The sequence below is a fragment of the Planococcus sp. FY231025 genome (assembly GCF_052078085.1).
Taxonomy (GTDB): Bacteria; Bacillota; Bacilli; order Bacillales_A; family Planococcaceae; genus Planococcus.
In genome coordinates, this window is sequence record NZ_JBQJJG010000004.1 from 115,344 (window position 1) to 228,487 (window position 113,144).

Sequence of the window (113,144 nt, forward strand, 5' to 3'; positions counted from 1 at the left end):
GGGTAGCGCTAGAATCCGGCATGATTGACGGCTATGTATCGGAACGCCCGGAAGCGGTCAGTGCTTCTGCAGCAAATGAAAACTTCGCGATGGTGGAATTCGAAGACGGATTTGAAACGTCGGAAGACGATACAGCGGTGGCCGTCGGACTTGAAAAAGGAAGCGGCCTCGCCGAAGCGATCAATGAAACCTTGGCGGGCATTTCCGAAGAAGAGCGCCAGGAAATCATGGATACAGCAATCCAGAACCAACCAGCTGCGCAATAATGATGGGGTGGTGCCGGCTGCATGCACATGCGGCCGGCTTTACTTTTGCTTAGGAGGAAAACAATGAGTCTTGAATGGGTCATTACCATACTTACAGATAATTGGCCGATGTTCCTGCGCGGAGCAGGAATGACGCTGTTGATTTCGATCATCGGGACATTGATCGGCGCTGCCATCGGGCTGATCATCGGCATCATCCACACAATCCCGATGCCGGAGCGGGGCATTAAGAAACCGCTATTGAAAACGGTCAACGGGCTGCTTTCCGCCTATATCGAATTTTTCCGGGGCACCCCGATGATGGTGCAGGCCATGGTCATCTTCTACGGCTCGGCAATGGCATTCGGCATCGATATGGATGTCTTCACTGCGGCCATATTTATCGTTTCCATCAACACGGGAGCGTATATGGCCGAAATCGTCCGGGGCGGCATCATTTCCGTCGACAAGGGCCAATTCGAAGCGGCGCAAGCCATCGGGATGAACCATTTCCAGACGATGATGAACGTCGTCCTGCCGCAGGTGATCCGCAATATCCTGCCGGCCACCGGCAACCAGTTCGTCATCAACATCAAGGATACAGCGGTGCTCAGCGTCATCGGCGTGACGGAACTGTTTTTCCAGACCCGTTCGGTTTCCGGGAACAACTTCCGCTATTTCGAATCGTTCTTCATCGCCTGCGTCCTTTATTTCATCATGACGTTTGCCATTACGCTCCTCTTGCGCAAACTTGAAAGAAGGCTGGCAGGGCCGGCAAACTACAGCATGATCGGCGGATTGCCGATGCAAGTGGTGAACCCGGAAGACACGGAACACAAAATCAAAGAGTGACCGCGCCAAAAAGCTGAAATGGAAGAGGAGAGTTTATGGAAAAAGTGATCGAGATCCAGCATTTAAGCAAATCGTTCGGAACGCATGAAGTGTTGAAAGACATCGACTTTTCAGTGCATAAAGGCGAAGTGGTGTGCGTTATCGGCTCTTCGGGATCCGGGAAATCGACGCTGCTCCGCTGCATCAACCTGCTCGAGAAGCCGAGCGGCGGAAAAATCATCTATAACGGCGAGAACATCCTCGATGACCGCCATGATATCCACGCCTACCGCACGAAACTCGGGATGGTGTTCCAGCAATTCAATCTGTTCAACAACCACAACGTCCTGGCCAATTGCTCCGTCGGCCAGGTGAAAGTGCTGAAGCGCCGCAAAGAAGAAGCGGAAAAAGTGGCGATGAAATACTTGAATGTCGTCGGCATGGACCAGTACGTCAACGCCAAAGCCCAACAGCTCTCCGGCGGGCAGAAGCAGAGGGTAGCGATTGCGCGTGCGCTGTCGATGGAGCCGGACGTCATGCTGTTTGACGAACCGACTTCGGCCCTCGATCCGGAAATGGTCGGGGAAGTGCTGAAGGTCATGAAAGACCTCGCGAAAAGCGGCTTGACGATGCTCATCGTAACCCACGAGATGGAATTCGCAAAAGAAGTGGCCGACCGGGTCGTCTTCATGGACAAAGGCGTCATCGTCGAAGAAGGGCCGCCGGAGCAGATTTTCAATGCGCCGCAGAAAGAGCGCACACGAGAATTCCTGAAACGCACATTAAGATGAAGCATGCACAAAAAGAACCCTCTGACGGACCGGGCTAGGCCTGGCGCGTCAGAGGGTTTGCTATGCCTGCAGAGGGTTGTCTGCGGAACGATTTTGTCTTGAACAGGCTGAAGAGGTAGCAGCCAAGAATTACGAGGGCGCTTCCGAGCACCTGCACGCCCGACATGCGCTCGCCCAGGAGCAGGAACGCCAGGACCGCGGTGAAGACCGGATTGAAGTTTAGGAACAACCCGGAAGTCGTCGCCCCCAGCTTCTGGACGCCGATGTTCCAGAGGACAAAACAGACGACGGTCGAGACGACGCCGGTATAAAGAATGGAATAGACGAAAGAGGCATTGATGTTGGTCACGGTGAAGTCAGCAAGATTGAACGGCAGCAGCGCGGCGACACCGAATATGCCTGAATACAGTGTAGCCATCATCGGAGAGACATGTGCCATCGCCCATTTGCTGCAGACCGAGTAGACCCCCCAGATGCCGACAGCAGCCAGCATGAACAAATCGCCCTTGTTGAACTGAAGCGAAAATAAGAGCTCGGCATTCCCTTTTGTCAGCACCAGGACGACGCCGAACAGCGAAAGGCCCATCGCGGCTGTCTGCAGCGAACGGATCCTTTCCTTCAGCAAAAGAGCGGAAAAAACAGCAATGGAAATCATGTTCAATGTAGAAATCAGCCCGATGTTCGTCGCGGACGTATGGTCGAGTGCGATAAATTGCAGGATGTTGAACAGCACCACGCCGGTTACGCCCATCAACGCGAGCGGCAGTAGCGCCTTGCGCGGCGGCAGGAGCTTTTTCTCGCTGGCCCAGACAAGCGGGATGAGGCAGAGCACGGCAATCATCCACCGCAGGCTGGTCAGCGTCATCGGCGAGGCGTGGCCGACCAGCCATTTGCCGACCACAAAATTGCCGGCCCACATGAAGCTTGTCAGCAATAATAACAGTGAATAGAAATAGCGCATGGCGAACCTTCTTTCCCGGAATTTATTCAAAAGAACTTTGAATTGTATATTAATAATTTTAGCATCCTACGCTATAATAAGAATGAATCTTTTGAAGAACGATTAAAATTCAAAAAGAATTAAAGTTATTCCCTTTATTTCATTATTATCTTCAGAATCTTAAGCTGAACCCGGACTGGTTTAGAAAAATCGAAAGGGAGTGGAGCGGTGGAATCGGTCGTCAATAAAGTGCTGGACCAGACGGATGTCCAGATCCTCGATATTTTGCAGCGGCAGGCGGATTTGAGCAATACGGAAATTGCGAAGCGGGTCAATCTGTCTTCTCCGGCCGTCCATTCACGGATCAAACGTTTGGAAACGGAAGGCTATATCAAAGGGCACGTTGCTATCCTGAACCAGGAAAAGCTCGGCTTTGATCTTCTGTGTTTTATTTTCATCAGTACGAACCTCCATCAGGCAGAGGAACTGGCAACATTGGAGCGCGCCTTGGAAGGGATGGCAGAAGTGCTGGAATGCCAATGCATCACGGGAGAATACGACTACCTGCTGAAAGTCGCCAACCGCAACCGCAGCGGCCTGCAGGGGTTCATCCGGAAATTGAACGAGCTCGGCATCGCCAAAATCCAGACCAATCTGGCGCTGCGGGAAATCAAAAGCTCGACGGTGCTGCCGATCGGCGAACCGAAAACCACATGAATGGAGGGGCAGCATGAAAGAGATGCAGAGATTCACCGAACAGTTTCAAGAAGAGATGGGCTGGAGCATCAGTGAGGGGAGCTACCCGGAAACCCGCGCGTCGCTCCTGGGAAATTATATGCTTTTGACGACGGAAGTGGCCGAAGTGGCGGAGGAGCTGCGAAAAGCCTTTAATCTGACGCGGCGCTATGTGGACGAGGGGATGGACGAAGATGCAGCGTTCCGGCTGGCGTCGCAGAACGTGAAGGAGGACATCGGCAAAGAACTGGCCGATTGCCTCGCCTATATGATGAAGTTCGCGAACTTTTTCGGCATCGACATGGAAGAAAGCTTCTACGCGAAGATGGAAGAAGTGAAAAACCGGCAAAACAAGGATGCGGTGGCAACAGGCAGCCGTAGCCATAAGAAGCAGGCGTAAGCGATCATCAAAATGAATGGAGGAAATGAAAATGGAGAAATTGCCAAATTGTCCGGAATGCAATTCGGAATATACATACGAAGACGGCAGCATGCTGGTGTGCCCGGAATGCGCACATGAATGGATGTCCGGCGCAGAAGCCGAGCCGGAAGAATCCCAGAAGGTCGTGCGCGATGCCAATGGCAACGTCCTTTCAGACGGCGATTCCGTCACGGTCATCAAGGACTTGAAAGTGAAAGGGAGCTCGTCGGTCCTGAAGATCGGCACAAAAGTCAAAAGCATCCGCCTGGTCGAAGGCGACCATGACATCGACTGCAAAATCGACGGGTTCGGCCCGATGAAGCTGAAGTCGGAATTTGTTAAAAAGGGCTGACATTGTTTCACGTGAAACGGGAAAAAGGGGAGGAGGTGGAGCGATAGGCTCCGCCTTTTTTCTTTTGCGGCGTAGCTTTTGACCCGCCGCCGGGCGCATGCTAGGCTGAAAAGAAACAGAACCGGATAAGGAAGTACATAGCGATGGATATTACATTAAACACCTGGAAAATCAAAAATCTATGCGGCGAAGCCGCTTATAAAAAAGGGCGTAGCTATTTCCTTAACGGAAAAGTCGAATTGGCCCCTCAACAAGCAGGGGAGCCGGAAAAGGGGCGGGTGTGGACAGGCGCCGGGTTTGACGTGACGGTAAAAGCTGCCAGCGGCCGGGTGGAAGCATCCTGCAGCTGTCCGCCGGTCGCTTTTGTCGGTACTTACTGCCAGCACATCGCAGCTGTTCTGCTCGCCATCGAAGAGCGGCAAAAAACAGAAGGCGAAGCGGCAGACCGCATGCTTGGGCTGTTCAGCCAGACGCCTGTCCAGCCGAGCGGAAGGCAGCTCCACTTCGACAGGCGCGAGACGATGCCGGTCGAAATCATTTGCGTGCCAATCAGCAGGGAAGAAGCCGGCTTCAGCATCGGCATCCGCCTGGCGGCTGGAGGACGGAGGGCTGAAGTGATCGCGGAGCCCCGCCAGTTTTTGAAAAACTTCGCCGGCCGTCTCCCCTATGAATATGCACCCGGCAAAATTTACAGTCCGGAGCGCCATAATTTCAGCCGGGAGACAGATGCCGTGCTGCGCTTTTTGATGAAGAGCCAGGCCGCTGCCTATAACGGGAGCGGGGCTGTGCTGCCCGTTTCGGCAGCTGAATGGGAGCTCCTTGTGCCGCTCCTCGAAGCGGCACCTGACGTCTATGTAGAACAAGGAACACGCCGTTACCCCGGCCTTTCCTACGGGGAACGGCTGCCGCTCGCCTTCGAGCTGGTTCCTGCAGAAGCGGGCAGTTTCCGCTTGGAAGCTTCCGGTCTCGACGGGATTGTCGTTTTCACTGCCTACGACTGCGCCCTTTCAGAAGGGAAGCTGTACCGGTTGGCAGTGGAAGACTGCCTGCGGCTCGCGGAACTGAAAGGGATGCTTGGGGAAGGGCAAGATTTCCGGATTCCGGAAAGGCAGGTCCCGCATTTCCTGGAAACGGCTGTGCCGGGCCTGATGCGCCTCGGCGAAGTGGATGTGGCTGAAGAAGCGGTTAAGACGATTGAAGAAACCCCGCTGAAAGCGAAATTGTTCCTCGACCGGGTGCGCAACCGGCTGCTCGCCGGCGTCGAGTTCCATTACGGAAAGCTTGTCATCAACCCATGCGAAGAGGAAGAGCAGGAGTACCGCCATATTCCGGGCATCCGGCGCGAACGCGCCAAGGAGCAGCGCATCATGAAAGGGATGGAGGACAGCCTCTTCACCAGGACGCCGGGTGGATTTTACCTGCAGGACGAAGAAGCGGAATACGAATTCCTCTACCGGAAGGTTCCGGAATTGGAGGAATTGGTGCAGGTCTATGCGACAAGTGCAGTGAAGATGCGCGTGCAGCGCGGATACAGCGGCCCGAAGATCCGGGTGGAAGTCAAGGAGCGCACCGACTGGCTGTCGTTCCGCTTCGACCTCGAAGGGATCCCGGAAACAGAGATCAAAGGGTTGTTGCAGGCAATTGAAGAAAAGCGCAAGTACTACCGGGTGCCGAATGGCACGCTGATGTCGCTTGAAACGCCGGAATATTGGGCGCTGCAGGACTTTATGGAGGAACTCGGCCTGGATGCGGACGATTTGGAAGAAGAGGAGATCCGGGTGCCGCTGATCCACGGCATGCGGCTCGCCGGAGAATTGGAAGAAGGCGGGCTGGCAGAGCCGGACGGGGCGTTTGCGGAATTGATGAAAAACCTTTCAGACCCGTCAGACGTGGAAGCGGCGGTTCCGGATGAACTGAAGCTGGTGCTCCGGGACTACCAGAAAACCGGGGTGGCCTGGCTGAAAGGGCTCGCCCGCTATGGTTTCGGCGGCATCCTGGCCGATGACATGGGCCTCGGGAAGACCCTGCAAAGCATTGCCTTCATCGTTTCGGTGCTTCCGGAAATGCGCCGGCGCAAAGAGCCGGCCCTGGTCATCTGCCCGTCGTCGCTTGTCTACAATTGGCTGAATGAATTGAAGAAATTTGCGCCGGGTCTAAAAGCCAAGGTCATTGATGGCAGCCGTTCCGACAGGCTGGCAGCATTAAAGGACCTTTCGGCTGCCGATGTGGTCATCACCTCGTATCCATCGCTCCGGATGGACAGCCACCTCTATCAGGGCAAAAGATTCCATACGATTTTCTTTGACGAGGCTCAGGCTTTCAAAAATCCGGTGACCCGGACGGCCAAAGCCGCAAAAGCGCTGGAAGCGGATTACCGGTTCGCATTAACGGGAACACCAGTAGAAAACTCCCTGGATGAACTATGGTCCATCTTCCGGGTCGTCTTCCCGGAACTGCTGCCGAACCGCCGCGAATTCAGCGAGATGAGGCGCGAGCACATCGCCAAGCGCATCCGGCCGTTCCTGCTGCGCCGGACCAAAGGGGAAGTGCTCGGCGAGCTGCCGGCAAAGATCGAGACCGACCAATATTCCAATCTGTACCCGGCACAGAAAAAACTGTATGCCGCGTATCTGGCAGAACTGAAGCACGACGCGCTGAAGCACCTGACAAAAGGCAGCTTCCAGAAAAACCGCATCAAAATCCTGGCAGGGCTGACGCGCCTGCGCCAGATCTGCTGCCATCCGGCCCTGTTCGTGCAAGGCTACGAAGGCGGCTCCGCCAAATTCGATCAGCTGATGGAAATTCTGGAGGAATGCCGGCTCAGCGGGCGGCGGGTGCTGATCTTTTCGCAATTCACCCAAATGCTCGGCTTGGTCGGGCAGAACCTCAGCCGCCAAGGGGTCCCGTATTTCTACCTGGACGGACAGACGCCGCCCGTTGACCGCGTGGAAATGTGCAGCCGGTTCAACGGCGGCAAAGGCAGCCTGTTCCTGATTTCATTGAAAGCAGGGGGCACCGGGCTGAATCTGACAGGGGCCGATACGGTCATCCTTTATGACCTGTGGTGGAATCCGGCAGTCGAGCAGCAGGCCGCTGACCGGGCGCACCGCATGGGCCAGGAAAACGAAGTCCACGTCATTCGGATGATGGCGAAAGGGAGTATCGAGGAAAAAATCAGCGAACTCCAGGAGCGGAAGAAGAACCTGGTCGATGAAGTGATCCATTCCGGGGAGGAGTCGCTCACTTCCTTGACAGAACACGATATCCGGGAAATACTGATGTTATAGTGAGAGGTGATTGGATGGACGCCAAAAAAATTACCGAAAAGATCAAAACCCATAAACCGCAGGTGCTCGGCAGCCGGAATTTCTCGAAATACTCGATTTTGCTGCCGCTTGTCCAAAAAGACGGGGAAGTCCATGTCCTCTTCGAGACGCGCTCTGAAGAGCTCCGCCGCCAGCCGGGGGAAGTCTGCTTTCCAGGCGGGCGGATCGATCCCGGGGACACTTCCGCAAAGTTCGCCGCACTCCGGGAAACCAATGAAGAACTCGGCATCAGCGAAGATGAAATCTCGGAAGTGTTCCCGCTCGACTACATCGTCTCGCCGTTCGGGATGATCGTCTATGCGTTTGCCGGGTTCATTGATCCTTCCGCGACGTTCGAACCGAATCCTGCAGAAGTGGGCAGCCTCTTCAGCGTGCCGTTGAGTTTTTTCCTCGAAAACGAACCGCGGATCTACCAGATCCAATTCGATGTCCAGCCGGAAGACGATTTTCCGTATGAGCTGATCGAAGGGGGCCGCGATTACAGCTGGCGCGCCCGGGAGATGGAAGAATATTTCTACCTGTATGAAGACAAAGTGATATGGGGGCTGACGGCCCGCATCCTTGCCCATTTTATCGATGTGATCCGATAGAAAGCATTGCTCCGAATGCCGCGTGGCATCGAAGCAGTGCTTTTTTTTCTCTTTTTATATTGACGGAATAAATAATTTATTTGAAAATGGAGAAAGCTCCATCTTCGCAAGCCGCCGCTTTTTAAACCCCCGCATCACGTTTTTCCCAGACGGAAAACCGGACCCTTCTCTAATGAATGATCAAAAATAGAAGGGGAGGATTAATGATGGCTTCTGTTTATTCTGCTGTTGAATGTCCGCATTGCGGAAGATCTGCTAGTGAAGATTATTATTATAAAATTAGTGTGGGGTACATTGTCTGCAGGCGCTGCGGATATAATGCTGTTCGATCCCGCATGCCGGAAGACGCTATAAAATATGGACACGAAATCCAGGAGAACTTGGGCTATGGCGTCTGTTGCCAGGTATCTGCAGATGGCCGGCGCAAGATGACACTGCTCAATTGCTATCCCGATAACCTGGAGGAGTTCAAACTCGAAATCGAAAGCGGCGACCCTGAATTAAAAGAAAGCTATCTTGTCACTTTTTTAGACGGGGTCTTTGAAATCCTACTTGGAAACCCGCCGGAAAATTTTCATTTGCCGTTCGAGGAGTACAAAGAAAAGATGCATGAAAAGTATGGTGGCTTCGAAGAGTTTGATGGCTTAGTCCCCATCGAAAATTAACAAATGAATAGTTAGTCAACGCCAATGTCAGGCCTTTTCTCTTAATTTTCTTTATTTTATAAAAAACGCTTTAACTTGGCAGAGAGGGGGTGTATAATTATCCGCATTACCCAATCCCATCCACGATTTCGAAAGGAGTGCCTGACATTGGTAAGTACATATGAACTTGAAATTGTTAACAGCACGAATAAGAAAGAGAAGCCGTCACAGGATCAGGTGCCCTTTGGGACCATTTTTACTGACCACATGTTCACGATGGAATATGAGGAAGGAACAGGCTGGCACGAACCGAAAATCACGCCGTACGCTCCGATTACGCTGGACCCGGCGGCCATGATTTTCCACTACGGACAGACGGTTTTCGAAGGCATGAAAGCCTACCGGACCGAGGACGGCAGAATCTTGCTGTTCCGTCCGGAGAAGAACTTCGAGCGCCTCAACTTGTCGAGCGAGCGCCTCAGCATTCCGCCGGTCGATGAAGCGAAAATGCTCGACTACCTGACAAAACTGATTGAGCTGGAGAAAGACTGGGTTCCTTCCACGCAAGGGACATCGCTGTATATCCGGCCGTTCATTATCTCTACTGAAGCGAATCTGGCAGTAGGGCCTTCAAAAACCTATAAACTCATGATCATCCTGTCTCCAGTTGGCTCTTATTTCCCGGGCGGCTTGAAACCGGTCGTGATCCATGTCGAAGACCAGTTCACCCGAGCCGTAAAAGGCGGCACGGGAATGGCGAAGACTGCCGGGAACTATTCATCCGGCTACCAGGCGCAGGCCCAAGCAAAACAAGCAGGGAATGCAGATGTCTTATGGCTCGATGGCGTCGAGAAGAAGTACATCGAAGAAGTCGGCAGCATGAACATTTTCTTCAAGATCAACGGCGAAGTGGTGACGCCTGCACTCAACGGCAGCATCCTGAAAGGCATCACGCGCACCTCAATCATCGAATTATTGAATTCGTGGGGCGTGCCGGTGACAGAACGGAAAGTTTCAATCAATGAAATCTATCAGGCCTTCGCAGACGGCCAGCTCGAGGAAGTATTCGGCACGGGCACGGCTGCCGTTATCTCTCCGGTCGGCGAATTGAACTGGCAGGGCCGGAAAATGGTCGTCAACAACCACGAAATCGGCGAGTTGTCGCAGAAATTATACAATACGATCACCGGCATCCAGACAGGCAAAGTGGAAGATACGCTTGGCTGGACGGTTGAAGTGAAATAAATAAAGTCGAAAAAGCATCCACCCTGAATTGGGCTGGATGCTTTTTTGTTAGGCCATTTTTTATGAAGGTAGTCTGACAAACGGCAGGTCGGATAAAAAACCAGCACCGCCGGAGCGGTGCTGGTTGGCTGTTATTTTTTGATGCTGAAGGTCTGTGATTCGTTGCGGGTTGTCATGCCGTCAAGCGTGATAGAGATCACGGCTTTATACTGGCCGACTTCCAAATCTTTTGTGCCGAGGTTGAAGATGTATTGATTGTCAGTCAGGTCATAGCGGAACAGATTGCCGGTTGTCGCATTCGAAGTGGAAGTCACTTGGATTTCTTCTCCAGCTTCGTTGTTCGACAATTTAACTAGGTGGATGGTCGCTGTTGCGTCTTTGACGAACAAGCTGCCGTCTGCAATCTGGAACTTCACTGGAACCGTTCTGTTTTTCTGGAATGCGCTCTTGCCGTCTGCTTTGACCGGCTCAAGGACGCCGCTGAAGCCGTATACGTAATAGGACATGGTATACGTGCTCACATTGCCCGCTTTATCGGTTACAGAGACTGTCACCGATTGTTTTCCGGTTTTTGACGTGTCCAATAGCGTTGTTGCCATTTGGAGGCTATTGTCGAAATTATCGGCAGCAACAGGAGTTACTGATACTGTCTGGCCCTGGAGGAAGCGCTGGCCATCGAACAGCCCTTGCAGCCCGCTGATGACTGGAGCGGTATTGTCGACCACATAAGTGATCGAAGCTTCGGATTGGTTGCCCGCAGCATCCACTGCCGAAACGGTCAGCGTATGCTCGCCTTCAGCCGTTGCCAGTTCATCCGCGTTTACTTCTCCCAAATGAGCATCTGTTGCTGTGTAGTAAGTTCCGCCAGCCAAAGCTTCCGCCAGCGATTGAGTTGTGTAATGGCCGCCGTTTTCCAAAAGGAAGGCGATTTCCGGATTGGTGTTGTCGACCGTATACGTGACCGAATCAGTTGACGTGTTGCCGGCTCGATCGGTTGCCGTCACGTTCAATGTGTAGCTGCCGTCCACGTTCGTTACCAAAGCATCTGCGTTCACGTTAACGCCGCCATTCTCGTCTGCAGCGTTATAATACTGGCCGATCGCTTCGAGTGAAGCTGCGTTATAGACGCCGCCGTTTTTCAATTCAAATGAAATGCTTGGTGCTGTGTTGTCGACAGTATACGAAACGGTTTTGGAAGAAGTATTTCCTGCTTTGTCGGTTGCCGTAATAGTGTATTCATGTGTTCCTTCTTCAGTTTCGAAATCGCTCGCACTGTCAGAAGCGGGGTTGGCGTCAACGATTGTATAAGGCTTTTCAGTCAGTGACTTCAGATAAGCCGCGTTATAGAACCCGCCGTCTGCCAGTTTTTCGCCGTTCAGTTCGATGACCGGCGCCGTGTTGTCGACGTGGTATTCGACGGAAACGGTTGTTTCGTTGCCCGCTCTATCGATTGCCGTCACGGTTGCAGTATGCGTGCCGTCCGTTAAAGCGAGATTTGAAGCATCAGTACTTGCTAAGTTTGTATCTGTTGCTTTCCAGTATTGCCCGAGTTCTTCAAGTGCCGCAAGGTTATAGTATTTGCCTGCTTCAAGAGCCACTGAAACTTCAGGCTTCGTGTTGTCGATCGTGTAGCTGGCGGTTGCTTCGTTTGTGTTTTTCGCCAAATCGGCTGCGCTGACAGTCAGGCTGTTTTGGCCTTCTGCTAAGCTGACTTCATTAGCGGAAACCGATTCTTCGTCCAGGTTTTCGTCTATTACTGAGTAATACGGATCAAAAGTTTTGAAGGTAGCGGAAGTATAGAAGCCCCCGTCTTCAAATTTGAACCCGATGCTTGGTACGGTGTTGTCCACTGTATAGCTGATCGTTTTTTCGGTTTTATTGCCGGCTTTGTCTGTCGCAGTAATTACGGCAGCGTGCTGGCCTTCAGTGAAATTCAGTTCGCTTGCAGAGACGCTCTCTTCATTAAGGTTTGCATCCGAAACGCTGTAATAAGTTTGGAGTGCCCGCAGAGCGTCCGCGTTATAGTAGCCGCCGTCCACTAAAGTGGAAGTGATGGCCGGCTCTGTGTTGTCCAGAGTATACGTGACAGCAGCTTGGCCAGTGTTTCCTGCAGCGTCCGTAGCTGTAACGGTTGCGGTATGGGTTGCTTCATCCGTCGTATTCCAGCCGATTACATTGGATTTATAAGAATTGGTTTCATCCACAGTGAACGCCGGTTGTTCCGGCAAGTTAGCGGAATTGTAGTATCCGCCATCAGCCGGTGCAGAAATCGCGACTTTCGGAGCTGTATCGTCAACCGTATAGGAAACAGATAAAGTCGTGCTGTTGCCGGCTGCATCCATAGCCGTCACCGTCAACGTGTGCAGGCCTTCGGCAGCGGCAGATTCATCAGCGGAAACGATGCTGACCACGCCGTTCTTGTCTGTGGCGTTAAACAGAACTGCTGGAAGTTTGGCCGATTGGTAGAAACCGCCGTTTTTCAGATTGAACGAAATTTCAGGAGCAGAATCATCCACGGTGTAAGTGACCGTTTCAACGGAAGTGTTGCCAGCTTTATCCGTCGCGGTTACCGAGAAGGTGTGTGTGCCTTCTTCGGACTTCAATGCGCTCGCTTGGACTTTATCTGCATCAAGATTTGTGTCTTCTACAGTGTAGAAATCGGAAAGGCCTTCAAGGTAAGCGGAAGTATAGAACCCGCCGTTGGCCAATTTTTCAGCATCGATTGCGATTGCCGGTCCAGCGGTATCGACTACATAGTTCACCGTCTTCACCGTTTCGTTGCCGGCTAGATCCGTCGCAGTTACGGTCGCCTGATGCTTGCCGTCTTCTGTGCCGAAACCGTCAGCCCCTGTGCTGAAAAGATTAGTGTCCGATACGGAATAAAATTCTCCAACAGAGCTCAGTGCGCGCTGGTTATAGAATTTGCCTTCTTCCAGGTGGATGGACACATTTGGTTTTGTGTCATCGATTGTATAAGAAGCTTTTGCACTGCCCACGTTGCCGGCAAGGTCTGCCGCTTCAACCGTCAGCGATTGGGTGCCTTCTGTAAGGACCGGCGCAGCAGCTTTGGTTTTCGTGCTGTCCAAATTATCATCAAAAATTGTATAAAGCGGTTTGATAGCTTCAAAAGCGGAAGATGTGTAATAGCCGCCGTCTGTGAAGTTGAATGAAATCGAAGGGACTTCATTGTCTACAAAATAAGTGATCGTTTTTTCCGCTTGGTTGCCCGCTTTATCTTCTGCGGTGATAGAAACAGTGTGCTCGCCAGCAGAAGTTTCCAGCGGATCTGCCTGAGAACCTTTCAAGTTATCTTCAGTGACTCCATAATAATTTTCTTTCAACGTTTCCAGGGTCTCGGTATTATAGACGCCGCCATCCGCCACTTGGGAAGTGATGAGCGGATCTGTATCATCTACTGTGTACGTGGCTGAAGCGCTGCCTTTGTTCTCATAAGCATCTATAGAAGAAACCGTCAGCGTGTGGGTGCCTTCTTCTTTGCTCCAGCCGGTGGAGCTAGTTGTTGTGGTGCTATCGTCAACTACAGTGAACGCCGGTTCTGATGGTAGCTGGCTTGATTGGTAGAAGCCGCCATCGATTGGGTTGGTAATTGAGACGGTAGGAGCAGTGGTGTCGCTTGAAAGAACAGAAATAGACACGGCATCTACTGTTCTGTTATAGAGGTTATGTCCATCGCCAGTTTTGTCTGTTTCATTTATAATGGAAACGTTGATTGGCATTGCATAAATGTTAGATGGTGCCTTACCCATATCGACAGTAATTTCAACATTTGATGTTGATAAATTTTTCCCTTCAAAGCTAATTACTGTAGGTTTACTAGAAGTAAATTTGCCACCATCCCAATAATAATGGGTATCAATGGACAATTTTCCTTTCAAGTTTTGATTGCCATCATAAGATAATGCAATATTGAAATTTTTGGAAACTCCTTGTTTGATTTCAACATTTCCATTACTTATTGCTGTAAATTCTGGTTTAGAAACCAATTCTACAGCCAACACCGAACTCGTCGATACAACGCCCGACAACAATAAAGCTGATACCACAGCAAACCCCTTTGATGCTTTTTTCTTCATTCTCTTTCTCCTCCTTCAGGCTGGTGTTCTTTTTTTTCGAAACTATAAAAGCTAGCTGATTGGCTCCGACCACCCAGCAAGTCCGGTTGCACTTGGACAAAATGAATCCAGCAAAGGACTTATGACTAAAACTGAACAAAAATAACCAAAAAATAAATTATGACTGATAAATTATGCCTAGTAAACGGATTATAGCACCTCTTTATTACAAAATATATACAATTTTTTGAAAACTTGAAGAAAAAATTAAAGAACTTTAAAATGTGTTCATTCGCCAATAAATTCAGCTGGAAAATCTTAAAGAGACAAGCTTCCGATCTTTTATTCTGATGGACCGAAAAAATCGTCGATAAAGGCTTTAAAGGGAAAAGAGGGCCGATGAAGAATTTAATATAGAGACAACATCTGAGGAGGGTATGACGGAATGGAGCATGTGACTGAAGGGTTTATTCCTGTTGAAGGAGGCAATGTATGGTTCCGCATTACAGGAGCTGGACCGGGGATTCCGCTGCTGGTGCTGCACGGAGGTCCGGGCGGCATGAGTTCTGAGATCGATCCGCTGCGGAATTTGGGCAGCGAGCGGCCGGTCATCCAGTACGATCAGCTCGGATGCGGCAAATCGGGCCGGCCGACGGATACGGATTTATGGACGGTGGAGCGTTATGTGGAAGAGCTGGAACACCTGATCGAAGCGCTGGAGCTTAAAGAGTTCCATCTGCTGGGGCATTCGTGGGGGTCGATGCTTGCCGCTTCGTACCTCCTGGATAAACAGCCAAAAGGCGTCCGGAGCGTCATCTTCTCGAGTCCGGCGCTCAGTGCGCCGATGTGGGAAGAGGACCAGCGGAATTACTTAAAAGCGTTTCCGGAAGACATCCAGGAAATTGTTGCGCGCAACGAATGGGCGCAGACGACGGATACGGAAGAGTATCAAGAGGCGATGATGGCCTATTACAAGCGCCATATGTGCCGGATCGATCCGTGGCCGGAAGAAATGAAAAAGGAATTGGATGAGATGAACCTACAGATCTACCATTACATGTGGGGAGCTTCCGAGTTCACGGTGACGGGCACACTGAAGGATTTCGACGTCACGGCACGGCTCGTTGAAATCGACTTGCCGGCATTCTTCACCTGCGGGCGCTTTGATGAAGCGACGCCGGAGACCACCGAATATTATGCCAGCCTCGTGGCGGATTCGGAATTCCGTGTATTTGAAAACTGCTCCCACATGCCAGGGATTGAAGCGCCGGAAACCTATACGGCAGCGATCCGCGAGTTTATCAACGGACAGGAATTCAAGCCGGGTGCCTGAATGGAATAGACTAAAGCGAAAGCCTTCATTTTATATGGAGGCTTTTTTATTTGGGGAAGGGGTGTTCGAAGCTTGAACCATTACGGCCGGACGCGGGTGCGCTCATAACCTTCAAAGAAATAAACCCAACCTGAATCGAAGAGTCCGCGGAAGAAAAAACGCTTTAGCCGAGCAAAATGAGAGGGAAATAATGCCTTTTGTGATAATCTAATAAACAGCTGTTTTGAACGTATACATAATAGCGAAAATAAATAGAGGTGTTCTCGGAAAGAAAGGCTGTTGCATTATGGAAAATCTTACAGGGGCGAAACGCGCACGTTTCGTCATCCTTTTAGGGGCGCTCACGTCGCTCATCCCGTTCACGATTGATATGTATTTGCCGGCGTTCCCGGTACTGGCAGGCATATTCGATACGACGGCTTCTTCGGTCCAGTTGAGCTTGACGGCCTGTCTCCTGGGGCTTGCGCTCGGCCAGCTGTTTGCCGGCGCGCTCAGTGATATGCACGGCAGACGGAAGCCGCTGATCATTTCATTGGTGATCTACGTCATCGCTTCGGCGGCCTGCATTTTTGCGCCGAATATCTATATCTTCATCGCACTGCGCTTTGCGCAAGGGTTTGCTGCTTCTGCAGGACTCGTTATTTCCCGGGCAATAGTGCGGGACGTCAGCAGCGGGGCAGAGCTGACGCGGCTGTTTGCATTGCTGATGGTGGTGAACAACCTGGTGCCGCTGCTTGCGCCATCTGTCGGAAGCGGCGTGCTGCTGTTCGCCGACTGGAAAGGCATCTTCATGGCGCTTTCGCTGCTCGGAATCACATTGCTGCTGATCACCGCATTCCGCCTGCCGGAGAGCCTGCCTGCTGAAAAGCGCATCCCGAGCCAATTGGGTTCGACGTTCGGCAGTTTTGCCTCGATCTTACGGGACAAGCAGTTCACGGGCTATGCGCTGGCACAGGGCTTTCTGATTGGCGGCGTTTTCGCCTATGTCGCAGGGACACCGTTCATCTACCAGAACATTTACGGCGTTTCGCCTCAAGTGTTCAGTTTGCTGTTCGGCATGAACGGCATCGGCCTGATCATCGGAAGCTACGCGGTCGGGCGGTTTGCGCATAAGGTGTCTGAAAAACGCTTTTTGGAAGGTGCGCTTTATGCGGCGGTGTTGGCGGGCGCGGTGCTGCTCGCTGTGGTCGTTTTGCACGGACCGCTATGGGCCGTCGTCATTCCGATCTTCTTTTTCGTCTCGGCAATCGGCGTGGTCGGGACAGCTTCGTTCACACTGGCGATGGAACGCCAAAGCCATGTGGCCGGCAGCGCGTCCGCCTTGTTGGGCCTTTTGCCTTTCATTTTGGGAGCCTTGACGGCGCCGCTTGTCGGCATCGCCGGCGAAGAAACGGCCGTTCCGATGGGCTTGACCATCTTTACGATGTGCCTGATTGCGCTGCTTGCGTATTTATTCCTGGTGAAGAACGTTGCAAAACCAGCTGTTTAATAGAATAAAACATTTCCAGACTGTCTGCTCAGTGCAGACGGTTTTTATATTGCAATAATTTACAAAATCCAAACATTGCTGTGATTTTCCGTTAACAACCGCCCCGTATACTGGCGTAGGAAATAAAAAATTGGAGGCGGAAAAATGATCAGCAAACCATTCACGAAAAAAGTTCTTCCATTCGTCATTGCATCAGCCGTGGCACTTACAGGAATCGCATCGTCTGTACCGAGTGCAGAAGCGCAGGCACCTGGGAAAAGCCAAGGGAAAGCGCACCAGCAAGGAAAAGTGAAAAACGTCATTTTCCTGATCGGGGACGGCATGGGGACTTCTTATACATCGGCTTATCGCTATATGCAGGATGATGCCGGAACGAAAGGTGCTGAAGTCACTGCTTTAGACTCGTACCTTGTGGGCCAGCAGATGACGTATCCGGAAGACCCGCATCAAAACGTCACGGATTCAGCTTCTGCAGCCACTGCCATGTCCGCGGGCATCAAAACGTACAATAACGCAATCGCCGTCGACAACGACGAAAGCGAAGTGAAGACGGTGCTTGAAGCAGCCAAGGAAAAAGGCAAAGCGACCGGCCTTGTCGCCACTTCCGAAATCACCCATGCGACACCGGCTTCATTCGGGGCGCATGACATCGCGCGCAAAAACATGAATGCCATTGCGGATGACTATTACGATGAATTGATTACCGGCCAGCATAAAGTGGACGTTTTGCTTGGCGGAGGCACAAACTTGTTTGAGCGCAAAGACCGTAACCTAACGGAAGAGTTCAAGGAAGATGGCTACAGCTATGTAACAGACCGCAAATCCCTTCTTGAAAACGACGATGAGCAAGTGCTGGGTCTGTTCGCGCCGGCCGGCTTGCCGAAAATGATCGACCGCGAAGACACGGTTCCGTCTCTTGAAGACATGACCTCTTCGGCGATTGATCGCCTGAACAAAGACAAAGACGGGTTTTTCCTGATGATTGAAGGGAGCCAAGTTGACTGGGCGGGGCATGACAACGACATCGTCGGCGCCATGAGCGAAATGGAAGATTTCGAGAAGGCATTTGCGGCGGCGATCGAATTCGCCAAGAAAGACAAAAACACCCTAGTTGTTGCAACGGCTGACCATTCAACCGGCGGCTTCTCGATCGGAGCAGACGGTATCTACAACTGGTTCGGCGAGCCGATCAAAGCAGCGAAACGTACGCCTGACTTCATGGCCCAGCAGATTGTCGACGGCGCAGGCGTTGAAGAAACACTTTCCGAGTTCATTGACCTTGAATTGAGGAGCGCAGAAATCAGCGGAGTGAAAACAGCGGCAGAAACAAAGGATCTCACAAAGATCGACAACGCCATCGAAGAGATTTTCAATGAGCGCACACACACCGGCTGGACGACAGGCGGACATACCGGCGAGGACGTGCCGGTCTATGCATTCGGACCTTCGAGCGGAGAATTTGCAGGCCAAATGGAGAATACCGACCATGCGAAAATCATTTTCGATCTATTGAAAGCCAAAGTGGAAATCAACGATAAATAAGGGAGCGGAGTTATGAAAAAGCAGAGCATGTACATCTTCCTGGCTTCGGCATTGCTGCTTGCAGGATGTTCCGGCAAGGAAACAACTTCATCTGCCGTTTCCGCCGGCAGCCTGAGCGAACCTCCGGCTTATTACGAAGGATACGCCGAGAGCCCTCAGGTGACAGGGGATCAGGCGCTATTGGCGGAAGGCGACACGGTGCGTGACGACAAAGGTGAACTGGCACTCGAAGGAATCAATCTGGAAGGGGAGACGCTGACCATCGGCGAGATCGAATTGACGGTGCGGGAAGCGAAAAACCTTCGGTACAAACCTTCTTACGGATTGATCGACTTTTTCCACTCCTACACACATGACACGGAATTTAATTTGGTGAAGCTGTTCGTGGAAATCAAGAACATAGGCGATGAACCGCTCCGGTTTGCGCCGGTCGCTCTCCTGGAGACGAGCGCAGGGGAGACCAAACTGTGGGAAGATGATGTTTACTTGGAAGAACTGAACGGAGAGATTGCGCCGGGTGAAACGAAAAAAGGAAATCTAGGCTTTATCGTTGAAAAAACCGGCATTGAATCGGTCCTCATTACCACGAGCGATTTGTTCAACGAAGACGGAGAAGTCATTGTACCCGCTCAGCAGATCAATATGGATTTTTAGGCAGCACTTCAGCGCCGGCTCTCTTCAGGAGAGCCGGCGTTTTTCATTTGAAAGAACATGCAAAATACTATTCAAATTAAAGGCCAACTGCTGATATAAATTATCTTGAATTAAAAATAAATATATTAAAATATTTTAATTTAAAATAATCTTTCTTTTCTTGTAGGTACATTTTCCTTTTCACAGTTGAATTTTGAGCCAGTGACAGGGTAGATTTAATTAAATGTGTAAGAAAATATAGTTTTTTCAAAATATTATATTTATAATTCTTTTATTAGTGTTATTATTCTAATAACATAGAACAGTACATAGGAGGCGTAACGGATGATCACTTTTTTTGGAGCACTTTTATTTTTGATTGTGGGGTATGTATTTTATTCGAAATTTATTGAAAAAGTATTCGGGGTGGACGACAATACACCGACGCCTGCTTATACGAAAAGGGACAATCTTGATTTTATGCCGATGAGCTGGTGGAAAGGCAACTTGATCCAGCTATTGAACATTGCCGGGCTTGGTCCGATCTACGGCGCGGTAGCCGGTGCTTTGTACGGGCCGGTCGCGTTTGTCTGGATCGTTGTCGGTTCTATCTTTGCTGGAGCTGTGCATGACTATTTCTCCGGCATGATGTCGATGCGCCACGGCGGAGCTCAATTCCCGACGCTTGTCGGCCGCTATCTTGGCAAGCACATGAAACTGTTCATCAACGGCTTGTCGCTTGTGCTGATGCTGCTGGTGGCAGCGGCATTCACAGCAGGTCCGGCACAGCTGATTTCCCAAATCTCACCGATCAGCTTTACGGTGGCGCTGGGGCTGATTTTCTTCTACTTCATCCTGGCGACCATCCTGCCGATCAACCGCATCATCGGCCGCATCTATCCGCTGCTTGGCGGCATCTTATTGTTTATGGCAATCGCCGTAGCGGTCGCGCTTGTATTCTCCGGCAAGCCGATGCCAAACTTAACGTTCTCGAACTTGCATCCCGGTGAACTTCCGATTTGGCCGCTGTTGATGGTCACCATCTCCTGTGGAGCGATTTCAGGTTTTCACTGCACGCAAAGCCCGATTGTCGCCTGTACGATGAAAAAAGAAACCGACGGCCGCAAGATCTTTTACGGGGCGATGATCATCGAAGGGGTAATCGCTTTGATCTGGGCAGCTGCGGGCATGACATTCTTCAGCGGCACCGAAGGCTTGGCAGCAGCGCTTGCTGCGGGCGGACCTTCAGGCGTCGTCAACGAAATCTCCATCTCGCTTCTTGGCACATTGGGCGGAATCCTGGCTATTTTCGGCGTCATCATCCTGCCAATCACCACGGGCGACACAGCACTGCGCTCATCCCGAATGATTGTGACGGATATCCTGTCCAAGTTCATGGATATGAAAGGCAAATGGAAAATCCTTTTGGTGACAATTCCATTGGGCATCCCGACCTTCTACATGGCAACCATTGACTATACATTCCTTTGGAGATATGTCGGCTGGACCAATCAAGTCGTGGCGACCGTCATGCTGTGGACGGCAACCGTCTATTTGCTCAGAAACTTCAAATTCCATTGGATCGCCGGAATTCCGGCAAGCTTCATGACCGGCGTGGTTTCCACCTATATCTTCTATGCGCCGGAAGGGCTGAACATGGACTACCAGCTGTCGATGATCATCGGTTCGTGCATCACGTTGGTTGTCCTGCTGTGGTACGCTGCGCAAATCATCAAATACAGAAGTTTGAAAGCAAGCGATTCCGAATACGCAGCATAATGAAGGGGCTTGGATCTTATCCAAGCCTCTTTTTTTATGCCTTTATTCCATATTTCGCGTTGACGGAATATACTAACAAAAGATTTTTTAATTATCAGATTTCTATTGTTGGAGAAAATCAAAAGGTGTATGATGAAGGCAAAGATAGTGTACGACACATAGTATAAAAAGGGGATGGCGAAATGGACGATCCGCTCTTCAGCAGCTTATCGACGGAACTGCGCAGAGGCACGCTCACGCTTGCTGTTTTGAGCCAGCTGCGGCACCCGCAATACGGCTACTCGCTCGTGCAATTGCTGGAAAGCCATGGCATTGCCATCGAGCAGAGTACACTTTATCCGCTGCTGCGCCGCCTGGAAAAACAAGGGTTGGTCACAAGCAGCTGGGAAACACCGGAAAGCAGGGCACGGAAATATTATGTACTGAGTGAACACGGAAAATGGACATTCGGACAGCTGAAAAAGGAATGGGAGAAAACGTACGAAGGGCTCCGCACTTTAATGGAAGGAGAGGTTGGCAATGAACCTGATTGACCTCTATATCGGCGAAGTGACCCGCAGGCTTCCCGAAAAGAACAGGGCGGACATTGCTTTGGAGCTGCATTCTGCAATCGAAGACATGCTGCCCGAAAATCCTTCGGAAGAGGAGGTCAAAGCGGCTCTGGCAGAAATGGGGGACCCGGCTGTCCTGGCCAGCGGCTATAACGACCGTCCCATGCACCTGATCGGCCCGCGCTATTTTGAAATGTACCTCAGCCTTTTGAAGCTGATTGTGCCCATCGCTGTGATGGTGACGCTCATCGTGCTGGTCATTACGACCATCTTCTCAAATGCGAGAGATGCAACAGTCGGGGATGCAGCAGCTTCGTTGGTCGGAGATGCCATATCAGCCGCCATCGCCACCGCGGTCCAGGTCTTTGCATGGTTGACGCTGGTATTTGCCGTGATTGAACGCTTCGACCGGTCGGCATCGCAAAAGCCGCTGACAGCCGCCAGCAAAGAATGGACGCCGGACGACTTGAAGGAGGTCGCCCATGTCCCGAAAGAAAAAATGATTTCCAAGTACGAAATCATAGGCGCATTGATCTGGACCGCGATCTGGTCAGCGGGCTACTTCTATGCGGACCGGCTGGTCGGCATCTACATGGACAGAGGGGATGGCCTTGAGCTCACCGCACCGGCGTTCAACCAGGAAGTACTGTTGTCGTATTGGCCGCTGGTCGTCCTGGCGATCATCCTGCAAATCGTGTTGGCCGCCTACAAATGGCGGGAAGGCCAGTGGACCCAAAGGGTGGCAATACTCAACGCCGTAGTCCAAGCCGTCTATGTCGGTACGATTATCCTAATTTTCACGAATCCGAACCTGATCAACCAGGGCTTTTTGGATGAAATGGTTGCAGTTTTCGGCGGCATTTCCGGCTTGAACTGGATTATCGGAAGCATCCTGCTGATTGCCGTCATCGCCGCCGTTTCCGATTCCTACCAAGGCTTCAGAAGAGCACGCATCCCTTCGGAAAATAGGGTGGAGAGAGCGGTTTGAGAAGCCGCTGTTTTACCGGTTCCCAATAAAAACACAATAAAAGGCATGGTCCGGTGGAATTCCGGATCATGCCTTTTAACTCGCTTTTCTTAAGAAGCTTCGATTTCGCTCATCAATGCGTGGGTATTGCCCTGGGTATCGGTGAAAAACGCCATCCACGTCTCAATCTGCCCCATCTTGGCCACTCGATGCGGTTCATCGATAAACCGCACCCCTTTATGCTTCAATTCCGCAAATGCCTCGTGAATCGCCGCCACCTGAAAATACAGGATGGAGCTCGAATGGGCAAACTCCTCTTTTTCTGGCAAGCTCAATAGCAACCGGATCCCTCCGCAATCGAAAAATGCCAGTGTGCCGGTGTTGAAAAGGAGCGGCAGTTCCAATACGTTTTCATAAAATTCCACTGCCTGTTCCAGGTCTTTCACCGGAACCGCTACTTGTCCGATTTTTTGAATCATCCTTGCTTCCATCTTCATTCCTCTCCGAATATGAAACTGCTGGCTGCACTTCGTTTGCTCGATTTACAAACAATTCTTTCTAAATAAAAATATAGCATGTTTTTCCAGAAAGTGGAACTGTGCAGGGGAACCGAGGCTACACCACTAAATCGAAAGAGAAGAATGAATATTTATTCTATAAAAAGATTAAATAGGAGCTTTTTAATAGTTTTTATTGATTAAAAATTCTAAATGATGCATAATAATTCTATTATAAATTTTCACAAGTGCCTCGGGCAATAAAAAAATAGGTGGTGGCCAGTAGTGAAGAAGAAAAGGATTGTCGTAAAAATTGGCAGCAGTTCATTGACCAATACAAACGGCGGGCTTTGCATCGAAAAACTCCAGGAACACGTGGAAGCCCTGGCGCATTTGAAAGGAGAGGGCCATGAAGTGGTCCTCGTCTCTTCCGGAGCGGTCGCGGCCGGGTTCAGCGACCTAGGCTACTCGGCCCGTCCGGTAAGCATTGTTGGAAAACAGGCGGCAGCGGCGATCGGGCAGGGGCAATTGCTGCATGCCTATGCCCAGGAATTCAAGAAGCATGGCATTGTGTCCGCGCAATTGTTGCTGACGCGACAAAACCTCCTCGAGAAAGACCTCTACCAGAATGCCGGGGCGGCGCTCGGGGAGCTGCTGAAACGTGGCGCCCTGCCGATCATCAATGAAAATGATTCCGTGTCGGTCGAAGGGCTGACGTTTGGGGACAACGACATGCTGTCGGCGCTTGTCTGCGGGCTCGCGCATGCACAGATGCTCATCATCCTCACCGATATCAACGGCATATACGATAAAAATCCGCGCGCCCATTCGGACGCTTCACGCATCGATTTCCTGCCAGGGATTTCCGATAAGATGGTCGAGGAAACTTCGAGCGAAGGTTCGATTGTCGGCACGGGCGGCATGAAGTCGAAAGTGGAAGCTGCCCAGACTGCGCTCGCGCTCGGGACCCCTGTTTTTATCGGGACGGGCGCAGGGAAAGACAAGCTTACAAAAATTGTGGCAGGAAAAGGGGACGGAACTTACATCGGCGACGACCCTCAGGCGACAGTGAAGAATTCCAAGCAATGGCTTGCCCTGCATTCGGTTCCGCACGGGAAGATCGGAGTGGACGACGGGGCGGCACTCGCCATCTCGCAGCATGGCAAGAGCCTACTTCCGGTCGGCATCACGGAAATCAGCGGCCGGTTCACGGCAGCGGACGTCGTGGAAGTAGTTAACCCGGCCGGCGAAGTGATCGGGCGCGGCCAGGTGAACTTCTCGTCCGATGAACTCCATGAAATCAAAGGCTTGTGCAGCAACGAAGCCCGGGTCATCACCAAAACCGGGAAGCGACAAGTGGTCATCCACCGCAATCAATGGTTCAGCCATACAGGAAAGGGGAGATGAACGATGAGTGAACTTCTTGAAACGGTCCAAACAAGCGACTTGGTTGCAAAAGCGCAAGGAGCCAAAGCGGCAGCCGGGGTGATGGCACAGGTGTCGACCGCCCAGAAAGACGGTGCGCTGAAAAAGATTTCAGAACAGCTTTTAAAAGAACAGGATTTTATTTTGGAGGAAAACAGGAAAGACATCGAAGCGGGCAAGCAGGCGGGCATGAACGAGTCGCTGGTGGACCGCCTGAAACTCGACGAGGCGCGCATCGCCGATATGGCGTCCGCACTTTTCCAACTGACCGAATTGCAGGATCCAATCGGCGAAAAACTCGAGGAGTGGGAGCGGCCGAACGGCTTGAAGATGGAGAAGATCCGTGTGCCGCTCGGGGTCATCGGCATGATCTATGAAGCGCGGCCGAACGTTACCGTCGATGCGTCCAGCCTATGCTTGAAAACTGGCAATGCGGTGGTGCTTCGCGGCAGCTCGACCGCCATCCATTCGAATAAAGCCCTTGTGCAAGTGATCCACAACGCCTTGGAGGGAAGCGGGCTGCCGAAAGAAGCTGTGCAATTGGTTGAAGACACGAGCCGGGAGACGGCAGCGCAAATGTTCAAGCTGAACGATTATCTGGACGTGCTGATCCCGAGGGGCGGCGCAAAGCTGATCCAGACGGTTGTCGCAAACGCTACAGTGCCTGTCCTTGAAACCGGCGCCGGCAATTGCCATGTCTTTATCGACGAATCGGCGAACCCGTCCATGGCCATCCGAATCGCTTTGAATGCCAAAGTGCAGCGGCCGTCGGTGTGCAATTCCTGCGAAACGGTCCTTGTCCACGCAGCGTGGGCCGAAAAGCATTTGGGCGAGCTCGTCCTCGCGCTCCAGGAAAACGGTGTGCAGATTCACGGCGATAACACCGTACAACAGTGGAGCGGCGTCGTTCCGGCGACTGAAGAGGATTGGGGAACCGAATACCTGGCTCTTGAAGCCGCGGTCAAAGTCGTAGGTTCTGTAGAGGAAGCGATCGATCATATCAATGCATACGGCACCCAGCATTCCGAAGCGATCATTTCGGAAGATGCCGACAGCATCGGGAAATTCTTCAACCGAGTCGATGCGGCTGCGGTGTACCATAACGCTTCGACCCGCTTCACAGACGGCTTTGAATTCGGGTTCGGCGCCGAAATCGGCATCAGCACCCAAAAGCTCCACGCCCGCGGACCGATGGGGCTGCCGGCACTCACTTCGACCAAATACCTGGTCCATGGAAATGGGCAGACCAAATAGAAGAAAGGCCGGAAGCGAGGGCTTCCGGCCTTTTGTCGATTTAAGCGTTGGCTTTTTGGTGTTTCCACATCATATAACGGTAACGGATCGTGCAGCCGATGCAATAACCCATCAGCGCCACGCCGGAAGCGATCAGGACCATAATGCTGAATGCATAGCCTGCTGCGGTGATGCCGAGCGCAAAGAACAGCAACGACAAGCCGAGGCAGATGGTGGCAATCCACTGATTGAAGAGCTGCTGGTCGCGGTCTTCCTGGATATATTGGTTTGCCGGCTTTTTCAAAAATCGTTTATTGAACTGGATCACGGGATTCTTTTTGGTGATTAATGTATAAGCGCCGACTAAGAACGGCAAAAGCAAAATCGCTTTATGGAAAACAAGGGCAAGGATGACAGAAAGGACAATAAAGGCTTGATTGGATTGCACAAGCGGTTTTGGAATAGACATACAGCAACCTCCTCTGATTATTCATTATTATACCAAGTTGTTTAGTTGGTTTAAAGGAAGTTGCTTGAACTTTAATGTTTCTTAGTTTTCAGGATACGGTGAAGTAGAGATCAGTAATAGACGATATTCCGCAAAACAGCTGTGCTTGCCGCGGGCTCGCGCTGAGCTAACTCGGGCTAAACGCCCGAGTGGATCTCAGCACTTCGCTGTTCCCGCAGGCGTCTCCGCCGTTTTGCTCCATATCTTGGACAGTATTGCTAAAGAGGTGAGCTCATCCGTTTTCAATGAACTATCACAGCGCCGGCGCGTCTACGGGCTAGGCGAAGCTATGAGACGAGTGGTTTTCTCGGCTCATTGTGGGAGCCAAGGTGGTGCCGGGCACTTTCGGCAGCGCCTTTGCGACGAGCTTGCGCAGGAGCAATCGTCTTTGCTCTGCCCAAAGCGCCGAAGCGACATATAAATATGATCTTCATTAATTCACCGTATCCCGATACGCAGCATACAAAAAAAGCAGGTGCCTTTATTGAAAAAGAGGCACCTGCTTTTTGGATGATTACTTGTCCGTGTCTTTTTTGCCTTTCGGCTTGAGCGCGGATGAAGCGCTGAGGGAAATTGCCAGCGCTACGCCGATGATGAAAAACGCGAGATCTTTCTGGACGATGCCGAGAACCAGGAACGGCAGTCCGATGGCGATGCCGGTCCCGAAGTTCAAGCCGGCCGCTTTTTCTTTCATTTTCCTCACATCCCCTCAAAATCCTTGTTCTTAAGGTACGGATAGGCACCGGAAAAGTTCCAGAAAGGAGGCAAACAAAAAGAACCGGCACAAGGGCCGGTCCAGTTCGTTGATTTAAGATTGCACGCCTTCTTCTTCCTGGTAGACCGGCACCCATCCTTCAGTCGTAACAAAGATGCGCACGGCAACCACTTTGCGGTCGTCTGCCAATGTGAAGTAATGCGTGATATTTTCAGGAACGGAGATCAAGTCCCCTGGAGACAGGTGGACTTCGAAAAAGCGCTCGTCTTTTCCTTGGATGATGAAGACGCCGTGCCCGCTTACGATATAGCGAACTTCGTCGTCCGTGTGGATGTGCTTGCGCTGGAAGTTCTTCAGCAGCTCATCGAGTTTTGGATTGGAATCCGACAGGGAAATGATATCTGCTGCCTGGTAGCCGCGGCGTTCGGAAATGTCGTCGATTTCGGCTTTGAATGCTGCCAGGATTTCTTCCTTCTCTTCGTCGCTCAAGTCAAATTTCTCCCGGAGGTGCTCCGGCAATTTGTTGATGTCCCAGTGCTCATAGACGACTTCCTGCTGCTCAAGAAATGCTGCTACTTCGTTTTGCGCTTCGATTGTTTCGTTCGTGCCTTGGATTTTGATGATTGCCATAATGGATCTTCCTCTCTTATTGTGAATGGATTTGGTATAACGCCATTTGGTACTGGAATAAAAACTCGCTGGCTTCAAGCAGTTTCTTCGCTTCAAAGCCGTCCTTGCCCCAGACGGTGATGCCGTGGTTGCGAATCAGCACCGCGCCGCTGTCGGCTTGGATATGCTTTTGGAACTCTTCCGCAAGGTCAGGGATGTGCGCATGGTTCGGGATAATCGGGATTGTCAGGACCGCATCTTCATCCCACAGGCCGAATGCCTTGATGAGCTCGAGGCCTTGGAAATCGATTTTGCCCTGGTCGCCGTAGATTTCTGAAATGACGTTATTGGCGACGGTATGGATGTGCAGGCTGCAGCCGGCGTTCGTCTTGGAATAGACCTCGCAGTGCAGCAGCGTTTCAGCCGACGGCTTCAAAGGTGTGTCGTCCACCGCTTTGCCGGAGGCATCCACCAGCAGGAAATCTTCCGAAGTGCGTTTGCGTTTGTCTTTGCCGCTTGCGGTCACCAGGAATTCGAGCGGTGCGTCCTGGACCTTGATTGCCAGGTTGCCGCTCGTCCCCATGAACCAGTCGCGCAACGCAAGTTCGTCTTTGATGTCTGCAAGTTCCTGCCATCTTGCCTGAAGGGCAGTCATGATTTCACCCCCAGCCGTGCATCGATGATCGACATGACGTCGTGGAAGTTCTCGAACGGTTCATACGGAAGCCCCAGCTCTTCGCATTTCTCGATAAGGAAGTCGCGTGCAATGACGAGATCCGCCCTTTTCGCCGCTTCGAGGTCGGTGATGGAATCACCGATGACGATGCTGTCTGCGCCGCTTTCCAACAGGTTCCGGATGATCGATGGCTTGCAGCATCCGCAGCCCTGGCTCGTGCATTCACTGTCGCATCCATGCGGGAAAGAAATCCGTATCGTGTCGCCGGAAAAATCCGCTTCGTTGCAATAAACGCCGGCAAACGGGCCGAACGGTTCGAGCAGCGGATGGACGAAAAAGTCGATGCCGCCGCTGACGATGTAGAGCGGAATGTCCTGTTCCTTGGCATAGCCCACAAATTCAGCGAAGCCTTCGCGGATTTCCGCCTGTTCGAGCACATAGTCGACGACTTCGTCTTTCTTGTCCGAAGGCAGAAGCGAAAACATTTTCGCCACGCCTTCGCGGATTGATATATTCTGCGCCAGGATGTCGTCCTTGATCGGGCTCCATCCCGGCGGATTGAAATGTTTCATGATGGCGATGATGTTGTCGTTGTTGGTGATCGTGCCATCAAAATCGCAAAAGATGACCGGTTTGTCCATTGCCGTTACCCCCATATGTCCAGTGCTGTTTTTAATTCTTGATGCTGTTCAGAAGCTTCAGCCAGCGTTTTTCCGCCGAGTACGGCGTCGACCGCTTGGCGGAATGCCTTGCCGCCGCCAGCTGCGCCGTACGGATGGCCATGCACGCCGCCTCCGGCATTGATGATGCTGTCGATGCCGAAATCATTGATCAATAGCGGCACGAGGCCGGGATGGATGCCGGCTGATGGAACCGGGAAGCTGCGTTTCAGCGGGCTTTCCTCCACCAAGGCATTGCCGAGTGCAAGCGCCTGCGCTTTTTCAAGTGCAACACTTCCGTAAGGGGAAGGGAACAGCGAGAAGTCGGCGCCGGCGATGCGCGTCAGCTTCCCGAGTGCAAGCGCCGTCGACAGCCCGTAGAACGGGGAAGAGGTAAAAGCGCCGCTGAATGCCGGATGCGCCATGAGCGGCAAGCCGATTTCCGTATCCTCCGCCAGTTCCTGGAGCACATCAAGCCCGTACGCATGGACATTGAACAAAAGGGCGTCCGCGCCGAGTTCGCGCGCTTTTTTCGCTTTGTCACGCAAGCCGGAAGTGCGGCCCGATAAGTTTACCGCGTAAAGCGTGCGGTGGCCGGTTTCTTCAAAGACGGCTTCGAGTACGCTCTTGCCGGTGGTGATCCGCTGGTCGAACGGCGTCAGCGGATTGTCGAAGAGGATCTCGTCGTCTTTCACCAAATCTACGCCACCAAGCGCCTGTTCGCGGAGCTGTGCGGCCATGAAATCCAGGTCGCGGCCGATGACACCTTTGAATATGCTCATGACGAGCGGCCGGTCCGTGACGCCCAGCTTGCTGCGGATGCCTTCGATGCCGAAGCGCGGGCCCGGGAAATGGGCGAGCAGCTCTTCGCTGAATTCGAGGTCCAGAAGCTTCACTTCGCCGTCGAGCGACAATTTGCCGAATACTGTCGTCAGGATCGCCGGCAGGTCCGCTGAGAAGTTGGCGCTCGGATAAGCAATCTTCACTTCGGCTTTTATGGCGTCGGGTTTTAGCGGATGCGGGGCATCCCCGAATTCCTGCACTGATACGACTTGCCCTTTATGGTGCTTTAATTGTTCCTGCTCCAGCAAAGGCAGGTCCGTCCACGATCCGATCGTCAGGCCGAGGGCGATGCCTTCCGCCTTTTTTTCAAATGAACCGGGTTTGCCATAAAGCTGGTACGTTGCTGTCAAAATGCTCACTATATGCACACTCCATTTAAAATCAAGTTTAGGTTTTTAATTTGCACTGCTTTTTTAACACTTTTTAGATATGAAGCAAAACAGCGGAGACGCCTGCGGGACCAGCGAAGTGTCGAGATCCACTCGGGCGTAAAGCTCGAGTTAGCTCGGCGCGAGCCCGCGGCAAAGGCAGGGCGCAATGTGCCCTGTCTTTGCGACGAAGCGCATAGCGCGAAGGAGCAAGCGGTCTTACGAAGCTGTTTTGCGGAATATCGGCAGATATAATAATTAATTCAACAAAATATAAAAAGGTGAAATCGGCATAAAAAAACCTCTTCAAACAAGAAGAGGTTAAGGGCGTTAACGACTTCTTATTTCTCAGCCGCGAAATCGCGCTGCAAGAATTAGCACCGTGTCCACTGGACCGGTTGCCGGGTATCATAGGGCTTGTCCCTCCACCTGCTCTGAATAAGAAAGTATTCAATTGGTTTTTGAAAGAGTAAATTAATTTTGATTATTCCATGCCGAAAACCATCTGTCAATCGTTACCCGCGAAAATTTTTTTTGCAAAAAAAATTATTGACACTCAATTCTGAACCATGATAGGATTCATTTCAAACAGCATACAGTATTAACAACAAACACTCTTATCAAGAGCAGGCAGAGGGATATTGGCCCTATGACGCCCAGCAACCGACCGTAATTCCTTCGTGAGAAGGGGCGCTTTTGCGCCGGGATGAACATCCCGCAAGGCACGGTGCTAATTCCATCAGAAACCGCGGTTTCTGAAAGATAAGAGGTGCGGAATCTCTTATTCTACGCCTCTTTCTTTGGAAAGGGGCTTTTTTATTGCCCAAAAACAGCTTCTCAAACCCAACCACAACAGCTGAAAGGTAGATGACCTATGACAATAGCAACAAACCAATATGCAGCATTAACCGAAGAAACCGCAATCGCCCTGGCGAAAAGCGTTTATCCGTTCCCGGAAGGGGCAGAACTTTCGTGCCGTGAAATCGGCGACGGCAATTTGAATTACGTTTTCCGGATCACCGATTCGGCCAGCGGCAAAGGCGTCATCATCAAGCAGGCGCTGCCGTATGCGAAAGTCGTCGGCGAAAGCTGGCCGCTGACATTGAAGCGTGCAGAAACCGAAGCCGCAGCGCTCCTGAAGCACGGCGAATTTGCACCGGGCCTTGTGCCGGAAGTGTATGCCACCGATACGGATTTGGCGGTGACGGTCATGGAGGACCTGTCGCATCTGAAGATTGCACGCGAAGGCCTCATTGCAGGGGAAAGCTATCCGAAGCTTTCTTCGGATATCGGAGAATACCTGGCGCGCACGCTATTCCACACATCGGATTTTGCGCTCCATCCGTTTGAGAAAAAGCGGCTTGCCGCAGAATTTTCAAATCCGGAGCTCTGCAAAATCACGGAAGACCTGATTTTCACCGATCCGTTCTTCGACCACGAGACGAACGATTTTGAGCCTCAGCTGCGCCCGGCAGTGGAGGCGATCTGGAACAACGCGCCGCTTCAGCTGGAGGCCGCCAAATTGAAGTACAGCTTTTTGACGGAAGCGGAAGCATTGCTGCATGGCGACCTCCATACCGGCAGCATTTTCGCCAGTGCGAAAGAGACGAAAGTCATTGATCCGGAATTCGCGTTTTACGGGCCGATCGGTTTTGACGTGGGGCTGTTCCTTGCAAATCTGATCGCTCAAGGGATCACGCGAACCGGCGAAGGACGCAAAGTGATCACAGACCATATCGCAAAGACATGGGAAACGTTTGAAGGGACCTTCAGCGCTTTATGGGAAGCAGAAGGCGTGGAGGCGTTCAAAAATACGCCCGGCTACCGCGAAGCGATCCTTGAAAAAGTATTTAGCGATGCGCTCGGCTTTGCCGGCTGCGAATTGATTCGCCGCACCATCGGCTTGGCGCACGTCAAGGACCTCGACGGCATTGAAGAGGAAGCACGGCGCATCGAATTGAAAAAACAGGCGCTGGAGCTCGGTGAAACCTTGATCCTCCACCGGCGCACCATCAAAGACATAGGGACAGTTGTCCGTTTGGCAGAGGGGGAAGCACGATGAGCATCCCGTTGTCGATTTCCTGGTCCGAAGGCCAACTGGTCATACTTGATCAGCAGAAACTGCCACATGAAATTGAATATGTCACACTTGAGACGCTCGAAGATGTCTTTGACGCCATCTTCACATTGAAAGTGCGCGGCGCTCCGGCAATCGGCATCGCCGCTGCCTACGGGCTGGCGCTTTCCGCCGTCCGCCACGAAACGGAAGACTTGGAGACGTTTTTCCGCCTCGTCCAAAAAGATGCCGAATACCTGGGAAGCTCACGCCCGACGGCAGTCAATCTCGTCTGGGCGCTCCAGCGGCTAGCATCGGTGGTCCGGAACGCTGGGTCAGTGGATGCGGCAAAACAATTGCTGGCAGAAGAAGCGGTCCGGATCCACGAGGAAGACGAAGCTTCCTGCCGCCAGATCGGCGCATACGGACTCGCGCTGCTCGAGGGCAAAAAACGCGTCATGACCATCTGCAACGCCGGTTCCATCGCGACGGCCAAATACGGCACGGCGTTGGCGCCGTTCCATCTCGGAGCGGAAATCGGCCGGGAATTTGAAGTCTACGCCTGCGAGACGCGGCCGGTATTCCAAGGATCCCGGCTGACCGTCTGGGAGCTGCAGCAATCAGGCGTCGACGTCACGTTGATCACCGACAGCATGGCAGCCCACACGATCGAGGCGAAAGAGGTCGAGGCGATCATTGTCGGTGCGGACCGCATCGCAGCAAACGGCGACACAGCCAATAAGATCGGCACCCTGAACTTGGCGATCCTTGCCAATGCCTACAACATCCCGTTTTATGTAGCCGCTCCGTCTTCGACATTCGACGTGTCGATCGGTTCCGGTGCAGAAATTCCGATTGAAGAACGGAAACCGGAAGAAATCACCCATTTTGCGGGAGAACCGGTGGCGCCGCTTGGCACAAAAGTGTTCAACCCCGCCTTTGATGTCGCGCCGGCCCGGCTCATCACAGCCATCATCACGGAAAAAGGCATCATCAAACCGGATTACGAGAAAAATATCCCTGCCGCCCTCGGCGCTTACCCAGGAAAAGGAGCCCATTCATGAAAAGACAATCGTTTTTATTGCTAGCATTTCTTTTGATCATCAGCGCGTTTTTGGCGGCCTGCCAGCCAAAAGGCGAAGTCAGCGAAGAAGCAACGACCGACGCGACAAAAGCGGAAGCTTCGGACAACCCGCTTGCCGGAAAGAAAGTCGCGCTCGTTATGCAGCAGAACCTCGGGACGTTTTCGGCCCAATACATTGAAGGTGTCAAAGAGCAGGCCCAAAAATTCGGCGGCAGCGTGACGGTCTTCACGTCTGACGGCGACCTGGCAAAAATGGCATCGAACCTGGATGCTGCGGTCAACCAGGGGTTTGACGGCATCATGATCGACCATGGCACGAAAGAAGCGCTGAACCAAGGCGTCGAAAAAGCGGTGGAAAAAGGCATTCCGGTCGTTGCATTTGACGCCGGCGTGGAGGTGCCAGGTGTGGTGTCGCTTGAACAAGGCGACCAGCAGATGGCTGAAATGACCTTGCAGAAATTGGCGGACGACAACGGCGGGGAAGCGAACATCGTGAAAATCTGGGTAGCTGGCTTTGCGCCGATGGAACGCCGCCAAGTGGCGTTCCAGGAATTCCTCGAAAGCAATCCGGGCATCAAAGAAATCACAGCGTTCGGTGCTGCCACGCAGAACACCGCGCTTGATACCCAGGCGCAGATGGAAGCGGTATTGAAGCAATACCCGAACGAAGGCGAAATCACAGCGGTCTGGGCCGCATGGGATGAATTCGCCAAAGGCGCAGTACGCGCCATCGAACAGGCAGGGCGTACAGACATCAAGGTCTACAGCATCGACATGAGCGATGAAGACCTGCAGATGATCCAGAAAGAAAACAGCCCGTGGGCAGCTTCTGCAGCGGTCGATCCGATGGATATCGGACGCATCCAGGTGCGCTACCTGTACCAATTGATCAACGGCGAAACACCGGAAGAAAAAGTGGTGCTTGAACCGGTCTTTGTGGACGCGGCGAAACTTCCGGAAGAAGCGATCACCACGGCAGAACTCAGCGAATACATCGACGGCTGGGGAGCGAGCGACCAAGGCTATACGGAAGATCTGAAAAAGCTGGAAAACGAATAAATGAAAGAGGAAGAGCTGTCCTGAACGACGGGGCGGCTTTTTTCTCAGAAAGGGGGCGAAGCATGGAACAGCGATTGCTTGACATGGCCGGAATCCATAAAGCGTTCGGAAACGTGGCAGCGCTCCAAGGAGCGGAATTCAGCTTGGCGCGCGGCGAAGTGCATGCGCTGCTTGGCGTCAACGGAGCCGGAAAAAGCACATTGATGAAAATCCTCTCCGGCGTCGATGCGCCGGACAGCGGCAGCATCCGCCTCGAAGGGGAAGAAATCGGTCTCCACTCGCCGAAAGCGGCAAAAGAACACGGCATCTATACGGTTTATCAGGAAGTCGATACCGCAATCGTCCCGGGGCTATCGGTCGCAGAGAACATCCTGCTCGACCAGTTTGCCGGAAGGGGAAGCTTTTTCATTTCCAAAAAGAAGCTTCATGCAAAAGCGCGCATTGCCCTTCAAGAACTTCAGGCAGAAGGCATTGATGTCCGCCGGAAAGCGGCTGGCCTGACGCTTGCAGAAAAGCAGCTGGTGCTGATTGCCCGTGCGCTCGTGCACAAGGCGAAAGCCATCATTTTCGACGAACCGACCGCGCCGCTGTCTCTGCGCGAATCGGACAAGCTGTTCGCTGTCATCCGGGACTTAAAAGCGCAGGGCGTCGGCTGCGTCTTCATCTCGCACCGGCTGCCGGAAGTGTTTGAAATCAGCGACCGTATCACGGTCATGGCCGAAGGGAAATGGGTCGCCACGTTCGATACCGCATCGGCCATTCAGGAGGAAATCGTCGAAGCGATGCTCGGCGCCAAGCTCAGCAGTGAACTGGTCCACCGGGAGCATGCGATCGGCGGCCCGCTGCTGGAGGCGGAAAATGTATCGGACGGCGACAAGCTGAAGGACGTCTCTTTGGCGGTCGCATCCGGTGAGATTGTCGGCGTGGTCGGCCTGGTCGGGGCCGGGAAGACGGAGCTTGCAAAAGCGCTGTTCGGCAGCGCCAAAACCGTTTCCGGAACGGTCCGGCTAGACGGCAAGGAGCTGAACTTGAAGCACCCGGCTGACGCCATCCGCGCAGGAATGGCCTTGGTGCCCGAAGAGCGGCGCAAAGAAGGGCTCTTCGTCCACGAATCGCTCGAAACGAATGCCTCTTTTCCGAATTTGCGGAAATTCTCGCCGCGCGGGTTCATGGACAAAGGAGCGGAAAGCGGATTCGCGAAAGACATTATCGGGCGGCTGGGAATCAAGGCCGGCAGCACGAAGACGCCGCTCGTCCATCTGAGCGGGGGCAACCAGCAGAAAGTGGCAATCGGCAAATGGATGTCGCTCGATTCCCGGCTCTACCTCTTCGATGAACCGACCAAAGGCGTCGACATCGGTGCCAAGGTCGATATTTTCAAATTGATCCGCAGCCTCGCTGCAAGCGGCAAAGGCTGCCTGTATTTCTCCAGCGAAATCCATGAAGCGATCGGCATCTCCGATCGGATCTTGGTCATGTACAACGGTCAGGTCGTGAAGGAATTTTCACGGCAAGAAGCGACCCAGGAAAGGATTTTATTATATGCAAGCGGTGGAAAAGAAGGGCAAAATGAAAACGGAGAGTCCGCTGAAGGAAAACGCCATCCAGTTTCTGTTTAAATACGGGGCAATCGCGCTCCTTGCAATCATCGTGTTTTATTTCAGCACCGTCAGCGACGCGTTCTTCACATACGGCAACTTTACGGATATCTTGCGGTCGATCTCCATTGTGACGCTGCTCGCGCTCGGCGTGACATTCACTTTAGTGGTGGACGGCTTTGATCTGTCGGTCGGCTCGACGATGTCGCTGTCGACAGTGGTGACGGCGTCGCTCATGGTCTGGTACGACATGCCGCTTTGGCTGGTCTTGCTGCTGCCGCTTCTGGTCGGGGTCCTGGTCGGTGTGGTCAACAGCTTCCTGATCGTGGTGGTCGGCATTCCGGACCTGCTCGCGACGCTCAGCATGATGTACATTGTCGCCGGGCTTCACCGGACCTATACGGAAGGCTACTCGATCTACAATAATATGCCGCTGACGTCCGGCGGAACCGCTCCTGGCCAGTTATCGGAAGCGTTCCTATGGATCGGCCAGGGGCAGATGCTCGGCCTGCCGGTGCCGGTCTGGATCATGCTTCTCTTCGTGCTTGCGGCGTATGTCCTGCTTAACCACACGCGCTGGGGCCGGGTCCTGTACATGACCGGCGGCAATGCGGAAGCCGCCACGCTTTCAGGCGTCAATGTGAAAAAAGTGAAGTTCACGGCATATGTCGTGTCCGGTGTGTTTGCGTCGATGGCAGGCATCCTGTTCACGGCGCGCGTCGGCTCCGGCCAGATCGACGCCGGGGCGCCGCTCCTCATGGAAGCGGTGGCTGCAGTATTCGTTGGCTACTCTGTGCTCGGCGCCGGCAAACCGAATGCACTTGGCACGTTCTTCGGGGCAGCCGTCATCGGCATCCTGTTGAACGGCTTGACGATCCTGAATCTCCCGTATTATGCATTCGACATCATCAAAGGCGCTGTGCTTGTGGCCGCGCTAGCGGTGACGTATGTTTACGCGAAGAACAAGTTTGCCAAGACTTGAACCTGAAAGGCTCCCTATACGGGAGTCTTTTTTGTGCGGACAGCGAATGCTGCGAGTTTGGTTTTCAAGAGGGAAAAATATTTCGGGAGGCTAAAATATTGAAAAAAAGGTATAAGAAATTACAGGAATAAAGTACACTATTATTACCAATATCAAGGGGGAAATAATTTGGAATGTAATAATTGTACAGTTGCGAGCTTGAAGTTCGAAATTCGCCTGGAAGGCGAATTGAACAGCTCGGTTTTGGAACAAGTTGCGGAATTTTTGGAAAGACGAAATATAGCAGTGACTCGAAAAGAAAACAAACTGCAGATGGACGAACAGGGGGCCAGGGAATTCCTCGATTTCTGCAATGACTTGCTGGATCCGGCGGAAGCAGTGTTTCGCATCAACCAGGAGGACTGGAAGCCGCTTTCTGAAATGGAGCATGTCTTCAATATGGAATGGATCGATGACGTCATCCGATACGAGCGGTTGAGCTGCCATTACCAGCCGATCATCGATGCCGACGGAAAAGTGTTCGCCTATGAAATGCTGGCGCGCTTCCGGAACGAAGACGGCACCGTGATCTATCCAGGGGAAATCTTTCCGGCTGCCAAAAGCCGGGGGCGCTTGTATGCTCTTGACCGGGTATGCCGCATGACAGCCGTCAAGCACGCAGCTGTACTGAAAGGCGAGAAGGCGTTCATCAATTTCATTCCGACATCGATCTACTCGCCGGAATTCTGCCTGCGTTCGACGACAGAACTTGCCAATAAACTTGGGGTTGACCCGCAGCAGCTGGTCTTTGAAGTCGTCGAAACCGAGCAAGTGAACGATCTCGATCATTTGAAGAAAATTCTCGCCTATTACAAAGAAAAAGGATTTGAATATGCGCTGGATGATGTCGGCGAAGGCTACAGCACGATTGAAATGCTGGCTGACCTGAAACCGAACTATATGAAACTGGACATGCAATATGTGCAAGGGGCCGCAAATGACCCTGCTAAACAGGAAGTGGCGCTTCAATTTCTCAAAAAAGCGCTCGAAATCGGATCGGTGCCCCTTGCAGAAGGAATTGAAGAGCGAGCCGACTTTGATTGGCTCAAGGAGCAGGGCTACCAGCTTTTCCAGGGGTATTATTTCGGAAAGCCGTCTCCGGCTCCAATGAAAGTCGAAGGGGCGCTCACACTCTAGATGTATTGCCAACAAGAAAAGGGAAGCGCCGGTCCAAAAGGTGCTTCCCTTTTTTGCTTGCCTGGAAAAGCACATTTCACCTCAAACCATTTATAATGGAGAGAGTAAGATGCCAGTTCATCCTGCTCCTTCATTTCTGAAAAAATACATTAAAAACCAGGAGGAATCGCCATGCTTTCGATCGACCCGAACGAACAGACAGAACGTGAAAATTACAAATTGCTGGTCGGCAGCGTCATTCCGCGCCCGATTGCCTTTGTTACCAGCATGTCGGCTGACGGAATCGTGAATGCCGCGCCGTTCAGCTACTTCAATATTGTGGCATCCGATCCGCCGCTCCTGTCGGTTTCAGTCCAGAGCAGAGCGGGCGCGCTGAAGGACACTGCACGGAACGCCATCGAAACCGGAGAGTTCGTCATCCATGTCGTGGATGAATCGAATGTCGAGGAAGTCAATAAAACCGCGGCCTCCTTGCCGCCGGGAGAAAGCGAAATCGATTTGACATCCTTGACGCTCATCGACTCCGAAGCTGTAAAAGTGCCATCGGTCAAAGAAGCGAAAGTCCGGTTTGAATGCCGGTTGGAGCAGGCAGTGGAACTTGGCGGCACCCGTCTCTTGATCGGCCGGGCCGTCCGTTTCGTGATTGACGAATCGATCTTCGATAACGGCCGCATCAATCCGGAAGCTTTAAAGCCGGTTAGCCGCCTAGCTGGCATCAACTACGCCAAGCTCGGCGACATCTTCCCGCTGAAGCGCCCGGAATAACGAAAACCCCTGTTGAGAAGGGTTCTTCTCTTCAGGGGTTTATTTTTTATTTTTTCAGCAGCAAAAAGATGAAATAAGGTGCGCCGATGAGCGCTGCCATGATGCCGGCCGGGATGCCCGCCGGCTCAAGCAAGTTGCGTCCGAACGTGTCGGCAATCAGCAGCAGCCAGCCGCCGATCAGAATGGCAAGCGGCAGGAACATCTGGTGCCTTGGCCCGACAAGCGATTTTGCAATATGCGGCGCCATGAGTCCGATAAAGGCGATGCCGCCTGTGACGGAGACAGCCGCCGCCGCAAGGGCGACAGCAGTCATCAATAGGACCAGGCGTTCCCGTTCGATTGAGACGCCAAGGCCGACCGCCACGGGTTCACTCAGGTTCAGCATGTTCAAGCGGTTCGCTTTATACAGCGTGAACGGGATGAGCACAAGCAGCCAAGGCAGGATGGCCAGGATGAACGGCCAATCCGTTCCCCAGATATTGCCGGCAAGCCAATTGGCGATAAAGTCCACTTTCTCCCGTTCGGCGGAAGAAATCAGCACGATCATGATGCCGGACAACGCCATCGAGAACCCGATGCCGATCAGGACGAGCCGCACCGGCTGCAGGCCAGTCCGTTTATTATAGGAAAATGCATAGATCAAGAGCGCGGTCACCATGGCCCCTGCGAACGCGACAGCAGGGAGCACATAGACGAATGAGCCCGCATCGACCGGAAAGTACAGGAAGAACACGGCAATTGCGACGCCGGCGCCCGAATTGATGCCGATGATGCCCGGGTCCGCCAAGTCGTTGCGCGTGATGCTCTGCAGGATGGCGCCGGCGAGTGCAAGCGCCATTCCCGCAAGCAGCGTGATCAAGATGCGCGGCAAGCGGATGGAATAGAGGACAAATTCCTCCTTGAACGTGCCTTGTCCGGCAAATGCCGCAAACAGGCGGTCATAGGAAAGGGACGAGTACCCTGTTCCCAAACTGATGGTGATGGTGGCCAGGATCAGCCCGAGGAGCGAATAAAAGAAAATGCGCTGTTTTTTCAGCAATGCGGTTTGAATCATGTGAATGCGCCTCCTCCTTTACGGACGATGAGCAGGAAGAACGGCAAGCCGAGCATCGCGACGATCGCTGCGACAGGCGTCTCGAACGGCGCATTGAGCGTGCGGCCGAGAAGATCGGCAAACAGCATGAAAATCGCTCCGACCACTGCAGACATCGGAATCACGTGGCGGTAATCGATGCCGACAATCATGCGGACGATATGCGGCACCAGGAGCCCGACAAACGCCATGTTTCCTGCGAGAGCCACGGCAGCACCGGCAAGCAAGGTGACGACGAGGAACAGCAACGCTTTCGTCTGTCCGGTCTTCTGTCCAAGGCCGATCGCAGCTTCTTCGCTCAAGCTGAGAATCGACAATTGGCGGGACAGCAGCAGCGCGATAATCAGCGACACCAGGATGAACGGGAAGATGACCTGCAGCTGGCCCCAGGTCGTGCCGATCAAGCCGCCGGCAGTCCACATGGAGACGTCTTTCGAAATTTTGAAATACAAAGCGATCCCTTCAGCGAGCGCCGTCAGGAACGCCGAAATGGCTGCGCCGGCCAGCACGATGCGGAACGGGGAAAAGCCGCCTTTTTTGGAAGCCCCGATGCCGAACACCAATGCCGCGCCTGCAGCGGCTCCGATAAAGCAGGCAATCATGATATTGAAGTAATTGGCTCCAGGAATGAACGCAAGCGTAATGGCCAGCGCCGCGTTCGCACCGGCAGTGAGTCCGAGCAAGCCCGGATCCGCAAGCGGATTGCGCGTCATGCCCTGCATGATGGCGCCGGACACCGCCAAAGCGGCGCCGACCAATACTGCAGCGAGCTCGCGCGGCAGGCGGATTTCCCGGATGATGGAAATGGCATCATTCGAAGCGGACGAAAACAGCGCAAGCCACGTATCCGTCACACTGATGTCGGCAGCTCCGAAGGCGATGGAGATGACGAACATCGCGAGAAACGCGGCGAGCCCAGCGATGAACTTAAGGAAGAATGAAGTTTTGATTGGCATAAGGCATCATCTTTTCTCTATGGATTAAGGCTTTTAGGTCGTTACATCTTTCTAAATTAAAGATATTATTCTATACCGCTTCGGCCGCTTTGGGCTGGGCTTCCGCCATGAGCCGAGAAAAACACTCGTCTCATAGCTCCGCCTAGCCCTGAACGCGCCGGCGCTAGTTTAGCACATTGGGAAGGGGTAACTCTATCTTTTTTGCTGTGTTATCTGAGGTATGTAGCAAAACAGCGCAGAAAACCGTACTACTCCTGCAGCACTACGCGCTTCGTCGCAAAGTATCGGCCAAATGCTGTTTGGCCGATACTTGCCTGCGGGAAAGCGAGACAGCCGAGACCCCGCAAGGCGCGTAAGCGCCTGAGGAGGCTTGGCGCTCGCCCGCGGCAAGCGTAGCTGTTTTGCGGAATATCGGCAAGCAGGAAAAGTGTATACCTACTATAACAATACATAACATACTAAAGAGGAATCCCTGTATCCAGGAATTCCTCTTCTTTTTTATTTCAAGAAATGTTCTTTGAAAAACTCAAGCTGGTAGTCCAATGAAATTGGATCGTTAAAGTAAAATTCTTTGGCGTTGGCTTCAAAGACCTGGCCGTTTTTGACAGCCGGTGTGTTCTTGTAGACATCGGTTTCCTGGAACGAGTTGTCCTGTTCGCTGTCTTTGCTGAAGATCACGTAATCGCCCATGAATTCAGGCAGCACTTCCTGCGACAAAGCATAGAAGCCGTCTTTCAATGCCATTTCTTCCACTTTCGCCGGCATCTTCAGTTTCATTTCCTGGTAAAGGATTTCTGTTCCGCGTCCCCAGTTGTCGCCGAAGACATACAATTGCTTGTCAAAGTTCTCGATGACAGAAACCGTTGCATCTTCGCCGATTTCAGCGCGGATCTCTTCGCCGGCTTCACCAGCACGGGTTTTGAAATCGTCGATCCATGTCTGTGCTTCTTCTTCTTTGTTCAACAGCTTTCCGATTTCGAGGTGCTGCGTCAAGTAATCGACTTTTCCGTAAGTGTACGTAACGGTCGGTGCGATTTCATTCAACTTGTCGATATTTTTAATCGTCGACAAGCCGATGATCAAGTCCGGATCTAGTTCGATGATCTTTTCCAGGTTGTCTTCCGTCACTTCTTCCACGCCTTCCAATTGTTCCTGGAAGCGAGGGTTCGATTTCGACCATGAGTCGACGCCGACTAGCGGCACGTCAAGCGCCATAACATTTCCTGCATAAGTGGAGAGGACAAGTACGCGCTGCGGATCAGCCGGCACTTCGACCGGGCCATTTTCGGATTCGTATGTGATGGTTTCAGGCGAATCAGCTGCGCCGCCTTCTTCTTTGCTCGGGGATGCGGAATCGCTGCCGCATGCAGCAAGCAGCATGGCTGCCAATAATATAAGGATGAATGATAATTTTTTCATGGTTAAGCTCCTTTGATTAAATTGTAGGTGATGCAGATGGGTTTTTGCGTCCGGGGGTCGATGCCGATGTCCGCGTCGATGCGGAACACGGTTTTTAAGACTTCCGGTGTAATCACTTCGTGGCTTGTGCCGGATTTGATGATTTCGCCGCTTTTCATGGCGATCAGGTGATCGGCGAAGCGGGAAGCCTGATTGAGGTCATGGAGCACCATGACAATCGTGCGCTCCTGTTCTTCATTCAGCTTCTGCAGCAGCTCGAGGATCTCGAGCTGATGGGCCATGTCCAGGTAGGTCGTCGGCTCATCGAGGAAAATCATTTCGGTTTCCTGGGCCAGCGCCATCGCAATCCAGACGCGCTGGCGCTGCCCGCCGGACAAGGCGTCGACGGGATGGTACTTGAAAAACTGGGTTCCCGTGACATCCATCGCCCAATTGATGATTTCATAATCGCGGGCGGACAGGCGGCCGAACCCTTTCTGATAAGGGAAGCGACCATAGGAAACCAGCTCGCCGACCGTCAATCCGGGCGAGCTTTCAGGCGTCTGCGGCAGGATGGCCATCTTGCGCGCGAGCAGCTTGGTGTTTTCCTTGGCGATTTCGCCGCCGTCGAGGATGATCGAACCGGCCTGATGCGGAATGACGCGGGTCAAAGCCTTCAGCAAGGTCGACTTGCCGCAGCCGTTGGAGCCGATGATCGTGGTGATTTTTTTATCGGGGATTTCGAGTGACAGGTTTTTGACGATTTTCCGTTCCCCGTAGCTGATGTCGAGATTTTCGGCGGACAGTCGAACCATGGATGAGCCTCCTTTGCTGAAAATAAATATGTATGTAGAAGTTGATAATGATTCTCAATTCCGTTACAATGACTACTATAAAGCGAATGAGAATCCTTGTCAATAAGAAAAGCGGAAGCGGCCGTTTAGGTTCGACCGGCATAAGACGGCCTGGCGAAGCGGTGTGTTTTCAACCGCATAGCCAGGCTGGCTTATGACCCGAGAACCTGGCCGCTGGAGTCTGGACAAAGAAAAGCGGAAGCGGCCGTTCAGTCCCGACAAGCGCTGGAGGACTTGGCGTGAATGGCGTCCTTTGCCATTCGGGACAAGACCGAAGCGACTCGAGGGGCTGGCCGCTGGAGTCTGGACAAAGAAAAGCGGAAGCGGCCGTTCAGCCCCGACAAGCGCTGGAGGACTTGGCGTGAATGGCGTCCTTTGCCATTCGGGACAAGACCGAAGCGACTCGAGGGGCTGGCCGCTGGAGTCTGGACACGAAACAAAGAGTCTAAAAGTTATACTTTCTTATACTTTTAAAAATAGAAGCAGGAGTGGAGCAAAATGGCGAACTCGGAAATATTCGACGTGACAATTATCGGCGGCGGTCCGGCAGGCCTTTATTCGGCCTTTTACAGCGGCCTCCGGGAAATGAAGACGAAACTGATCGAATTTCAGCCGCAGCTTGGCGGCAAGCTGCATGTCTATCCGGAGAAGATGATTTGGGATGTCGGAGGGCAGCCGCCGATCCAGGGAGCCAAACTGATCGAGCAGCTGGTCACGCAAGGCCTGACGTTCAATCCGGAAGTCGTGCTCAATGAGAAAGTGGAATCGATTGACCGCAACAGCGCCGGCATTTTCGAATTGATGGGTTCGTCGGGTGAAGTCCATTTGTCCAAGACCATCATCGTCGCAGTCGGCGGAGGCATCCTGAATCCGCAGAAGCTTGCGATCGAAGGGGCCGAACGGTTCGAATTGTCGAACTTGAACTACACCGTCAAATCGCTTGGGCGCTTTAAAGGAAAGAACGTCCTGATTTCCGGTGGCGGAAATTCCGCGATCGACTGGGCGAACGAACTTGAGCCGATTGCCGCGAAAGTCTCGGTCACGTACCGCAAAGGCGAACTGGCCGGGCATGAAGCGCAGGTTTCCCAGCTGATGAACAGCTCGGTCCAATGCTTCCTGAACACCACCATCACCAAATTGATCGCATCGGACGAGCGGGATGCCATCGAATACGTCGAGTTAACCCACCAGGAGACTGGAGGCACGTTCTTCGAAGCGGTCGACGAAGTCATCATCAACCACGGCTACGAACAGGATGCCACCTTGCTCCAACAAAGCGGCCTCGATATCGAGATGGTGGACGGCTTCTATATTTCCGGCAGCTCCGCCAGTGAATCATCCGTACCGGGCCTTTTTGCAGCAGGCGATATCCTGAAGCATCCAGGCAAGCTGAACTTGATTGCCGGAACGTTCCATGACGCGGCGAACGCCGTCAACAAAGCCAAACAATTCATCCAGCCAAGCGCCAACGAAATTGCCATGGTCTCCTCCCATAACGAAGTTTTCAAGAAGCGCAACAAGGAACTGGTCAAGCAATTGGTCAATTGAGCTCGGAATCCCTTGTTTGAATTAGGGCATTCAAAGGTATAGAAGGAATGTCTAGTTAATTCAAAGGAGGAATTCTGAATGGATTTCAAAGATCATGGAAAAGAACCTTATGTGGTGAATATCGAAGAAGCGACAGTGAAAAACGAAAATTTCCGTACGACGATCTGGACCGGCGAAAACTTGCAGGTGACAGTCATGAGCGTCGAGCCGGGCGATGACATCGGACTCGAAAAGCATGAAGGCGACCAGTTCCTGCGCATCGAAGGCGGCAGCGGATTTGTCCAGATGGGCGACAGCGAAGACAATTTGACGTTCGAACAGAATGCCAAAGATGACGACGCCATCATGATTCCGGCCGGCAAATACCATAACGTAACCAATAAAGGCGATGAGCCATTGAAAGTCTACTCCATCTACGCACCGCCGGAGCACGAACCGGGCACTGTCCACAAGACAAAAGCCGAAGCGGATGCTGCGGAAGCGGAAGAAGAATAAAAGGTATTGTGAAAAGCGTATTCTCTGGGTAAAGGATGCCTTTAAGTCAATAAGAAACGCAAGAGAGGCAGAATGGAGGGGGGAACCCTTCTCATTCTGCCTCTTTTTTATGCTCTCTATCTCTTCAAAAGGCTAAGAGCAGGAGGGTTTAATAGACCTTGCAAAAAGAAGTCCATTAGAAACGATTAATCGAACTGCATGCCCTTCTCCTTTTAAAACCGCAATGTTAAATCTTTTTTTCCATTTTAATATTTGTTTCTGCATATCCGAGGTTTTTGTATAAACCTCGTGCGACTTGATTGTGTGCAAATACGTGCAGACCTATACTTTTCAAATTTAAATTTCTTGCTACTTTTTCTATTTCTTTCATGGCCTGTTTGCCGTAGCCGCGACCGCGGCTGTCTTTCTGAATTTCGAGGTCGTAAATAAACCCTTTATCGTTTGGGCCTTGTGCCAGCCATATGATTCCTACTTCTTCGTCTCCATCCCGAATAATGAATAGCTCATTATCAGCAGTTTTTTCTCCTTCTGGCAATAGCTCTTCGTATGCTTTAATCGACTTGCTTATGGCCTCCTGTTCATTCCAATTTCCTGCTTTAACGTGTTCACCAGCGTAATTTTTAATTGCGTATCTTAGATACTCTTCAAATTCATTGGAATTCATTTTGTCCAATCTGACCATGATAATTCGCCCTCCTATGAGTTAGCTGATTTTTTGAGTAAAGTTGCTATTCATTTAACCATGTCTTTGAATCCATATTATCATAGTATTCCGCAAGGATTTATTTCCTTGCAAGTAGTATTAAATCGGACTGCGTCAAAAATCTATCTATTATTTCATCGAAAAAGGGCATCCTCCATGTGAGGATGCCCTTTTTTAGTTGGCTAAGCCGAAGCCAGCCGGTTGTCCCGGCGTTCTTTCCGGCCGTGCAGGAAATAGTACAGGATGGAAGCGGCAGCCACGACGCCTCCGAGAATGGCATACAGCATGCTGTAGCCGGTAAACGAAATGATAAAGCCGAGAAGGTAAGGCCCGAAGCCGAGTCCGGCATCCATAAAGATGAAGAACGTCGACGTTGCCAGGCCCATCCGGTGCGGCGGCGTCATTTTGATGGCCACCGCCTGCGTTGTGGACTGCATATTTCCGAAGCCAAGGCCGATCAGGAATCCGGCCAGCAGAAACATGGTTGTGCTTTCCGCGGTGCTCAGCAGCAAGAGGCCGGCAGCGAAAATGAAGAACGCGGGATACATGACGTAATTCGCGCCTTTGACATCCATGAGGCGTCCCGTGAACGGCCTGGAGATAAGGATCGCGATCGAATAAACGATGAAGAAGAAACTCGCGGCCTGCACCAAGTCGCGTTCGACGGCATAGAAGCTGATGAACGACAGCACACTTGCATAGCAGAACGCCGCAATAAAGATCACCAACGTGATCGGCACCGCTTTCGGTTCCACATACTGCGCGAGTTTGAAGCCTTTCATTTCGTCTCCGGCAGGCGGCGCTTCGATGGTCGGCACGGTGACGAACAAGGAAATGGACAAGCTTGCCACTCCGCAGGCCAGGCACAATGCAAAGATCATTTCATAGCTCGAGTTCTGGTTCATGTACAGGCCAATGAACGGGCCGATAGCGGTCGCCAAGGTGTTGCTGAGGCTGTAGTAGCCGATCCCTTCGCCTTTTCGCGACATCGGGATGATTTGCGCGACGATTGTGCCGGCTGCGGTTGCCGCAAACCCGAGCATCATGCCGTGCAGAAAGCGGTTGAACATCAGGAACGTCAGCCCGAAATCCAAAAAGTAAAAGAACGTTGTCAGCGTAAACAAGATGAGGCCGACCACCATCGTCCGCTTGCGCCCGATGCGGTCAAGAAAGCGTCCGATGAGGAGGCGGCCGGCCAATACGCCGATGATGAAAATTCCGGTCACCAGGCCGGCCTCGCTCGTCGAGGCATCGTAAGCGTCGACGGCATAGACAGCAATGGTCACCATCAATAGGTAAAAAATCAGAACCAGAAAGAAGTTGACGGAAGAGGTAAGGATGAAGTCTTTGGTCCACAATGGGGGTTTGGTTTTATTCAAATTGGCTGCTCCTTGGGTTTTTATTTCGTTAATCTAATGAATGCTCAATAATATGGTAAACGAAATGGAGGCAGCCGTCCATTTATCGGGTGTTTGCTGGAGGCGCGGGATGGAGGCGAAACGTCGATAGGAAAAGCAGAAACATCGATAGAAAAGGCAGAAACGTGGATAGGGAGCTTAGAAACACGGGTTAAAGGGGAGGGGAACGCCGATAGCGGAGAGTGTCGATTAAAACTTGAGAAGTGTTGAATAAAATCTAATTAGTGTCGATTAATTCTCAGAAAGTGTCGATTAAATTCTAGGTTGCTGTTGTTGTGGGAAGAATTTAAGGAAAAATGTACCATTTAAAGACCGCATAGCTTATAATTTTAAGAATCTAAAAAAAAGGAGGTGGCCAGTTATGCAGAAAACGGATATGGACTTCCGATGGGCAGGAAGCAAGGAGCATTTCGTCGATCAGCCCTTCGTCACGAAGATAGGGGAAATCGAAATCGGCCGCTTCGGCGGCAATTCCTCCGCCGGCCAGTCCAAAAATGAAGACGCCTGCCTGGTGTGGAGCAGCGAAACGGCGGACTGGGAATTCGCTATGCTGCTGGACGCCCATCAAACGACGGAAAGCGCGGAAGCCGTGCTGGAGCAGGTGAATGCGCATAAGGAAAAAATTAAAGCGCTGCTAAGCCAGCCGCTGCAAAAGGAGTTTTTCCGGAACCTTGAAGGTGCGGTACTGAACATATTCCAGGAAGAATCTTTCCTCGCCCGCTGCCGGAATCTGCAAGGGGAAACTGCTTGCCTCCTCGCAGTACGGAAAGGGAAATACATCTGGTGGTTCTCGGTCGGCGACTGCCTCTTGTACTTATTTCATCCGGAGCTGGCAGCGCTCGGTCAGCATCAGCTGAACCAGCGCCAGTTCTATGAATGGATCGGCCAGGTGAACACGTTTGAAGGAGCCGTCCCTTGCTACTCTGCCGGTACGAGAGAGTTGCGCCAAGGCCTTAACCGCCTCTTCCTGGCCACGGACGGACTGGTGGAATGCCCGGGTAATCCTTACATCGACCCGCTGAGCATTTCCCGATCTATGGAAGGGGAAGGCGGCATCGGAGAAATGCTGCAAACCATCCAGCAATGCGGAGTCCGCGACAGCACGACGGTTATTTCCTGGGAAATAACGGTCCGGGAACCGGCAGTGATGCCGAGCGACCAATAAAGGAGAGAAATATAATGGAAAGAGAAGAAATTTACAGGAACGTGCCGGCACTCGAAACGGAGCGGCTGCTTCTGCGGAAACTGGTGATGGAAGATGCGGAAGACTTGTTCAGGTATGCGTCCGAACCGTCCGTCTCCCGCTTCATGCCTTGGGATGTACATAAAACGATTGAAGAGACGAAAGGGTTTCTGGCGTTCATACTCGACTCATACGACCAGTATCAAAAACTGACATGGGCGATTGAACTGAAACAAACCGGGAAGATGATCGGAACTATTGACTATGTGAGTTGGCAGCCCAAGCGGTCCAAAGCGGAAATAGCCTATACGCTTTCGCATGAATACTGGGGACAGGGATTGATGAAGGAAGCTGCCGACGGACTGCTGGCATTTGGCTTCAAAGAGATGGAGCTGAACAAAATAGAAGCTCCGATCATGCTGGAAAATGCCCAATCCCGCCGGCTTGCCGAGAAGCTCGGCATGAAACTCGAGGGCGTGGCGCGCGACCATATGGTCATCAAGGGCGAGTTTGTCGACCTGGCGATGTATTCCATATTGAAAAGGGAGTTTTCAGCGAAGCGCCATTAAAAGGGTTGCCGCACTGTGCTAGAATCGGGGATAGGTCTTTATGTAAGCGGGTGTTTAAATGGAAGTATTTTTGTTCATTGTCATCATTCTGATAGCTTCAGTTCTGCAGACCAGCACCGGTTTCGGCTTTTCGATACTGGCGACGCCGTTCCTGCTGCTGCTCTTCAGTGTCGGGGACGCCATCCAGATCAATCTGATCCTATCGCTTGTCATTTCAGGAGCGCTGATATTAAAAATCCGTTCCGACATCGACAGAGCGGTCCTGAAAAGGCTGATTGCCGGAAGCATCGCCGGCATGCCGGCCGGGATTGCGGTTTTTCTGTGGGCGAACTTGGAAGGGCTGAAACTGGCGGTCAGCATCGTCATTCTACTGCTTACTGCATTGCTGATTTTATCTTTCCGCATCCGTCAGACAGACCGGCGGGATTTCGTGTTTGGCGGCCTGTCCGGAAGTTTAACCACCAGCATCGGTATGCCGGGGCCGCCGCTATTGCTGTATTTTTCAGGGACGGATACCAGGAAGGAAAAGCTGCGCGGCACGACACTCGCTTTTTACTTGGTCATCTACTCGGTTAGCTTGGCCCTGCAGATCTTCTTTGCCGGCACCAATAAAACCGTATGGATTTCCAGCGGCTTGGCGCTTCCGCTCGTATTGGCGGGACTGTATGTGGGCCAGCGCTTGTTCACAAAGATCGACCAACGGACATTCCGCTTTGTTACGTATGCGATTTTGCTGTTTACCGGATTCTATTTGCTTATCGAACAAATAAAATAGAAGGGGCTGTCCAAAAAGCCCAAAACGAAAAGTCAGAGGAGAAAAAGTAATGCTTTCCTCCTCTGACTTTTTCTTAATCCTATAATGGCTGCTGGGAATGGAGGCGGCGACTCCAGCGGGACAGCGAAGTGCCGAAATCCACTCGGACGCGAGTCCGAGTTAGTTCGGCGCAAGCCCGCGGAAAGCGTCCGCCGCAATGGACAGCAGCCCTTTTTAGACAGTCCCTTTTGTCAGAAATCGAAATTATCCGGATCGGGCCCGACGCGGCGGTTTTCATTCAATGCGGATATGCGCTCCATGTCATCTTCGGTAAGCTCGAAATCGAAGATTTGGGAATTCTGGATGATGCGGAATTCCTTGGTCGATTTCGGGATGGTCACGACGCCGTTTTGCAAATCCCAGCGAAGGATGACTTGCGCCACGGTCTTTTCAAGTTTGGAGGCAATCTCCACAAGCAGCGGCTCCTCGAGCAGTTCGCCTTGCATGAGCGGCGACCAGGCTTCAAGTTGGATGCCTTGGGATTTACAGAATTCATGGAGGTCTTTTTGCGTCAGGAACGGGTGGTATTCGACCTGGTCGACCATCGGCTTGATCTCTGCGTCTTTCAGCAGTTCCTCCAAATGATGGATGTGGAAATTGCTGACGCCGATCGCTTTGACACGGCCTTCCTTGTACAAGGTTTCCAGCGCGCGCCAGGCATCTTTGAATTTGCCTTCGACCGGCCAGTGGATCAAGTACAGGTCGAGATAATCGAGGCCAAGTTTCTTGAGGCTCTTTTCAAAAGCAGCCAGCGCGGATTCATAGCCGAGGTCGGAATTCCAAACCTTCGAGGTGATGAACAGGTCTTCACGCGCCAGGCCGGTTTCGTTGAGCCCTTCACGGACCCCTTGGCCGACACCGGTTTCATTGCCGTAAAGCGAGGCCGTATCGAAACTCCGATAGCCATGGACAATCGCGTTTTTTACCGCATTTGCCGCTTCGGGACCGTCTTCTGCCCCGGACAGCCCGAGACCGAACCACGGCATTTTGACGCCATTGTGCAAAGTGATTGTATCCTGTAGATGTTCCATAAAAAGCGGCCCCCAATTCAAATAGTATTTTGAACAATCTAACATTATGATAAAAGTATGGATGAGGCTGAAGAAATCTGCAAATAATACGCTGTCCAAAGAGAGCATTTGCGGACAGGAACGCAAGCCTTCATGGGAATAAAATAAAGTCAGGGAGTGAGCGGTATGGGATGGGTGGAATCATTGCAGCGGGCGATCGACTACATGGAAGAGCATCTGGAGGAACCGATCGGGCTCGATCAGATTGCGGCGAAAGCCAATTCGTCGGTGTTCCACTTCCAGCGGACGTTCGCCATTTTGACGGATATGTCGGTTGGCGAATATCTTCGGGGCCGGCGTTTGACGCTTGCCGCCCATGAATTGGTCAGCACCGACATGAAAATCATCGACATCGCCCTGAAGTACGGCTATGACACTCCGGAGGCTTTCGCCAAAGCTTTCCGCCGCCAACACGGCATGGCGCCGACCGACGCGCGGAAGCATTTGGGCAGCCTGAAATCTTACAACCGCCTGGTGATCCAGGTGAGTCTGAAAGGGGCAGAACCGATGAAGTACAAAATTGTGGAACGGGCCGGCTTTAAAGTGGCAGGGGTAAAGCGGGAATTTTCGACCCAGGACGATGGCAATTTGAAAGGGATTCCGGCCATGTGGCAAAAAGCGCTCGCAGACGGGACGGATGAACGGCTGTTCCGTCTGAATGACGGACAAATCGAAGGCGTTCTCGGCGTCTGCATCGGCAAGGAAGGCGGCTTAATGGATTACTGGATTGCGGCAGAAACCGGCCAGGAAGCGCCGGAAGGCTTTGAGGCGATGGAAATCCCCGCTTCGAAATGGGGCGTATTTGAAGTGCACGGGCCGATGCCCGATGCGATGCAGGACGCCTGGAAGAAAATCTTCTCGGAATGGTTCCCGTCAAACCCGTATGAATATGCCGGGACGCCGGAGCTTGAAGTGTATCCGCAGGAAGACGCCTACCAGCCGGATTCCTATTCGGAAATCTGGATTCCGCTGAAAGCGAAGCAAAAAAGCCATTTACAATAAATCCCTGAAGTGCTATTGTAAATAAAATCAAATGCGATGACGAGAAGAGTAGATGGCCGCGTTTCTCCAAGAAAGCCCCGAAGGATGGGAAGGGGCAGGTACGCCCCATTGAACCAAGCCTCCGAGCAGTGCGCCGGAATCCGAACCGAAGATGGCGCAACAGGCGCTCCTGTTACAGAGCAAAAGTATAAGCGGTTCAGGCCGCCGTACTTGATGAGGCTTCCATGGCGACATGGCCGCACAACTGGAGTGGCACCGCGATTTCACATCCCGCCTCCAAGACAATTGTCTTGGGGGTGGGATTTTTTGTGTTCAAAAACCGAAAACGGGGAGGGCTGGAAATGGAGAAATGGAAGGACCCGGCCATTTTGCTTTTGGCCATAGGCATTTCGAACGCCGGCGCATGGATTTACCTGATTGCGCTGAACCTTACCGTGCTGGAGCTCGCAGGCGGATCGCCTCTTGCAGTGGCTGTATTGTATATGATCGGCCCCGCGGCTGTCTTGGCGACCGGTTTCTGGTCCGGCAGTTTGATCGACCGCAGGAACAAACGGAGGCTGCTCGTTGTTTTGGATGTGCTCCGGGCGGCAATCGTCGTGCTGCTGCCTTTTGCCGATTCGCTGCTGGTGATCTACTTGGCCGTTTTCATCCTTGGCATTGCTGGAGCCGTTTTCGAGCCGGCTGCGATGGCGTATGTCACGATGCTGCTGGCGCCGGAACAGCGGAAGCGGTTCAATGCGCTCCGCAGCCTGGCTACGTCCGGTGCTTTTTTGGTGGGGCCAGCCGCTGCCGGTCTGCTGCTGGCCATCGGACCGCCGGAATTTGCCATCTGGATCAATGCAGCAGCACTTGCGTTTGCCGGGATTTTGGCAATATGCCTTCCGGACCTTGAAAAGGACGAGGCAAGCGGCGGCAGCGAAAAAATGTCGCTTGAGACAATCAAAAGAGATTGGCAGACAGTTCAGCGCTGCAGCCGAAGCAACAGCTACGTAACGGGAGTGTATGTGGTTTTCATCGCATTCATGGTGATGGCCACTGCTTTGGACTCGCTTGAAGTGTCGTTTGCCACCCTTGTATTGGGGCTGTCAGACAGCCAGTACGGCGTCCTGGTCAGTACAGCGGGAGCCGGTATCCTCACTGGTGCGCTGCTGAATGCGGCAGTCGCCGACCGGCTTGCCGTCCCGTTCCTGCTGGGTGCCGGAACTTTCGGCACGGCGCTCGGCTATCTTCTTTATGCATTTTCTGGCACATTTGCCGCAGCCGCTTCCGGATTTTTCATCCTGGCATTTGCCTTGGGATTCGCCAACACCGGATTCCAGACATTTTGCTAGGAAGAAATCCCGGCTGCCATCATGGGAAGGTTCGTCAGCCTCTTCGCCCTCGTTGAGGCTATCGGCATCCTGGCGGCGATAGCAACGCTCGCCGCCGCTGCACATTTTTTCACGGTTCAGGCAATTGTTATCGCCGTCTCGTTGGGCATGCTCGGCATCGCTGCTGCAATGGGCATGCTCAGCTCGGTTCAAAAAGACCGAGCGATTGAAAATTAGAAAACCGGCATAGGAGATTCTCCTGTGCCGGTTTTTCTGCATCAAAGCCGCTTGTGCGACATCGCTTCGCGCATGTCCTGCAGCGCCTTTTTGCCTTCGTCGCCGCGGGCGATCATCAAATTGGTGTACAGCGCATCGATCAGGCTGAGCTGGGCGATGCGGGAAGAAAGGGCCTCCGAACGGAAATCGGTTTCTTCCGAAACGGTATAAAGGGCAATGTCGGCGTCCTTGGACAGCGGCGATTTTGCGAAATTCGTGACGCAGATGATGGTGACGCCTTTGTCTTTCAGGATGCGAAGGACATCCAGAACATCGGTCGTGGAGCCGGAATGGGAAATGACGATGGCGACGTCTTCGGCCTGCAGCTGGGAAGCCGCCATGAGCTGCATATGGGAATCGAGGTTCATCGATACGGACAGCCCGAGGCGGATGAATTTATGATAGCCGTCCATGGCGATCATCGCCGAGCCGCCGTTGCCGAAAAACTCGGTTTTCCGCGCTTTCAGGACAGCCTGGGTTGCCCCCTCCATCGCTTCGGCGTCCGCAATCTGCAGCGTGTCTTCAAGCGTCTTGAGGTTCGAGCGGAACACTTTTTCAGTGACGCTCCTTACACTGTCACCTTCTTCAATCTGTTCATGGATATCCTTCAGCGGCGTGACGACTTCCGCCGCGAGCGAAATTTTAAACGCCTGGAACCCCTTGAAGCCGATCCGCTGGCAGAAGCGGAAAATCGTCGACTCCGCCAATCCGAGCTCGTCGGCAATCTGGCTGATGGTCAGGTGGATGATATTTTTCGGGTCATTCAGAACGAAATCTGCAATCTTTTTCTCTTTATCGCTGAAAATGCGGTAGCTGCCGCGCACCGCTGCCAGCGCAAATTGCTGCTCTTTCATAGGGGTCTGCCTCATTTCTGTATCGGTTATTTCACTTTCCTTAGAATAACATGTTGCGTAAGAAAAAATATTCGATATAATAAAACCAATACGGAAAAATATTCTTTTATTCCACAGGAGGTTTTATTATGCAAATCGGAGTGATCGGTTTAGGAAAGATGGGTTTGAACCTGGCACTGAACTTGAACGACCACGGCCATGAAGTGTTCGGCTATGACAGCCATGCGGCTGTTGAAGAAAGCGGTTTCACCAAAGCTTCTTCTATAGAAGAGCTGATCAGCAAACTTTTGGCTCCGCGCACGGTCTGGCTGATGGTGCCTGCCGGCGAAGTGACAGAGACGGTGATGGCCCAAGTGGCCGGGCTTCTCGAAGCGGGCGACGCCATCATCGACGGCGGCAATTCGAATTTCAAGGACAGCATCCGCCGTGCGGCAGAGCTGAAGGAGCAGGGCATCTACCTGTTTGACTGCGGGACAAGCGGCGGAACTGAAGGCGCGCGCCACGGCATCTGCTCGATGATCGGCGGAGACGCAGAGAAATTCAAGGACATCGAACCGCTGTTCAAGGACATCTCGGTGGAAAACGGCTATTTGTTCACCGGTGAAGCCGGAAGCGGGCATTTCCTGAAGATGGTCCACAACGGCATCGAGTACGGCATGATGCAATCCATCGCAGAAGGATTTGAAATCCTCAACAAAAGCAATTTCGATTTTGATTATGAAAAAGTGGCAGGGGTCTGGAACAACGGCAGCATCATCCGCTCGTACTTGATGGGGCTGACGCAAAATGCCTTTTCAAAAGACGAGAAGCTCGACGGCATCCGCGGCGTCATGCATTCGTCCGGCGAAGGGAAATGGACGGTCGAAACGGCACTGGATTTGAACGTGCCGGCACCGGTCATCACGCTTTCGCTGATGATGCGCTACCGCTCACTCGAAGACGATACGTTCACAGGGAAAGTCGTCGCTGCGCTGCGCAATGAGTTCGGCGGGCACGCAGTCGAAAAGAAATAACAGGCACACAATGGGGTTGCACAAAGAGGAGGAGACAATTTGTCAGGTTCAACGTTGATTTTGGTCGCACTTGCAGGGATTTTTCTATTATTGTTTTTAGTCATCCGCACGAAATTGCATGCATTTGTCGCACTTTTGCTCGTCAGTTTGCTGGTGGGCATCGCGGCGGGCATGCCGCTTAACGAAGTCATCACATCGATCCAGAACGGCATGGGCGGCACGCTCGGCTTTGTCGCAGTCGTAGTCGGCCTTGGCGCCATGTTCGGGAAGATGCTTGAAGTTTCCGGCGGGGCAGAGCGCCTTGCCGCTACTATGATCAATAAATTCGGGGAAGACAAAGCGACATGGGCGCTCGGCATCACCGGCTTCATCGTTGCCATCCCGGTATTTTTCGATGTCGGTTTCATCATCCTCGTCCCGATCGTCTACGGATTGGCGCGCAAGACCGGCAAATCGCTCTTGCATTACGGGATTCCGCTTTTAGCGGGCCTTGCGGTAACACATAGCTTCATCCCGCCGACACCGGGGCCGATTGCGGTCGCGCAGCTGGTCAATGCTGAACTCGGCTGGGTCATTTTGTTCGGTGCGATTGCCGGGATTCCTGCCATGATTCTCGCAGGTCCAGTTTTCGGCCGGTACATAGGCAAGAAAATCCATCTGGAGATTCCGGATTACATGGAAATGGAAGAGCGCGAGTACGACAAGGAGCTGCCAAGCTTCGGCATGGTCACGGCGCTGATCCTTATTCCGCTTGTTCTGATCCTTTTGAACACCGTAACAGGGGTGCTGCTCGAAGAAGGGAACACCATCCGCAATATCTTCACTTTCCTTGGCCATCCATTCGTCGCATTGACGATTGCGACTTTGCTGACGTTCTACCTGTTGGGGACAAAACGCGGCTATACACGCCAGGAAGTCCAAGACATCGCAACGAAATCGCTTGAACCTGCCGGGATCATCATCCTGGTGACAGGCGCCGGGGGCGTCTTCAAACAAGTATTGATTGACTCTGGCGTCGGTGAAGTACTGGGCGACATGATGGGCGATTCGGCATTGCCGCCGATCGTTCTCGCGTTCCTCATCGCGACCGCTGTCCGTGTGGCGCAAGGTTCGGCAACTGTTGCCATGGTCACAGCTGCCGGCCTGATTACACCGCTGCTTGAAATGGTCGGCATGACGGGCCCGGCACTCGGCTTGATCGTTATCGCCATCGCATCCGGTGCAACCGTGCTTTCGCACGTCAACGACTCCGGCTTCTGGCTGGTCAACCGCTACTTCGGCATGGACGTCAAAGACACACTGAAATCGTGGACGGTCATGGAAACCATCATCGGCCTCACCGGTTTCGTCGTCGTGCTCATCATAAGCTTCTTCATCTAATAAAACGGGAAAAGAAAAAGGAGAAGTTCCTTTTTCTTTTTCAGTTTATCTATAAAGTTATAACTTAAAGAAACTGATTAGAGCGTAAGGCGGCGACTCCAGCGGGGCAGCGTAAGCGACGAAGCAGCCGAGACCCTGGAGTCGCGAAGCGAATGTTTTTTCAATTTGCGACGAGTAATCGCAGGAGCAACGAAGCGGCTCGGCGCGAGCCCGCGGAACGCGTCCGCCTGCAGCGGAAATAAAAACAACCTATTCATTGCCTGTAAAGCAAGCTTCTAAAATTGCTATTTTTCTTATATTCTCCAAAGGAGGGCTAGCATGCCTGAGAAATCATATTACCTGGGCGTGGACGTCGGAACCACTTCGACCAAAGCGGTTTTATTCGATAAACAAGGGGGCGTCGTGGAATGCGAGACCGTCTTCTACCCGCTCCACACGCCGAACCAATTGGTCGCAGAACAGGACCCGGAGGAAATTTTCCGGGCGGTGCTGACTTCCGTCAGGGAAACAGTCCGCAAAAGCGGCATTCCGGCGGATGCGCTGAAGCTGGTGTCGTTCAGCTCGGCGATGCACAGCTTGATCGCCATCGGCAAAAGCGGGGAGCCCTTAACTCAAAGCATCACCTGGGCGGACACCCGGAGCGCCAAGCACGCGAAGCGCATCAAGGAGGAACTGGACGGACATGCCATCTACCTGCGCACCGGAACGCCGATCCATGCGATGTCGCCGCTGGCAAAACTACTGTGGCTAAAAGAGGAAGAACCGGCGATTTTTGAAGGAGCTCAAAAGTTCATCGGCACCAAGGAATTTATTTTCCATAAGCTGTTCGGTGAATACGTCATCGACCACTCGCTCGCCTCGGCAACCGGCCTGTTCAACCTGGAAGGGCTGGACTGGGACGAAGGGGCGCTCCGCGTAGCCGGAATAACGGAAAGGCAGCTGTCGCGCCTCGTGCCGACAACGCATCAGATAGCGGGATTGTCAGCGGAATACGCAGCGTTCATGGGCATCCGGGCCGATGTGCCGTTCATCGTCGGGGCAAGCGACGGCGTCTTGTCGAACCTTGGCGTCAATGCCATCGACCCCGGCGTCATCGCTGTAACGATCGGCACGAGCGGCGCCATCCGCACCGTTTCGCCTGTGCCGAAGACGGATCCGAAAGGGCGCACATTCTGCTATGTGCTGACGGAAGGCCATTGGGTGGTCGGCGGCCCGGTCAACAACGGCGGCATCGTGCTGCGCTGGCTGCGCGATGAATTCGCGACTTCGGAAGTGGAAACCGCGAAACGGCTCGGCATCGACCCCTACGACGTGTTGACGAAAATCGCTGAAAATGTCAATCCGGGAGCGGATGGGCTGCTGTTCCATCCGTACATGACAGGGGAACGCGCGCCGCTTTGGGACGCCAACGCCCGCGGCTCGTTCTTCGGGCTGAGCATCCACCACAAAAAGCAGCACATGATCCGTGCAGTGCTCGAAGGCATCGTCTTCAATCTGTACACGGTGCTGCTGGCCGTTGAAGAACTGACGGGCGATCCGGTGCGCATCCAGGCGTCCGGCGGCTTTGCCCGTTCTGAAATGTGGCGGCAGCTGATGGCCGATGTCTTCGACAAACCGGTCATCATCCCGGAGAGCTTTGAAAGTTCCTGCCTCGGAGCGGTGGTTTTGGGCATGTATGCCCTCGGGGAAATCGAGGATTTCAGCATCGTGTCCGATATGATCGGTGCGACGCATACCCATTCGCCTCATGAAGAAACCGCCGAGGTCTACCGGGAACTGCTGCCGATCTACATCCGCCTGTCGCGGCTTCTGAAAGAAGAGTATGAAAGCATTTCAAATTTCCAGCGGAAGCATTTGGGCTAATAAACCCGCTTTCCGCATAAAAACGAGAGCCTGAAAACCGGAATTCCGGTTACAGGCTTTTTGTATAGGAGGCACTTGATAAATTTTCTGCTAATTATTTTTCTGAAGGCTTTCCTAAGTTGTTTTTTAAGGTAAAATTGTTGTAGAATTAAAAAATAGATAAAATTAACTATTTTTAAAATGCGATGATAGGAGGTGTGGTCTATGTCGGAAGGGAATCTTGTTTATTTTCAGAAACAAACGATCTTAAATCGGGTAGAAGGAAGCAACCGGTCAGCAGTTCATGCAGCTTACCAGGTTCTGGAAGATTCCTTGGAATCAGAGGATTCCCGCCGGATCATGGCCGCCTATTTGCGCATCGGCAGGGTTTTTTTCGAAGCGGGGGAGACGGAAGAAGCGTTCCGCTACATCAATGCCTATAAGGAATTGTGCGCCGCTTCCGGGGACGGCATCGACTGGCTCCATCTCCATCATGCCCTTTTTGAACTTTACCAGTTTACAAATGATACAGGAAAAGCGGCAGAAACGCTAGAAGCCATCATTGCGCTCGGGCAACGGCTAGAGAAGCACAATGTGGTCAGCGATGCCTATATAGGCTTGAGCCGGATCTTTCTAATGGAAGGAAACCATGCAGCCGCATTGGAAATGGCCGAAAAAGGGCTTCAGGAAGCGGATCTGCATGAACGGGAAAGCGCGATCCTGAAATTGAAGGTGAAATTGAACAAAGCGGAAGCCCAGATCGGCCTGTGGAATTTCAAAGGTTCGGAGAAGCTGTTCGAAGATATGGAAAGCAGTCCGGCGCTGGATGAGTTCATTCATGAAAAAACACGTTTTTACGAACTTCAGGGTGCGTGGTTCGCGAAGCAGAAAAAGTATGAAGAGGCTTTCGATGCCTATACGATAGCGAAAGAGATGGCAGAAAGCTTGAAGGACTTGGAGCAGCTCAAACGGATCCAGGAAGAACGGTGCCGGCTGTGCGAACTGATCGGCGACAGCAAGCTCGGGTTCAGCGTGCAGAAGGAATACATCGCATTGCTCACGGAAATCCACAACAACGAACTGGCCAAGGCGGCAGTGAAAATGGAGATCCAGCACAATATCGCCGAATATGAGCGGCGGGCCAACACCGATTTCCTGACCGGGCTCTACAACCGCAGCTATATCGAGACGACGGCGGATGAGTGGCTCCGAAAAGCCGCAGCCGTCCGTGAAAACCTGGTCTGCATCGTTTTCGACATCGACGACTTCAAGGCGATCAATGACGAGAACGGCCACCTGTTCGGCGATGAAGCCATCAAGCTCGTCAGCCGGGCCTGTTCCCAAATCTTCCGGGAAGAGGACCTGGTCGGCCGTTTTGGCGGAGATGAGTTCGTGATCATCCTGAAGGGCGCTTCCTTGGAAATCGGCAAGCATAAGGCGGAGCAGCTGACAGAAGCGCTCGCTGCGGTGCCGCTCGACAAAGAAGGGGAAGCGTTTGAGCTGACGATCAGCATCGGCATTTCAGACAATGGCGCAGGCGCGGTCAAAACCTTCAAGGAATTATTCCACCTAGCGGATACCCAATTGTACAAAGCGAAACAGAGCGGCAAGAACCGCATCATCGTTTCCTGAGGGCCAGTTACCCTCTTTTACAGGCATCACGTGCAATTGGCGTGATGCCTTTTTCTTTTGGAGCTGCAGCTTTTTGGCTGAATGCTCATAGAATCGTGCTGGCCGCTCATAGCCGGCCGAAAAGCGCTCATAGAATCTGATAACTGCTCATAGAGAACCTAAAACCGCTCATAGAGAACCTAAAACCGCTCATAGAAATCCAAAAACCGCTCATAGAAATCCGGCCAATAAAAATGGACCGAATTGCGCAAGACAGTTGTCAGAAAACAAAGAAAAAATACCTATAATTTCCCAAACGCTTCTGCTACGATGAAAGAAAGAGACCGACTTATCACCAAAGGGGATGGAATGATGGAATACAAGGCGATTGTGGTAGGCGCAGGGCTTGCCGGATTGGTGGCGGCTGCGGAAATAGCGGACAGCGGCAAAAAGGTCCTCTTATTGGACCAGGAGCCCGAAGCTTCGCTCGGCGGGCAGGCCTGGTGGTCGTTTGGCGGGCTGTTTTTAGTGGATTCGCCTGAACAGCGGCGCCTGGGCATCAACGATTCAAAAGAACTGGCGTGGCAGGACTGGATGGGCGCGGCCGGCTTCGACCGGCAGGACGAGGATTACTGGGGCAAAAAATGGGCGGAAGCGTATGTCGATTTCGCAGCCGGCGAAAAACGGGCCTGGCTTTCAGGGCTCGGGGTCAAATTCTTCCCGGTTGTCGGCTGGGCAGAGCGCGGCGGCTCCTTGGCGGAAGGGCATGGCAATACGGTTCCGCGTTTCCATATCGTCTGGGGAACGGGGCCTGGAATCGTCGAGCCTTTCGAGAAGCGGGTGCGCGCCCATATCGCCAGCGGAAGGATCGATTACCGGCCGCGCCACCGGGTGGACGGACTATCTGCGGACGGTGAAGCTGTAACGGGTGTCTTCGGATCGATTCTTGCGCCGAGCCCAGCCGAACGGGGAGAAGCGAGTTCACGCGAAGCGGTCGGGGAATTCCGTTTTGAAGGGGAAGCGGTCGTCGTGACGAGCGGCGGCATCGGAGGCAACCATGACCTGATCCGCAAAAACTGGCCGAGCCGTCTCGGAATGGCCCCAGATGAAATGCTGTCAGGCGTGCCCGCCCATGTCGACGGACGGATGCTGGCCATTGCGGAAAGTGCCGGCGGCCGCATCGTCAACCGCGATCGCATGTGGCATTACACCGAAGGCATCAAAAACTGGAATCCGGTCTGGAGCCGGCACGGCATCCGCATCCTTCCCGGCCCTTCGTCGATTTGGCTAGATGCCCGGGGCGAGCGCTTCGGAGCGCCGAATTTTCCGGGCTTTGACACGCTGGGGACGCTTGAAGCGATCCAGAAAACCGGCTATAGCTACTCCTGGTTCATCCTGACGCAGAAGATCATCGAAAAGGAATTTGCGCTGTCGGGCTCCGAACAGAATCCGGATCTCACCGGCAAAAGCATCCGCCAAGTGCTGGCACGCGTAAGGCCGGGAGCGACGGCGCCGGTCCAGGCCTTCATGGACAAAGGCGAGGATTTCATCATTGCAGACACGCTTGATGAACTGGTTGCCGGGATGAACCGGCTCACAGGGGAAGAACTGCTGGATGCATCGCTCGTCAGGCAGCAGATTGCAGCGCGCGACAGCCAGCTCGACAACCCATTCGGAAAAGACCTGCAGGTTACGGCCATGCGGAGCGCCCGCAAATACATCGGCGACAAGCTGATCCGCGTCGCGAAGCCGCATAAAATACTTGATCCTGCCAACGGTCCGCTGATCGCGGTCCGCCTGAATATCGTCAGCCGGAAAACACTCGGTGGCCTGCAGACAGATTTATCGGCGCGTGTGCTCAACGAGGCCGGGCAGCCGGTGCCGGGATTGTACGCGGCTGGGGAAGTGGCCGGCTTCGGCGGAGGCGGCGTCCATGGCTACCGTTCGCTTGAAGGGACGTTCCTCGGCGGCTGCCTGTTTTCAGGCCGTGTCGCAGGCAGGGCAGTAGCGGAAGGAGGAGAAGGAAAGTGACGGGAAACCAGATCTATGCAACGGGTTGGATAGCGGCGCTGCTGATGGTCGGAGGACTCGTCCTCTGTTTTTCGAGCCCTTCGCTTGGCGCTAAAAAAGCCGAATCTTGGCTGCAGAACCAAGATAGTGGAATGGCCGATGCCTCCCTCTATGCCGCAGTCATAGAAAACAATATGGCCATGTTCGCCGCGTTGGGCAGCATCCTTTTTGCAGGAGGGTTATTGTCGGCGCTCGGCATTTATTTCCTGTATTTGAAGTTAGGGAAAAAGGAAAGTCCAGGCCCGGCCGGGCAAGTGGATGTATAGGCCTTTATCTCCGAATTGCTGTTCTTCGGCAGGGCTGGAAAAACAGAAGAAAGGCAGTTGAATATGGCGCTTATCTATTTGACTTCAAAAGGCTTTTTCAATGAAACCGTCAAAAATGCAGCCAGGGAATGGGCTGATGGGAAAACGAAAGAGGTGAAAGCGGCGATCCTAACGACCGCTTCCCCCAAAAAGGCGGCCGATCCGTTTGCGGCAAAAACAAAAGAAGATTTTTTCCGCATGAATGTTAGACAGGCGGATTTTATTGACATCGAATTCGAGGATACCGAAGTTTTGCTTCAATATGACATCCTATACATTTGCGGGGGCAATCCGTTCCACTTGCTCCAAGCGGTGAAGTCGAGCGGAGCAGAAGCCGTCTTCCACGAGCTCATCTCGCGGGATGTCCTGTTTGTCGGGGTCAGCGCCGGCGCCATGCTCTTCGGGCCGCATATTGAAATTGCCGATGTTTTCACGCCCGCAATGAATTCCGGCGGGCTCAAGGACTTAACGGCGCTCGGCATCTATGAAAAACCACTGTTTCCGCATTACGGGCGGGAAGAAAAATTCGAAGATGCATCAGGCAGGACCATTGAACAGCGCATTTCCGCTTTTGAAACTGCAACCGGGGCGGAAGTGGAACGGCTGCGCGACAGCGAAGCGTTAATTTTAACGAGGTGAAGAAATGACTACAAACGAAACTTTGACTATACGCCCTTACCGGGAAACGGATTTTCCGGACATCAACCACCTGAACGCAGCGGAGGGCTGGACAAACCTGGTGGAGAAGCAGGAAGATACCAAAGCGGCATGGAGCCACTCCAATGTGGCGTTTGTCGCTGAAATGGACAGCAAGATTGCCGGGTGCCTGCGCGGGCTGACGGATGGCGCCGTGACCTTGTACATAGCGGAGCTGCTCATCGACAAGGAATTGCGCGGGAAGGGAATCGGCAAGGAGCTCCTTGCGCATGCCCATACCCTGTATCCCAACACCCGCATCGAGATGCTCGCAAGCAGCACATCCCGCACGTATTACGAATCGCAGGGCTACCGGCCTTTTTACGGCTTCCGGAAAACCTTCGGCGAATAACCCGCATCCACATGGAAAAAGGGCCGGCAGAGCTGAAACTCATTCGCCGGTCCGTTTTTATTGCCGGAGAAAGGGGGTATAATGCAGAAAAGCGGAAACCGGGGGATGCACATGAACCATCTGAAACTTTACATATTGCTCGTCTTCATCATGTTTGCCTGGGGCATGAACGTGCCAGCCATGAAATACCTCACCGCTGAGATGGGTCCGGTGACGATGACGTCGCTCCGGATTTTCCTGGCAGGCGTGACGGTATTCGCCATACTGGCTGCCTTCAAGCTAATCCGCTGGCCGACCCGGGCGGAATGGCCGTATGTGGCTGCGGCTGCCTTACTGAATGTGGTGGTCCACCATTACTTGATCGCGGTCGGCATCTCTTTGACCAGCGGGACCAATTCCGGGCTGATCATCGGGACAAGCCCGATCATGACCGCCGTCTTCAGCTTGCTGCTGCTGAAGCTCAGCCCGACAAAATGGCAATGGCTCGGCTTTATACTAGGATTTACCGGCGTCGCCGCTACGGTGCTGGCCGGTAATGCAGAAACGAGCTCCGGTTCGATTGGCGATCTATACATATTGTTGGCAATTGTCGCCCAGGTGATGAGCTTCATGATCATCAGCAAAGCTTCAAAAACTTTGGACCCCCGCCTCTTGACGGCGTATATGTTCATCTTCGGCTCTTTCGGGATCTTCTTCATCAGCCTGTTGCTGGAGCCGGGCGAATGGCGCCGTTTTGCGGAGATGGAGCCCCTGTTCTGGGGCGTGTTGATCGGCTCCGGCATCATCGCCACCGCCCTCGGCCATATGCTCTATAACCATGCGCTCGGCCAGGTCGGGCCTCCGAAAGCGGCTATCTTCATCAATTTGAATACGTTTTTCGCCCTTCTCGGCTCCGCTTGGTTCTTAGGAGAGACGATTACGGTTTACCACATGATCGGCTTTGTCGTCATCGTCCTGGGCGTACTGCTCGGTTCAGGCGCTGCGGAGGAGTTGTGGCGGAAAAGGATCCAGGAAGCGAAACGGTGAATAGCTGTTTCACGTGAAACCTTCAGTACTTAAAGGAGAATGAAAAATGGAAAGCACAGCGATTTATTTGCGGAGCCTGACAAGCGATGATTTGCCGCGTTTGGTGGAGATGGAAATCCGGAACAAGGAATTGTTCGAACAGTTCTCGGTTACCCGGCAGCCGGACTTCTATACGCTTGAAGGCCAGAAGCAGCGCCTTCAGCGGCAGGAAGAAAACCGGCTGGGGGGCAAAGAATACAATTTTGGCGTGTTCCATAAAGGGGAAGACAAGCTGATCGGCAGCATCAACCTTGTCCAAGTGATGCGCGGGCCGGTGCAAAGCGCCATCATGGGCTACACGATCGACCAGGCGTATAACGGGCGGGGCTATGCCACGGAAGCGGTCAAGCTGCTTGTGGATTATGCGTTCCAGGAATTGCTGCTCCACCGGATTGAAGCGGGCGTCATGCCGCATCACGGGGCCTCGATCCGTGTCCTGGAAAAAGCCGGCTTCCACAAGGAAGGCATCAGAAGAAAAAATGTACAGATCAATGGAGAGTGGCAGGACCATCAGATGCTCGCGATCATCAATCCCGAAGATTGATGATTTGCCAAGGAAGCAACTTCTTTGACACCCGGATTCCCTAGTGATAAGTTATTATTATAAACTTACTAAAAGTAAGCGGAATTCGAGGGGGACCTACCATGACGACAACAACAGAATCAGGACTATATAAAGTGATGAAAGAGCGCAAATCGGTGCGCATTTATGACCCGAACTTCAAGATCCCGAAAGAAGAAATCGAAGAGCTGCTGACGATGGCAACAAGTGCGCCGTCATCAAGCAACCTGCAAGCTTGGAACTTCATCGTCATCCAGGACCAGGACGTGAAGAAAGAACTGCGTGCCATTGCCAACAACCAGGCACAGGTCGAAGAGTCATCGGCCATCATCGCGGTTCTCGGCAATATCGATGCCTATAAGAATGTAGAGAAAATCTACACGCAGAATGTCGAAGAAGGCTACATGGACGAAGCGATCAAAGAACGCACGATTGCCAATACGTACAAAGTGTATCCGAACGCTCCGGTCGAAGCGCGCATGAACATTGCCGCATACGATGCCGGGCTTGTTTCCATGCAATTGCTGCTGCTCGCAAAAGAGCGCGGCTACGACACCATCCCGATGGGCGGATTCGACAAAGCGAAATTTGCCGAACGGTTCGACTTGCCGGAACACCTTTTCCCGATCGTGCTGATTGCCATCGGCAAAGCGGCAGCTCCTGCTTTCGGAACTTCCCGTCTGCCGATTGAAGAAGTGACACGTTTTATCTAAAGAATTTTTGGCCCGGAATGCTTCTGCATTCCGGGCTTTTTTGGGTCCATTAACAGGAAATCGGACAAGAGATGGCGAAAAGGGATAGATGGCAAAAGGGGGAATCATCATGGAGTTGACAGAATTGGAAACAAAAAGGCTGCATCTTGGCGAAATCGGGCAGCAGCACAAAGAAGCCGTCTACGAGATCTTATCCCGTGAAGACGTCATGCGGTATTACGGAACCGACGCCTTCACCGAACCGGAACAGGCAGGCACGCTCATCGATTCTTTCCGCGAAGGCTTGGTGGAAGGCAAGGCCATCCGCTGGGGCATCATGCTGAAAGAGAACGGGCGGCTGATCGGCACCATCGGCATCCACAATTGGAACAAGCGGGCGAAAAAGGCGGAAATCGGCTATGAATTGCACCCCGATTACTGGGGCAAGGGCTTTGCGAAAGAAGCGCTGACCGCTGTGCTGACCCACGTTTTCAACGAATTGGACCTCTACCGCATCGGGGCCGTCGTCTATCCGGCGAATACCGTATCGAGCGGCATGCTGAAAGGCATGGGGTTCAAGGAAGAAGGGCTGCTGCGTGCGTTCTTGTACCAAGGCGGCAAATCTCACGATGCGTTAATGTTTTCCTTGTTAAAACCGGAATGGCAAAGGAAGTCCTGAAGCCGCCGTATAGCTGCTTTCGGTCAGCGGCGTGTCAGGCACGATGCAGTCGCTGAACCGTTGGAACAGTTCTGCGTGGCCGGGGTCCGTTTCAATCAGCGGGCTGCTGCTGTCGAATTGCTCTTTTGAAGCAAAGGCATTCAGCTCCATCCATTCCGTATCGGCGCCTTCTTTTTTCAGAAGAAGCATTTCCACAGGCAGGTATTTTTCGTAAAGGGCCTGGGACAGCCGGTTATACGCGAGGAAGTCGGCGGTCTTGGACGCCTGGATCTGGTATTCATACACTTTGACGTACATGCAAATCAGTCCTTTTATTGTTCAGTATAATCGGATTCAGCTATTTGAAAAGAGGGATGCACCAATGAAACAGATTATTGCCCTGGGCGGAGGCGGTTTCCTGATGGAACCGGAGAATCCGTTATTGGATACATACATTTTGGAGCAAGCCGGAAAGAGGAGGCCGAAGATCTGTTTTGTGCCGACAGCAAGCGGGGATTCCGAAAAAATGATTACCGCTTTCTATGACTTTTTCGGAAAACAGGACTGCGAGCCTTCACACCTTTCGCTGTTCAAGCCGCCGGCTCGGGATTTGGAGGCCTTTGTGCTCGAGAAAGACATCATTTACGTCGGGGGCGGCAATACGAAAAATCTGCTTGCGCTCTGGCGGGAATGGGGATTGGATGCCGTTTTCCGGAAAGCATGGGAGCGGGGCATTGTGCTGGCTGGGATCAGCGCCGGTTCGCTGTGCTGGTTCGCAGACGGTGTTACGGATTCCTACGGGGATGGGCTCGAACCGATTCAGGCGCTCGGCTTTCTGGGAGGCAGCAATTGCCCGCATTACGACGGCGAGGCGGACAGAAGGCCCGCGTACCGTAAGCTGATCGAAACGGGCGCTGTCCAAAGCGGCATTGCTGCGGACGATGGCGTGGCCCTCCATTACATCGGGACGGAACTCAGCCGCATCGTCAGCTCGCGTCCGCAAGCCATGGCCTACCGCGTGAAGCTGGACGGAAAAATCAATGAAACCGAGCTGCCGACAGAATTTCTGGGGGCGCAGCAATGAAGCATCAGACGGTACTAAAAGGGGAGCGGGAGATACTGGCCCTCATAGAGGCGGACAATTGGATGATGGGTGTCCTGGAAGCAGCCGCAGGCCTGGAGCTTCCTGACTGGTGGGTCTGTGCAGGGTTTGTCCGGACGAAAATCTGGGACACCCTTCATGGATTCGAAGAACGGACGCCGCTCGGCGATATCGATGTGATTTATTTTGATGCCGGCAATATAAATGAAGAGACTGAAAAGCTGTGGGAAAAGCGGCTCCACCAAATCATGCCGGGGCTGCCTTGGTCTGTGAAAAACCAGGCAAGGATGCATGTGGTCAATGGCAATCCGCCTTATCAAAGTTCAGTTGATGCCATCTCGAAATTTCCAGAGACGGCAACCGCGCTCGGCGTCCGGTTGGACGAGGGGGGACAGCTGATCGTCGCCGCACCGTGCGGATTGGTGGATGTTTTGGGGATGCGGGTCAAGCCGACTCCGATTTTCCGCAGCCAAAGTGGGTTGATGAGCATTTACCGAAAGCGGCAAGAGCAAAAAAGGTGGACTGTCAAATGGCCCAAAGTCCGAATCGAGCAGGTGGAAAGGAGGGGCTGAGGATGGAGATAGGGACAAAACGGCTGAATTTCCGCCGCTACAGAGACGGAGATTTTGAATTCCTGCAGTCTCTTTTGGCCAATCCCGAGGTGGTGCGCTTTATCGGGAACGGCAACACCCGAAACCGTGACGAAGCGTTGGAGTTCCTTTATTGGATATACCGCTCCTACCGGAAAACGCCGGATATCGGCCTCCGGGTGATGGTCCGGGAAGAGGACAACCAACGGATCGGCCATGCCGGGCTGGTAAGCCAGCTGGTGGATGGCGCAGAAGAACTCGAAATCGGCTACTGGATCGCTCCGGAGTATTGGGGGCAGGGCTATGCGAAGGAAGCGGCGGCAGGCATCCGCGATTACGCTATCGGCAAGCTGGGCAAAAAACGGCTGGTCTCGCTGATCCAGCCGGGAAATGAAGCTTCGAAAAAAGTCGCCCGATCTGTCGGCATGTCCCTGGAAAAGGAGATTGCCATGGGCGGAAAAGACGTCTGTGTGTATGCACTGGAAGTGGAATAGCAGGAGGGCGGAGATGGCGAAAAGGCTGTTGATATCATTGGGTGTACTATTGGCCATCAGTTTCCTAGGCTTCTGGATTTTTGGTTTATTTATGGCATATGAGCCGGAGCCAAGCAAGAGGGAAGCAGAAGCGCTTACTCATGTATACGATCTCGAAGAATTTGGCCCGGTGGAAGGTTCCCTGCTGTATACACCCAAAAACTGGGGCTTTTTCAACGATTATACGATAGCAATAGTAGAGCAGCAGCTCGGCGAAGGCAAGGCATATGCGGATCAATATGTTCTGATCAAAGCAGGAGAAAGACTGACGGAAAATGAAAAAGGAGAACTTGGGAAAAGGCTGGTTGGCCAAAATGCAGATGTCCGGTCGAAGCATAAAACCCAGGTTTATCAAGAAGGGAATAAAGTAAGTGAGGCATGGTACTATAAAACCGTTTACACTTCGGGCAATGAACGCTATCTGTCTTTTATTCCGATGGGTGCAGATGACGGCCAAGGATTCAACTTCTCGAGGGAAGGATACGCGTATTTCAAGGATTTTTAAGTTAAGCCAGGAGGAATATCAATTATGTTAAGCAAGCAAGGTTTTGATTTATGGGCGAATGAATATGACCGGACGGTCCAAGTGAGCGAGGAAAGCAATTTATACCCGTTCGCCGGATACAAGGAAATCCTGAACTGGATTTTCAACGAAGTGATGCAAAAAGAAGGATCCCGTGTATTGGATATCGGCTTCGGGACAGGAATTCTGGCAGGCAAATTATACGAGAATGGACATGCGGTGGACGGAGTGGACTTCTCGCCGGAAATGATTGCGATTGCGCAGGAGAAGATGCCGTCTGCGAACCTGATCGAATGGGATATTACGGACGGCTTGCCGCCGGCGATGGACGGGAAGGTATATGACGCCATCATCAGCACGTATGCCCTTCACCACTTGAATGATAAAGAGAAGACGCCGTTCATCGGAAGCTTGTTGCAGAGGCTTGCGCCGGATGGGAAGCTGTTCATCGGCGATATCGCTTTCCGGACGCGGGAAGAGTTGGAGCAGTGCCGGCTGGACAGCATCGACTACTGGGACGGCGACGAATTCTATTTCGTTTTCGATGAATTGAAAGCTGCACTGAACGGAAGCTGCCAATGTGAGTTTCATCCTGTTTCACATTGCGGCGGGGTGATCGTGATTTCGAGGTAAGTCAACGATTATGCGGCTGCTTTTTCCATGAGTAATGCGAGAAGTTAAGAGGAGAGGGTTCTATTGAACGCAAAACTATCCAATAGCCGCAAAGAACAGATGAAGCACAAAGCGGCAGAGCGTCCGTTGCTTGCGTCCGCCGCAATCGCTGCAATCGGCTCTCTGATTTGGCGAGCGGCAACCGCACGGAAGAAGTGAAGCTAAAGGAAAAACAGTGAACAGGTTTTCCCGGGAAATAAAAACAGGAAGCTCCAGCAGATGCGGAGCTTCCTGTTTTTCGTTTGGGGACAGACCTCAGTCCATGAGGAGCGGCACTTCGTGGCAGTACGGGCACTTCATGTACGATTTTTCACTTTCAAGCTGGCTGATGTAGTTGGGCGAGTCGGTATATTCTTTCGAGCCTTCAAGGGTTGTGTAGGCTTTGCAGCGGTCGGTGGCATATTGGATTTCATGAACGAATTTGCTGTTGTGGTCGACCAGGTATTTCATTTCCTTCCCCTTCTTTCCTTAATTTTTGAGAACGTCAAAAAGCCGGAAGAATCCAGTGAATTCCTCCAGCGTTGTTTACAGCTCTATTGTCTGCCCCATCCTGCCAGCAATGATATGAAATTGAAATGCTTGCGTACTGCATCTGCCTTGCCGGCAACGCAAATGTTCGCCGGGTAGTATTAATTTACCCAACTTTTTTTGCATTTTAAACTTTTATTCGATAAAAGACGGAATATTGCTGCAGTGCAAAGCCGTCTGATATAGTAGAAGAGAGGACAGTATCCTAGCCGAACTGTACCGGCAATTCCCAAAGCGCCAACTGAATAAGTTCGCCTTGATCCGAAAACGACAGGGACGGAGAAAACCAGCTATTAAAATCCTGCCCTCCTGTCTTGTTCCACCTACAGGAGGGTTTTTACCGGTTTTCTCCCCGAAAGGAGAGAAAAATATGAAGAACACAGCATCATTGATGAAAATGAAAACACAAGGCGAGAAAATCGCCATGCTGACGGCGTATGATTATCCGTCTGCCAAACTTGCCGAAGAAGCAGGGGTGGACGTTATTTTGGTCGGCGATTCGCTCGGCATGGTCGTGCTCGGCTACGATTCGACGGTCAACGTGACAATCGATGACATGGTGCACCACGGCAAAGCCGCACGCCGCGGCGCAAAAGATACATTCCTCGTTGTCGACATGCCGTTCGGTTCGTTCCATGGCACCCTCGACCGGACGCTACAAAATGCCATCCGGATCTTTCAGGAGACCGGAGCGGAAGCGCTGAAGTTGGAAGGCGCCGATGAAGTGCTCGATGTCATCCGCCTGTTGACGCGCACCGGCATCCCGGTCGTCGGCCATCTGGGGCTCCTGCCGCAGACAGCAGGCGTCCTCGGCGGCTTTAAAGTGCAGGGGAAAACGGCCGATGCTGCGCAGAAGCTCATCGAAGACGCAAAAGCGACCCAAGCGGCAGGCGCCTGCATGCTCGTTTTGGAATGCATCCCGTATCAGCTTGCGCGCGAAGTGACAGCGGCGGTTTCGATTCCGGTCATCGGCATTGGGGCAGGTTCAGAGACGGACGGACAGGTCCTCGTCTATCACGACACGCTGAAATACGGTTCGCATCATCTGCCGAAATTCGTCCGGTCTTATGCAGAAACCGGTGAAGGCATGAGAAGCGGCATCGCGGCTTACGTTACGGAAGTGAAGTCGGGGGCATTCCCTGCAGAAGAGCACCGCTTCACGATGAAAGAAGAAGAGCTCGAACAATTATACGGCGGCAAATAGTCTGCGGATGGCATATCGGTGAAAACTGCGCCAACCCGCTTGAAAGAATTGAAAAAGGGCAGTCCCGGAAGAAATCGGGACTGCCCTTTAGATTTATTATTGTAGATATGGTGCAGGGTTGACTGCATTCGAGCGTGCGCCGTTCCAAGATCCAATGTGGATTTCGAAGTGGAGGTGGGGACCGGTAGAGCGTCCTGTATTCCCCATGCCGCCGATGTACTGCCCTTGGGAAACTTGCTGCCCGACAGAAACGCCGACTGAATTCAGGTGCGCATAAGCAGTTGCATATGCACGGCCGTTGATCGAGTGGTTGATGATGATGACATTTCCGTATCCGCCCATAGAACCGGCGTAGGAGACATAACCACCTGCTGAAGCAACGATCGGTGTGCCGGGTACGTTTGCGATATCTTGGCCAAGGTGTGATTCATGCCCGGCGCCGATATCACGCCCGCCGAATCCGGATGTATATCTTCCGGATGCCGGTCTGATGAAGTTCGCGCTGCCGGCTGCAGGTGCTGCCGCCGGAGCTGATGCATAAGTGACAGCCGGTGAGCTTGACGCAGCTGCACTGGCAGCTGCTTTAGCCGCTTTGGCAGCAGCCGCTTTGCGCGCCGCTGCTGCTTCGCGCTGGCGCTTCAGTTCCGCTTCTCTTGCAAGTTTTGCAAGGCGGGCCTGTTCTTTAGCAATTTTCGCTTCAAGGTTCGAACTGATATTCATTTGTTTCTGGTGTTCTTTTTCAAGAGCTGATTTTTCTTTGGACAAGCGGTCTTGTTCCGCTTTCAATTCTTTTTCAAGTTGAGCTTGTTTCTTTTTCTGTGCATCAAGGTCAGCTTTCAGGTTTACAAGTTCTGCTTTGCGCTGTTCTTGTTCTGCAAGTTTTGTTTCCACTTGTGCTTTCTGTTCAGCCAGAAGCTTTTTGTCTTCGGCCTGTTCCCGCATGATGTCGCGGTCAGCTTCGATTAACGTGTTCACTGCTGAGAACCGGTCGATAAAGTCTACAAAGCTGTTTGCGCCAAGCAATACATCTATGTAATCTACAGATCCGCCGCTCAATTGGATAGCGCGGGCGCGTTCTTGCAACAAGGCTGTCCGTTCATCGATCTTGCGCTGAAGCTCGGCGATGGAAGCCTGCAATGCTTCGATTTCCGCTTTTGTTTGATCGATCTGGGCTTGAACATTCTCGATTTTTTCTTGAGTTTCCTGGATTTTGCCGTCAAGCTCCATGATTTTGCTCATAATCGATTCAAGCTTTGTCTGGTTCTTGGAAATTTCACTCGCTTTTTGCTGGATGCCGGAATTCAATTCGCTCTGTTTCTGTTGTGCTTCCTGTTGCTTGCCTTTAAGGTCGCCTAACGTGTCGGCGCTCACTGAAGGCATGAAAATCGATAAAGCGAGTACCGCCGCGGTTGCTGCTGCGGTCCATTTGGATAATAAATTCACGATTTGTTTCCCCTCTCTGCTTTCGGTGTTTCTATCTGTATAATGATTCATCTATATTAAGAAAATAAAATACGGTGCAAGATCCGTCCTAAAAAAGCCGGCAAAAGTATTGTAACACCAAGAAACCCAATTTTTTATTACAGTTTCATATCAAATGTTTAGAATCCTGTAACATGGGTAAGGGCTTTAGTTGTGACTTCCGGTTTTGGACAAAGAAAAAATCCCTATCCTTCGGAAAGGAATAGGGATTTTTTTAAATTTTCTATCATTATTCTGAAATTGTATCTTGGTTTCTTACAACAAGTACATCGCACTTCGCTGCCCGTACAATGCGGTCGGAAACACTACCCAAAAAGATGCGTTCTGCCGCATTTAGCCCAGTAGCACCGCAAATGATAAGGTCGGCATCTATCCGAGTGGCAATTTCGCCTGGAATCATTGTTTTTGGTGAACCGAGTTCAATAATGATGTTGACGTTAGAAATTCCGGCTTCCGTTGCTTCCTGTTTATAGCGCTGCAGCAGCTCTTCGGTGGATTTCTTTGTTTCTCTGGCGTATTCACGGGCATAGGCTTCCAGTGAACCGAATGAAATATCGATGATGCTCACCAAGTGGAGTGCCGCGTTGTTCCGCGAGGCAATGGCCACAGATTTCTTGAAGGCGAGCTCCGCTTCTTTCGAGCCATCGATTGCCACCAATATTGTATTGTATTGTAATGTCATAATAAATTCCTCCTTCTCCGTCTCTCTTGGTATATTTCGATAAGGCACCATTCAGTTCCTGCTTTGCAGAAAGCTTAGCAATAAAGATTCGTCGTTCCTGTGACGGGGGGAAGTAAAAAAGCGGAAATTCCTTAAGTCGGGGAAAAGCCGGTGTGTTAAAATTGACCTTATAAGGATGCCGCAATCCATCGGTGCCGGAGGAGGGTTGATTTTGAGAGAACAATTGTCTGATCAAGATTTATCATCTGAACTGGAAGAGCTTCGATCGATTCGCCACAGCATAAAAGAGTATCAAAAAGGAGCTTATTTGTTTCAAGAAGGCGACCCGATCAAAGGCGTCTATATTGTACAGGCCGGAAAAGTGCAGATCGGCAAAATCACGCCGAATGGGCGGGAGCTGACGCTGCGCATCTGCGGGCCGCAGAAATTGGTCGGAGAAGTCACGGTCTTTTCAAACCAGTCGGCCTACATGCTCGATGCGAAAGCGATCGAAGATGTGGTGTGCATGAAGATCCACATTGAAGATTTAGAGGAAGCGTTGCTCGATAACAGCCGGCTGGCAGTCGCGTTTATGAAATGGATGGGAATCGACCAGCAGAAAACCCAGACCAAGTTCCGGGATTTGATGCTGCACGGCAAAAAAGGAGCCCTGTATTCCACATTGATCCGCTTGAGCAACAGCTACGGCGTGCCGCATGGCGAAGGGGTGCTGATCGACATGGTCCTCACCAACCAGGAACTGGCGAACTTCTGCGGCATGACGCGTGAAGTCGTCAACCGCATGCTCAACGATCTGAAAAAAGTTGAAAAGATCTCTTATATAGAAGGAAAAATCGCCATTCACGATATTTCCTATTTAAAATACGAAATCAATTGTGAAAACTGCCCCATCTCGTTCTGCAAAATTGATTAATGCCATATGATGAAGCCGCCTTGGCAAAGGGGGCTTTTTTTTTATGTCAAAAATATGGCGCTTAGCAAAATAAACCCTCCAGGTGTGATATTTCTCACAGTGCCGTGTCGGGGTAGAGATTAATCTGTAAACAAGAGAAGAGCATACGAGGTGAAGAAAATGAGCAAAAAATACGATGAACATCAGGACATGAATTTAAAAGGGACGCTGATGAGCGTGTTTTTCGTCGGTGCCATCATTATCGCGATGTGGGTCATCGTTTATATGATGTACGTGGCAAGGTAACAATTGAAATGAAACAGAAGAAAAAAGGAGAAGATACACATGCACCTGCATAAATTTGAAAAAATTTGGCTGATCTTCGGAATCGCCTCACTTATCGTCTTTTTGAGCGTCGTAGGGGTCAGCGCATTCTCGCACGACCATACGCCTTCAGGCGGGATGGAAACCATCGATCCGAAGAAAGTGAACGAAACGGCGCCGTTCGACAATCCCGGCGTCAGCCAGCTTGACGACGATACGTACCAGGTCACGTTGGTGGCTATGGCATTCGGCTATAATGCACCGGATCTGAAAGTGCCGGCGGGCAAGGAAATCATTTTCAAAGCGACGAGCACGGACGTCGTCCACAGTTTCACGATCGATGACACTAAAGTCAATATGATGGTCGTACCCGGCCAGATCACTACAAAGTCCTACACATTTGAAAAACCCGGCAAATACCTGATTCTCTGCAACGAATACTGCGGAACCGGGCACCACATGATGTTTACTGAAATAGAGGTGTTTTAAGATGATCGCTGCACAAGACCGCAAAATCGCATTATGGAATATCGGAGTCGCCTACGCGGCGTTTTTGATCGGCACACTCGCCGGCCTGCTCCAAGTCTTCATCCGCAATGACGCCCTGCAATTGCCCGCTTGGCTGGACTACTACCAAATTCTTACCGCACACGGCGTTTTGCTTGCACTTGTTTTTACGACATTTTTCATTTTCGGCTTTTTCATCACCGGCATGAGCAAAAGCATCGGCACATTCGGACCGAAAGTCCGGCTGTTTTCCTGGATCGGCTTCGCAGTAACGCTGCTCGGCACCATCCTTGCAACGATCATGATCGTTTCGGGCCAGGCATCGGTCCTTTACACGTTTTATGCTCCGCTGAAAGCGAGCGGCTGGTTCTATGTCGGCTTGGCGCTTTGGGTCGTGGGTACGTGGATCAGCAGTTTCGCGCTGATCGGCCATTACATGGTATGGCGCAGAAAGCATAAAGGCGAGCACAGCCCGCTGTTTGCCTTCATGACGATCACGACGATCATCATGTGGATCATTTCATGCCTCGGCGTTGTCGCAACAGTTCTTTTCCAATACATCCCGTGGGCGTTCGGCTTCACGGATACGATCAACGTAGAACTCAGCCGTTCGCTGTTCTGGTATTTTGGACACCCGCTTGTGTACTTCTGGCTGCTGCCGGCATACATGGCCTGGTATTTGATCGTACCGAAACTGCTCGGCGTAAAAGTATTCAGCGACTCGCTCGCACGTCTTTCATTCGTCCTTTTCATTCTCTTTTCAATTCCCGTCGGCTTCCACCACCAATTGACGGAGCCAGGCATCTCGAATTTCTGGAAATTCCTTCAGGTAGTTCTGACGTTCATGGTTATCGTGCCGTCGCTTATGACCGCTTTCTCCATGTTCGCAACGTTTGAAATTTCAGGGCGCAAAAAAGGGGCTACCGGCTTGTTCGGCTGGTTCCGCCTGCTGCCTTGGAAAGATGTCCGCTTTACATCGATTTTCATTGCCATGGCGTTCTTTATCCCGGGCGGCGCAGGCGGCATCATCAACGCCAGCTTCCAGCTGAATGAAGTCGTCCACAACACGCTTTGGATTGTCGGCCACTTCCACATCACCGTCGGTACGCCGGTGGCGATGACGTTCATGGGCCTTACCTTCTGGCTGATCCCGTATCTGACCGGCCGCAAATTTACGAAGACGATGCAGCGCCTCGGATTTGTCCAGATCATCACCTGGTCGATCGGCATGCTGCTAATGTCGACAGCACAGCACATTCTCGGGCTTCTCGGTGCGCCGCGTCGTACAGCGTATTCCGGCTACAGCGACCATCCGGCTGCAATGGAATGGTTTGACGGCCTACTGACCAACCACGTCACCATGGCTGTCGGCGGCAGCATCCTGTTCCTTTCTGCGATGATCTTGATCTACATCGTCATCATGACGATGTTCCTGTCGCCGAAAGCGGAACGCCCGGAAGACTTTGTCGAGTTCCCGCTTGCGGATAGCGACAAAGAAAACACACCGAAATTCCTGGAACAATGGACCATCTGGATCGGCATTGCGTTCGCACTCATCTTCATCGCCTACGCCATCCCGATCGGCGACATGATCCAGAATGCACCTCCTGGTTCAGAAGGGTTTAAAACTTGGTAGGAGTTGATGACAATGTTCACAATGGTCTTGGCCTTAATGGCGATCTTCATCGTGTTCACCGCGATGCTCGTTGAACTGTCCACTACAGAAGAAGAATAAAACACCAGCAGGCTTTCTCTCCGCAACCGTTGGGAGAGAAAGCCTGCTGGTGTTTTGTGCATGTGGGCTTATAGTTGTATTCAAAAGGGATGTTCTATATATTTTAGAAAAGTGACAGGAAAATGAGGCGTGGCTATGACATGGGTTGATTGGATATTTAGTGCAGTCGGATTGGCTTGGATCGGCGAGTTCCTGTTTTTCCGGAACCGAGGTGTATCTGTGAGCGATCCGGTGGAAAGAGGCTCGTTCTACCGGATTTTCATCGTATTGCTCGGAACCATCCTGGCGGCTTTTTTGCTGCAGGAAATGCGTGCGGAGGCAGCGGCGCCGATTCTTCGCGCAGCGGGGACGCTTCTATTTGCAGCCGGGGTCTTTCTGCGGCTATGGGGCATCCTGCACCTTAAGGCCCAATTCACGCGGCACGTCACCGTCCGTGAAGGCGATGAAATCGTCAGTTCAGGGCCGTACCGGAAGCTTCGGCACCCTTTGTATACAGGCCTCCTTTTCATCGCAATTGGCATGCCGCTGTATTTCACCAGCCCTATAGCGGCAGTTGTCGGGGGTGCCTTGATGATATGGGCGCTTTTGAAGCGGATCGATTATGAAGAAAAACTTCTTGTTGAAAAGTTCGGAGCGGAGTATGAACACTGGATGAAGCAGCGCGCGCGGCTGATTCCTTATGTGTACTAATCGGGAAACGGTGAAGTAGAGATCAGTAGTAGACGATATTCCGCAAAACAGCTGCGCTTGCCTGCGGGCGAGCGCCAAGCCTCCTCAGCCGCGTAGCGGCTTGCGGGGTCTCGGCTGTCTCGCTTTCCCGCGGGCGTCTCCGCTGTTTTGCTTCATATCTTGGATAGCACTGCTAAAACGGATAAAGTTATCAGCTTTTGAAGATTGAAACTAGCGCCGGCGCGCCTACGGGCTAGGCGAAGCAATGAGACGGGTGTCCCTCCCGGCTCATTGTGGGAGCCATGCCCAAAGCGCCGAAGCGGCATATCAACTTTCTCTTTATTAATTCACCGTATCCCTAAACTTTCTATCATTTGAAAAGGCAGTAATTTAAGGAGCAGATCTATAAGCAAATCCCTTTTTGCCCGAGTGGCGGAAAGGGTTTTTATTTTTGGGGCAGATGTCTTTTTGCCTATTCTCCGTTGTATAATAAAGGTAAATATGGTTCGAAGGGGTGGGCGGTGATGGCAATAAAGCTGGAAAAAGCGCAAGAAACCGATGCGCAGCAGCTCTTGGAAATGCAGCATGCCGCTTTTTTGCCGCTTCTTGAGAAATACCTTGATTTCGATACCAGCCCGGCAACTGAGCCGCTGGAGAAGATGGAAATGCGCATTAGGGAGCCGGACGGCGGGGTTTATAAGATCATAGCGGACGGCAAGCTCGCAGGGGCGATCCGGATCCGGCGGAAAGAAGGCGATGAGTTCTGGATTGGGCCCTTATTCATCGCGCCGTGCTTCCAAGGCGGCGGCCTTGCCCAGGCTGCTCTTCGGGGTGCAGAAGAACTCTATCCTGAAGCGGCTTCATGGCACCTGGGCACCTTGCTGGAAGAAGCGGGAAATTGCCATCTGTACGAGAAGATGGGTTATGCAAGAAACGGCAGGCAGGAAAAGCTCAATCCCCGGGCGACGCTTGTGTATTACGAAAAGCATGCTGCGAAGGAGGTTTGTCTGTGAAGTATCTCAAATTCTTTTTGGGGCAATCAGCGCTATTTGCCATGATTCTTCCCTTTATATCTCTATTTGATTCCTTGATCAACCCGCCGTTAACATGGAAGGATTTGCTGTTCGGCGCATTGAGCATCCCATTTCAATATTTGGCATGGAAAGCGATGGAGGGTCTGGGTGCCTATTTTAACGAAATCCACCTCGCTTTGAGAATCCTATTATCGGTTCCGGCGTTTGTCTTATCGGCGCTGCTGGTCGGCTCCATCGGCTATGCAGTATTTCAGATTCAGTAACGGAGGGATGGGTCAACATGGAGTACACCATAAAACCCGCTTCTGGCTATTCGGAGAAGATCGGGGAACTTGTATTTATGCTCGGGCATGTCCGCTCGCAGACGTTGAAGGATATCGAGGGGCTGCAGCCAAATCAGTTGGATGAAAGAGATTCAGGAAACGGAAACTCGATCGGCGCGCTGCTTGCCCATATTGCCGCCATCGAAAAAGTCCACCAGCTCATCTCGTTCGAAGGCCGCGACTTTACAGAAGCGGAATTTGCCGAGTGGGGGCCGGCGCTGATGCTCGGTGAAGGCAGCCAGCCATTACTTGCGGGCAATACATTGGATTATTACATAGAAGGACTCAGCGCCGTACGGGAAGCGACGCTGCAGAAGCTGAAGGAAAAAGACGATGCCTGGCTGTACGAGGAGCGCTGCTGGCTCAACGGCACGGCATACAATATGTATTATTTATGGTTTCATGTGCTGGAGGACGAAATCAGCCACCGGGGACAGATCCGCGCTGCCATGCGCCGCCTTTCGGAAGATGAGGATCTTTCCTGAGGGAAGGAAGTCTTTCACAATCCAAAGATAATTATGGGGTGCCGCTAACGATTCGGAAAAACATGCCGATAAAAAAGGAGAAACCCTTTTTTGCAGAAGCTGTGGCGGACCATTGGATTCATTGAAATTGGCGGTGCAGCACAAAGACGGGTTCAAATGACGAAGAATTGGGAGAAAATTTATGAAACTGAAGATGAAAACAGCGGGCATGATCGGCATTACAATGGCTGCGTTCATCGTTTTGCTTTTCTTTTTGATGCGTCCTGTGATTCTGGAAGATGCCAAAAGGATGGACGAAGAATCGCTGAAAACCGATATGGAGCGTGCCGAAAAATACATCGCTTCTGAAAAAGCGAATTTAATGCGCCACAACAAAGATTGGGCGGTTTGGGATGACACGTATGAATTCATGCAAAACCGCAACCCCAAATACATCGAATCCAATTTGACCCAGGAAAGCTATCGCCACACCGGTACAAACTTCAAGCTTTATCTCAACAATAACGGGGATACGGTTTATTCAGCCGGCTACGAACTGGGCATGGGCACGCTGATCGGCGTGGAGAAGGACTTGGGGGACACGTCTGCGCTCCTTGAACGGATCGACGAAGAAAACGGCATTTCCGTCCTTTGGAATGACAAGTACGGACCGGTGCTGCTGGCAGCTGAAGAGATTTTGACGAGCGAAGGCAACGGCCCGGTCGCTGGCCGCCTGGTCACAGGCGTCATTTTGAATGATGCGTTTTTCGACAAGATGCAAGAAGATCTGGCTATCAATGTCCGGACCGCCGGAAGTGCAGAAGAAAGCAGCGGGATCCGGGAAGTGGACGGCAATACCATCAGTGGGGTTTTGGCGATTGGGAACGGCTTGAACATTGAAGTCGAACGGGAGCGGAAATATTACAGCCAAAAGTCGAAAAGCATGAACGACTTGTTCCTCGCTTTGTCCGTCGCCACTTTGCTGCTCGTACTGCTCGTGCATTATCTCTTGGATCTTCTGATAGTTTCGCGGATCTCGTCGCTGTCCCTGCAGCTGAAAGACGTCAATTTCGATGAAGCGAATTCATTGGCAGTGCGCAAATCACAAGCGGTTCCAGACGAAATCACGGACTTGGAGACGTCCATCCAGGACATGCTCGACAGCCTGGAAAAAGCCCATATCGACGTATCGAAACTGGCTTTCTTCGATCAATTGACGGGTTTGCCGAACCGCTTCAGCCTTTATCGAGAGTTTCTGAGCCGTGCCGAAGATCCGGACACTTCATTTGCCGTCCTGTTTTTCGATCTCGACGGCTTCAAGCGCATCAACGATCTGTATGGCCACAGCAGCGGCGATGAAATGCTTAAGCAGGTCGGGGAGCGGCTGACGGGAAGCCTCCTCCATACCGGCAGCCAGCTGTACCGCATCGGGGGGGATGAATTCGTCCTGCTGAGCCCGGCGACCGGCCGTAAAGAACTCACCGGTCAGATTGAGAAAGTCATGGGAGCGATCCAAAAAGTTTTTGTCCTCGACAAAGTCAAGACGACGATTTCCACGAGTATCGGCGTCAGTTTTTATCCCGCCAATGCAGGGACGCTTGATGACCTGCTGCAATATGCAGACACGGCGATGTACGCGGCAAAGAAGAACGGCAAAAACACCTACGTCTTCTATGAGGACCTGACAGACCGCCATCTGCACAAATACTTGCTGAACCTGAAAACGGACCTGTCCGACGCCATCGCGCTGGACCAGTTTTTCCTGGAGTACCAGCCCATCATGGACAATAAAGGCCGGAGCATCAAAGCGGTCGAAGCACTGATCCGGTGGAACCATCCGAAAGAAGGGCTCGTTGCGCCGCTGCGCTTTATCCCGCTCGCTGAAGAAAGCGGGATGATGCGGGAAATCGGCGAATGGGTCATCCGCCAGGCCGTCGGGGAAGTGCAGAACTGGAACACCACATATGGCCAGTCGCTCAGCCTCGCGGTGAATGTTTCCAAAATGCAGTTGAAATTCAAGGACGAGCTCTTGGCATTAATCGACGACGTGCTCCGGGAACATAATTTCTCGGCCGACAAGCTGCAGATTGAAATTACGGAAAGCGACACGGTGGCGGAACAAAAGGAGATCGTGGCGTTCATCACCGCCTTGAAAGAGCGTGGCATCCAAGTGGCGCTAGACGATTTCGGGGTCGGGACATCGTCGCTGTTCCACTTGCTTGAACTCGATGTCGATATTGTCAAAATCGACCGGAGCTTCCTGCGCCAAGTGCCTTCGAGCAAAAAAGACACCGCCCTGCTGAAAGGCATCTACAGCACCTTGGACGAACTCGAGATCAAACTGGTCACCGAGGGGATCGAAACAGCGGAGCAGCGGGATTTTGTGGCCGCGAAAAACGATTCCTATCTGCAGGGGTATTACTTCAGCAAACCGCTCCCGCTGGACCGTTTGCGGGAAGTGCAGGATTCGCTCGAAGGGGCCGTGCTCTGATAAACTGCAGGGGATGCCGAAATGGCAAGAACCTGTTATGATTAGAGGAATTCCCTCGCATTGCTGCGGGAAGTACGGGAGTGAAGAATATGAGTAAAGCAAAAGGAAAAGGCGGAACCGGCCGGGGTACAGGCAAGAAAGGCTGGACGCGCTGGGAAAAAGGCGCCAACAAAGCCAAGAGCAACAAGCCTTACAAGAGCAAACAAAACAAGAATGCCGCACCTGCAAAAACCGACAACGCGCCAAAAAGCGAAGAGCCGGGATGGATTGACGGCTAAACCTGCCATAGACCAATGGAAGCTGCCTGCCGGGCGGCTTTTTTTATTTCCGTAAAACAGCAGAAAACTATGAGCCTTATCATTTTACATCGTGAACGATATAGTTTAATATACATCGTGTACGATATAAAAGAGCGGAGGCAATCAAATGAAACCATTATACGAAACGACCATTATCAACACAGGCGGCAGACAAGGGGAAGTTTACTCAGAGGACAATATCTTCTTCATGGACGTGGCAAAACCGGCGGCCCTCGGCGGCAGCCCGACAACAGCGACAAACCCGGAGCAGCTTTTCGCAGCCGGATACAGCGCCTGCTTTAACAGCGCATTGGAATTGGTGCTTGAACATGCTAAAGTGAAAGTGGAGAAAACCGAAGTGAAAGCGACGATTTCCCTGCTCGGGGACAAAGAAAACGGCGGCGTCAAATTAGCTGCACGGCTTGAAGTGGGCATCATTGGCCTAGACGATGAGCAGAAGCACGTGTATGTAGAGAAAGCGCATGACTACTGCCCGTATTCCAAAGCGGTCAAAAACTCCATCGATGTGGAGATCGTCGTACTATAAACCAGTAATAGGTGTGATCGAATGGAAAAACTTTCGAAATTGGACCAGCAATTATGTTTTGAAGTCTACAAGGCTTCAAGCAATTTCACGAAAATGTATGCCCGGGTCCTGGAGCCGTTCGAGCTGACGTTCACGCAGTACTTGGTGCTGCTCGTGCTCTGGGAGGACGACCGCCTGATGGCGAAGGAGATCGGGGCAAGGCTCGGACTCGGCATCGGGACGCTGAACCCGATCATCAGCCGCATGGAGGCTGCCGGATGGCTCAGCAAGGAGCAATCGCCCGAAGACAAACGCGCCTCGATCATCTCTTTGACCGAAAAGGCGAAAGGGAGCCACGATCCGATTGAAGCGGCAGTGGCGGACAAGCTTGTCAGCTGCAATTTCAGGGAAGATGTCAACGCAATCGCGCTGATGAAAAACTTGAAGGAACTGAATGCGTTTTTCAAGGAAATGAATCTTTAGGAGGAGCGATGGACAATGGGGATTTATGATATTGAAGTAAAAGATGCGAGCGGCAAGACCCATCAATTGGCCGAGTACAAAGGCAAAGCGATGCTGATCGTCAATACGGCGACGAAATGCGGCTTGAAGGACCAGTTCGATGGCTTGGAAAACCTCTACAGCAATTACAAAGAAGAAGGGCTCGTCGTCCTTGGCTTCCCGTCCGACCAGTTCAAGCAGGAAGTCAGCAATGCGGAGGAAGCGGAACAGTCGTGCCGCATGACCTATGGCGTCACGTTCCCGATGCACGACATCGTCAAGGTCAACGGCAAGGAAGCTCATCCGTTATTTAAATACCTGACCGCCAATACGAAAGGCCTTCTCGGCAGCAGCATCAAGTGGAATTTCACGAAATTCCTCGTCGACCAGGAAGGCAATATCGTCAAACGGTATGCTCCTAAGGATGCGCCGGAGTCGTTTGAAGAAGATATCCGGGAAGTTCTAAAGCAATAAGCGAAAGGCCGTTGATCCCGCGTGGATCAACGGCCTTTCTGTTTTGGGAAAATCTTTTATTCTGCTATAAAAGGGCTTTTTGCAGCATCCATGCCTCGATGTGTGCCGCTACTTTCTCCGGTGCATCCCATTGCAGCATGTGGCCGGTTCCAGGGATTGGACAAATCGACACGTCCGCAATTTCCGACGTCATTTGGGCAATGCCCTGCTCGCGTGCTGCCGTCAGTTCTTCCGGCAGTTCAGCATGGATCAAAAGAGTCGGAACATTCACGTAGGAGTAGGCTTCGGAGAAGGGTTCCTCAAAAAAAGCCTCAAGGATCGGCAGTATGGTATTTTCAGAAACAATCAGCCGGTATCGCCTATCCGCCTGTCTATGGAAAATGGATTTGGTGCTTTGTTCAATGCGGGCATTCCAACGGGAAGTGAAGTTCCGGTATTCGTTCGCCACGTCCTGCCAGGTGTCGTAGACGGCGTTTTCCATATAGTCGGCCCAGCCGGCAAGCGCATTTTCTTTTGTCATCTCGGGCTGGTTTTGAGGAAAAGTGAAGGCCCCATCAAGCAAAATGAGTCCACGGATATTTCCCGGGAAATGGCGGGCGAAATGGAGAGCGACGTCGGCTCCCCATGAATGGCCCATGATAAAGTAAGGTTCCGACAAGATGGTTCCGACTGCTCCATGAAACCATTCCGCCAAATTAGAGAACCGGTAACCGGATTTTGATTCAAATGCTTCTGTGCCGCCGTGTCCTGGGCTGTCGAACACAATCAGGCGATAGCGGCCCTGTAAAAGGGGTGCCAGTTCCCCGTATGTATAAATGCCGCTTCCGGCCAAACCGTGAAAGCAGACGATTGCCGGATTTTCCGGATCGCCGTACTCAAAGTATTGGGACAGGATGCCATCATGGATACGTGTTTTCCACTGCATGGTCTTTGCCTCCGCTTCTAAGACGTGCTCAAGAAGTAATTCTCCAATTCTCCGGACAATCCTCCTTTGTATATAGCGAAGCACAGAAGTGCAATAAACGCATGAAGTTAAAAAGGGATTCAGAGCCCAAACGAAGAAACAATAGGCAAGAACGATTTTCGGGGGGGAATGAATTTGAACATGGAAAAAACGGCATTGGTGATTGTCGATGTACAAAAAGCGTTTGCTGATCTGTCTTGGGGCAAGCGCAACAATCCTGAAGCGGAAGCGAACATCCTAAAGATACTGCAGGCTTGGCGGGAGCAGGATGCCTGTGTTATCCATATCCAGCACCAATCGGATAACCCGAATTCTTTGTTCTTTCCTGAGAAAGAAAGTTACGGCATCATCGAACCGCTGCAGCCAATAGGGGACGAACCGGTCTTTGCCAAAAAAGTGAACAGCGCATTTATCGGGACAGATCTGGAAGGTTTTTTGCGGCTCCGTGGCCTGATGGAAATTGTCATCGTAGGACTGACAACCCCCCATTGCATTTCAACAACGACGCGGATGAGCGGTAATCTTGGGTTTAAGACATGTCTGGTTTCCGATGCAACGGCTGCTTTTGAACTTACGGGACCCGATGGCAGACGGTATGATGCCGAAATTATCCATGACGTCACCCTTGCAGCCTTGCACGGGGAATTTGCGGAAGTGATCACGACAAAGGGGCTGCTTGCGAAAGTCGGCGGCAACGCACCCGAACAGGAGAAAATGGCGAATGGATGACCAGGTATTCTATGACAAAGTCGGAAAAGTGAATGGCTGGGATTTCAGTCAGCTGCAAAGCACCGTCAAAGGAGCAGTTTGGGATTTTTACAGCGAAGCGGCAGAGCGTGCTCCTGGCGGCGGTATACTGCTAGACATCGGGACCGGCGGAGGCGAAAACATGCTAAAGGTTGCAGACCGTTTTGGGTTCGCTGTCGGAATCGATTTGTCTGAAGCGATGGTGGAAGCGGCACGCAATAATCTGCAGAAGACGGCAATGCAAAATGTCCGTTTTTTGCCGATGGCAGCCGAAAGCCTTCAGTTTCCTGCAGGTTTTTTTGATGCCGTTACAAGCCGCCATTGCCCGTTTGACGCCCGGGAAGCAGCCCGGGTATTGAAACCCGGCGGAGTCCTGCTGACCCAGCAAGTCGGTGAAGCGGACAAAGCCAATTTAAAAGAGGCATTCGGCCGCGGGCAAGCCTTTGATGAACGGGATGGTTCGCTGAAAGAACGGTACGAAACCGAACTTGAAGCAGCAGGTTTTAAGAAGGTGGAAAGCTTTGAATACGATGAAGCCGAATATTACCATAGCCCGGAGGACTTGCTGTTTCTCTTGCGGCACACGCCAATCATTCCGGATTTCGGGAAGCATCCGGAAGATTGGGAGAAGTTCAACAAGTTTATCGGAAAGAACCGGACCCTGAGAGGCATTCAAACCAATTCCAGGCGGTTTCTCTTGATCGCGTACAAGTAAAGGGGCTATGTTGATGGAGAAAATACGGGCAGGGGATTTCATCTATCATATCGAAGAGCCAAATGAGAAAACCGGCAAAACAGCCATTCTCTTTCACGGCTGGGGCGGCACTGTGCAAAGCTGGCAGGCGTATGCGGAAGCTCTCGCTAAGCAAGGGCATCGTGTGGTTGTTCCGGAGATTGTCTATAACGACAGCCGAAAACCGGCAAAAAACCCGTTCGAAATGGAGACGGTCCAAACCTATTTCTGGAAAGCGATCATGGAAAGCATTGAGGAGTTTGGAGAATTCCAAAAGGTGCTGGAAGTACCGGAATCGGACATCGTCCTAATTGGAAGCTCAATGGGCGGTTTTATCGCTGCGGGCATTTTTGCACGCCATCCGCAGATTTCTGGGCTTGCAAGTATAAATGGGTCAGGGGCGTTTGTGCTGACGGAAGGGATTTTCCGAGAACGGCAGGACCGGTCTCCGATGCCTAAAGAAGCGGAAAGGGTGCTGCGGCGGTTCGATCCCATTGAACAGGAGGCTGGCCAAGGATCGGTGCTCCTCATCAACGGTGAATTTGACCGGACGGTTCCACTAGAAGGCCATGAAGCATACCATCGACATTTGACAGAAGCACGCGGATTCCGAAACATTGAAAAAAAGATTTATCAAGGCGCTGGCCATCAGTTTACCCGTGAGATGGAACGGGATGTGGGGGAATGGCTGGCGCGGGTTAAGTGACAGGGGGAGTGAAATGGTTTTTATACAAAAAAAGATGGACAAGCAAACCGCTTTGCAAATCCTGGGCTGGAAATACGAAAAGCCCTATGATTTCTATAATAATGAAGTTTCAGAAGGATCCCTCAGCGAGCTTTTAGATGGCTCATACATTGCGGTTTTCGAGGATGGAAGTCTTTTCGGGTTTTTATGTGCCGGCCAGGTGGCACAAGTGCCAAAAGGTGTGCTCGCGGGCGTTTATCCTGAAGGGTTTATTGATATCGGCATCGGCATGCATCCGGAAGGGACGGGACAAGGTCAAGGACGGCGATTTTTCGGTCACGCCATGTCGGTGGTCCAGGAGCGCTATCCAGATCTCAGAATGCGACTGACGGTAGCGGAATTCAACAAGCGGGCCATCCATCTGTACAAGCAGTTCGGATTTGCAGAAGCCGGGAGATTCAGTACGGATTCTGCAGAATTCATGACGATGGAGAAGAGGAGATGAAAGAGATCACTTCGCTGGTGATGGCCGACGAACTGGGCGCCTTGTTGTCCTACGCCGCCTCTGCAAAAAAGGCAGGGGCGGAATACGAAAAGTACATCACCTTGCCCGAAAGGCGGTTGTACAGCTTTACAGAGGCGGGGGCAGTGGTCGGCTGCGTCGGCATCGAGATTGCGAGTGCGGGCGTATTGGAAATCAAGCACATCGCGGTGGCTCCATCCGAAAGAGGAAAAGGGTTCGGGCAAGCCATGATCCAAGCAGTGCAGCGCGAACTTGGACCTAGCGTTATGGTTGCGGAAACCGATCGGGAAGCGGTCGGCTTTTATCGGAGCATTGGCTTGTGGCCAAAAGCCTTGGGGAAAAGTATCCCGGTGTTGAGCGCTTTCTATGCCGCTATGAAAAAACGAAAAGTTAGCCTTCTGGCAAAAAGCTGTTTAAAACCCCTTTACTCATGGAGCAAAGGGGTTTTAAGTGCTGGGTTTTCGATCAGCAGTTCGTCTGCTTGCAAAGTCTTCTTGTTTTTTACAGGCGGATTGGCAAACATGGCCGCAGCCATACCGAAGAGCGGGAACAGCAGGATGGCCCAAAGGATTTCCGTATAGCCGCCGAACAAATCGAAAGCCACGCCGAACGGGAGCGGTCCGATGGCGGAGCCGGTTACAATCATCGCCATGGAAATGCCGCTGATGCTGCCGATATGCTTGCGCCCGAAATAATTTGGCCAGACGACTGACATGACGATCCGTTCAATCCCCATACTGGTCCCCCATACAAGGCCAAATGCCACGGCTGCAGGCAAGGAATCCATCTGGAGAATCAGGAGCACTGCTGCGATTTCACCGAAGAAAACAATTGCCAGCATATACTGCACTTTGATATGTTCAAGCAGTCTTCCTGCGAGGAAAGTCATTGGCAAACCGATAAGGGCCGTCATGCTGAGGATGGCGGCTGCCGTTTCACGCGGCAGTGAGCGTTCGGCGAAGATGGAGACGAGATGGAAAGTCAATCCGGTATTGACGATGCCCGGAATTGCCGCGCAGGCCAAAAGCAGCCAGAACGAGCGTGTTTTTGCTGCTTCCTGGACGGTCCAGCTCACTTCCTCGGAGCGCGGAAGTTTGCCGTCCGCTTTTCCGCCTTTGCCATTGTCAGGCAGCAAGCCCATATCTTCCGGTGTGTTTTGAATCAGGAAGAAGGCGAGGGGCGTGAAACAGACGACGATGATCGCACCGAGAATGAGCCAGGATACGCGCCAGCCGAAGGCGTCAATCAGCCAGACATTCATCAACGGGAACGCTGCCGAACTGACAAGGCCGCCAATTGCAGCGATACTGATGGCCCGGCCGCGTTTTTTGACAAACCACTGCGGAATGAGGGAGCTTGAAATGAGGGCCATCGACCCTTGCCCTAGCAGCCGAATAAAGAAAAAGCCGATGAATAGCATCAATAGATTTGTAACAAAGCTATTGAACAGGCAAGCGGCTGCAAGTGCCAAAGAAACAATGACCGCCATTTTCCGTGAACCGTTGCGGTCGATCAACCGGCCGATAAAGAACAGCAGAAAGCCTGCGGCCAATGTAGCTGCGGAATAAACGCCGGATACCGTCGAACGGCTCCAGCCGAATTGCTCGATGTAATAGTCGATGAAGATGGAATTGGAGTAGGTTTGTCCGGGGCCAGAGAAGAATTGGGAGAGGGCGGCGATGGCAATGATCACCCACCCATAGTGGAAAGAATAACCGGTTTGTTTCATTTTATATCTCCATTTACTGCAGAACTCAATATAGAAATTGGTTGAGCATTTATTTTTAGTATGCTAGAATCGCAAATTCCTATGATAACACAATAAAAAATTAATAAAAGCAGAGAAGTTTTGATTTACTGAAGTAAAACGATTCAGAAATTTAGTATAGCGATATACTAAGAGAGCTTTGCCGGAGATTGTGGATTATATTCAAAAAAGCCTGATTTAAATCTTATTGCCTGATAAATGCTAGAAATACATGTATGCTGAAGATATGTGTTTTGAAACAAAGGAGGCGCTAAAATGAAAGCAACCAATGGTTCAAAAGCCGAAAGTTTAGCGGTGGATGAAAAAGCGGAACTGTACCGGCAAATTGTCGAGTATTCATTCGAACCGACCATTATCCATTCCGATAATAAAGTCTTGTATATCAATCAGGCAGGTTCTGATTTTTTTGGAGCGGAAGCGGCTGAAGTTGAAGGTTCAAGCGTGGTCAATATCTTTACCGAAGAATATCAAGGATTCATCGAAGAAAGAATCCGCCGCGGAACCGAAGAGGGTGCCGTAGGGAAGTTGGTGGAAACAAGAGTCAGGCTATCCGATGGTTCCATTGCGGATGTCGAGCTGTACTGCCATCCGGTCCACTTCGGGAAAACCAAAGCGATTCAATCGATCATAAGGGATATTACCGAGCATAAGCAGGCAGAACGCGAATTGACAGAACTGAAAAACGAGATTGCGACACCGATTGTGCCGATTGTCGATGGAGTAGCTGTGCTGCCGCTTGTCGGCGCTGTGGACGGCGGTCGAGCGACACAATTGCTTGAAATCATCCCGCAAAAAATCCAAGGGCAAGATTTGGAGCATCTGATCATCGATGTCTCCGGCATCTATAACATCGACAGCATCGTTGCGGAATTTCTATATAAAATCAACGCAATCCTGAAGATGCTCGGAATCGAGCTCATATTCACCGGCATCCGTCCGGAACTTGCCCAAAAAGCGGTGGAGGCGCGGATGGATTTCACCAAACTGCATACCATGTCGAATGTGAAACAAGCGCTGAAGAAGCTGATTCGAATTTATTGATGTTTTGTTGAAGTTAAGAAGCACGAAAATCTTCAAAACAGGAGCTTGTAAAAGAAAAAGATCTGGTTTATAGTTTAGAAATACATTATTTAGTGAATTGTATACATAACAACACTATATATAGTAAAACCGATAACGATGGTGCCTGAAAAGGCTTGATAGGGAATCCGCTGAAAAACGGAGCTGTACCCGCAACTGTAAGTGCTGACGAACTATGGCAATCCACTGTCCAACGGACGGGAAGGACATAGTGTAGGAAGACGCATGAGCCAGGAGACCTGCCATCGTTATAAGTTAATGACCTTCTCCGGGAGCTGGGAGGTGTAGCGAAGGTATTCTGCGCGGTGCAGTGGCTTTTTGCCGTTTTCCGCCCGATTATTTACGTTCATCCAACCCATCCTCTCGTCCGAGAAGATGGGTTTTTTTATTTGCCCGAACATCGACTGGAGGAATAGAGATGACCAAGCAAATCACAGCAAGCCGATCGAGGACGATCCAGACCAAATTGGTGCTGCCGCCTGACACGAACCACATGGGTACCATTTTCGGCGGAACGGTGCTTAGCTTTATCGACGAAATCGCAGCCATTACGGCCATGAAGCACAGCAGCAAGGCGGTGGTGACAGCTTCGATCGATACGGTGAACTTCCTGTCGTCTGCACGGGTCGGCAATGTGCTGCTCCTGGAAGGAGTGGTGATTTCCACAGGGCGGACTTCGATGGAAGTCTACGTAAAAGCGGAATGCCAAAGCATCGAGACAGGCGAGAAAACCTTGACAACAACGGCAATCCTGACGATGGTCGCCGTCGATGAAGATGGAAAACCGACGCCGGTGCCTGGCGTCGTACCGGAAACGGAACACGAGAAGCAGCTGTTCCAAAGTGCACAGGAGCGCAAGCAGCGCCGCATGAAAATCAATGAATACGCAAAGGAGCTGATTTGATATGAATACAATCATCCATACAGAAAAAGATGCCGTGACAAAAGCGATCCTGCGGGCGAGAGATGTCTATAAGCTCGACGCCGCACCCCTGCTCCAAAAAGTGGCAGACCTGGAAAGCCAAGCAAAAGGCGAGCAGTCCTTGATTTATGCGCTCAACCGCATTTCCATGTCCGAGCCGGATTGGACATTCGTTGCCGCGGAGCTTTACTTGAACGATTTGTACAAAGGGGCGGCGAAAAGCCGGGGCTTCGGGGCAGAATCCAAGTACGGGAATTTTTACGAACTCGTGGAAAAACTCAGCAGCATCGGCATTTATTCTGGCGACTTGCTGAAGAGCTATTCAAAAGAGGAAATTCAGGTTCTGGGCAATGAAATCGATGCGGAGCGGGATCTCTTGTTCAATTACATTGGCTTATTTTTATTGGCAGACCGCTATTTGGCGAAGGATTATGAAGGAAATATCCACGAATTGCCGCAGGAGCGCTTCCTTGTCATTGCGATGACGTTGATGCAGAACGAACCACAGGAAAAGCGGCTGGACCTGGTGAAAGAAGCTTACTGGGCGATGAGCAATCTGTATATGACGGTTGCAACGCCGACACTGTCAAACGCCGGCAAGAGCTTTGGCCAGCTGTCTTCCTGCTTTATCGATACAGTGGACGATTCGCTTGATGGCATTTACTTGAACAACTGGGACATCGCACGCCTCAGCAAAGACGGCGGCGGCATCGGCGTCTATTACGGCAAAGTGCGGGCGCTCGGCTCCGACATCAAAAAATTCAAAGGCAACTCATCCGGTGTCATTCCGTGGATCCGCCTTGTCAACGACACCGCGGTCAGCGTCGATCAGCTTGGGCAGCGCCAAGGTGCCGTGGCGATTTACCTGGACGTGTTCCATAAAGATATCATGAACGGCTTCCTGGATTTGAAGACGAACAACGGCGACGAACGCCGGAAAGCACACGACATTTTCACCGGCGTGGCGATTCCGGATCTGTTCATGGAAAGATTGAAGGAAACGGACGAAAATGGCCGCAGCACCGGCGAATGGCATACGTTCTGTCCGCACCAAGTGAAGACGATTATGGGTTGGAAAGATGAAGCCGGAACTGCGCTTGGCCTGGAAGATTTTTATGACGAAACGGACATCAAGCACTTCAAAGAGAAATATGAAGAAGCGGTCAATAATCCACTATTGCCGCGGAAAACCTACCGGGCGATGGACATCATGGCACGCATCATGGTGTCGCAGCTGGAAACGGGCACGCCGTATATGTTCTACCGCGACGAAGTCAACCGCCAGAACCCGAACAAGCACTTGCGCGGCAAAGGGCGCACATCAATTTACTGCAGTAATTTGTGTACAGAGATAATGCAAAACATGTCAGCTACAACTATTACGAAAGAATATACGGATGAAGATGGCAACCTAGTAATGATTCGCAAGCCAGGCGATTTCGTCGTCTGCAACCTGTCGTCGATCAACTTGCCGCGTGCGGTGAAAGCGGAAGTGCTGGAACGGCTTGTGCCGATTCAGATGCGCATGCTGGATAACGTCATTGATTTGAATACGATTTCCGTCGGCCAGGCCGATGCGACAAATAAAAAATATCGCGCTGTAGGATTAGGGACGTTCGGGTGGCACCACCTCCTGGCACTTGAAGGCATCCACTGGGAAACAGAGAAAGCTGTGGCTTTCGCCGATGAATTATACGAGGAAATCGCCTTCCACACGATCCGCTCTTCCATGGAACTTGCCAAGGAAAAAGGCGCTTACCGTGAATTTGCAGGCTCTGAATGGGAGACAGGCGAGTATTTTGAACGCAAAGGTTACACGAGCGAACGATGGAACGAGCTGCAGAGCGCCATCACGGAAAACGGCGTCCGCAACGGCTGGATGATGGCGGTGGCACCAAACTCGTCGACAGCTAAAATCGGTGGTTCAACAGACGGCATCGATCCGCTCTATGCCGTGGAATTTGCGGAAGAAAAGAAAAACTTCAAATTCAAAGTGACGGCGCCGGACCTCGACCATAACACCTATGACTATTACCGCCGTGCGCGCCACGTGCTTGACCAGAACTGGAGCATCCGCCAGAATGCGGCGCGCCAGCGCCATATCGACCAGGCGATCAGCTTCAACTTCTATGTGCCGCATACGATCAAAGCGAAAGAATTACTGGGGCTCCATCTTGAGGCATGGGAGCAAGGTTTGAAGACCACATACTATGTCCGCAGCACTTCCCAGGCGGAAATCGAAGAATGCGAAGCTTGCCAAAGCTAAGGAGGAACAATTATGTCGATACATGCACCATTACAAAAAATCAAACTGCTCAATCCCGAGCAGCCGAATAAATCTACCGGCATCATCAATGGAGAGTCTTCAGGCCTCCTTAACTGGAATGACATTGCCTACCCGCAGATGTATGACCTGTACCAGACCTTGCTGTCGAACTTCTGGAAAGCGCAGGAAATCAATATGCAGGACGACATCAAGCAATGGGACCATTTGACGGATGTCGAACGCGACGTGTTCCTGCGCATCAATACGCAACTGGCATCGCTCGACAGCCTGCAGACACCGACGATGAGCCAGGCGATGGACTACGTCACCGATTCCAGCTTCAAAGCGATTTTCGCGGTCATTTCCCAACAGGAGGCCGTACACAACGAATCGTATTCATATATCCTGAGTTCACTCGTATCCATCAGCGAACAGAATGCCCGCTTTAACCAGGCGAAAAGCGATCCGATTGTACGGAAGCGCAACGAAGGGATCCTCGATGCGTACGAAGCGTTCCGCCAGAACCCGACGCCGCAGACCTTGTTCCGCTTGAGCGTCAACTCGATCAATTTGGAAGGCATCTATTTCTACGCCGGCTTCGCCTTTTTCTATCATTTGGCGCGCCAGCAAAAAATGCTCAAGACGAGCACGATGATCAGCTACATCCAGCGCGACGAGATGCAGCACGCGTATTTCATTTCCCAGTTTATCCGCATCATGCTGACGGAAAACCCGGAACTGAATACCGAAGAAAACATCCAATATGTCTATGACGCTGTAGACAAAGCGGTGCAGCTGGAGAAAGAATGGGCGCATCACATTCTGAAGGACATCCAGGGGCTTGATCTGGATGAGTTCGAAGGCTACGTCGAATACTTGGCCAATAAACGCCTGCGCCAGCTCGGACTCGACAACCTATATCCAGAACAAAGCAACCCGATGCCGTGGATCCAAGTGTTTGGCGATGACATGATGAATGAAACAAAATCGGACTTTTTCGAGCAGAAATCCCGGACCTATTCGAAAGTGTCGCAGTCGAATGGCTTTGACGAACTATGAGCCGCGGATGGCCATCGTCTACGCATCTGTCACTGGGAATACAGAAGCGGTGGCCGAGATACTGCAGAAAATCTGCCTTTCCAAAGGGCTGGAAGTGGAGCTTTGGGCAATAAACGACTTCCCTTCAACTGAACTCTCACGTTACGATGCAGTACTGGTGGGCACTTACACATGGGGAAGCGGGGAGATTCCGAAAGAGATGCATGGCTTGTTTGAGGCGTTCGAACGCTTGGGTCATAACTCACTGATCACCGCGGTCTTTGGAACCGGCGACAGCTTTTTCGCCGAATTCTGCGGCGCCGTCGACCGTTTCCGGGACATGCTCTTTGTGCAGACGGATTTAGCGGCAACGCTTAAAGTGGAATTGATGCCGCAACCCAAGGACTGTGCGCGGTGCGAAAAGTTGATCACCGGCATTCAAAAGAGACTGCATGAACGTTTTCAACAGCCGGAAATAGGGTGAAAGCGATCCATCAAATCAGATCAATTCAAGCTCAAGGGTTTTTCATTTGAAAAGCCCTTTTTGCTATGGGGTTTTTAATTATGCAAAGTGGATGATAGGCAACGGAATAATTTCATAAAAAATCACAAAATTCAGATATTATTGTTAAAATGATTCATATAGGCAAATCGGAATTGAGGAGGGATTGAAATGGATTTAACAGGAAAAGTGGCAGTTGTAACTGGCGCGGCTTCCGGAATCGGTTTGGCGACCGCAAAAGCGCTCGCTGCCAAAGGCGCTAAAGTGGTGGTCGCTGATATTAACGCGGAGGGCGGAAGGAATGCCGCCAAGGAACTCCAGGGCAGTGGAGCAGAATCGGTATTCATCGAATTCGACGCTTCCCAGGAAGATTCCGTAGCACGTCTTATCGCAGCAGCTGTCGAAGCATTTGGCCAAATCGATATCATGGTAAATAATGCAGGGGTTCGGGCACTCAGTGAAACACATATGCTTTCTTATGAAGACTACCGGAAAGTCATTGCGGTTAACCAGGACGGGGTCTTTTTTGGTTCCAAGCACGCCATCCGCGAAATGCTGAAGACCGGAGGCGGTGCCATTGTCAATACGGCATCGATATTGGGAAGTGTAGGGGAAGCCAGTGCTTTTGCGGTCACCGCTTCTAAAGGGGCCGTGAACTTAATGACGAAATCTTTGGCCCTGCAATATGCAGACAAAAATATCCGGGTAAACGCAGTAAGCCTCGGCTATATCGAGACAGCTATGTCAAACCGCACGACGTTGAGTCCGGAAGCGTACGAAAAGGCTGTAGCGAAACATCCGATCGGGCGCTTGGGGCGGTCGGAAGAAGTCGCCCATGCCATCGTCTTCCTTTGTGAAAATGATTTTGTGACAGGGTCGACATTGATGGTGGACGGGGGATACACTGCTCAGTAATCGGGTAAAGAACGGGTAGCAAGCAATCATCTGACAGGAGGATAAGTTTATGGTAGTTAACAAATGGTGGAAGCTGAGCGCGGCAGCACTGCTGTCTGTCAGCATGCTCTCAGCGTGCGGCGGCGATGGCGGCGACGGAGAAAATGAGGACGAAGAACACGAAAACATGGAGAATGAAGACGAAGAAGAAGACGATTGACGCAGGAGAAAGAAGCCGGAAAGGCTTCTTTTTTATGGAGAACAGCTCCGGAATCCTATGCTGCACAATAGAAACTGGAGGCAACGGATGAACTCCTTCAATAATATACGAGTATCCGGCTCCTTAAAGGGTATAAAAAGAATATACTGAAAATTCCTGGCTTTGAACAAAAGCGGAAGGGAGGGATTCTTATGGCACAAGCGAAATGGCTGAAAGTCGGAGCAGCAGCATTTCTGTCGATCGGAATGCTTGCAGCCTGCGGCGATGCGGAAGACGAAGCGCCGGTAGACAACGACGCCGATGTGACGCCTGAAGAAGGCGAAGAAGAAGTCATTCCGGAAGGCGACATTACGGATACGGATAGTGAATTCCATGACGATGATTCGGATGATGAGGAAAAAGACGATTCGGGCGGATGATGGAGTGGAACAGGGGCAGGCAGCTGGTTTTCGGCAGTCTGCCTTTTTCTGATAAACCAATGCAGAATTACAGAATAAAGGAGCAGCAAGGAGACAAAGAAGATTCAGGAAACCTGATGCGAAGAAAGGAGAACTTATGGGAATCCAGACGATCGACGACTATATCCGGCAAGCGCCGGAAGATGTACAGGAAATCCTTCAGACGCTGCGGCATATCATCCGCGAAGAGGCGCCCCATGCCCAGGAAGCCATCAGCTACCAAATGCCGACATTCGTATTGAACGGCAACTTGGTGCATTTTGCAGCCTTCAAGAACCATATCGGGTTTTATCCGGTCCCAAGCGGAATCACGGCGTTCCAGGACGAGCTGGCTCCGTACAAACAAGGGAAAGGCTCGGTCCAATTTCCGCTCGATCAGCCGATGCCCTATGATTTGGTCCGTCGGATTGTCCGTTACCGGGTTACAGAGAACTTGGAGAAGGCAGAAAAATGACGCCAGCCAGTTGCCGTAATAAACATCAGGACATGATGTGAAGCAGGACAGGCCGGATGAACAGATCCGGCCTGTTTTTATTTGCCGTTAAGATTTTACATGCAGCAAATCGTGTTTTACTTGCGGCAAGTTCAACTTTACTTGCAGCAAACCCGACTTTACTTGCAGTAAGCTCAACTTTACTTGCGGCAAACGCAATTTTACTTGCACCAAGCGTGATTCCGCCGGCAGCCCCGCCTGTTTCCCCGAAAAAAGGATCCGCTGAACACCAGCGGATCCTTCATATAAAATCAAACCCTCAAATTCTCCACAACCGACGCTATCCCCATGCCGCCGGCGATGCACAGTGTCACGACGCCGTACTTCTTGCCGGTACGCTCGAGTTCGTGTACGAGCTTCGTCAACAGGATGGCGCCTGTCGCGCCGATCGGGTGGCCCATCGCAATGGCGCCGCCGTTCGGGTTGACACGGCTGCGTTCGGCGCCAAGTTCATTGATGCAGGCGACTGCCTGGGAAGCGAACGCTTCGTTCAGTTCGATGATGTCGATGTCTTCGATCTTCAAATCTGCTTGCTTCAACGCTTTGAACGTGGCGTGTACCGGACCCATCCCCATCAGTTCCGGAGAGCAGCCGACCGCGGCCTGCGCAATGACGCGCGCTTTCGGCTGGAACCCGCGTTTCAACGCTTCGTCTTCCGACATGACGAGCAAGGCGGCCGCGCCGTCGTTGCGCCCGCTGGCATTGCCCGCTGTGACCGTGCCGCCTTCTTTGAACACCGGCTTTAACGAAGCCAATTTTTCGAAGGAAGTTTCACGCGGATGCTCATCGATTTTGAATTCAACAGTGCCTTTGCGCGACTTCACCGGATAAGGCGCAATCTGGGAATCAAACAAGCCGTTTCGGATGGCATTCGCCGCCCGTTCCTGGCTCTCTAAAGCGAATTCATCCTGTTCTTCACGCGAAACGCCGTATCGCTCCGCGACGTTTTCCGCCGTGATGCCCATATTCAGCTCGCCGTACGTTTCCACAGGTTGGGATCCCGGCTGACTCGCCGTGTTCGGGTCTTTCATTAACACATCGCCGGAACCCGTACCAAAGCGGACCTTGTTGACGTAATAAGGCGCGGTGCTCATCGATTCGGCGCCGCCTGCAATGATGATGTCACTGAGGCCCATGCCGATCTGCTGGGCAGCGGAATTGACTGCCTGAACACCCGAACCGCATTGGCGGTGAATCGTATAGCCCGGCACTTCCACCGGCAGCCCGGCGCGAAGCAAAGCGACGCGCGCCAAGTTCGAGACGTCCGCACTTTGCTTCGCCTGGCCCATGATCACTTCTTCGACAGACGCGGGCTCGAGACCGGTGCGGCGGAGCAATTCTTCAATGACGTGGGCGCCGAGCCGATCGACGGTTTCATTGCCGATCGTGCCGCCCAGTTTTCCGATGGCGGTTCTGACAGAATCTACGATTACTGCATTCTTCAACTCATCATCTCCTGTTTTCCGGAAAAGTCCCTCGCGTAATGCTTCACTTTTTCCTTGTCGATTTCCATGCCGAATCCCGGACCGTCCGGAACCACCACTTCGAAGTTCTCGAACTTGATGTCATTAACCGTGACATTGTCTTTGAACAGCAGGGGACCGAAAATTTCGGTGCCGAACTTCAGATTGGAAATTGTCGAGTAGAGCTGGGCGCAGGCGGCCGTGCCAAGGCTCGATTCGATCATGGTGCCGCCGTAAAGGCCGAGTCCTGCCGCTTCGGCGATGCCGACGACTTTTTTCGTCTGGGTCATGCCGCCGTGCTTGCACGGTTTCAAGGCAACCGAGTTGCCGGCGCGGTATTTGGCGATCCGGAAAACGTCCTGGATGCTGGTCGCCGCTTCATCCGCCATGATCGGTACGCTGAATTTGGCGGTCAGCCGGGACATGCCTTCAAAATCCCATGCCTGCAGGGGCTGCTCGACCATCGAGACGCCTGCAGCTTCAAGTGCGGCGATGCAGTAATTCGACGTGTCTTCATCCCATGCCTGATTGACGTCGACCGTGAGACGAGCCGTGTCGCCAAGCGCTTCCTTGATTTTGCGTACATGCTCAACGTTCTTGAGCGGATCGCCTTTGCCGATTTTCAGCTTGAAAATATTGTGGCGCTTTTTCTCCAGCATTTCCTGTGCTTCTTCAATGTCTTTTTCGGTATTGCCGCTGGCGAGCGTCCACGCAATCGGCAGGGATTTATGGATCTGCCCCCCGAACAACTCAAAAGCGGGGATGCCTTTCGCTTTCGTCGCCAAATCGATGATGGCATTTTCCACGACGGTTTTGGCAAAATAATTGCCGCGGACCAGTTTCGCGACATCGTTCATGACGCGGTCAAAATGGATCGGGTCCTGCCCGATGATCAGAGGGGTGATATAGGCATCGATATTCGCCTTGATGGCTTCCGGCGTCGATTCGCCGTAGGAAGCGCCGCCGATCGTCGCGACTTCGGACCAGCCTTCTCGGCCTTCGTCGTCCTTCACGCAGCCGACCACAATCGTCTGCACGGTAATCGTGTGCATTGCCAGCTGATGGGGGCGGATGGTCGGCAGATCCAATATATAAACTTCAAAAGAACGTATTTTCATGCGAATAAACCCACTTTCTGCATTTTACTCAATGAATGCCGCTTCCGTTTTCTCGCGGACTTCTTCAATCGTCGCACCAGGCATCAGATCGACCAGTTTTAATTGTCCGTCTTTTACCTTGAATACCGCGAGTTCCGTGAAAATCATGTCTACTTGGCGCGTTGAGGTGATCGGGTATGTGCATCGTTTCAGCAGCTTGGAACTTCCGTCTTTGGACGTATGGCTCATCGTCACAAAGACTTTTTTTGCGCCGACGAGCAGATCCATCGCACCGCCGACGCCCATGATGTTCTTGCCGGGAACCGCCCAGTTGGCGATGACGCCGGTTTCATCGACTTGCAGCGCGCCGAGGATTGCGACATCGACATGGCCGCCGCGGATCATCGCAAACGAATCCGAACTGTTGAAAAATGAAGCGCCGACCGCTTCGCCGACCGGCAGTTTGCCGGCATTGACGAGGTTCGGGTCGATATCCGTTTCCTCGACATCCGTCACGCCGAGCAGGCCATTTTCCGTATGAAGATAGATGTCATCAGCCGTCATGTATTCGGCAACAAGCGTCGGGATGCCGATACCGAGGTTGACGGTGCAGGGCCCTTGGAGTTCAAGCGCCACGCGCTGCGCGATCATGTGCTGGGTTTCCGCTTTGTTCATTTGGACGGTCATACGCTCACCACTCCTTCTTTCGTCAGGACTTGCTGGGCTTTCACGATGACGTCGACGTAGATGAACGGCGTTACCACTGCTTCCGGATCCAGCTCGCCGGGTTCGACGATTTCGTCCACTTCGACAATGACCGTTTTCGCAGCAGTCGCCATCAGGGGATTGAAGTTCCGTGCGGTCTTGTAGTAAACCAAGTTCCCTAACGTGTCCGCTTTATGCGCGCGGATCAAGGCAACATCGGCACGGATCGCTTTTTCAAGGATGTACTTCACGCCGGCGATTTCGCGTTCTTCTTTTCCTTTGGCGAGGTCGGTGCCGACGCCGGTCGTCGTGTAATAGCCGCCGATCCCAGCGCCGCCTGCCCGCATCGATTCAGCGAGCGTCCCTTGCGGCAGGAGCTCGAGCTCGATTTCGCCCTTTTGGTATTTGTCGCCGACATCGCGGTTGCTCGTGAAATAAGAGCCGATGCCTTTTTTGATTTTGTTCTGGTTCAAAAGAATGCCAAGACCTTTTCCGGATTCTCCGAGGTTGTTGCTGACAATCGTCAAATCTTTGACGTCTTTCTCCGTCAGCCCGTCAATCAAGGTAAGGGGAGCGCCGATCAAGCCGAAGCCGCCGACGAGAACCGTGTCTCCGGTTTTTATATGGGATAATGCTTGCTGTATGTCATGCTGTATTTTTGACATCATGTGCCTCCATTCCGTGCTTATTCCACTGTTTTTAATGAATCGCTCAGTTCAAACCAGGCCGGGATGCCGGCCGTCAGGATGCAGATATAACCAAGATCCGCCAAGTCCGCTTCCGATGCACCGGCTGCGCGTGCTTTTTCCATCCAAGGCGCTGCTCCGCTGCCGTCGAGTTCGGCGATAAAGTTGCCCGCCATATTGAGATGCTTCAATTTCGAAGAGACTTTGCCGTCTGACAGAATCAACGCGGAAAGCTTTTCTTTATTTCCTTGTTTGATTGTCGAAACCACCTGTTCAAGAAAAGCCGTCTCTTCATCTTTCAGCCAGCCAAGCATCGTGCCGAGCAAATCATCAGCCGTTTCAGGAACGGCTTCCGGAAGGACAACCGGTTTGCCGCTCAATTCCAAAGCATAAGGCACTGCCTCAAACGCTCTTTTCAACGCTGCATCGCCTTTGTATAGGTAAGCAGTCAGGAAAAACTCAAGCAGTTCCGTTGCAGAGTAGCCGAAGTCGACAGCCCCTTTCGTATGGAACAGCATGCTGCGCGAATAAAGGCGCGCTGCGTTCATGCTGGCGATCAACGCGTCTTTCTCTTTGCGGGACAGCGAGCCGTCCTGCATGATTTCCCCGCGGATGCCGGTATATTTGTCCAGGACTTCTGGGCTGTAATCGTGCATTTTCTGCACCCAGCCCGGAACTACGTCATACACTTCTTTGAAATACTCTAACGCTTTGCTCATTTAGGACACTCCTAGAAAAGATTATTTTAAACTTGCCGGATATTCGAATTGGTTGATGCCGAACACAAACGGCAGGATAAAGTAGACAAATGCCACAATCAAAACGAACGCAAGGACAGTCAGCCATGTGCCTTTTCTCACCATATCCATCATCGTAATTTTGCCTGTAGCAAAGATGATGGCATTTGATGGTGTGCCGATCGGCAGCATAAAGGCGAATCCGGCGCCCATTGCAACTGCAGTCATCAACGGCAGGGGATGGACGTCAATCGCCATTGCCAGTGCAGCTGTAATCGGAATAAGAATAGTTACAGTCGCGGTATTTGAAGTGACTTGCGTCATCCCAATCCCCAAGAGCACTGTGACAATCAGAATCAGGAAGTAAGAAGTGCCTTCAAGCAGCAGCAATTGGTTACCGATCCAGCCAGCCAGGTCCGTTCCGTTAAATCCAGCCGCCAGGGCCAGGCCGCCGCCGACCAGCAGCAGAACGCCCCAAGGCATGTGCTTCAAGGAGTCTGCGGTGAGGATGCGTTCTCCCGGTTTGCCTTTAGATGGGATGGCATGCAGCAGAACGGCTGCGACCATGGCGATCATCGTATCGCTCAATCCGGGAATCAAATCCGACCAGATAAACGTTCTTGTCACCCACATGAAGGCGGTGACCGTGAAAATCGTCAGGACGATTTTTTCTTCATAAGACATCTTGCCAAGCTCTTTTTTGCGGTCAATGACAAATTGCTTGCCGTTCGTGATCTTTTTAACTTTCATCGGATAAGCTATTTTTGTAATGTAGAAAATCGCAAACAGCATCAATAGGACAATCAATGGAAAGGCGAAAAGGAAAAAGTGGCCAAAGGAAATATCGATGCCCAGCAATTCACCTGCAAGGCCTGCCAGCAAAAGATTTGTCGGAGTCCCGATCAAAGTGGCGCTTCCGCCGATCGTGCCCCCAAAACCGATGGCGAAGATGATCGATTTAGTGAATTTTATTTCTTCTTCTTTTGTATAGACATCGTCCTCTTTCATCAATGTCACGACTTTAGCGATAATTGCCAGGCCGATGGGAATCATCAGCATGACGGTCGCCATATTGGAAACCCACATTGACAGGAAACCGGTGGCAAGCATAAATCCAAGCACAAGTCCTGAAGTGCTTGCGCCTACCGCACTGATGATGGTGATGGCAATCCGTTCATGAAGATTCCAGCGTTCCAGCGCCAAAGCGAGAGCAAATCCTCCGATGAACAGGAAAATCAATGAGGCGCCGTAGCTCGAGGCTGCGGTGTTGCCGTCGACGGCCCCCAACAATGGCAATAAAATCAGCGGCATCAGCGAAGTGATGCCAAGCGGAATCGCTTCTGTCACCCACCAGACTGCCATCCATGCAGTAGTGGCAAGCACCGCACGACCTTCAAAGCTAAGCCCCGGCAGCGGCAAGGCGAAGAGAATCAGGAAAAACAGGATCGGCCCTAAAATGAGCCCCACCAATTGCGTCGTGCTGTATGAGTTATTTCGTTCCGTCTGTTCGTTGCCAACGGCCGCCTTTGGCTTCTTCCCGGGCAATTCAGCAGTTGCCACCCCAGCGTTGCTGTGTGTCCGGAGTTCCGCCATCGACACCAGGTCTTTTGTTTCTTTATGCGATTTCCACATGCTTTGATTCAGCTTCTTAAGTGAAAAATTCATTTTTATTCCTCCCCTTTGCCCTTTGATAAGGGATTACCGTTCTTTTAAAAAAGCGTCCAAGGCTATTTGAATATCATCCCGTTGTTCAAAGACCATTGTGTAATGATTGCAGTCGGAAACAACTGTCTTTATGTTCTGGATCGAAGCTTGAGTTTCTTTATAATCTTCAAGGTGAAACAGCGGCGGCATGGAGCCGATGTTTCCTTCGGCATACACCAGCAAGGTGGGGCACTCGATGTCCTTGCCGACGGCTGCCGGATCAAACGCATAGAAGCTCTCAAAATCGGCGATAATTCGTGACTCATCGGCTTTATTCTCCCAATGCCCGCCGGCTGGTCCTACTTCGTATTCAGCAGTATCTTGCAGCACATCCGTCCATTCGATCCCGAGATTTGCATAGATTTTCTTAATTTCTTCCGCATAATGTTCCTTGGAATCGAAATGGCGGCTGAGGCGGCCAAGCGAGGGCTGGATAATGCCGCGCTGGTGTTCACTCGATTTAGCGGCTCCATCCAATAAAATCAAAGCCTGAACTGTTTTCAAACGGCTTGCGACAATCGCGGAAATGAACGCGCCCATGGAATAGCCCAGCAGAATCGGGTTGTCCAGCTTCAATTCTTGGATCAGCCCGATCATATCTTCTGCATGCCGGAAGATCGAGGTATCGGCATCCGTCCCGGAGCTGTTTCCGCGCCCTCGCAAATCGACTGCGATAAAGCGGTAGTCGCCTTTCAGCTTTTCCGCGTAATGATGCATGTTCTTATGCGTTCCGGTCAGCCCGTGGATTGCCAGGATCGGCCCTTTTTCCCCGGGGTAATCGGCAACTTGAATCTCATTTCCGTTCACATTCACTTTATAAAAATCCATTGCTGCACCTCAATTCGTTTTTCTGGTTCAGGGGATGGTAAGAAGAAAGCTGCCAAGAAGGAACTCGACAGCTAAGGAGAAAAGCTTATTGGGTTCTCATGACGAAATTCAATGCCGCTTCTTTGTGGCTGCCTTTATCTTCGAGTTTTGACAGGAGCGATTCGCGCACGCCGCCGGCAACATCGGTTTCGAGCCATTCGTCCCCTTCAAAGAATACTTGCGTGATTAGGGTTTCGTGGCCTTCGTGCTCGAATTTGATGTGGATATGCGCCGGGCGGTAAGCATGGTAGCCGGCTGCAAACGTGAACTCGCCGGTCGGCCCGTCCGTCGGGATCTGGTAAGGGATCGGCACGATGGAATGCACTTCGAAGTCGCCGTTTTCGTCCGTGTGGAACTGGCCGCGGAGGTTGAAGTCCGGAGCGGTTGAATCGTAATTGGAATACAATCCGTCTGCATCGTCCTGCCACCATTCCACTTTTGTATGGGCAAGCGGCCCGTTCACCGAGCTGACATTGCCGAAGAAGACCAGCTTGTCGCCAGGCTCGTTTTCGCGCTGCGGCATAACGAACGGCGCTTCTTCGATCACCGGTGAGTTCTCTTCATAATAAGGTCCAAGAAGGGAAGGCTCGGTTCCTGGAGAATCCTTGTACTTCGCTTCCAAGACATAAGTTTCCACAAACACATCCAGAAACAGCGGAATCTCGCCGCTGCGGCCGAGGCGGTCAGCCCATTTCACAAAATTCGTGTACTCTTCGTGGTTGAATTGCTGCTCGTCCAGGAAGTTCTTCATGTGTTTGACAAAGCCTTCGTATGCGCTAAGCACGCGCTCGTTTTTCGTAACTGTTTCTGTCATGTTCATTTCCCCCTTAGTTTGTGTTGGATTAGTTCTGGCGACTGCATGAAACGGATGGAATAAAAATGTAAACGCATTCACAGCGCCTAAAATAAAAAGGTTTTGTGAAATGCTTGCAAACCCGGATCTTTTATTGTACGATATACGTACAAAGTTACGTTAATCGTACAAACACATCTTAACCGGGAGGGGACAGTCTTGTCAACAAAAGAATTAGACAATTTTAAAAACTCAGGGGACTATATCCAATCATTGGAGCGGGGATTGCAGGTGCTGCAGGCATTTTCGCAGCAAAATCCGGCAATGACCGTCAGCGAAATGGCAAAAGAGACGGGCCTCAGCCGTCCGACGGTGCGCCGCATCCTGTTGACGCTGGAACATCTCGGCTTTGCAGAATCAAGAAGCGGTATATACAGCCTGACGCCGCGCACACTGTCGCTGGGGTATGCATACCTGTCATCAAACAATGTCTGGAGCATCGCGCAGCCGTTCATGCGGAACTTTGTCGACAAGACCGGCGAATCGTGCTCGATTTCCATCCTCGACGGCATGGACGTCCTCTACGTCGCCCGTGTATCGACGAAGCGCATCATGTCGATCAATCTCGATGTCGGTTCCCGGCTGCCGGCGTACGCGACATCGATGGGGCATGTGCTGCTCGCGAACCTGCCGGAGGAAGAGCTTGACCGGTATCTGGAAAAAGTTGATTTCAAAAAATTCACCGACAAGACGATCACGGATAAACAACAGATGAAAGAAGTGCTCGCCGATGTGCGCCGGAAGGACTGGGGCGGTGTCGACCAGCAGCTCGAAGAAGGGCTCCGCTCGATTGCGGTGCCGATCCGGAACCGCAGCGGCCGGGTGATTGCGGCGATCAATTGTTCAGCGCACGCCGGGCGCATCACCAAGACGGTGCTGCGAGAGGAATTCCTGCCGTTGCTGCAGGAATGCGCGGAAAGCATCGGCCATGCACTGGACGCAACAGACAACGGCGGCCGCTTGTAGGGGATATAGGGAATATTGAAAGACTTCAAACCAGCCGGTGCGGCTGGTTTTTTTATTGTAGCGAGCGGTTTACTTGCGGCAAATGAAAAATACTTGCAGTAAACTGGTTTTTACTTGCAGCAAATGAAAAATACTTGCGGCAAATTGTTTTTACTTGCAGTAAACGAAAAATACTTGCACCATCTTCCTTTCCTCCGAAAAAAGTCCATTGGAGCATTTCCTCCGCAGCTCCGCAATAATAATTCTCTTCGGATTTCAGAGCAGGTATAATAGACACACCTGAACTATAGAAAAAAGAGGTGCACCCATGATTGTCATCATCGACAACCACGATTCATTCACGTACAATCTCGTCCATTACTTTAAACAGCTCGACCCGGACGTCCGGGTCTATCAGAATGCGGCGGTCTCCGCTGCAGAAATTGCGGATCTGTCGCCCGACCTACTCGTGCTGTCGCCGGGGCCCGGCCGTCCAGCTGAATCCGGGGCAACGCGCGAAGCGCTCGGCTCGCTGAGCGGCACAATCCCGATCCTCGGCGTCTGCCTCGGGCACCAGACCATCGTCGAGCATTTCGGCGGACGCGTCGTCAAAGGGCGCCAGCCGATGCACGGCAAAGTGTCATTGGTCGACCATGACGGAAGCGGATTGTTTGAAGGAATCGCAAACCCGGCAACCGTGACGCGCTATCATTCGCTCATCGCCGAACGGGAAACGATGCCGCCGTGCCTGAAAGTGACGGCCGTCAGCGAAGACGGTGTCGTCATGGGTGTGCAGCACACGGAATTGCCGGTAGCCGGCATCCAGTTTCACCCTGAATCGATCCTGACCCATGACGGGTTTGCGATGCTCCGGAACTGTTACAGCCAGGCAAAAGCCTGGAAGCAAAACGCAGAAGGGAGCAGTCCTGAATGCCAAACCCTTACCTAATGTTCGAGTTTAAAAACAAAGAAGGCGCGGTCGAACCGCTCGCTTTCACCGATCCGGTCCAAGTGCTGGAAACGCACGAGCTGTCAGAAGTTCCGGCAATTCTGGAAAGTGTGGAAAAGGCACTTGGAGAAGGCTTCTACGCTGCCGGGTATATAGCTTACGAAGCGGCTCCGGCATTCCATCCGGAAATGGTGGTGCACGAGGGAGCGGAACTTCCGCTCGTCTGGTTCGGCATTTTCAATAAACCCGCACATCCGGAACCTGAAAGGGAAGAAGGGCGATTCGAGGTGTCAGACTGGCGCCTCGCCAGTTCGGAAGCGCAGTACCGGAATGGCATCGCCCGCATCAAGGACGCCATTGAGGAAGGGCATACGTACCAGGTCAATTACACAGAGCGCCTGCATGCGGATTTCACCGGGAGCACCCGTGCGTTTTACGGCCAGCTTGCCCGCAACCAGCAGGCGGGCTACGGCGCTTATCTGGACCTCGGCCGCTACCGGATCCTGTCAGCTTCGCCGGAGCTGTTTTTCCGCATGGACGGCGGCAGCATCACCACCAAGCCGATGAAAGGGACGGCTGTCCGCGGGCGCACTGCGGCAGAAGACCGGGAACGGGCGGAACAGCTTCTGTTGTCGGAAAAAGAACGGGCGGAAAATCTGATGATTGTCGACCTCCTGAGGAACGACATGAGCCGGCTGGCGGCCCCCGGCAGCGTCAAGGTCTCCAAGCTGTTCGAAGTGGAAGCGTATCCGACCGTGCTGCAGCTGACTTCTACAGTGGAAGCGGAACTCGCGCCGAATCTGTCCGTGTTTGACTGGTTTTCCGCGCTGTTTCCTTGCGGCTCGATCACCGGCGCGCCGAAGATCAGCACGATGCAGACGATTGCCGAACTTGAAAGCTCCCCGCGCGGCGTGTATTGCGGGGCGATCGGGTTTATTACCCCGGACAAGAACGCCGTCTTCAGCGTGCCGATCCGGACGGTTGTCATCGATTCGGAAAACGGTTCGGCCCAATATGGCGTCGGGGGCGGCATCACGTGGGACTCCACGCCCCAAGGGGAATTCGAGGAATTGTATGCGAAGGCAAAAGTGCTGACAGCCCGCAGGCCGGAGTTCAGCCTGCTTGAATCACTCCGGCTGGAAGACGGGGGCTATCCGCTGCTTTCCTATCACTTGAAGCGGCTCGAAGCATCCGCGGCTTATTTCGGTTTCCATGCAGAGATCGAAGAAGCTGAAGCGCTGCTCGCGAAGCTTGCCGGACAGTTTCCGGACGGCATCCACAAAGTGCGCCTGCTGATGGGCCGCACGGGCGCCTGCACCGCAGAAGCGCAGCCGGCATTTCCTGTCTCCGGGCCGGTGAAAGCGATGCTCGCAGAAGGGCCGGTCGATTCGTCGGATCCGTTCCTGTTCCATAAAACCACCCACCGGAAAGTCTATGAAGCCGCCCAACTGGCAGCGGGCGATGCGTTTGCGTCGCTGCTGTGGAATGAAAACGGCGAACTGACGGAATTCACCATCGGCAATCTGGTCGTGGAAAAAGACGGCTGCTTCTTCACGCCGCCCACCACATGCGGTCTCCTTGCAGGCACGTTCCGCCAGCAGCTTCTCGACAGCGGCAAAATCACCGAGCGGGTGGTCCTGAAAGACAGCCTTGGCGAGTGGGACGCAATCTGGTTCATCAATGGGGTGCGGGGCTGGCTGAAAGTGGACCTTTTCAATAAAGGCGCGAAATGAAAAAAAGGTTTGAAAAGGAAAAAGAGCGGGAAAAAATGTTATAACTCCTCTACTGCATCGAAAAACGATGATCTCGTTTGTAGAACCATTTAGTCATTTTGGCTTTACAAAACGAAGGAATAGACTTATTATTCAATTAACGCAAAAAACTATAGTGTTTCTGCGGAAAAATACCATCTTCCATCAAATAAAAGCCAATTAAATAAAACAGGTTGGATGTGCCAGACGATAGTGCTGGCAACAACGCCGGAAAAGAATGCACCATTTCTTTCCGGCGTTTTTTGTTTGGAATCATTTAAGGCAGAGGAGCGATTCCGATGATGTATTTTATCGATCACGATAAAAAAAGAATTCACCGGCAGCTATACGCCGGCGACCGGTGCGGGTTTACCGGCACCCCGGTTGAACACCGTGAATTCACTGATTGCCCGGCTTACACAGAAGGGCTGATCACGAAAGAGCAATACCACAGGTGCCCCTATTGTGTTTCTGTGCAGACGACATTGGCGGAAGACAGCAGGGCATACGCAGATTAGATGAGAGGGATGGTCACGATGAATGGCATGGAGCAGTTATCAGAAAAAGTCGGGATGCTGATGAAGGCGGAGACGGAGCTGCAAAGCGGAAGATGCGTGATCAAAAAGAAACGGACGCTGGAGATTCGGGCAAGCAAGTCCTGTTTCATTTGCACACTGGATATGGACATTTCCTTCCGCCATTTGAAGGAAGACGGGACGGCGCTGAACGAAGCGGAAGTCTATTTATTGCCTGAGGAATTTCCGGCATTTATTGAAAATCTGAAGAACCACCCGATTCCACTGCCGACCAATTACTCCCAGAAGCTGGCGGCGAACCCGAACCTGGTATGCATCCGGATGGAATCAAAGGAGCCGCCGGAGCATTTTGCGGAACGCCTTGAAGCAACGCTCGAAGTCCTCGAGGGGATCGGAAATCAAGTTTATCTAAATTAAAAGCAATTGAAGCGGAGATGAGTCTATGTTGATCCGGTATAAAAAGTCATGTGAAAAGATTGCGATGGGTTTATTGTCACTGATGCCGAAAGAGAAGAACATCAAACATCTTTGCCATACGATGGAGCTTTATGAAACCGATCCGGACTGGCAGCTGTACTTGCTGAAAAGGGATGAGGCATTTATCGGGCTGATCGGTTTGGAAATCGGAGAAGACGCTTATACCATCCGCCACATTTCCGTCCTTCCGCCGTTTCGCGGTGAAGGGCGGGCGCGCTACATGATTGAAAAAGTGCAGTTGCTGATGCCGAACCGTTCGGTACAAAGTACAGCGGAAACAGAAGCAATCGTGGCCCACTGCATGGAAAACAAACTGGCACATAACTGAAATTGAAAAAACGGCCCTTATCAAGCGAGCCTTTATTAATTATTGTCCATATAAGTTTTGCTTCATTAACCAATCTTTGCGGTGAACCAGTGGACGGCAGGTATACCGCATAATAATGAAAGGACAGATGGCGATTTGCTGCCATCTGTTTTTTTATTTGGCAAAAAACGAAAGCATATAGAGAAATAACAAAAAAGGATAAAAGATTTAATATTCAAAATAGTATTGCAATTTAAAAATGATAAGAATATACTAAAAAAAATCAGCGTAATAAGGGGTGAGGCAGTGCAAAGTGTTAACAGTTTACAGTTAACTTTCGAAAATCGGGTAGCCGTCGTCACGGGTGCCGCCCACGGCATCGGCCGCGCAATCTGCCGGGAACTCGCCATCCGCGGTGCACACGTCGCTGCGGTCGACATCCTCGAAGAAGCGCTTGAAGAATCCGGAAAGGATGTAAAAGCGGCCATCGCCGCCCATGGATCCGCCGGGGAGATCCGCCTTTATTCGTGCGATGCCGCCGACTCCGCTGCAGTCAAAAGCCTGGCCGAAAACGTGGTCGGGGATTTCGGCAAAGCGGACATTCTGGTGAATGTGGCGGGCGGTGTGGCCGGCCAGGTGCACCAGCCGATCGAAGCGGTGTCGGACGATGACTGGAAGAAAGTCATCAACATCAACTTGAATACCACCTTTTACATGATCCGGGCATTCGCCCCCTATATGAAAGAGGCGGCATACGGCCGGATCGTCAATATCTCCAGCGGCGCCGGAAGAAGCAGCAGCCTCACCGGCATCCAGGCCTACACGAGCGCCAAAGCCGGACAGATCGGACTGACCCGCCAGATGGCGCGGGAACTCGGGCGCTTCGGCATCACGGTGAACAATGTGGCGCCGGGTTTCGTCCTGTCGAATCCGTCGACCGAACGCCAATGGCAGGCGATGTCCAAAGAACAGCAGGACGGGCTGATCGAATCCATTTCGTCCAGGCGCCTCGGCACGCCGGAAGATATCGCGCATCCGGTGCTCTTTTTTGCTTCTGATTTCTCCCGCTACGTGAACGGCCAAGTCATTTCGGCTGACGGCGGGCTACAACTTTTCTAGGGGGGCACAAGATGGCCATTACAATCATCGGTTCAGGTGCGATCGGCGGAGTCCTCGGGGCTTTTCTTGTCCGGGCAGGAGAAGACATCATCTTCTGCGACATCGCACAGGACCATGTCGATAAAATCAACAAGGACGGGCTGACCATCGAAGGCCCGGACGAAACATTTACCGTAACAGCCAAGGCCTTCACTCCATCTCAGCTGATCGAAAAGCGTGAACCGCTTGAAACAGTCTTCCTTTGCGTCAAAGCCCAGCACACTGAAAGAGCGCTGACGCCTTTTCTGCCTCTCTTAACATCAACTTCCCAAGTCGTTTCTTTGCAGAACGGCTTATGCGAACGGAAAATTTCAAAATTGATCGGTACGGACCGCACCATCGGCTGTTTCGTGAATTTCTCGGCCGATTATCTCGGGCCCGGGAAAATCCTCTACGGAGGAGTCGCTTCGTTGTATCTCGGCGAACTCGACGGCTCCGTTACAGCGCGAATCGAGGCGCTCAAAGACAAGCTTCAGGCATGGGGGCCGGCGCAGGTGACCCGAAACATCTGGGGATACCTATGGGGCAAGATGTCCTATGCGGGTTTATTGTATGCCACGGCTTTGGTCGATGAGACGATGGCCGCGGTCGTCGAAAGGCGCGATCTCCGGGATATGCTGATGGAGCTGTGTTCGGAAATCCTGGAAACCGCAGACAAAGAAGGCATCACGCCGCTCGGTTTCGACGATTGGGAGCCGGCGCTGGTCTACCCGCGGGAAACCCGGGACAGCGAAAAGCTGGATGCCCAATTGGCGAAACTGGCTGAACGGATGGCCGCCAATAAAAAGACGAAAAGCGGGATCTGGCGCGACTTGGCCGTCCGGAAGCGCGAAACGGAAGTGGATGCGCAGCTTGTGCCCATCCTGGAGATCGGCGAAAGCCACGGAGTGGAGATGCCGCTCCTGACGGCGCTGGTTGAGGCCATCAAGGAGATTGAAAGCGGCACGCGGAAGATGAGCTGGCAAAACCTCTACGAACTGCAAAAAATTTACGAATCGTTGCCCCGCAAGGCAAGCTGAAAATAGGAGTGGAAGCGATGATCATCCCAGACCAGAGAACCTTATCGGACGATGTGGCCAAAATCATCAGGAAAATGATCCTGAACGGCGAACTGCAGGCGGGCAGCTGGATCAATCAGGCACAGCTGGCCGAGAAGTTCAATATATCAAGAGGGCCGATCCGTGAGGCCTTGAAACTCCTGCAGAACGAAGGGCTCATCAAGCACGAGACCAATAAAGGCACTTTCGTTGCCACGCTTTCCGAACAGGATGCGTTTGAAATCTACACGCTGCGCGCGCTGATCGAAGGGGAAGCGGCCCAGCTGGCGCTGCCGAACCTGACAAGCAAGGATCTCGCCGAACTCGAAGCTTACATCGAGGCTTTCACGGAAGCCATGAACAACCACGACATCGAACAGCAGGTGCAATGCGATATCCTGTTCCACGGGAAAATCGTGGCGGCTTCGCGGCACAACCGGCTGATCAGCATCCATAAGCATCTGGATACGCAAGTGGGGGTCATGTACCTGACCG

The 113,144-nt window shown here is 52.2% G+C and carries 120 protein-coding genes, 1 pseudogene and 3 riboswitches (2 of these 124 cut by a window edge); of the genes and pseudogenes, 89 read left to right on the forward strand and 32 right to left on the reverse strand.

Annotated elements, in window-relative coordinates; all coding sequences use genetic code 11:
• From ACTL32_RS03865 to ACTL32_RS03875, 3 genes are all read left to right on the forward strand, one after another.
• Positions 1-266, forward strand: the final stretch of a protein-coding gene (locus ACTL32_RS03865) for a transporter substrate-binding domain-containing protein (RefSeq protein ID WP_441340219.1). 580 nt of this gene lie to the left of the window's left edge; 266 of the gene's 846 nt are visible here — the last part of the coding sequence; its start codon lies off the left edge, out of view; it ends in the stop codon at positions 264-266.
• Between the two features lie 63 nt (positions 267-329).
• Positions 330-1,097, forward strand: a complete 768-nt coding sequence (locus ACTL32_RS03870; protein ID WP_204893242.1) for an amino acid ABC transporter permease — start codon at positions 330-332, stop codon at positions 1,095-1,097.
• 35 nt (positions 1,098-1,132) lie between these two features.
• Positions 1,133-1,867, forward strand: coding sequence for an amino acid ABC transporter ATP-binding protein (locus ACTL32_RS03875; protein WP_377340126.1), 735 nt, complete (start codon positions 1,133-1,135; stop codon positions 1,865-1,867).
• A 34-nt stretch (positions 1,868-1,901) separates the two neighbouring features.
• Here ACTL32_RS03875 and ACTL32_RS03880 read toward each other — a convergent pair whose 3' ends face one another.
• Positions 1,902-2,828 carry a DMT family transporter gene (locus ACTL32_RS03880; RefSeq protein ID WP_441340220.1) on the reverse strand — a complete coding sequence of 309 codons (927 nt, stop codon included), beginning with the start codon at positions 2,826-2,828 and terminating at the stop codon, positions 1,902-1,904.
• Between the two features lie 207 nt (positions 2,829-3,035).
• Between ACTL32_RS03880 and ACTL32_RS03885 the strand changes: the two genes are divergently transcribed.
• The 7 genes from ACTL32_RS03885 to ACTL32_RS03915 all read left to right on the forward strand — a co-directional run bounded on the left by ACTL32_RS03885 (position 3,036) and on the right by ACTL32_RS03915 (position 10,120).
• Positions 3,036-3,524 (forward strand): Lrp/AsnC family transcriptional regulator, encoded by a 489-nt coding sequence (locus ACTL32_RS03885; protein ID WP_441340221.1) that lies wholly within the window; start codon positions 3,036-3,038, stop codon positions 3,522-3,524.
• 13 nt (positions 3,525-3,537) lie between these two features.
• Entirely contained in the window at positions 3,538-3,942 is a 405-nt protein-coding gene (locus ACTL32_RS03890; RefSeq protein WP_441340222.1) for a MazG nucleotide pyrophosphohydrolase domain-containing protein, read from the forward strand.
• A gap of 31 nt (positions 3,943-3,973) precedes the next feature.
• Entirely contained in the window at positions 3,974-4,315 is a 342-nt protein-coding gene (locus tag ACTL32_RS03895) for a zinc ribbon domain-containing protein YjdM (RefSeq protein WP_441340223.1), read from the forward strand.
• Between the two features lie 143 nt (positions 4,316-4,458).
• Positions 4,459-7,602, forward strand: coding sequence for a DEAD/DEAH box helicase (locus tag ACTL32_RS03900; RefSeq protein WP_441340224.1), 3,144 nt, complete (start codon positions 4,459-4,461; stop codon positions 7,600-7,602).
• Between the two features lie 14 nt (positions 7,603-7,616).
• Positions 7,617-8,231, forward strand: coding sequence for an NUDIX hydrolase (locus ACTL32_RS03905; RefSeq protein WP_441340225.1), 615 nt, complete (start codon positions 7,617-7,619; stop codon positions 8,229-8,231).
• 206 nt (positions 8,232-8,437) lie between these two features.
• The gene (locus tag ACTL32_RS03910) at positions 8,438-8,896 is read left to right on the forward strand and encodes a hypothetical protein (protein ID WP_441340226.1); all 459 of its coding nucleotides are present in this window, start codon (positions 8,438-8,440) and stop codon (positions 8,894-8,896) included.
• 147 nt (positions 8,897-9,043) lie between these two features.
• Complete coding sequence (locus ACTL32_RS03915) at positions 9,044-10,120, forward strand: branched-chain amino acid aminotransferase (RefSeq protein ID WP_441340227.1); 1,077 nt, start codon at positions 9,044-9,046, stop codon at positions 10,118-10,120.
• 131 nt (positions 10,121-10,251) lie between these two features.
• Here the strand turns inward: ACTL32_RS03915 and ACTL32_RS03920 are convergent, their stop codons facing one another.
• Positions 10,252-13,776, reverse strand: a complete 3,525-nt coding sequence (locus ACTL32_RS03920; RefSeq protein WP_441340228.1) for an Ig-like domain-containing protein — start codon at positions 13,774-13,776, stop codon at positions 10,252-10,254.
• 862 nt (positions 13,777-14,638) lie between these two features.
• On the opposite strand from ACTL32_RS03920, the gene ACTL32_RS03925 reads away from it, so the two are divergent.
• From ACTL32_RS03925 to ACTL32_RS03955, 7 genes are all read left to right on the forward strand, one after another.
• Complete coding sequence (locus tag ACTL32_RS03925) at positions 14,639-15,526, forward strand: proline iminopeptidase-family hydrolase (protein ID WP_441340229.1); 888 nt, start codon at positions 14,639-14,641, stop codon at positions 15,524-15,526.
• A 286-nt stretch (positions 15,527-15,812) separates the two neighbouring features.
• Positions 15,813-17,015, forward strand: a complete 1,203-nt coding sequence (locus ACTL32_RS03930) for a Bcr/CflA family efflux MFS transporter (RefSeq protein WP_441340230.1) — start codon at positions 15,813-15,815, stop codon at positions 17,013-17,015.
• A gap of 144 nt (positions 17,016-17,159) precedes the next feature.
• Positions 17,160-18,557 carry an alkaline phosphatase gene (locus ACTL32_RS03935; protein WP_441340231.1) on the forward strand — a complete coding sequence of 466 codons (1,398 nt, stop codon included), beginning with the start codon at positions 17,160-17,162 and terminating at the stop codon, positions 18,555-18,557.
• Positions 18,558-18,569: 12 nt separating this feature from the next.
• On the forward strand, positions 18,570-19,211 hold the full coding sequence (locus ACTL32_RS03940) for a DUF4352 domain-containing protein (protein ID WP_441340232.1): 642 nt from the start codon (positions 18,570-18,572) through the stop codon (positions 19,209-19,211).
• Positions 19,212-19,535: 324 nt separating this feature from the next.
• Positions 19,536-20,969, forward strand: a complete 1,434-nt coding sequence (locus ACTL32_RS03945) for a carbon starvation CstA family protein (protein WP_441340233.1) — start codon at positions 19,536-19,538, stop codon at positions 20,967-20,969.
• A 182-nt stretch (positions 20,970-21,151) separates the two neighbouring features.
• Positions 21,152-21,502, forward strand: a complete 351-nt coding sequence (locus ACTL32_RS03950) for a PadR family transcriptional regulator (RefSeq protein ID WP_441340234.1) — start codon at positions 21,152-21,154, stop codon at positions 21,500-21,502.
• Complete coding sequence (locus tag ACTL32_RS03955) at positions 21,489-22,508, forward strand: HAAS signaling domain-containing protein (protein WP_441340235.1); 1,020 nt, start codon at positions 21,489-21,491, stop codon at positions 22,506-22,508. Before ACTL32_RS03950 ends, ACTL32_RS03955 begins: the two co-directional genes overlap by 14 nt.
• An 89-nt stretch (positions 22,509-22,597) precedes the next feature.
• Here ACTL32_RS03955 and ACTL32_RS03960 read toward each other — a convergent pair whose 3' ends face one another.
• Entirely contained in the window at positions 22,598-22,978 is a 381-nt protein-coding gene (locus ACTL32_RS03960) for a VOC family protein (protein WP_441340236.1), read from the reverse strand.
• A gap of 291 nt (positions 22,979-23,269) precedes the next feature.
• Here ACTL32_RS03960 and proB point away from each other — a divergent pair, with 291 nt between their 5' ends.
• Together proB and ACTL32_RS03970 are read left to right on the forward strand one after the other, a co-directional pair.
• Positions 23,270-24,391: a glutamate 5-kinase gene (gene proB / locus ACTL32_RS03965; protein WP_441340237.1), complete on the forward strand. Its 1,122-nt coding sequence runs from the start codon at positions 23,270-23,272 to the stop codon at positions 24,389-24,391.
• Positions 24,392-24,394: 3 nt separating this feature from the next.
• Positions 24,395-25,663 (forward strand): glutamate-5-semialdehyde dehydrogenase, encoded by a 1,269-nt coding sequence (locus ACTL32_RS03970; RefSeq protein WP_441340238.1) that lies wholly within the window; start codon positions 24,395-24,397, stop codon positions 25,661-25,663.
• Positions 25,664-25,703: 40 nt separating this feature from the next.
• On the opposite strand, the gene ACTL32_RS03975 is transcribed toward ACTL32_RS03970, so the two are convergent.
• The 6 genes from ACTL32_RS03975 to mtnW form a co-directional block, all read right to left on the reverse strand.
• A complete protein-coding gene (locus ACTL32_RS03975) occupies positions 25,704-26,111 on the reverse strand; it encodes a DUF4395 domain-containing protein (protein WP_441340239.1) in 408 nt (135 codons plus the stop codon).
• A 553-nt stretch (positions 26,112-26,664) separates the two neighbouring features.
• Positions 26,665-26,844: a hypothetical protein gene (locus tag ACTL32_RS03980; RefSeq protein WP_441340240.1), complete on the reverse strand. Its 180-nt coding sequence runs from the start codon at positions 26,842-26,844 to the stop codon at positions 26,665-26,667.
• 114 nt (positions 26,845-26,958) lie between these two features.
• Entirely contained in the window at positions 26,959-27,495 is a 537-nt protein-coding gene (locus ACTL32_RS03985; RefSeq protein WP_204893265.1) for a 1,2-dihydroxy-3-keto-5-methylthiopentene dioxygenase, read from the reverse strand.
• A 16-nt stretch (positions 27,496-27,511) separates the two neighbouring features.
• A complete protein-coding gene (locus ACTL32_RS03990) occupies positions 27,512-28,129 on the reverse strand; it encodes a methylthioribulose 1-phosphate dehydratase (RefSeq protein ID WP_441340241.1) in 618 nt (205 codons plus the stop codon).
• Positions 28,126-28,791, reverse strand: coding sequence for a 2-hydroxy-3-keto-5-methylthiopentenyl-1-phosphate phosphatase (locus ACTL32_RS03995; protein ID WP_441340242.1), 666 nt, complete (start codon positions 28,789-28,791; stop codon positions 28,126-28,128). Before ACTL32_RS03995 ends, ACTL32_RS03990 begins: the two co-directional genes overlap by 4 nt.
• Positions 28,792-28,796: 5 nt before the next feature.
• A complete protein-coding gene (gene mtnW, locus ACTL32_RS04000) occupies positions 28,797-30,011 on the reverse strand; it encodes a 2,3-diketo-5-methylthiopentyl-1-phosphate enolase (RefSeq protein WP_441340243.1) in 1,215 nt (404 codons plus the stop codon).
• 347 nt (positions 30,012-30,358) lie between these two features.
• Positions 30,359-30,465, reverse strand: a riboswitch (SAM riboswitch).
• Between the two features lie 169 nt (positions 30,466-30,634).
• Positions 30,635-30,789: riboswitch (SAM riboswitch) on the forward strand.
• Between the two features lie 105 nt (positions 30,790-30,894).
• On the opposite strand from mtnW, the gene mtnK reads away from it, so the two are divergent.
• The 7 genes from mtnK (at position 30,895) to ACTL32_RS04035 (ending at position 38,740) form a co-directional block, all read left to right on the forward strand.
• Positions 30,895-32,082 carry an S-methyl-5-thioribose kinase gene (mtnK, locus tag ACTL32_RS04005; protein ID WP_441340244.1) on the forward strand — a complete coding sequence of 396 codons (1,188 nt, stop codon included), beginning with the start codon at positions 30,895-30,897 and terminating at the stop codon, positions 32,080-32,082.
• Positions 32,079-33,140, forward strand: coding sequence for an S-methyl-5-thioribose-1-phosphate isomerase (gene mtnA, locus ACTL32_RS04010; RefSeq protein WP_441340245.1), 1,062 nt, complete (start codon positions 32,079-32,081; stop codon positions 33,138-33,140). The genes mtnK and mtnA overlap by 4 nt, the downstream gene beginning before the upstream one ends.
• On the forward strand, positions 33,137-34,219 hold the full coding sequence (locus ACTL32_RS04015) for a sugar ABC transporter substrate-binding protein (RefSeq protein ID WP_441340246.1): 1,083 nt from the start codon (positions 33,137-33,139) through the stop codon (positions 34,217-34,219). Before mtnA ends, ACTL32_RS04015 begins: the two co-directional genes overlap by 4 nt.
• Before the next feature lie 62 nt (positions 34,220-34,281).
• On the forward strand, positions 34,282-35,838 hold the full coding sequence (locus ACTL32_RS04020; RefSeq protein WP_441340247.1) for a sugar ABC transporter ATP-binding protein: 1,557 nt from the start codon (positions 34,282-34,284) through the stop codon (positions 35,836-35,838).
• Positions 35,762-36,799, forward strand: coding sequence for an ABC transporter permease (locus tag ACTL32_RS04025; protein ID WP_441340248.1), 1,038 nt, complete (start codon positions 35,762-35,764; stop codon positions 36,797-36,799). The genes ACTL32_RS04020 and ACTL32_RS04025 overlap by 77 nt, the downstream gene beginning before the upstream one ends.
• Before the next feature lie 168 nt (positions 36,800-36,967).
• The gene (locus ACTL32_RS04030; protein ID WP_441340249.1) at positions 36,968-37,975 is read left to right on the forward strand and encodes an EAL domain-containing protein; all 1,008 of its coding nucleotides are present in this window, start codon (positions 36,968-36,970) and stop codon (positions 37,973-37,975) included.
• 171 nt (positions 37,976-38,146) lie between these two features.
• On the forward strand, positions 38,147-38,740 hold the full coding sequence (locus tag ACTL32_RS04035) for a flavin reductase family protein (RefSeq protein ID WP_441340250.1): 594 nt from the start codon (positions 38,147-38,149) through the stop codon (positions 38,738-38,740).
• A gap of 46 nt (positions 38,741-38,786) precedes the next feature.
• Here the strand turns inward: ACTL32_RS04035 and ACTL32_RS04040 are convergent, their stop codons facing one another.
• From ACTL32_RS04040 to ACTL32_RS04055, 4 genes are all read right to left on the reverse strand, one after another.
• Positions 38,787-39,794 (reverse strand): FecCD family ABC transporter permease, encoded by a 1,008-nt coding sequence (locus tag ACTL32_RS04040; RefSeq protein WP_441340251.1) that lies wholly within the window; start codon positions 39,792-39,794, stop codon positions 38,787-38,789.
• Entirely contained in the window at positions 39,791-40,789 is a 999-nt protein-coding gene (locus ACTL32_RS04045) for a FecCD family ABC transporter permease (RefSeq protein WP_441340252.1), read from the reverse strand. The genes ACTL32_RS04040 and ACTL32_RS04045 overlap by 4 nt, the downstream gene beginning before the upstream one ends.
• A 498-nt stretch (positions 40,790-41,287) precedes the next feature.
• Positions 41,288-42,208: an iron-hydroxamate ABC transporter substrate-binding protein gene (locus ACTL32_RS04050; protein ID WP_204891681.1), complete on the reverse strand. Its 921-nt coding sequence runs from the start codon at positions 42,206-42,208 to the stop codon at positions 41,288-41,290.
• 2 nt (positions 42,209-42,210) lie between these two features.
• Positions 42,211-43,002 (reverse strand): ABC transporter ATP-binding protein, encoded by a 792-nt coding sequence (locus ACTL32_RS04055; protein ID WP_204891680.1) that lies wholly within the window; start codon positions 43,000-43,002, stop codon positions 42,211-42,213.
• A gap of 537 nt (positions 43,003-43,539) precedes the next feature.
• Between ACTL32_RS04055 and ACTL32_RS04060 the strand changes: the two genes are divergently transcribed.
• Together ACTL32_RS04060 and ACTL32_RS04065 are read left to right on the forward strand one after the other, a co-directional pair.
• Positions 43,540-44,589 (forward strand): NAD(P)/FAD-dependent oxidoreductase, encoded by a 1,050-nt coding sequence (locus ACTL32_RS04060; protein ID WP_441340253.1) that lies wholly within the window; start codon positions 43,540-43,542, stop codon positions 44,587-44,589.
• A 78-nt stretch (positions 44,590-44,667) separates the two neighbouring features.
• Entirely contained in the window at positions 44,668-45,084 is a 417-nt protein-coding gene (locus ACTL32_RS04065; protein ID WP_204891678.1) for a cupin domain-containing protein, read from the forward strand.
• 226 nt (positions 45,085-45,310) lie between these two features.
• Here the strand turns inward: ACTL32_RS04065 and ACTL32_RS04070 are convergent, their stop codons facing one another.
• Positions 45,311-45,766, reverse strand: a complete 456-nt coding sequence (locus ACTL32_RS04070; protein WP_441340254.1) for a GNAT family N-acetyltransferase — start codon at positions 45,764-45,766, stop codon at positions 45,311-45,313.
• A gap of 203 nt (positions 45,767-45,969) precedes the next feature.
• Positions 45,970-47,166, reverse strand: a complete 1,197-nt coding sequence (locus ACTL32_RS04075) for an MFS transporter (protein WP_441340255.1) — start codon at positions 47,164-47,166, stop codon at positions 45,970-45,972.
• A gap of 400 nt (positions 47,167-47,566) precedes the next feature.
• Between ACTL32_RS04075 and ACTL32_RS04080 the strand changes: the two genes are divergently transcribed.
• Genes ACTL32_RS04080 through ACTL32_RS04090 form a run of 3 tightly spaced genes read left to right on the forward strand, consistent with a single transcriptional unit; the run spans position 47,567 to position 49,732 of the window.
• Positions 47,567-48,370 (forward strand): protein phosphatase 2C domain-containing protein, encoded by an 804-nt coding sequence (locus ACTL32_RS04080; RefSeq protein WP_441340256.1) that lies wholly within the window; start codon positions 47,567-47,569, stop codon positions 48,368-48,370.
• A 14-nt stretch (positions 48,371-48,384) separates the two neighbouring features.
• Positions 48,385-48,957, forward strand: coding sequence for a GNAT family N-acetyltransferase (locus ACTL32_RS04085; protein WP_441340257.1), 573 nt, complete (start codon positions 48,385-48,387; stop codon positions 48,955-48,957).
• A 58-nt stretch (positions 48,958-49,015) separates the two neighbouring features.
• Positions 49,016-49,732 carry a sulfite exporter TauE/SafE family protein gene (locus ACTL32_RS04090; protein ID WP_441340258.1) on the forward strand — a complete coding sequence of 239 codons (717 nt, stop codon included), beginning with the start codon at positions 49,016-49,018 and terminating at the stop codon, positions 49,730-49,732.
• Positions 49,733-49,962: 230 nt separating this feature from the next.
• Here the strand turns inward: ACTL32_RS04090 and ACTL32_RS04095 are convergent, their stop codons facing one another.
• Positions 49,963-50,802, reverse strand: a complete 840-nt coding sequence (locus tag ACTL32_RS04095) for an aldo/keto reductase (RefSeq protein WP_441340259.1) — start codon at positions 50,800-50,802, stop codon at positions 49,963-49,965.
• Positions 50,803-50,967: 165 nt separating this feature from the next.
• Here ACTL32_RS04095 and ACTL32_RS04100 point away from each other — a divergent pair, with 165 nt between their 5' ends.
• From ACTL32_RS04100 to ACTL32_RS04110, 3 genes are all read left to right on the forward strand, one after another.
• A complete protein-coding gene (locus ACTL32_RS04100; protein WP_441340260.1) occupies positions 50,968-51,843 on the forward strand; it encodes an effector binding domain-containing protein in 876 nt (291 codons plus the stop codon).
• A 341-nt stretch (positions 51,844-52,184) separates the two neighbouring features.
• The gene (locus ACTL32_RS04105) at positions 52,185-53,174 is read left to right on the forward strand and encodes an MFS transporter (protein ID WP_441340261.1); all 990 of its coding nucleotides are present in this window, start codon (positions 52,185-52,187) and stop codon (positions 53,172-53,174) included.
• A 21-nt stretch (positions 53,175-53,195) separates the two neighbouring features.
• Positions 53,196-53,390: a hypothetical protein gene (locus tag ACTL32_RS04110; RefSeq protein WP_441340262.1), complete on the forward strand. Its 195-nt coding sequence runs from the start codon at positions 53,196-53,198 to the stop codon at positions 53,388-53,390.
• Between the two features lie 41 nt (positions 53,391-53,431).
• Here the strand turns inward: ACTL32_RS04110 and ACTL32_RS04115 are convergent, their stop codons facing one another.
• Positions 53,432-54,283, reverse strand: a complete 852-nt coding sequence (locus ACTL32_RS04115; protein WP_441340263.1) for a MurR/RpiR family transcriptional regulator — start codon at positions 54,281-54,283, stop codon at positions 53,432-53,434.
• Between the two features lie 128 nt (positions 54,284-54,411).
• Between ACTL32_RS04115 and gnd the strand changes: the two genes are divergently transcribed.
• From gnd to ACTL32_RS04175, 12 genes are all read left to right on the forward strand, one after another.
• Positions 54,412-55,296, forward strand: coding sequence for a phosphogluconate dehydrogenase (NAD(+)-dependent, decarboxylating) (gene gnd, locus ACTL32_RS04120; protein WP_441340264.1), 885 nt, complete (start codon positions 54,412-54,414; stop codon positions 55,294-55,296).
• Between the two features lie 39 nt (positions 55,297-55,335).
• A complete protein-coding gene (locus ACTL32_RS04125; RefSeq protein WP_441340265.1) occupies positions 55,336-56,676 on the forward strand; it encodes a GntT/GntP/DsdX family permease in 1,341 nt (446 codons plus the stop codon).
• A 318-nt stretch (positions 56,677-56,994) separates the two neighbouring features.
• On the forward strand, positions 56,995-58,539 hold the full coding sequence (gene gntK, locus ACTL32_RS04130; protein WP_441340266.1) for a gluconokinase: 1,545 nt from the start codon (positions 56,995-56,997) through the stop codon (positions 58,537-58,539).
• Between the two features lie 204 nt (positions 58,540-58,743).
• Complete coding sequence (locus tag ACTL32_RS04135; RefSeq protein ID WP_441340267.1) at positions 58,744-60,150, forward strand: tetratricopeptide repeat-containing diguanylate cyclase; 1,407 nt, start codon at positions 58,744-58,746, stop codon at positions 60,148-60,150.
• A 351-nt stretch (positions 60,151-60,501) separates the two neighbouring features.
• Positions 60,502-62,160, forward strand: coding sequence for an FAD-binding dehydrogenase (locus tag ACTL32_RS04140; RefSeq protein ID WP_441340678.1), 1,659 nt, complete (start codon positions 60,502-60,504; stop codon positions 62,158-62,160).
• Positions 62,157-62,465, forward strand: a complete 309-nt coding sequence (locus ACTL32_RS04145) for a hypothetical protein (RefSeq protein WP_441340268.1) — start codon at positions 62,157-62,159, stop codon at positions 62,463-62,465. Before ACTL32_RS04140 ends, ACTL32_RS04145 begins: the two co-directional genes overlap by 4 nt.
• Positions 62,466-62,528: 63 nt before the next feature.
• Positions 62,529-63,143, forward strand: coding sequence for a Type 1 glutamine amidotransferase-like domain-containing protein (locus ACTL32_RS04150; protein ID WP_441340269.1), 615 nt, complete (start codon positions 62,529-62,531; stop codon positions 63,141-63,143).
• Between the two features lie 4 nt (positions 63,144-63,147).
• Positions 63,148-63,552 carry a GNAT family N-acetyltransferase gene (locus ACTL32_RS04155; protein ID WP_441340270.1) on the forward strand — a complete coding sequence of 135 codons (405 nt, stop codon included), beginning with the start codon at positions 63,148-63,150 and terminating at the stop codon, positions 63,550-63,552.
• Between the two features lie 111 nt (positions 63,553-63,663).
• Entirely contained in the window at positions 63,664-64,578 is a 915-nt protein-coding gene (locus tag ACTL32_RS04160; protein WP_441340271.1) for a DMT family transporter, read from the forward strand.
• Positions 64,579-64,624: 46 nt separating this feature from the next.
• Positions 64,625-65,161, forward strand: a complete 537-nt coding sequence (locus ACTL32_RS04165; RefSeq protein ID WP_441340272.1) for a GNAT family N-acetyltransferase — start codon at positions 64,625-64,627, stop codon at positions 65,159-65,161.
• Between the two features lie 101 nt (positions 65,162-65,262).
• On the forward strand, positions 65,263-65,892 hold the full coding sequence (locus ACTL32_RS04170; protein ID WP_441340273.1) for a nitroreductase family protein: 630 nt from the start codon (positions 65,263-65,265) through the stop codon (positions 65,890-65,892).
• A 109-nt stretch (positions 65,893-66,001) separates the two neighbouring features.
• Positions 66,002-66,550 (forward strand): GNAT family N-acetyltransferase, encoded by a 549-nt coding sequence (locus ACTL32_RS04175; RefSeq protein ID WP_441340274.1) that lies wholly within the window; start codon positions 66,002-66,004, stop codon positions 66,548-66,550.
• On the opposite strand, the gene ACTL32_RS04180 is transcribed toward ACTL32_RS04175, so the two are convergent.
• Complete coding sequence (locus ACTL32_RS04180; protein ID WP_441340275.1) at positions 66,521-66,847, reverse strand: hypothetical protein; 327 nt, start codon at positions 66,845-66,847, stop codon at positions 66,521-66,523. The genes ACTL32_RS04175 and ACTL32_RS04180 overlap by 30 nt on opposite strands.
• A gap of 64 nt (positions 66,848-66,911) precedes the next feature.
• Between ACTL32_RS04180 and ACTL32_RS04185 the strand changes: the two genes are divergently transcribed.
• From ACTL32_RS04185 to ACTL32_RS04210, 6 genes are all read left to right on the forward strand, one after another.
• Complete coding sequence (locus ACTL32_RS04185; protein ID WP_441340276.1) at positions 66,912-67,613, forward strand: Type 1 glutamine amidotransferase-like domain-containing protein; 702 nt, start codon at positions 66,912-66,914, stop codon at positions 67,611-67,613.
• Entirely contained in the window at positions 67,610-68,203 is a 594-nt protein-coding gene (locus ACTL32_RS04190; RefSeq protein WP_441340277.1) for a nucleotidyltransferase family protein, read from the forward strand. Before ACTL32_RS04185 ends, ACTL32_RS04190 begins: the two co-directional genes overlap by 4 nt.
• 2 nt (positions 68,204-68,205) lie before the next feature.
• On the forward strand, positions 68,206-68,715 hold the full coding sequence (locus ACTL32_RS04195; RefSeq protein ID WP_441340278.1) for a GNAT family N-acetyltransferase: 510 nt from the start codon (positions 68,206-68,208) through the stop codon (positions 68,713-68,715).
• A 13-nt stretch (positions 68,716-68,728) separates the two neighbouring features.
• A complete protein-coding gene (locus tag ACTL32_RS04200; RefSeq protein ID WP_441340279.1) occupies positions 68,729-69,259 on the forward strand; it encodes a hypothetical protein in 531 nt (176 codons plus the stop codon).
• A gap of 24 nt (positions 69,260-69,283) precedes the next feature.
• Positions 69,284-69,910, forward strand: a complete 627-nt coding sequence (locus ACTL32_RS04205) for a class I SAM-dependent methyltransferase (RefSeq protein ID WP_441340280.1) — start codon at positions 69,284-69,286, stop codon at positions 69,908-69,910.
• Between the two features lie 63 nt (positions 69,911-69,973).
• Entirely contained in the window at positions 69,974-70,108 is a 135-nt protein-coding gene (locus ACTL32_RS04210) for a hypothetical protein (protein WP_441340281.1), read from the forward strand.
• A 96-nt stretch (positions 70,109-70,204) separates the two neighbouring features.
• On the opposite strand, the gene ACTL32_RS04215 is transcribed toward ACTL32_RS04210, so the two are convergent.
• Positions 70,205-70,399: a hypothetical protein gene (locus ACTL32_RS04215; protein ID WP_441340282.1), complete on the reverse strand. Its 195-nt coding sequence runs from the start codon at positions 70,397-70,399 to the stop codon at positions 70,205-70,207.
• A 448-nt stretch (positions 70,400-70,847) separates the two neighbouring features.
• Here ACTL32_RS04215 and panB point away from each other — a divergent pair, with 448 nt between their 5' ends.
• On the forward strand, positions 70,848-71,681 hold the full coding sequence (gene panB / locus ACTL32_RS04220) for a 3-methyl-2-oxobutanoate hydroxymethyltransferase (protein WP_441340283.1): 834 nt from the start codon (positions 70,848-70,850) through the stop codon (positions 71,679-71,681).
• A gap of 96 nt (positions 71,682-71,777) precedes the next feature.
• Here the strand turns inward: panB and ACTL32_RS04225 are convergent, their stop codons facing one another.
• Positions 71,778-73,124 (reverse strand): murein hydrolase activator EnvC family protein, encoded by a 1,347-nt coding sequence (locus ACTL32_RS04225; RefSeq protein WP_441340284.1) that lies wholly within the window; start codon positions 73,122-73,124, stop codon positions 71,778-71,780.
• Positions 73,125-73,392: 268 nt separating this feature from the next.
• Entirely contained in the window at positions 73,393-73,845 is a 453-nt protein-coding gene (locus ACTL32_RS04230; RefSeq protein ID WP_441340285.1) for a universal stress protein, read from the reverse strand.
• 211 nt (positions 73,846-74,056) lie between these two features.
• Between ACTL32_RS04230 and ACTL32_RS04235 the strand changes: the two genes are divergently transcribed.
• The 13 genes from ACTL32_RS04235 (at position 74,057) to ACTL32_RS04295 (ending at position 84,084) form a co-directional block, all read left to right on the forward strand.
• Positions 74,057-74,758 (forward strand): Crp/Fnr family transcriptional regulator, encoded by a 702-nt coding sequence (locus ACTL32_RS04235; protein WP_441340286.1) that lies wholly within the window; start codon positions 74,057-74,059, stop codon positions 74,756-74,758.
• Between the two features lie 159 nt (positions 74,759-74,917).
• Positions 74,918-75,043, forward strand: a complete 126-nt coding sequence (locus ACTL32_RS04240) for a cytochrome C oxidase subunit II (protein WP_441340287.1) — start codon at positions 74,918-74,920, stop codon at positions 75,041-75,043.
• Between the two features lie 39 nt (positions 75,044-75,082).
• Positions 75,083-75,550 carry a cytochrome c oxidase subunit II gene (locus ACTL32_RS04245; RefSeq protein WP_441340288.1) on the forward strand — a complete coding sequence of 156 codons (468 nt, stop codon included), beginning with the start codon at positions 75,083-75,085 and terminating at the stop codon, positions 75,548-75,550.
• Position 75,551: 1 nt separating this feature from the next.
• Positions 75,552-77,204 (forward strand): b(o/a)3-type cytochrome-c oxidase subunit 1, encoded by a 1,653-nt coding sequence (locus ACTL32_RS04250; protein WP_441340289.1) that lies wholly within the window; start codon positions 75,552-75,554, stop codon positions 77,202-77,204.
• Between the two features lie 234 nt (positions 77,205-77,438).
• Entirely contained in the window at positions 77,439-77,993 is a 555-nt protein-coding gene (locus tag ACTL32_RS04255; protein ID WP_441340290.1) for an isoprenylcysteine carboxylmethyltransferase family protein, read from the forward strand.
• Positions 77,994-78,496: 503 nt separating this feature from the next.
• A complete protein-coding gene (locus ACTL32_RS04260; RefSeq protein WP_441340291.1) occupies positions 78,497-78,985 on the forward strand; it encodes a GNAT family N-acetyltransferase in 489 nt (162 codons plus the stop codon).
• The gene (locus tag ACTL32_RS04265; protein ID WP_441340292.1) at positions 78,982-79,269 is read left to right on the forward strand and encodes a hypothetical protein; all 288 of its coding nucleotides are present in this window, start codon (positions 78,982-78,984) and stop codon (positions 79,267-79,269) included. Before ACTL32_RS04260 ends, ACTL32_RS04265 begins: the two co-directional genes overlap by 4 nt.
• 17 nt (positions 79,270-79,286) lie before the next feature.
• Entirely contained in the window at positions 79,287-79,814 is a 528-nt protein-coding gene (locus ACTL32_RS04270; protein ID WP_441340293.1) for a DinB family protein, read from the forward strand.
• Positions 79,815-79,995: 181 nt separating this feature from the next.
• Positions 79,996-82,284, forward strand: coding sequence for a bifunctional diguanylate cyclase/phosphodiesterase (locus tag ACTL32_RS04275; protein WP_441340294.1), 2,289 nt, complete (start codon positions 79,996-79,998; stop codon positions 82,282-82,284).
• An 89-nt stretch (positions 82,285-82,373) separates the two neighbouring features.
• Positions 82,374-82,562, forward strand: coding sequence for a DUF3934 family protein (locus ACTL32_RS04280; protein ID WP_441340295.1), 189 nt, complete (start codon positions 82,374-82,376; stop codon positions 82,560-82,562).
• Positions 82,563-82,710: 148 nt separating this feature from the next.
• Positions 82,711-83,130 (forward strand): organic hydroperoxide resistance protein, encoded by a 420-nt coding sequence (locus ACTL32_RS04285; protein WP_441340296.1) that lies wholly within the window; start codon positions 82,711-82,713, stop codon positions 83,128-83,130.
• A 21-nt stretch (positions 83,131-83,151) separates the two neighbouring features.
• Positions 83,152-83,592, forward strand: a complete 441-nt coding sequence (locus ACTL32_RS04290; RefSeq protein ID WP_441340297.1) for a MarR family winged helix-turn-helix transcriptional regulator — start codon at positions 83,152-83,154, stop codon at positions 83,590-83,592.
• 15 nt (positions 83,593-83,607) lie between these two features.
• Entirely contained in the window at positions 83,608-84,084 is a 477-nt protein-coding gene (locus ACTL32_RS04295; protein WP_441340298.1) for a glutathione peroxidase, read from the forward strand.
• 64 nt (positions 84,085-84,148) lie between these two features.
• Here ACTL32_RS04295 and ACTL32_RS04300 read toward each other — a convergent pair whose 3' ends face one another.
• Positions 84,149-85,009 (reverse strand): alpha/beta fold hydrolase, encoded by an 861-nt coding sequence (locus tag ACTL32_RS04300; RefSeq protein ID WP_441340299.1) that lies wholly within the window; start codon positions 85,007-85,009, stop codon positions 84,149-84,151.
• 174 nt (positions 85,010-85,183) lie between these two features.
• On the opposite strand from ACTL32_RS04300, the gene ACTL32_RS04305 reads away from it, so the two are divergent.
• The 5 genes and pseudogenes from ACTL32_RS04305 to ACTL32_RS04325 form a co-directional block, all read left to right on the forward strand.
• Positions 85,184-85,777 carry a cysteine hydrolase family protein gene (locus tag ACTL32_RS04305; RefSeq protein WP_441340300.1) on the forward strand — a complete coding sequence of 198 codons (594 nt, stop codon included), beginning with the start codon at positions 85,184-85,186 and terminating at the stop codon, positions 85,775-85,777.
• Positions 85,770-86,510, forward strand: coding sequence for a class I SAM-dependent methyltransferase (locus tag ACTL32_RS04310; RefSeq protein WP_441340301.1), 741 nt, complete (start codon positions 85,770-85,772; stop codon positions 86,508-86,510). Before ACTL32_RS04305 ends, ACTL32_RS04310 begins: the two co-directional genes overlap by 8 nt.
• 13 nt (positions 86,511-86,523) lie before the next feature.
• Positions 86,524-87,234: an alpha/beta hydrolase gene (locus ACTL32_RS04315; protein ID WP_441340302.1), complete on the forward strand. Its 711-nt coding sequence runs from the start codon at positions 86,524-86,526 to the stop codon at positions 87,232-87,234.
• A 13-nt stretch (positions 87,235-87,247) separates the two neighbouring features.
• Complete coding sequence (locus tag ACTL32_RS04320) at positions 87,248-87,718, forward strand: GNAT family N-acetyltransferase (RefSeq protein ID WP_441340303.1); 471 nt, start codon at positions 87,248-87,250, stop codon at positions 87,716-87,718.
• A 20-nt stretch (positions 87,719-87,738) separates the two neighbouring features.
• Positions 87,739-87,993 (forward strand): annotated as a pseudogene (locus tag ACTL32_RS04325) (GNAT family N-acetyltransferase); the annotation flags it as partial.
• Positions 87,994-88,160: 167 nt separating this feature from the next.
• Here ACTL32_RS04325 and ACTL32_RS04330 read toward each other — a convergent pair.
• The gene (locus ACTL32_RS04330; RefSeq protein WP_441340304.1) at positions 88,161-89,465 is read right to left on the reverse strand and encodes an MFS transporter; all 1,305 of its coding nucleotides are present in this window, start codon (positions 89,463-89,465) and stop codon (positions 88,161-88,163) included.
• 294 nt (positions 89,466-89,759) lie between these two features.
• Between ACTL32_RS04330 and ACTL32_RS04335 the strand changes: the two genes are divergently transcribed.
• The 9 genes from ACTL32_RS04335 (at position 89,760) to ACTL32_RS04375 (ending at position 97,338) form a co-directional block, all read left to right on the forward strand.
• Positions 89,760-90,545, forward strand: a complete 786-nt coding sequence (locus ACTL32_RS04335; RefSeq protein ID WP_441340305.1) for a PAS domain S-box protein — start codon at positions 89,760-89,762, stop codon at positions 90,543-90,545.
• A gap of 122 nt (positions 90,546-90,667) precedes the next feature.
• Positions 90,668-90,845: riboswitch (cobalamin riboswitch) on the forward strand.
• A gap of 157 nt (positions 90,846-91,002) precedes the next feature.
• A complete protein-coding gene (locus ACTL32_RS04340) occupies positions 91,003-91,488 on the forward strand; it encodes an acyl-CoA thioesterase (protein ID WP_441340306.1) in 486 nt (161 codons plus the stop codon).
• Between the two features lies 1 nt (position 91,489).
• Positions 91,490-93,772: a ribonucleoside-diphosphate reductase subunit alpha gene (locus ACTL32_RS04345; protein WP_441340307.1), complete on the forward strand. Its 2,283-nt coding sequence runs from the start codon at positions 91,490-91,492 to the stop codon at positions 93,770-93,772.
• Positions 93,773-93,784: 12 nt separating this feature from the next.
• Positions 93,785-94,831, forward strand: a complete 1,047-nt coding sequence (locus ACTL32_RS04350) for a ribonucleotide-diphosphate reductase subunit beta (protein WP_441340308.1) — start codon at positions 93,785-93,787, stop codon at positions 94,829-94,831.
• The gene (locus tag ACTL32_RS04355; RefSeq protein WP_441340309.1) at positions 94,812-95,294 is read left to right on the forward strand and encodes a flavodoxin domain-containing protein; all 483 of its coding nucleotides are present in this window, start codon (positions 94,812-94,814) and stop codon (positions 95,292-95,294) included. Before ACTL32_RS04350 ends, ACTL32_RS04355 begins: the two co-directional genes overlap by 20 nt.
• 189 nt (positions 95,295-95,483) lie before the next feature.
• On the forward strand, positions 95,484-96,227 hold the full coding sequence (locus ACTL32_RS04360; RefSeq protein WP_441340310.1) for an SDR family NAD(P)-dependent oxidoreductase: 744 nt from the start codon (positions 95,484-95,486) through the stop codon (positions 96,225-96,227).
• Between the two features lie 49 nt (positions 96,228-96,276).
• Positions 96,277-96,426: a hypothetical protein gene (locus tag ACTL32_RS04365; RefSeq protein ID WP_441340311.1), complete on the forward strand. Its 150-nt coding sequence runs from the start codon at positions 96,277-96,279 to the stop codon at positions 96,424-96,426.
• A gap of 191 nt (positions 96,427-96,617) precedes the next feature.
• Positions 96,618-96,845, forward strand: a complete 228-nt coding sequence (locus ACTL32_RS04370) for a hypothetical protein (RefSeq protein ID WP_441340312.1) — start codon at positions 96,618-96,620, stop codon at positions 96,843-96,845.
• A 136-nt stretch (positions 96,846-96,981) separates the two neighbouring features.
• Positions 96,982-97,338, forward strand: a complete 357-nt coding sequence (locus ACTL32_RS04375; RefSeq protein WP_441340313.1) for an iron chaperone — start codon at positions 96,982-96,984, stop codon at positions 97,336-97,338.
• A gap of 290 nt (positions 97,339-97,628) precedes the next feature.
• On the opposite strand, the gene ACTL32_RS04380 is transcribed toward ACTL32_RS04375, so the two are convergent.
• The 8 genes from ACTL32_RS04380 to ACTL32_RS04415 all read right to left on the reverse strand — a co-directional run bounded on the left by ACTL32_RS04380 (position 97,629) and on the right by ACTL32_RS04415 (position 105,450).
• Positions 97,629-98,822 carry a thiolase family protein gene (locus ACTL32_RS04380; RefSeq protein ID WP_441340314.1) on the reverse strand — a complete coding sequence of 398 codons (1,194 nt, stop codon included), beginning with the start codon at positions 98,820-98,822 and terminating at the stop codon, positions 97,629-97,631.
• Positions 98,819-99,958: a muconate cycloisomerase family protein gene (locus tag ACTL32_RS04385; RefSeq protein WP_441340315.1), complete on the reverse strand. Its 1,140-nt coding sequence runs from the start codon at positions 99,956-99,958 to the stop codon at positions 98,819-98,821. The genes ACTL32_RS04380 and ACTL32_RS04385 overlap by 4 nt, the downstream gene beginning before the upstream one ends.
• A gap of 24 nt (positions 99,959-99,982) precedes the next feature.
• On the reverse strand, positions 99,983-100,624 hold the full coding sequence (locus ACTL32_RS04390) for a 3-oxoacid CoA-transferase subunit B (RefSeq protein ID WP_441340316.1): 642 nt from the start codon (positions 100,622-100,624) through the stop codon (positions 99,983-99,985).
• Positions 100,621-101,307, reverse strand: a complete 687-nt coding sequence (locus ACTL32_RS04395; RefSeq protein ID WP_441340317.1) for a CoA transferase subunit A — start codon at positions 101,305-101,307, stop codon at positions 100,621-100,623. The genes ACTL32_RS04390 and ACTL32_RS04395 overlap by 4 nt, the downstream gene beginning before the upstream one ends.
• A gap of 20 nt (positions 101,308-101,327) precedes the next feature.
• The gene (locus tag ACTL32_RS04400; protein ID WP_441340318.1) at positions 101,328-102,047 is read right to left on the reverse strand and encodes a carboxymuconolactone decarboxylase family protein; all 720 of its coding nucleotides are present in this window, start codon (positions 102,045-102,047) and stop codon (positions 101,328-101,330) included.
• A gap of 21 nt (positions 102,048-102,068) precedes the next feature.
• On the reverse strand, positions 102,069-103,730 hold the full coding sequence (locus ACTL32_RS04405) for an SLC13 family permease (protein WP_441340319.1): 1,662 nt from the start codon (positions 103,728-103,730) through the stop codon (positions 102,069-102,071).
• A gap of 33 nt (positions 103,731-103,763) precedes the next feature.
• Complete coding sequence (locus ACTL32_RS04410; protein WP_441340320.1) at positions 103,764-104,597, reverse strand: alpha/beta fold hydrolase; 834 nt, start codon at positions 104,595-104,597, stop codon at positions 103,764-103,766.
• A gap of 85 nt (positions 104,598-104,682) precedes the next feature.
• The gene (locus ACTL32_RS04415; RefSeq protein WP_441340321.1) at positions 104,683-105,450 is read right to left on the reverse strand and encodes a dioxygenase family protein; all 768 of its coding nucleotides are present in this window, start codon (positions 105,448-105,450) and stop codon (positions 104,683-104,685) included.
• A 198-nt stretch (positions 105,451-105,648) separates the two neighbouring features.
• On the opposite strand from ACTL32_RS04415, the gene ACTL32_RS04420 reads away from it, so the two are divergent.
• On the forward strand, positions 105,649-106,455 hold the full coding sequence (locus ACTL32_RS04420) for an IclR family transcriptional regulator (protein ID WP_441340322.1): 807 nt from the start codon (positions 105,649-105,651) through the stop codon (positions 106,453-106,455).
• 52 nt (positions 106,456-106,507) lie between these two features.
• Here the strand turns inward: ACTL32_RS04420 and ACTL32_RS04425 are convergent, their stop codons facing one another.
• Positions 106,508-106,786, reverse strand: a complete 279-nt coding sequence (locus ACTL32_RS04425) for a hypothetical protein (protein WP_441340323.1) — start codon at positions 106,784-106,786, stop codon at positions 106,508-106,510.
• Between ACTL32_RS04425 and ACTL32_RS04430 the strand changes: the two genes are divergently transcribed.
• The 8 genes from ACTL32_RS04430 to ACTL32_RS04465 form a co-directional block, all read left to right on the forward strand.
• Positions 106,763-107,383, forward strand: coding sequence for an anthranilate synthase component II (locus tag ACTL32_RS04430; protein ID WP_441340324.1), 621 nt, complete (start codon positions 106,763-106,765; stop codon positions 107,381-107,383). The two genes, ACTL32_RS04425 and ACTL32_RS04430, sit on opposite strands and share 24 nt — an antisense overlap.
• A complete protein-coding gene (gene pabB / locus ACTL32_RS04435; RefSeq protein ID WP_441340325.1) occupies positions 107,365-109,116 on the forward strand; it encodes an aminodeoxychorismate synthase component I in 1,752 nt (583 codons plus the stop codon). Before ACTL32_RS04430 ends, pabB begins: the two co-directional genes overlap by 19 nt.
• Before the next feature lie 317 nt (positions 109,117-109,433).
• Complete coding sequence (locus tag ACTL32_RS04440) at positions 109,434-109,652, forward strand: hypothetical protein (RefSeq protein ID WP_441340326.1); 219 nt, start codon at positions 109,434-109,436, stop codon at positions 109,650-109,652.
• Between the two features lie 9 nt (positions 109,653-109,661).
• Positions 109,662-110,087 (forward strand): DUF1259 domain-containing protein, encoded by a 426-nt coding sequence (locus tag ACTL32_RS04445; RefSeq protein ID WP_441340327.1) that lies wholly within the window; start codon positions 109,662-109,664, stop codon positions 110,085-110,087.
• A 25-nt stretch (positions 110,088-110,112) separates the two neighbouring features.
• Positions 110,113-110,475, forward strand: coding sequence for a GNAT family N-acetyltransferase (locus tag ACTL32_RS04450; protein WP_441340328.1), 363 nt, complete (start codon positions 110,113-110,115; stop codon positions 110,473-110,475).
• Between the two features lie 285 nt (positions 110,476-110,760).
• Complete coding sequence (locus tag ACTL32_RS04455) at positions 110,761-111,573, forward strand: SDR family NAD(P)-dependent oxidoreductase (RefSeq protein ID WP_441340329.1); 813 nt, start codon at positions 110,761-110,763, stop codon at positions 111,571-111,573.
• Between the two features lie 11 nt (positions 111,574-111,584).
• Positions 111,585-112,631 (forward strand): ketopantoate reductase family protein, encoded by a 1,047-nt coding sequence (locus ACTL32_RS04460; RefSeq protein WP_441340330.1) that lies wholly within the window; start codon positions 111,585-111,587, stop codon positions 112,629-112,631.
• Positions 112,632-112,648: 17 nt separating this feature from the next.
• A protein-coding gene (locus ACTL32_RS04465; protein ID WP_441340331.1) for a GntR family transcriptional regulator crosses the window boundary here: on the forward strand, positions 112,649-113,144 show its 5' portion. The gene runs 164 nt beyond the window's last position; only the first 496 of its 660 coding nucleotides appear in the window; it begins with the start codon at positions 112,649-112,651; its stop codon lies beyond the right edge, outside the window.

Coding starts and splice junctions, on each gene's coding strand:
- ACTL32_RS04245 (WP_441340288.1), top strand. CDS start 75,083: ATGCACCTGCATAAATTTGAAAAAATTTGGCTGATCTTCGGAATCGCC.
- ACTL32_RS04070 (WP_441340254.1), bottom strand. CDS start 45,766: ATGGTCAGATTGGACAAAATGAATTCCAATGAATTTGAAGAGTATCTA.
- ACTL32_RS04115 (WP_441340263.1), bottom strand. CDS start 54,283: ATGAAAGAGCAGCAATTTGCGCTGGCAGCGGTGCGCGGCAGCTACCGC.
- ACTL32_RS04015 (WP_441340246.1), top strand. CDS start 33,137: ATGAAAAGACAATCGTTTTTATTGCTAGCATTTCTTTTGATCATCAGC.
- ACTL32_RS04240 (WP_441340287.1), top strand. CDS start 74,918: ATGAGCAAAAAATACGATGAACATCAGGACATGAATTTAAAAGGGACG.
- ACTL32_RS04065 (WP_204891678.1), top strand. CDS start 44,668: ATGGATTTCAAAGATCATGGAAAAGAACCTTATGTGGTGAATATCGAA.
- ACTL32_RS04175 (WP_441340274.1), top strand. CDS start 66,002: ATGGAGTTGACAGAATTGGAAACAAAAAGGCTGCATCTTGGCGAAATC.
- mtnA (WP_441340245.1), top strand. CDS start 32,079: ATGAGCATCCCGTTGTCGATTTCCTGGTCCGAAGGCCAACTGGTCATA.
- ACTL32_RS04460 (WP_441340330.1), top strand. CDS start 111,585: ATGGCCATTACAATCATCGGTTCAGGTGCGATCGGCGGAGTCCTCGGG.
- ACTL32_RS04055 (WP_204891680.1), bottom strand. CDS start 43,002: ATGGTTCGACTGTCCGCCGAAAATCTCGACATCAGCTACGGGGAACGG.
- gnd (WP_441340264.1), top strand. CDS start 54,412: ATGCAAATCGGAGTGATCGGTTTAGGAAAGATGGGTTTGAACCTGGCA.
- ACTL32_RS04330 (WP_441340304.1), bottom strand. CDS start 89,465: ATGAAACAAACCGGTTATTCTTTCCACTATGGGTGGGTGATCATTGCC.
- ACTL32_RS04290 (WP_441340297.1), top strand. CDS start 83,152: ATGGAAAAACTTTCGAAATTGGACCAGCAATTATGTTTTGAAGTCTAC.
- ACTL32_RS03910 (WP_441340226.1), top strand. CDS start 8,438: ATGGCTTCTGTTTATTCTGCTGTTGAATGTCCGCATTGCGGAAGATCT.
- ACTL32_RS04035 (WP_441340250.1), top strand. CDS start 38,147: ATGCTTTCGATCGACCCGAACGAACAGACAGAACGTGAAAATTACAAA.
- ACTL32_RS04260 (WP_441340291.1), top strand. CDS start 78,497: ATGGCAATAAAGCTGGAAAAAGCGCAAGAAACCGATGCGCAGCAGCTC.
- ACTL32_RS04135 (WP_441340267.1), top strand. CDS start 58,744: ATGTCGGAAGGGAATCTTGTTTATTTTCAGAAACAAACGATCTTAAAT.
- ACTL32_RS04345 (WP_441340307.1), top strand. CDS start 91,490: ATGAATACAATCATCCATACAGAAAAAGATGCCGTGACAAAAGCGATC.
- ACTL32_RS04280 (WP_441340295.1), top strand. CDS start 82,374: ATGAGTAAAGCAAAAGGAAAAGGCGGAACCGGCCGGGGTACAGGCAAG.
- ACTL32_RS04295 (WP_441340298.1), top strand. CDS start 83,608: ATGGGGATTTATGATATTGAAGTAAAAGATGCGAGCGGCAAGACCCAT.
- ACTL32_RS03895 (WP_441340223.1), top strand. CDS start 3,974: ATGGAGAAATTGCCAAATTGTCCGGAATGCAATTCGGAATATACATAC.
- ACTL32_RS04315 (WP_441340302.1), top strand. CDS start 86,524: ATGGAGAAAATACGGGCAGGGGATTTCATCTATCATATCGAAGAGCCA.
- panB (WP_441340283.1), top strand. CDS start 70,848: ATGAAGAACACAGCATCATTGATGAAAATGAAAACACAAGGCGAGAAA.
- ACTL32_RS03890 (WP_441340222.1), top strand. CDS start 3,538: ATGAAAGAGATGCAGAGATTCACCGAACAGTTTCAAGAAGAGATGGGC.
- ACTL32_RS04450 (WP_441340328.1), top strand. CDS start 110,113: ATGTTGATCCGGTATAAAAAGTCATGTGAAAAGATTGCGATGGGTTTA.
- ACTL32_RS04020 (WP_441340247.1), top strand. CDS start 34,282: ATGGAACAGCGATTGCTTGACATGGCCGGAATCCATAAAGCGTTCGGA.
- ACTL32_RS04320 (WP_441340303.1), top strand. CDS start 87,248: ATGGTTTTTATACAAAAAAAGATGGACAAGCAAACCGCTTTGCAAATC.
- ACTL32_RS03970 (WP_441340238.1), top strand. CDS start 24,395: ATGAGTGAACTTCTTGAAACGGTCCAAACAAGCGACTTGGTTGCAAAA.
- ACTL32_RS03935 (WP_441340231.1), top strand. CDS start 17,160: ATGATCAGCAAACCATTCACGAAAAAAGTTCTTCCATTCGTCATTGCA.
- ACTL32_RS04445 (WP_441340327.1), top strand. CDS start 109,662: ATGGTCACGATGAATGGCATGGAGCAGTTATCAGAAAAAGTCGGGATG.
- ACTL32_RS04285 (WP_441340296.1), top strand. CDS start 82,711: ATGAAACCATTATACGAAACGACCATTATCAACACAGGCGGCAGACAA.
- ACTL32_RS03995 (WP_441340242.1), bottom strand. CDS start 28,791: ATGGACAAACCGGTCATCTTTTGCGATTTTGATGGCACGATCACCAAC.
- ACTL32_RS03975 (WP_441340239.1), bottom strand. CDS start 26,111: ATGTCTATTCCAAAACCGCTTGTGCAATCCAATCAAGCCTTTATTGTC.
- ACTL32_RS03950 (WP_441340234.1), top strand. CDS start 21,152: ATGGACGATCCGCTCTTCAGCAGCTTATCGACGGAACTGCGCAGAGGC.
- ACTL32_RS03955 (WP_441340235.1), top strand. CDS start 21,489: ATGAACCTGATTGACCTCTATATCGGCGAAGTGACCCGCAGGCTTCCC.
- ACTL32_RS04105 (WP_441340261.1), top strand. CDS start 52,185: ATGGAGAAATGGAAGGACCCGGCCATTTTGCTTTTGGCCATAGGCATT.
- ACTL32_RS04275 (WP_441340294.1), top strand. CDS start 79,996: ATGAAACTGAAGATGAAAACAGCGGGCATGATCGGCATTACAATGGCT.
- ACTL32_RS03900 (WP_441340224.1), top strand. CDS start 4,459: ATGGATATTACATTAAACACCTGGAAAATCAAAAATCTATGCGGCGAA.
- ACTL32_RS04140 (WP_441340678.1), top strand. CDS start 60,502: ATGGAATACAAGGCGATTGTGGTAGGCGCAGGGCTTGCCGGATTGGTG.
- ACTL32_RS04400 (WP_441340318.1), bottom strand. CDS start 102,047: ATGAGCAAAGCGTTAGAGTATTTCAAAGAAGTGTATGACGTAGTTCCG.
- ACTL32_RS04250 (WP_441340289.1), top strand. CDS start 75,552: ATGATCGCTGCACAAGACCGCAAAATCGCATTATGGAATATCGGAGTC.
- ACTL32_RS04200 (WP_441340279.1), top strand. CDS start 68,729: ATGGCGAAAAGGCTGTTGATATCATTGGGTGTACTATTGGCCATCAGT.
- ACTL32_RS04355 (WP_441340309.1), top strand. CDS start 94,812: ATGGCTTTGACGAACTATGAGCCGCGGATGGCCATCGTCTACGCATCT.
- ACTL32_RS03875 (WP_377340126.1), top strand. CDS start 1,133: ATGGAAAAAGTGATCGAGATCCAGCATTTAAGCAAATCGTTCGGAACG.
- ACTL32_RS04310 (WP_441340301.1), top strand. CDS start 85,770: ATGGATGACCAGGTATTCTATGACAAAGTCGGAAAAGTGAATGGCTGG.
- ACTL32_RS04080 (WP_441340256.1), top strand. CDS start 47,567: ATGCAGAAAACGGATATGGACTTCCGATGGGCAGGAAGCAAGGAGCAT.
- ACTL32_RS04405 (WP_441340319.1), bottom strand. CDS start 103,730: ATGAATTTTTCACTTAAGAAGCTGAATCAAAGCATGTGGAAATCGCAT.
- ACTL32_RS04190 (WP_441340277.1), top strand. CDS start 67,610: ATGAAGCATCAGACGGTACTAAAAGGGGAGCGGGAGATACTGGCCCTC.
- ACTL32_RS04205 (WP_441340280.1), top strand. CDS start 69,284: ATGTTAAGCAAGCAAGGTTTTGATTTATGGGCGAATGAATATGACCGG.
- ACTL32_RS04025 (WP_441340248.1), top strand. CDS start 35,762: ATGCAAGCGGTGGAAAAGAAGGGCAAAATGAAAACGGAGAGTCCGCTG.
- ACTL32_RS04415 (WP_441340321.1), bottom strand. CDS start 105,450: ATGACAGAAACAGTTACGAAAAACGAGCGCGTGCTTAGCGCATACGAA.
- ACTL32_RS03880 (WP_441340220.1), bottom strand. CDS start 2,828: ATGCGCTATTTCTATTCACTGTTATTATTGCTGACAAGCTTCATGTGG.
- ACTL32_RS04350 (WP_441340308.1), top strand. CDS start 93,785: ATGTCGATACATGCACCATTACAAAAAATCAAACTGCTCAATCCCGAG.
- ACTL32_RS04160 (WP_441340271.1), top strand. CDS start 63,664: ATGAACCATCTGAAACTTTACATATTGCTCGTCTTCATCATGTTTGCC.
- ACTL32_RS04180 (WP_441340275.1), bottom strand. CDS start 66,847: ATGTACGTCAAAGTGTATGAATACCAGATCCAGGCGTCCAAGACCGCC.
- ACTL32_RS04170 (WP_441340273.1), top strand. CDS start 65,263: ATGACGACAACAACAGAATCAGGACTATATAAAGTGATGAAAGAGCGC.
- ACTL32_RS04110 (WP_441340262.1), top strand. CDS start 53,196: ATGGGAAGGTTCGTCAGCCTCTTCGCCCTCGTTGAGGCTATCGGCATC.
- ACTL32_RS04100 (WP_441340260.1), top strand. CDS start 50,968: ATGGGATGGGTGGAATCATTGCAGCGGGCGATCGACTACATGGAAGAG.
- ACTL32_RS04370 (WP_441340312.1), top strand. CDS start 96,618: ATGGCACAAGCGAAATGGCTGAAAGTCGGAGCAGCAGCATTTCTGTCG.
- ACTL32_RS03985 (WP_204893265.1), bottom strand. CDS start 27,495: ATGGCAATCATCAAAATCCAAGGCACGAACGAAACAATCGAAGCGCAA.
- ACTL32_RS03930 (WP_441340230.1), top strand. CDS start 15,813: ATGGAAAATCTTACAGGGGCGAAACGCGCACGTTTCGTCATCCTTTTA.
- ACTL32_RS04085 (WP_441340257.1), top strand. CDS start 48,385: ATGGAAAGAGAAGAAATTTACAGGAACGTGCCGGCACTCGAAACGGAG.
- ACTL32_RS04360 (WP_441340310.1), top strand. CDS start 95,484: ATGGATTTAACAGGAAAAGTGGCAGTTGTAACTGGCGCGGCTTCCGGA.
- ACTL32_RS04255 (WP_441340290.1), top strand. CDS start 77,439: ATGACATGGGTTGATTGGATATTTAGTGCAGTCGGATTGGCTTGGATC.
- mtnK (WP_441340244.1), top strand. CDS start 30,895: ATGACAATAGCAACAAACCAATATGCAGCATTAACCGAAGAAACCGCA.
- ACTL32_RS04385 (WP_441340315.1), bottom strand. CDS start 99,958: ATGAAAATACGTTCTTTTGAAGTTTATATATTGGATCTGCCGACCATC.
- pabB (WP_441340325.1), top strand. CDS start 107,365: ATGCCAAACCCTTACCTAATGTTCGAGTTTAAAAACAAAGAAGGCGCG.
- ACTL32_RS04045 (WP_441340252.1), bottom strand. CDS start 40,789: ATGCCAATCAAAACTTCATTCTTCCTTAAGTTCATCGCTGGGCTCGCC.
- ACTL32_RS04155 (WP_441340270.1), top strand. CDS start 63,148: ATGACTACAAACGAAACTTTGACTATACGCCCTTACCGGGAAACGGAT.
- ACTL32_RS03870 (WP_204893242.1), top strand. CDS start 330: ATGAGTCTTGAATGGGTCATTACCATACTTACAGATAATTGGCCGATG.
- ACTL32_RS04390 (WP_441340316.1), bottom strand. CDS start 100,624: ATGACCGTCCAAATGAACAAAGCGGAAACCCAGCACATGATCGCGCAG.
- ACTL32_RS03905 (WP_441340225.1), top strand. CDS start 7,617: ATGGACGCCAAAAAAATTACCGAAAAGATCAAAACCCATAAACCGCAG.
- gntK (WP_441340266.1), top strand. CDS start 56,995: ATGCCTGAGAAATCATATTACCTGGGCGTGGACGTCGGAACCACTTCG.
- ACTL32_RS04230 (WP_441340285.1), bottom strand. CDS start 73,845: ATGACATTACAATACAATACAATATTGGTGGCAATCGATGGCTCGAAA.
- ACTL32_RS03980 (WP_441340240.1), bottom strand. CDS start 26,844: ATGAAAGAAAAAGCGGCCGGCTTGAACTTCGGGACCGGCATCGCCATC.
- ACTL32_RS04270 (WP_441340293.1), top strand. CDS start 79,287: ATGGAGTACACCATAAAACCCGCTTCTGGCTATTCGGAGAAGATCGGG.
- ACTL32_RS04165 (WP_441340272.1), top strand. CDS start 64,625: ATGGAAAGCACAGCGATTTATTTGCGGAGCCTGACAAGCGATGATTTG.
- ACTL32_RS04365 (WP_441340311.1), top strand. CDS start 96,277: ATGGTAGTTAACAAATGGTGGAAGCTGAGCGCGGCAGCACTGCTGTCT.
- ACTL32_RS04050 (WP_204891681.1), bottom strand. CDS start 42,208: ATGAAAAAATTATCATTCATCCTTATATTATTGGCAGCCATGCTGCTT.
- ACTL32_RS04335 (WP_441340305.1), top strand. CDS start 89,760: ATGAAAGCAACCAATGGTTCAAAAGCCGAAAGTTTAGCGGTGGATGAA.
- ACTL32_RS03945 (WP_441340233.1), top strand. CDS start 19,536: ATGATCACTTTTTTTGGAGCACTTTTATTTTTGATTGTGGGGTATGTA.
- ACTL32_RS03960 (WP_441340236.1), bottom strand. CDS start 22,978: ATGGAAGCAAGGATGATTCAAAAAATCGGACAAGTAGCGGTTCCGGTG.
- ACTL32_RS04040 (WP_441340251.1), bottom strand. CDS start 39,794: ATGATTCAAACCGCATTGCTGAAAAAACAGCGCATTTTCTTTTATTCG.
- ACTL32_RS04430 (WP_441340324.1), top strand. CDS start 106,763: ATGATTGTCATCATCGACAACCACGATTCATTCACGTACAATCTCGTC.
- ACTL32_RS03940 (WP_441340232.1), top strand. CDS start 18,570: ATGAAAAAGCAGAGCATGTACATCTTCCTGGCTTCGGCATTGCTGCTT.
- ACTL32_RS03925 (WP_441340229.1), top strand. CDS start 14,639: ATGGAGCATGTGACTGAAGGGTTTATTCCTGTTGAAGGAGGCAATGTA.
- ACTL32_RS04395 (WP_441340317.1), bottom strand. CDS start 101,307: ATGTCAAAAATACAGCATGACATACAGCAAGCATTATCCCATATAAAA.
- ACTL32_RS03990 (WP_441340241.1), bottom strand. CDS start 28,129: ATGACTGCCCTTCAGGCAAGATGGCAGGAACTTGCAGACATCAAAGAC.
- ACTL32_RS04375 (WP_441340313.1), top strand. CDS start 96,982: ATGGGAATCCAGACGATCGACGACTATATCCGGCAAGCGCCGGAAGAT.
- ACTL32_RS04440 (WP_441340326.1), top strand. CDS start 109,434: ATGATGTATTTTATCGATCACGATAAAAAAAGAATTCACCGGCAGCTA.
- ACTL32_RS04185 (WP_441340276.1), top strand. CDS start 66,912: ATGAAACAGATTATTGCCCTGGGCGGAGGCGGTTTCCTGATGGAACCG.
- ACTL32_RS04300 (WP_441340299.1), bottom strand. CDS start 85,009: ATGCAGTGGAAAACACGTATCCATGATGGCATCCTGTCCCAATACTTT.
- ACTL32_RS04215 (WP_441340282.1), bottom strand. CDS start 70,399: ATGAAATACCTGGTCGACCACAACAGCAAATTCGTTCATGAAATCCAA.
- ACTL32_RS04195 (WP_441340278.1), top strand. CDS start 68,206: ATGGAGATAGGGACAAAACGGCTGAATTTCCGCCGCTACAGAGACGGA.
- ACTL32_RS04340 (WP_441340306.1), top strand. CDS start 91,003: ATGACCAAGCAAATCACAGCAAGCCGATCGAGGACGATCCAGACCAAA.
- ACTL32_RS04060 (WP_441340253.1), top strand. CDS start 43,540: ATGGCGAACTCGGAAATATTCGACGTGACAATTATCGGCGGCGGTCCG.
- ACTL32_RS04410 (WP_441340320.1), bottom strand. CDS start 104,597: ATGGATTTTTATAAAGTGAATGTGAACGGAAATGAGATTCAAGTTGCC.
- ACTL32_RS04150 (WP_441340269.1), top strand. CDS start 62,529: ATGGCGCTTATCTATTTGACTTCAAAAGGCTTTTTCAATGAAACCGTC.
- ACTL32_RS04090 (WP_441340258.1), top strand. CDS start 49,016: ATGGAAGTATTTTTGTTCATTGTCATCATTCTGATAGCTTCAGTTCTG.
- ACTL32_RS04095 (WP_441340259.1), bottom strand. CDS start 50,802: ATGGAACATCTACAGGATACAATCACTTTGCACAATGGCGTCAAAATG.